At 55.3% G+C, this 115,343-nt stretch carries 104 protein-coding genes (2 of these 104 cut by a window edge); 73 read left to right on the forward strand and 31 right to left on the reverse strand.

From position 1 onward, the window contains the following. From AACY26_RS09475 to AACY26_RS09495, 5 genes are all read left to right on the forward strand, one after another. A protein-coding gene (locus AACY26_RS09475; RefSeq protein WP_339513327.1) for a CheR family methyltransferase crosses the window boundary here: on the forward strand, positions 1–646 show its 3' portion. Its footprint begins 176 nt before the window's first position; only the last 646 of its 822 coding nucleotides appear in the window; its start codon lies off the left edge, out of view; it ends in the stop codon at positions 644–646. Beyond that, positions 643–1,251 carry a chemotaxis protein CheB gene (locus AACY26_RS09480; RefSeq protein WP_339513329.1) on the forward strand — a complete coding sequence of 203 codons (609 nt, stop codon included), beginning with the start codon at positions 643–645 and terminating at the stop codon, positions 1,249–1,251. The genes AACY26_RS09475 and AACY26_RS09480 overlap by 4 nt, the downstream gene beginning before the upstream one ends. A gap of 2 nt (positions 1,252–1,253) precedes the next feature. Next, positions 1,254–2,468: a hybrid sensor histidine kinase/response regulator gene (locus AACY26_RS09485; protein WP_339513331.1), complete on the forward strand. Its 1,215-nt coding sequence runs from the start codon at positions 1,254–1,256 to the stop codon at positions 2,466–2,468. A gap of 176 nt (positions 2,469–2,644) precedes the next feature. After that, the gene (locus AACY26_RS09490) at positions 2,645–2,905 is read left to right on the forward strand and encodes a hypothetical protein (protein ID WP_339513333.1); all 261 of its coding nucleotides are present in this window, start codon (positions 2,645–2,647) and stop codon (positions 2,903–2,905) included. Positions 2,906–3,027: 122 nt separating this feature from the next. Beyond that, positions 3,028–3,213, forward strand: coding sequence for a PA3371 family protein (locus AACY26_RS09495; RefSeq protein ID WP_339513335.1), 186 nt, complete (start codon positions 3,028–3,030; stop codon positions 3,211–3,213). Between the two features lie 107 nt (positions 3,214–3,320). Here the strand turns inward: AACY26_RS09495 and AACY26_RS09500 are convergent, their stop codons facing one another. Together AACY26_RS09500 and algB are read right to left on the reverse strand one after the other, a co-directional pair. After that, complete coding sequence (locus tag AACY26_RS09500) at positions 3,321–5,111, reverse strand: KinB sensor domain-containing domain (protein WP_339513337.1); 1,791 nt, start codon at positions 5,109–5,111, stop codon at positions 3,321–3,323. Continuing rightward, positions 5,108–6,454 carry a sigma-54-dependent response regulator transcription factor AlgB gene (gene algB / locus AACY26_RS09505; RefSeq protein ID WP_339513339.1) on the reverse strand — a complete coding sequence of 449 codons (1,347 nt, stop codon included), beginning with the start codon at positions 6,452–6,454 and terminating at the stop codon, positions 5,108–5,110. Before algB ends, AACY26_RS09500 begins: the two co-directional genes overlap by 4 nt. A 228-nt stretch (positions 6,455–6,682) precedes the next feature. Here algB and AACY26_RS09510 point away from each other — a divergent pair, with 228 nt between their 5' ends. From AACY26_RS09510 to AACY26_RS09535, 6 genes are all read left to right on the forward strand, one after another. Next, a complete protein-coding gene (locus AACY26_RS09510) occupies positions 6,683–7,519 on the forward strand; it encodes a BON domain-containing protein (protein ID WP_339513341.1) in 837 nt (278 codons plus the stop codon). A 72-nt stretch (positions 7,520–7,591) separates the two neighbouring features. Beyond that, a complete protein-coding gene (locus tag AACY26_RS09515; protein WP_339513343.1) occupies positions 7,592–8,026 on the forward strand; it encodes a PA2169 family four-helix-bundle protein in 435 nt (144 codons plus the stop codon). Between the two features lie 235 nt (positions 8,027–8,261). Further along, the gene (locus AACY26_RS09520; protein WP_087514897.1) at positions 8,262–8,426 is read left to right on the forward strand and encodes a DUF1328 domain-containing protein; all 165 of its coding nucleotides are present in this window, start codon (positions 8,262–8,264) and stop codon (positions 8,424–8,426) included. Between the two features lie 48 nt (positions 8,427–8,474). Continuing rightward, positions 8,475–8,936 carry an inhibitor of vertebrate lysozyme family protein gene (locus tag AACY26_RS09525; RefSeq protein WP_339513345.1) on the forward strand — a complete coding sequence of 154 codons (462 nt, stop codon included), beginning with the start codon at positions 8,475–8,477 and terminating at the stop codon, positions 8,934–8,936. A gap of 142 nt (positions 8,937–9,078) precedes the next feature. Further along, positions 9,079–10,308 carry a nucleoside recognition domain-containing protein gene (locus tag AACY26_RS09530; protein ID WP_010487985.1) on the forward strand — a complete coding sequence of 410 codons (1,230 nt, stop codon included), beginning with the start codon at positions 9,079–9,081 and terminating at the stop codon, positions 10,306–10,308. A 16-nt stretch (positions 10,309–10,324) separates the two neighbouring features. Beyond that, on the forward strand, positions 10,325–10,693 hold the full coding sequence (locus tag AACY26_RS09535) for a glyoxalase superfamily protein (protein ID WP_339513347.1): 369 nt from the start codon (positions 10,325–10,327) through the stop codon (positions 10,691–10,693). A 6-nt stretch (positions 10,694–10,699) separates the two neighbouring features. Here the strand turns inward: AACY26_RS09535 and AACY26_RS09540 are convergent, their stop codons facing one another. Together AACY26_RS09540 and AACY26_RS09545 are read right to left on the reverse strand one after the other, a co-directional pair. Then, positions 10,700–11,713, reverse strand: coding sequence for a DUF5924 family protein (locus AACY26_RS09540; RefSeq protein WP_339513349.1), 1,014 nt, complete (start codon positions 11,711–11,713; stop codon positions 10,700–10,702). A gap of 172 nt (positions 11,714–11,885) precedes the next feature. Next, the gene (locus tag AACY26_RS09545) at positions 11,886–13,280 is read right to left on the reverse strand and encodes a M16 family metallopeptidase (RefSeq protein WP_339513351.1); all 1,395 of its coding nucleotides are present in this window, start codon (positions 13,278–13,280) and stop codon (positions 11,886–11,888) included. Between the two features lie 190 nt (positions 13,281–13,470). Here AACY26_RS09545 and AACY26_RS09550 point away from each other — a divergent pair, with 190 nt between their 5' ends. Then, the gene (locus AACY26_RS09550) at positions 13,471–14,436 is read left to right on the forward strand and encodes an NAD-dependent epimerase/dehydratase family protein (protein ID WP_339513353.1); all 966 of its coding nucleotides are present in this window, start codon (positions 13,471–13,473) and stop codon (positions 14,434–14,436) included. Positions 14,437–14,486: 50 nt separating this feature from the next. Here the strand turns inward: AACY26_RS09550 and AACY26_RS09555 are convergent, their stop codons facing one another. Then, positions 14,487–15,530 carry an AraC family transcriptional regulator gene (locus tag AACY26_RS09555; RefSeq protein ID WP_339513355.1) on the reverse strand — a complete coding sequence of 348 codons (1,044 nt, stop codon included), beginning with the start codon at positions 15,528–15,530 and terminating at the stop codon, positions 14,487–14,489. A 217-nt stretch (positions 15,531–15,747) separates the two neighbouring features. Between AACY26_RS09555 and AACY26_RS09560 the strand changes: the two genes are divergently transcribed. Both AACY26_RS09560 and AACY26_RS09565 read left to right on the forward strand, forming a co-directional pair. Then, positions 15,748–16,719: a TAXI family TRAP transporter solute-binding subunit gene (locus AACY26_RS09560; RefSeq protein WP_339513357.1), complete on the forward strand. Its 972-nt coding sequence runs from the start codon at positions 15,748–15,750 to the stop codon at positions 16,717–16,719. A gap of 124 nt (positions 16,720–16,843) precedes the next feature. Next, entirely contained in the window at positions 16,844–19,414 is a 2,571-nt protein-coding gene (locus tag AACY26_RS09565; RefSeq protein WP_339513359.1) for a TRAP transporter permease, read from the forward strand. Between the two features lie 70 nt (positions 19,415–19,484). On the opposite strand, the gene AACY26_RS09570 is transcribed toward AACY26_RS09565, so the two are convergent. From AACY26_RS09570 to AACY26_RS09580, 3 genes are all read right to left on the reverse strand, one after another. Beyond that, positions 19,485–20,519 carry a hypothetical protein gene (locus tag AACY26_RS09570; RefSeq protein WP_339513361.1) on the reverse strand — a complete coding sequence of 345 codons (1,035 nt, stop codon included), beginning with the start codon at positions 20,517–20,519 and terminating at the stop codon, positions 19,485–19,487. A gap of 425 nt (positions 20,520–20,944) precedes the next feature. Continuing rightward, positions 20,945–21,856 carry a D-alanyl-D-alanine endopeptidase gene (gene pbpG, locus AACY26_RS09575; RefSeq protein ID WP_089360352.1) on the reverse strand — a complete coding sequence of 304 codons (912 nt, stop codon included), beginning with the start codon at positions 21,854–21,856 and terminating at the stop codon, positions 20,945–20,947. A 362-nt stretch (positions 21,857–22,218) separates the two neighbouring features. Then, a complete protein-coding gene (locus AACY26_RS09580) occupies positions 22,219–23,127 on the reverse strand; it encodes a choline sulfate utilization transcriptional regulator (protein WP_339513405.1) in 909 nt (302 codons plus the stop codon). A gap of 113 nt (positions 23,128–23,240) precedes the next feature. Here AACY26_RS09580 and betC point away from each other — a divergent pair, with 113 nt between their 5' ends. The 3 genes from betC to AACY26_RS09595 all read left to right on the forward strand — a co-directional run bounded on the left by betC (position 23,241) and on the right by AACY26_RS09595 (position 27,538). After that, on the forward strand, positions 23,241–24,755 hold the full coding sequence (gene betC / locus AACY26_RS09585; protein WP_339513407.1) for a choline-sulfatase: 1,515 nt from the start codon (positions 23,241–23,243) through the stop codon (positions 24,753–24,755). A gap of 94 nt (positions 24,756–24,849) precedes the next feature. Continuing rightward, entirely contained in the window at positions 24,850–25,773 is a 924-nt protein-coding gene (gene choX / locus AACY26_RS09590; RefSeq protein ID WP_339513409.1) for a choline ABC transporter substrate-binding protein, read from the forward strand. A 196-nt stretch (positions 25,774–25,969) separates the two neighbouring features. Then, the gene (locus tag AACY26_RS09595) at positions 25,970–27,538 is read left to right on the forward strand and encodes a SulP family inorganic anion transporter (RefSeq protein ID WP_339513411.1); all 1,569 of its coding nucleotides are present in this window, start codon (positions 25,970–25,972) and stop codon (positions 27,536–27,538) included. Positions 27,539–27,546: 8 nt separating this feature from the next. On the opposite strand, the gene aroE is transcribed toward AACY26_RS09595, so the two are convergent. The 3 genes from aroE to hemF are packed head-to-tail and all read right to left on the reverse strand — an operon-like array spanning position 27,547 to position 29,927. After that, positions 27,547–28,368 carry a shikimate dehydrogenase gene (aroE, locus tag AACY26_RS09600; RefSeq protein WP_339513413.1) on the reverse strand — a complete coding sequence of 274 codons (822 nt, stop codon included), beginning with the start codon at positions 28,366–28,368 and terminating at the stop codon, positions 27,547–27,549. A 45-nt stretch (positions 28,369–28,413) separates the two neighbouring features. Next, positions 28,414–29,010, reverse strand: coding sequence for a transglycosylase SLT domain-containing protein (locus tag AACY26_RS09605; RefSeq protein ID WP_339513415.1), 597 nt, complete (start codon positions 29,008–29,010; stop codon positions 28,414–28,416). Positions 29,011–29,012: 2 nt separating this feature from the next. Beyond that, complete coding sequence (gene hemF / locus AACY26_RS09610; RefSeq protein WP_339513417.1) at positions 29,013–29,927, reverse strand: oxygen-dependent coproporphyrinogen oxidase; 915 nt, start codon at positions 29,925–29,927, stop codon at positions 29,013–29,015. A 194-nt stretch (positions 29,928–30,121) separates the two neighbouring features. Between hemF and AACY26_RS09615 the strand changes: the two genes are divergently transcribed. Further along, on the forward strand, positions 30,122–31,099 hold the full coding sequence (locus AACY26_RS09615) for an NADPH:quinone reductase (RefSeq protein ID WP_339513419.1): 978 nt from the start codon (positions 30,122–30,124) through the stop codon (positions 31,097–31,099). Between the two features lie 42 nt (positions 31,100–31,141). Here AACY26_RS09615 and AACY26_RS09620 read toward each other — a convergent pair whose 3' ends face one another. From AACY26_RS09620 to AACY26_RS09630, 3 genes are all read right to left on the reverse strand, one after another. After that, entirely contained in the window at positions 31,142–31,699 is a 558-nt protein-coding gene (locus AACY26_RS09620; RefSeq protein WP_339514092.1) for an L-threonylcarbamoyladenylate synthase, read from the reverse strand. Positions 31,700–31,796: 97 nt separating this feature from the next. Continuing rightward, positions 31,797–32,909, reverse strand: coding sequence for a DNA-processing protein DprA (gene dprA / locus AACY26_RS09625; protein WP_339513421.1), 1,113 nt, complete (start codon positions 32,907–32,909; stop codon positions 31,797–31,799). 85 nt (positions 32,910–32,994) lie between these two features. Then, entirely contained in the window at positions 32,995–34,020 is a 1,026-nt protein-coding gene (locus AACY26_RS09630) for a LysM peptidoglycan-binding domain-containing protein (protein WP_339513423.1), read from the reverse strand. 153 nt (positions 34,021–34,173) lie between these two features. On the opposite strand from AACY26_RS09630, the gene def reads away from it, so the two are divergent. From def to AACY26_RS09655, 5 genes are all read left to right on the forward strand, one after another. Further along, the gene (gene def, locus AACY26_RS09635; protein ID WP_010487937.1) at positions 34,174–34,680 is read left to right on the forward strand and encodes a peptide deformylase; all 507 of its coding nucleotides are present in this window, start codon (positions 34,174–34,176) and stop codon (positions 34,678–34,680) included. Positions 34,681–34,771: 91 nt separating this feature from the next. Then, the gene (gene fmt, locus AACY26_RS09640; protein ID WP_339513426.1) at positions 34,772–35,713 is read left to right on the forward strand and encodes a methionyl-tRNA formyltransferase; all 942 of its coding nucleotides are present in this window, start codon (positions 34,772–34,774) and stop codon (positions 35,711–35,713) included. Further along, on the forward strand, positions 35,713–37,026 hold the full coding sequence (gene rsmB, locus AACY26_RS09645) for a 16S rRNA (cytosine(967)-C(5))-methyltransferase RsmB (protein WP_339513428.1): 1,314 nt from the start codon (positions 35,713–35,715) through the stop codon (positions 37,024–37,026). Before fmt ends, rsmB begins: the two co-directional genes overlap by 1 nt. Positions 37,027–37,038: 12 nt before the next feature. Continuing rightward, positions 37,039–38,412, forward strand: coding sequence for a Trk system potassium transporter TrkA (gene trkA / locus AACY26_RS09650; RefSeq protein ID WP_339513430.1), 1,374 nt, complete (start codon positions 37,039–37,041; stop codon positions 38,410–38,412). A 20-nt stretch (positions 38,413–38,432) separates the two neighbouring features. Continuing rightward, positions 38,433–38,753 (forward strand): tetratricopeptide repeat protein, encoded by a 321-nt coding sequence (locus tag AACY26_RS09655; protein WP_339513432.1) that lies wholly within the window; start codon positions 38,433–38,435, stop codon positions 38,751–38,753. A gap of 88 nt (positions 38,754–38,841) precedes the next feature. Here the strand turns inward: AACY26_RS09655 and AACY26_RS09660 are convergent, their stop codons facing one another. The 4 genes from AACY26_RS09660 to AACY26_RS09675 form a co-directional block, all read right to left on the reverse strand. Beyond that, positions 38,842–39,495 (reverse strand): 7-cyano-7-deazaguanine/7-aminomethyl-7-deazaguanine transporter, encoded by a 654-nt coding sequence (locus AACY26_RS09660; protein ID WP_339513434.1) that lies wholly within the window; start codon positions 39,493–39,495, stop codon positions 38,842–38,844. 126 nt (positions 39,496–39,621) lie between these two features. Further along, the gene (locus AACY26_RS09665) at positions 39,622–39,885 is read right to left on the reverse strand and encodes a PilZ domain-containing protein (protein ID WP_339513436.1); all 264 of its coding nucleotides are present in this window, start codon (positions 39,883–39,885) and stop codon (positions 39,622–39,624) included. Positions 39,886–39,947: 62 nt separating this feature from the next. Beyond that, positions 39,948–40,835, reverse strand: coding sequence for a lysophospholipid acyltransferase (locus AACY26_RS09670; protein ID WP_339513438.1), 888 nt, complete (start codon positions 40,833–40,835; stop codon positions 39,948–39,950). Positions 40,836–40,900: 65 nt separating this feature from the next. Further along, complete coding sequence (locus AACY26_RS09675; protein ID WP_339513440.1) at positions 40,901–41,455, reverse strand: DNA-3-methyladenine glycosylase I; 555 nt, start codon at positions 41,453–41,455, stop codon at positions 40,901–40,903. Positions 41,456–41,539: 84 nt separating this feature from the next. Between AACY26_RS09675 and glyQ the strand changes: the two genes are divergently transcribed. From glyQ to AACY26_RS09750, 15 genes are all read left to right on the forward strand, one after another. Then, positions 41,540–42,487 (forward strand): glycine--tRNA ligase subunit alpha, encoded by a 948-nt coding sequence (glyQ, locus tag AACY26_RS09680; protein WP_339513442.1) that lies wholly within the window; start codon positions 41,540–41,542, stop codon positions 42,485–42,487. Next, on the forward strand, positions 42,484–44,538 hold the full coding sequence (glyS, locus tag AACY26_RS09685; protein ID WP_339513444.1) for a glycine--tRNA ligase subunit beta: 2,055 nt from the start codon (positions 42,484–42,486) through the stop codon (positions 44,536–44,538). The genes glyQ and glyS overlap by 4 nt, the downstream gene beginning before the upstream one ends. 77 nt (positions 44,539–44,615) lie before the next feature. Further along, positions 44,616–45,149: a D-glycero-beta-D-manno-heptose 1,7-bisphosphate 7-phosphatase gene (gene gmhB / locus AACY26_RS09690; protein ID WP_339513446.1), complete on the forward strand. Its 534-nt coding sequence runs from the start codon at positions 44,616–44,618 to the stop codon at positions 45,147–45,149. 32 nt (positions 45,150–45,181) lie between these two features. Beyond that, positions 45,182–45,946: a lysophospholipid acyltransferase family protein gene (locus tag AACY26_RS09695; protein WP_339513448.1), complete on the forward strand. Its 765-nt coding sequence runs from the start codon at positions 45,182–45,184 to the stop codon at positions 45,944–45,946. Between the two features lie 85 nt (positions 45,947–46,031). Next, complete coding sequence (locus AACY26_RS09700) at positions 46,032–46,676, forward strand: CDP-alcohol phosphatidyltransferase family protein (RefSeq protein ID WP_339513450.1); 645 nt, start codon at positions 46,032–46,034, stop codon at positions 46,674–46,676. A gap of 2 nt (positions 46,677–46,678) precedes the next feature. Then, on the forward strand, positions 46,679–48,436 hold the full coding sequence (locus AACY26_RS09705; protein ID WP_339513452.1) for a bifunctional alpha/beta hydrolase/class I SAM-dependent methyltransferase: 1,758 nt from the start codon (positions 46,679–46,681) through the stop codon (positions 48,434–48,436). Continuing rightward, entirely contained in the window at positions 48,436–49,794 is a 1,359-nt protein-coding gene (locus AACY26_RS09710) for a phosphatase PAP2/dual specificity phosphatase family protein (protein ID WP_339513454.1), read from the forward strand. The genes AACY26_RS09705 and AACY26_RS09710 overlap by 1 nt, the downstream gene beginning before the upstream one ends. Beyond that, the gene (locus AACY26_RS09715) at positions 49,784–50,236 is read left to right on the forward strand and encodes a hypothetical protein (protein WP_339513456.1); all 453 of its coding nucleotides are present in this window, start codon (positions 49,784–49,786) and stop codon (positions 50,234–50,236) included. The genes AACY26_RS09710 and AACY26_RS09715 overlap by 11 nt, the downstream gene beginning before the upstream one ends. A gap of 25 nt (positions 50,237–50,261) precedes the next feature. After that, a complete protein-coding gene (locus tag AACY26_RS09720; protein ID WP_339513457.1) occupies positions 50,262–50,879 on the forward strand; it encodes a lysophospholipid acyltransferase family protein in 618 nt (205 codons plus the stop codon). A gap of 1 nt (position 50,880) precedes the next feature. Further along, positions 50,881–51,813, forward strand: coding sequence for a phosphatidate cytidylyltransferase (locus tag AACY26_RS09725; protein ID WP_089360094.1), 933 nt, complete (start codon positions 50,881–50,883; stop codon positions 51,811–51,813). Between the two features lie 817 nt (positions 51,814–52,630). After that, complete coding sequence (locus AACY26_RS09730; protein WP_339513461.1) at positions 52,631–58,702, forward strand: type I polyketide synthase; 6,072 nt, start codon at positions 52,631–52,633, stop codon at positions 58,700–58,702. Between the two features lie 38 nt (positions 58,703–58,740). Continuing rightward, positions 58,741–60,048, forward strand: a complete 1,308-nt coding sequence (locus tag AACY26_RS09735) for an aminotransferase class I/II-fold pyridoxal phosphate-dependent enzyme (protein ID WP_339513463.1) — start codon at positions 58,741–58,743, stop codon at positions 60,046–60,048. A 36-nt stretch (positions 60,049–60,084) separates the two neighbouring features. Beyond that, positions 60,085–60,912: an outer membrane lipoprotein-sorting protein gene (locus AACY26_RS09740; protein WP_339513465.1), complete on the forward strand. Its 828-nt coding sequence runs from the start codon at positions 60,085–60,087 to the stop codon at positions 60,910–60,912. Next, a complete protein-coding gene (locus AACY26_RS09745; protein WP_339513467.1) occupies positions 60,912–62,108 on the forward strand; it encodes a hypothetical protein in 1,197 nt (398 codons plus the stop codon). Before AACY26_RS09740 ends, AACY26_RS09745 begins: the two co-directional genes overlap by 1 nt. 30 nt (positions 62,109–62,138) lie before the next feature. Then, positions 62,139–64,511 (forward strand): efflux RND transporter permease subunit, encoded by a 2,373-nt coding sequence (locus AACY26_RS09750; protein ID WP_339513469.1) that lies wholly within the window; start codon positions 62,139–62,141, stop codon positions 64,509–64,511. A 95-nt stretch (positions 64,512–64,606) separates the two neighbouring features. Here AACY26_RS09750 and gyrB read toward each other — a convergent pair whose 3' ends face one another. From gyrB to dnaA, 4 genes are read right to left on the reverse strand one after another with little or no spacing between them, the layout of a single operon-like run. Then, positions 64,607–67,024, reverse strand: a complete 2,418-nt coding sequence (gene gyrB / locus AACY26_RS09755; protein WP_339513471.1) for a DNA topoisomerase (ATP-hydrolyzing) subunit B — start codon at positions 67,022–67,024, stop codon at positions 64,607–64,609. Between the two features lie 4 nt (positions 67,025–67,028). Further along, complete coding sequence (recF, locus tag AACY26_RS09760; RefSeq protein ID WP_339513473.1) at positions 67,029–68,132, reverse strand: DNA replication/repair protein RecF; 1,104 nt, start codon at positions 68,130–68,132, stop codon at positions 67,029–67,031. Positions 68,133–68,140: 8 nt separating this feature from the next. Next, the gene (gene dnaN, locus AACY26_RS09765) at positions 68,141–69,244 is read right to left on the reverse strand and encodes a DNA polymerase III subunit beta (RefSeq protein ID WP_339513475.1); all 1,104 of its coding nucleotides are present in this window, start codon (positions 69,242–69,244) and stop codon (positions 68,141–68,143) included. 31 nt (positions 69,245–69,275) lie between these two features. Continuing rightward, positions 69,276–70,757 (reverse strand): chromosomal replication initiator protein DnaA, encoded by a 1,482-nt coding sequence (gene dnaA / locus AACY26_RS09770; RefSeq protein ID WP_339513477.1) that lies wholly within the window; start codon positions 70,755–70,757, stop codon positions 69,276–69,278. A 536-nt stretch (positions 70,758–71,293) separates the two neighbouring features. Here dnaA and rpmH point away from each other — a divergent pair. From rpmH to mnmE, 5 genes are all read left to right on the forward strand, one after another. Beyond that, positions 71,294–71,428 carry a 50S ribosomal protein L34 gene (gene rpmH / locus AACY26_RS09775; RefSeq protein ID WP_003213577.1) on the forward strand — a complete coding sequence of 45 codons (135 nt, stop codon included), beginning with the start codon at positions 71,294–71,296 and terminating at the stop codon, positions 71,426–71,428. Positions 71,429–71,443: 15 nt separating this feature from the next. Further along, complete coding sequence (gene rnpA / locus AACY26_RS09780; protein ID WP_087518908.1) at positions 71,444–71,845, forward strand: ribonuclease P protein component; 402 nt, start codon at positions 71,444–71,446, stop codon at positions 71,843–71,845. Next, a complete protein-coding gene (gene yidD, locus AACY26_RS09785; RefSeq protein WP_339513479.1) occupies positions 71,838–72,083 on the forward strand; it encodes a membrane protein insertion efficiency factor YidD in 246 nt (81 codons plus the stop codon). The genes rnpA and yidD overlap by 8 nt, the downstream gene beginning before the upstream one ends. Before the next feature lie 2 nt (positions 72,084–72,085). Then, complete coding sequence (yidC, locus tag AACY26_RS09790; protein WP_339513481.1) at positions 72,086–73,834, forward strand: membrane protein insertase YidC; 1,749 nt, start codon at positions 72,086–72,088, stop codon at positions 73,832–73,834. Between the two features lie 89 nt (positions 73,835–73,923). Next, positions 73,924–75,291: a tRNA uridine-5-carboxymethylaminomethyl(34) synthesis GTPase MnmE gene (mnmE, locus tag AACY26_RS09795; RefSeq protein WP_339513483.1), complete on the forward strand. Its 1,368-nt coding sequence runs from the start codon at positions 73,924–73,926 to the stop codon at positions 75,289–75,291. Between the two features lie 11 nt (positions 75,292–75,302). Here mnmE and AACY26_RS09800 read toward each other — a convergent pair whose 3' ends face one another. Then, positions 75,303–76,193 carry a LysR family transcriptional regulator gene (locus AACY26_RS09800; protein ID WP_339513485.1) on the reverse strand — a complete coding sequence of 297 codons (891 nt, stop codon included), beginning with the start codon at positions 76,191–76,193 and terminating at the stop codon, positions 75,303–75,305. 106 nt (positions 76,194–76,299) lie between these two features. Here AACY26_RS09800 and AACY26_RS09805 point away from each other — a divergent pair, with 106 nt between their 5' ends. The 18 genes from AACY26_RS09805 (at position 76,300) to AACY26_RS09890 (ending at position 95,396) form a co-directional block, all read left to right on the forward strand. Continuing rightward, positions 76,300–77,289 (forward strand): YeiH family protein, encoded by a 990-nt coding sequence (locus AACY26_RS09805; protein ID WP_339513487.1) that lies wholly within the window; start codon positions 76,300–76,302, stop codon positions 77,287–77,289. A 510-nt stretch (positions 77,290–77,799) separates the two neighbouring features. Next, positions 77,800–79,692, forward strand: a complete 1,893-nt coding sequence (gene mnmG / locus AACY26_RS09810; protein ID WP_339513489.1) for a tRNA uridine-5-carboxymethylaminomethyl(34) synthesis enzyme MnmG — start codon at positions 77,800–77,802, stop codon at positions 79,690–79,692. Continuing rightward, positions 79,692–80,345 (forward strand): 16S rRNA (guanine(527)-N(7))-methyltransferase RsmG, encoded by a 654-nt coding sequence (gene rsmG / locus AACY26_RS09815; RefSeq protein ID WP_339513491.1) that lies wholly within the window; start codon positions 79,692–79,694, stop codon positions 80,343–80,345. The genes mnmG and rsmG overlap by 1 nt, the downstream gene beginning before the upstream one ends. A gap of 12 nt (positions 80,346–80,357) precedes the next feature. Next, on the forward strand, positions 80,358–81,146 hold the full coding sequence (locus AACY26_RS09820) for a ParA family protein (protein ID WP_339513493.1): 789 nt from the start codon (positions 80,358–80,360) through the stop codon (positions 81,144–81,146). Positions 81,147–81,157: 11 nt separating this feature from the next. Beyond that, entirely contained in the window at positions 81,158–82,030 is an 873-nt protein-coding gene (locus AACY26_RS09825) for a ParB/RepB/Spo0J family partition protein (protein WP_339513494.1), read from the forward strand. 158 nt (positions 82,031–82,188) lie between these two features. Continuing rightward, positions 82,189–82,596 carry a F0F1 ATP synthase subunit I gene (locus tag AACY26_RS09830; protein WP_089360103.1) on the forward strand — a complete coding sequence of 136 codons (408 nt, stop codon included), beginning with the start codon at positions 82,189–82,191 and terminating at the stop codon, positions 82,594–82,596. 16 nt (positions 82,597–82,612) lie between these two features. Further along, positions 82,613–83,482: a F0F1 ATP synthase subunit A gene (gene atpB, locus AACY26_RS09835; protein ID WP_339513495.1), complete on the forward strand. Its 870-nt coding sequence runs from the start codon at positions 82,613–82,615 to the stop codon at positions 83,480–83,482. Between the two features lie 136 nt (positions 83,483–83,618). Continuing rightward, the gene (gene atpE, locus AACY26_RS09840) at positions 83,619–83,876 is read left to right on the forward strand and encodes a F0F1 ATP synthase subunit C (protein WP_003097235.1); all 258 of its coding nucleotides are present in this window, start codon (positions 83,619–83,621) and stop codon (positions 83,874–83,876) included. A 56-nt stretch (positions 83,877–83,932) separates the two neighbouring features. Further along, positions 83,933–84,403, forward strand: coding sequence for a F0F1 ATP synthase subunit B (locus tag AACY26_RS09845; RefSeq protein WP_010487844.1), 471 nt, complete (start codon positions 83,933–83,935; stop codon positions 84,401–84,403). Positions 84,404–84,417: 14 nt separating this feature from the next. Next, positions 84,418–84,954, forward strand: coding sequence for a F0F1 ATP synthase subunit delta (locus AACY26_RS09850; protein WP_339513500.1), 537 nt, complete (start codon positions 84,418–84,420; stop codon positions 84,952–84,954). Between the two features lie 21 nt (positions 84,955–84,975). Further along, complete coding sequence (atpA, locus tag AACY26_RS09855; protein WP_339513502.1) at positions 84,976–86,520, forward strand: F0F1 ATP synthase subunit alpha; 1,545 nt, start codon at positions 84,976–84,978, stop codon at positions 86,518–86,520. Positions 86,521–86,570: 50 nt separating this feature from the next. Beyond that, entirely contained in the window at positions 86,571–87,431 is an 861-nt protein-coding gene (gene atpG, locus AACY26_RS09860) for a F0F1 ATP synthase subunit gamma (protein ID WP_010487840.1), read from the forward strand. 30 nt (positions 87,432–87,461) lie between these two features. Next, positions 87,462–88,838, forward strand: coding sequence for a F0F1 ATP synthase subunit beta (gene atpD, locus AACY26_RS09865; protein ID WP_339513507.1), 1,377 nt, complete (start codon positions 87,462–87,464; stop codon positions 88,836–88,838). Positions 88,839–88,915: 77 nt separating this feature from the next. Continuing rightward, on the forward strand, positions 88,916–89,341 hold the full coding sequence (locus AACY26_RS09870; protein WP_339513509.1) for a F0F1 ATP synthase subunit epsilon: 426 nt from the start codon (positions 88,916–88,918) through the stop codon (positions 89,339–89,341). Positions 89,342–89,474: 133 nt separating this feature from the next. Next, complete coding sequence (gene glmU, locus AACY26_RS09875; RefSeq protein WP_339513511.1) at positions 89,475–90,833, forward strand: bifunctional UDP-N-acetylglucosamine diphosphorylase/glucosamine-1-phosphate N-acetyltransferase GlmU; 1,359 nt, start codon at positions 89,475–89,477, stop codon at positions 90,831–90,833. 144 nt (positions 90,834–90,977) lie between these two features. Beyond that, on the forward strand, positions 90,978–91,748 hold the full coding sequence (locus tag AACY26_RS09880) for a DeoR/GlpR family DNA-binding transcription regulator (RefSeq protein WP_339513513.1): 771 nt from the start codon (positions 90,978–90,980) through the stop codon (positions 91,746–91,748). Between the two features lie 10 nt (positions 91,749–91,758). Then, a complete protein-coding gene (gene glmS, locus AACY26_RS09885; protein ID WP_339513514.1) occupies positions 91,759–93,609 on the forward strand; it encodes a glutamine--fructose-6-phosphate transaminase (isomerizing) in 1,851 nt (616 codons plus the stop codon). A gap of 455 nt (positions 93,610–94,064) precedes the next feature. Continuing rightward, a complete protein-coding gene (locus tag AACY26_RS09890) occupies positions 94,065–95,396 on the forward strand; it encodes a sigma-54 dependent transcriptional regulator (RefSeq protein ID WP_339513516.1) in 1,332 nt (443 codons plus the stop codon). Positions 95,397–95,400: 4 nt separating this feature from the next. On the opposite strand, the gene AACY26_RS09895 is transcribed toward AACY26_RS09890, so the two are convergent. The 7 genes from AACY26_RS09895 to AACY26_RS09925 all read right to left on the reverse strand — a co-directional run bounded on the left by AACY26_RS09895 (position 95,401) and on the right by AACY26_RS09925 (position 100,681). Continuing rightward, positions 95,401–95,604: a hypothetical protein gene (locus AACY26_RS09895; RefSeq protein WP_339513518.1), complete on the reverse strand. Its 204-nt coding sequence runs from the start codon at positions 95,602–95,604 to the stop codon at positions 95,401–95,403. 92 nt (positions 95,605–95,696) lie between these two features. Continuing rightward, positions 95,697–96,953 carry a transporter gene (locus AACY26_RS09900; RefSeq protein WP_339513520.1) on the reverse strand — a complete coding sequence of 419 codons (1,257 nt, stop codon included), beginning with the start codon at positions 96,951–96,953 and terminating at the stop codon, positions 95,697–95,699. Positions 96,954–97,001: 48 nt separating this feature from the next. Further along, positions 97,002–97,772: a hypothetical protein gene (locus AACY26_RS09905; RefSeq protein WP_339513522.1), complete on the reverse strand. Its 771-nt coding sequence runs from the start codon at positions 97,770–97,772 to the stop codon at positions 97,002–97,004. A gap of 11 nt (positions 97,773–97,783) precedes the next feature. Continuing rightward, the gene (locus AACY26_RS09910; RefSeq protein WP_339513524.1) at positions 97,784–98,464 is read right to left on the reverse strand and encodes a C39 family peptidase; all 681 of its coding nucleotides are present in this window, start codon (positions 98,462–98,464) and stop codon (positions 97,784–97,786) included. 57 nt (positions 98,465–98,521) lie between these two features. Next, positions 98,522–99,535 (reverse strand): hypothetical protein, encoded by a 1,014-nt coding sequence (locus tag AACY26_RS09915; protein ID WP_339513526.1) that lies wholly within the window; start codon positions 99,533–99,535, stop codon positions 98,522–98,524. A 62-nt stretch (positions 99,536–99,597) separates the two neighbouring features. Then, positions 99,598–100,179 carry an adhesin gene (locus AACY26_RS09920; protein ID WP_339513528.1) on the reverse strand — a complete coding sequence of 194 codons (582 nt, stop codon included), beginning with the start codon at positions 100,177–100,179 and terminating at the stop codon, positions 99,598–99,600. A 1-nt stretch (position 100,180) separates the two neighbouring features. Beyond that, positions 100,181–100,681: a hypothetical protein gene (locus AACY26_RS09925; RefSeq protein WP_339513530.1), complete on the reverse strand. Its 501-nt coding sequence runs from the start codon at positions 100,679–100,681 to the stop codon at positions 100,181–100,183. Between the two features lie 594 nt (positions 100,682–101,275). Between AACY26_RS09925 and bufA2 the strand changes: the two genes are divergently transcribed. The 11 genes from bufA2 (at position 101,276) to AACY26_RS09980 (ending at position 112,975) form a co-directional block, all read left to right on the forward strand. Then, the gene (gene bufA2 / locus AACY26_RS09930) at positions 101,276–101,539 is read left to right on the forward strand and encodes a BufA2 family periplasmic bufferin-type metallophore (RefSeq protein WP_339513532.1); all 264 of its coding nucleotides are present in this window, start codon (positions 101,276–101,278) and stop codon (positions 101,537–101,539) included. Positions 101,540–101,631: 92 nt separating this feature from the next. Then, complete coding sequence (gene bufB / locus AACY26_RS09935; RefSeq protein ID WP_339513534.1) at positions 101,632–102,468, forward strand: MNIO family bufferin maturase; 837 nt, start codon at positions 101,632–101,634, stop codon at positions 102,466–102,468. Next, a complete protein-coding gene (locus AACY26_RS09940; protein WP_339513536.1) occupies positions 102,459–103,283 on the forward strand; it encodes a DNA-binding domain-containing protein in 825 nt (274 codons plus the stop codon). Before bufB ends, AACY26_RS09940 begins: the two co-directional genes overlap by 10 nt. Positions 103,284–103,326: 43 nt before the next feature. Beyond that, positions 103,327–104,511 carry a C17 cyclopropane fatty acid synthase CfaB gene (gene cfaB, locus AACY26_RS09945; protein WP_339513538.1) on the forward strand — a complete coding sequence of 395 codons (1,185 nt, stop codon included), beginning with the start codon at positions 103,327–103,329 and terminating at the stop codon, positions 104,509–104,511. Positions 104,512–104,606: 95 nt separating this feature from the next. Beyond that, complete coding sequence (locus tag AACY26_RS09950) at positions 104,607–106,367, forward strand: sensor histidine kinase (protein ID WP_339513540.1); 1,761 nt, start codon at positions 104,607–104,609, stop codon at positions 106,365–106,367. Between the two features lie 103 nt (positions 106,368–106,470). Beyond that, positions 106,471–107,814 (forward strand): sigma-54-dependent transcriptional regulator, encoded by a 1,344-nt coding sequence (locus tag AACY26_RS09955; RefSeq protein ID WP_339513541.1) that lies wholly within the window; start codon positions 106,471–106,473, stop codon positions 107,812–107,814. Positions 107,815–108,194: 380 nt separating this feature from the next. Continuing rightward, positions 108,195–109,148: a TAXI family TRAP transporter solute-binding subunit gene (locus tag AACY26_RS09960; RefSeq protein WP_339513542.1), complete on the forward strand. Its 954-nt coding sequence runs from the start codon at positions 108,195–108,197 to the stop codon at positions 109,146–109,148. Positions 109,149–109,301: 153 nt separating this feature from the next. Beyond that, positions 109,302–111,329, forward strand: coding sequence for a TRAP transporter permease (locus AACY26_RS09965; RefSeq protein ID WP_339513543.1), 2,028 nt, complete (start codon positions 109,302–109,304; stop codon positions 111,327–111,329). Further along, positions 111,326–111,742, forward strand: coding sequence for a DUF1850 domain-containing protein (locus tag AACY26_RS09970; RefSeq protein ID WP_029529562.1), 417 nt, complete (start codon positions 111,326–111,328; stop codon positions 111,740–111,742). Before AACY26_RS09965 ends, AACY26_RS09970 begins: the two co-directional genes overlap by 4 nt. Before the next feature lie 125 nt (positions 111,743–111,867). Beyond that, a complete protein-coding gene (locus AACY26_RS09975; protein ID WP_339513545.1) occupies positions 111,868–112,380 on the forward strand; it encodes a GNAT family N-acetyltransferase in 513 nt (170 codons plus the stop codon). 64 nt (positions 112,381–112,444) lie between these two features. Next, the gene (locus AACY26_RS09980; RefSeq protein WP_339513547.1) at positions 112,445–112,975 is read left to right on the forward strand and encodes a DUF3617 domain-containing protein; all 531 of its coding nucleotides are present in this window, start codon (positions 112,445–112,447) and stop codon (positions 112,973–112,975) included. 95 nt (positions 112,976–113,070) lie between these two features. Here the strand turns inward: AACY26_RS09980 and cls are convergent, their stop codons facing one another. Further along, positions 113,071–114,510, reverse strand: coding sequence for a cardiolipin synthase (cls, locus tag AACY26_RS09985; protein ID WP_339514095.1), 1,440 nt, complete (start codon positions 114,508–114,510; stop codon positions 113,071–113,073). Positions 114,511–114,813: 303 nt separating this feature from the next. Here cls and AACY26_RS09990 point away from each other — a divergent pair, with 303 nt between their 5' ends. Next, a protein-coding gene (locus AACY26_RS09990) for a BCCT family transporter (protein ID WP_339513549.1) crosses the window boundary here: on the forward strand, positions 114,814–115,343 show its beginning. 1,132 nt of this gene lie beyond the right edge of the window; 530 of the gene's 1,662 nt are visible here — the first part of the coding sequence; it begins with the start codon at positions 114,814–114,816; the stop codon falls past the right edge of the window.

A 115,343-nucleotide genomic window follows, 5' to 3' on the forward strand; every position in this document is an offset into this window, starting at 1 on the left:
TGAACCGGGCGTATTCATGCAACTGTTGCAGTACCTGACCATCCCGGTCAGTGAGATGTTTCGCGACCCCAGTTACTTTCTGGCCTTGCGCCAGAATGTGATGCCGATTCTACGCACCTATCCGTCGCTGAAAATCTGGATTGCGGGTTGCAGCACCGGCGAGGAAGTATATTCCATGGCAATTTTGCTCAAGGAAGAAGGCTTGCTTGAGCGCTCGATCATCTATGCAACCGATATAAACCCGGTGTCCCTGGAACGTGCCGAGCGCGGCATCTTCAGTTTGGACAACATGCGCAGCTACACCGAGAACTACCAGCAGGCCGGTGGCCTCAAATCATTCTCGGACTATTACACCGCAGCATACGACGGGGTGCTGTTCGACAAGACATTGCGCGCCAATATCACCTTCGCCGACCACAGCCTGGCCACTGACACGGTGTTTGCCGAAACTCATCTCGTCTCCTGCCGCAACGTGCTGATCTACTTCAACAAGCCGCTGCAGGACCGGGCACTTGGTTTATTCCATGAGTCACTCTGCCACCGTGGTTTTCTTGGCCTGGGCAGCAAGGAAAGCATCGACTTCTCAACCTATTCACGCAGCTTTGAAGCGCTGAGCCGTGCCGAGCGGGTTTTCCGTAAATTATGAAGCCGAGTAATTGGCAACAAGCCCTTGCCGCGCACCCGGTACCAATCGATGCATTGGTAGTCGGCGCATCTGCCGGTGGCGTCAGTGCCTTGCTGACGATTTTTTCCGGCTTGCCGGCCAACTTCAGGCTGCCCATTGTTGTGGTCTTGCACCTGCAGGACAACCGCCGAAGTGAGTTAGCTGAGGTCATGGGGCGGCGCCTGGGCGTGGCCGCCAAAGAAGCAGAAAGTCGCGAGCAGCTGCAAGCGGGGACCCTGTACTTCGCCGCGCCGGGCTATCACCTATCGATTGAGACGGATTACAGCCTGTCCTTCAGTCGCGAGGAGCCGGTGTATTTCTCCCGTCCCTCGATTGATTTTCTGTTTGAGTCTGCGGCTGACGCCTATGGCGCCAACCTGGCAGGTATTTTATTGACTGGAGCCAATCAGGACGGCGCTTCAGGCTTGGCGACGATCAAGCAAATGGGCGGCTTCACTGTCGTCCAGGACCCACAGGATGCACATGTACCCACCATGCCCTTGGCTGCCTTGGCGTTGCACCAGCCAGACGTAGTTGCCGGGCTGGATGATATTCGGGCGTTGCTCATAGAACTGGAAGCGGCTTAAGCATGCTGAGCAAGATCATAACCAAACTACTTATTGTCGATGACATCCCGGAAAACCTGTTGGCGCTAGACGCGCTGATTCGTGGTGAGGGTCGACAAATATTTCATGCCAGCAGCGGTGAACAAGCACTGGGCCTGCTGCTGCAGCACGAGTTCGCGCTGGCGATCATCGATGTACAGATGCCAGACATGAACGGCTTTGAACTGGCCGAACTGATGCGCGGCACAGAAAAAACCAAGAACATCCCTATCGTCTTTGTCAGCGCCGCTGGCCGTGAGCTCAACTATGCCTTCAAGGGCTACGAGACCGGCGCAGTGGACTTCCTGCAGAAACCACTGGATGTTCAGGCTGTAACCAGCAAGGTGGCGGTGTTTGCCGACCTGGATCGCCAACGCCAAGCCATCAATATTCAAGTCCAAGCGCTGGAACAAAGCCGCCGCGAGCAAGAAACCCTGCTCAATGAGTTACGCAGCACCCAAGAAGAGTTGAAGCTGGCCGTGCGCATGCGCGATGACTTCATGTCTATCGTTTCCCATGAGTTACGCACCCCGCTTAACGGCCTGATTCTCGACACCCAGTTGCGCAAGATGCACCTTGAGAACGGCAATATGCAGGCCTTCACCCCAGAACGCCTGCAGGCGATGAACAGCCGTGATGAGCGCCAGATCACCAGCCTTATCCGCCTGATCGAGGACATTCTCGACGTTTCGCGGATCCGCACTGGCAAGTTGTCAATTCGTCCTGGCGAGGTCGACCTTGGGGTTTTAGCCGAGCAGGTGCTGGAGCGCTACAGCGCCCAACTCGATGAGTCCGGTTGCACGCTCAGCACTGAAATCGCCATCGGAGTCGTAGGCTGCTGGGATGCATTTCGAGTCGAACAAGTGATGATTAACCTGCTGACCAACGCCATGCGTTACGGCGCCAAGCAGCCAATAAGCGTGCGTGTATTGGCAGATGACCAATTTGCCTACCTGCAGGTTCAGGATCACGGAGTCGGTATTTCCGAGCAGGACCAGCAGCGAATCTTCGAGCAATTTGAACGCGTGAACGCCAACCAGTCGGCCCAAGGGCTGGGACTTGGATTATTTATCACCGAACAGATAGTCACTGCCCATCAAGGCCAGATCAAGGTTGAAAGCGTACAAGGGCAAGGGGCCACCTTTACCGTTGCCTTGCCACTGAAGATTGGCACTTCGCCCAGCAATAGCTGGGCATAAGGCTTGTCGTGCATTTTGCAATACTGACAATAGGCAATCGTGCAGACTGCAATTCAAACCTTTCGATTAAAATATATAAGTCTTTGATTTATAAGTAATTTATCTAATAAAACATTTGGCACGCAGCCTGCAAAGTACCCTGCATCACTAAAACATTGCTAAAGGGTGCGACTCCGATGAAAACTGTACTGAACCTGCTAAGTGCCGCAGCAGTTGTAATCAGCGGCGCAGTTGCATCAACCGCACCCTCAATCGATACCAGCGCCAACACCCATGCACAGATCAAGGCGCGTTCTGTGCCGACATTTCAGCACCAGCCATTGGCCAATTCAGCGGCACGCACTGCGGCCTTCTTGCCCGCAGCTGAAGCCGATCAAAGACTGAACCCGTCGCAGGTCGAACTGATGCCCAATACCAATCAGCGCTGGGTGTTCTAAGCAGGCCTGAATCACTGTCTTATCAAAACCATAGAGCGCCGGCATGAGCTGTGTAAGCACATGCAAGGGAGGCGCAATTGTGTGAGCGCGTACCGAGTAAGGTGCACCGGAGGAGTTGAGTTATGTCAAAGACTGCATTGGGATTACTGGTTCTGACTGTATTGAGCGGCACTGTGTTATTGATGGATGCTTATTCTGGCAGCCAAAGCAGCGCCGTACTGAAGTGCACCTTTGCGCTTTCGCTCTGTGCTTCAACCGTGGCACTGGCACTTGGCCGACGGATCAAGTTTGATCCGGTTCTGCGCTGAGCAAGCGACTGCCAGGCTTCAAAAACCCAGGGTTTTAAAGCCAAGCCGATACAACTTTCCTGAATGCCAGACACCCCCAATAGGTGTTCGGCATTTTTTTATGGGGATCATTCATCCAAGGCATGAATCGGCAAATTGATGCAGAACAGAGCGCCCTCTCCCGGTTTCGATTCAAGGCTGATATGGCCACCATGAAGCTGCACGATCTCTTTACACAACGCCAACCCCAAGCCAACGCCCCCTTTGCGCTTGCCGACCTGAACAAAGGGCTCGAATATCCGTGACTGCTGGCTAAACAACACCCCATCACCATCGTCCTTCACACAAATAATCAGTGTTTGCTGCTCAATCTGCACATTCAACAGAATTTCACCGCCTTGGGCGGTATGGCGCAATGCGTTGACCATCAGGTTGTCGAGCACACGGTCCATCTGTGCGCGGTCCAGCGGTACTTCAGGAAGATCATCTTCGGCTTCGCAGCGCAGGTTGATGCCTTTTTCAGCGGCTTCGCTGGCAAAACGCTGCTCGGTTTGATTAACCAGGTCGGCAAGGTTGCAAGGTGCAAGCTCCAGCTTCTGCACACCACTTTGATAGCGAGAGAAATTCAACAGGTCGGCAATCAAGTCAACCAGCCGCTGCATCTGCTCGTCGACAGTTCGCGTCAGGTCTGCTTCGCGCGATTGCGGGTCGAATTTCAGGCGTTCCTGAAGCAAGGCGAACGCCATGTGCATGCCTGTCACCGGTGTACGCAGCTCATGGGAGGCGCGCAATACGAAATCACTGCGTACGCGCTCGAATACCCGTTGCTTGGTGACATCACGCAACACCATGACGGCGCCGAGAATACCGCCTTGCTCCTGGCTTACCGGGGTCAGGCTGTAGCTCAGCAAGCGCTCTTCGCCGTGGGCAATTATCTGTAAGTCATCCAGCGCGGAGCGCAGCGTTTTACCTTGCAGAACAAGCTGTATCTGTTCGTCGAGCCCCTGTTTCTGCAGGGCTTGATCGAGGCTTTCACCAATATGCTGTTCAGTCCAGTCAAGCTGGCGACCCGCAACCGGGTTGAAGTGCTCAAGCAAACCGCTGCGATCAAACATCAACAAACCATCATCGATACTGTCGAGGACTGCTTGCAAGCGCTGCTGCTCCGCCATTAAGGCGGCAACATTGCTGTTCTTGAATTGGCGTAATGAATCAGCCATCAGGCCAAAGCGACGGCTCAACGCAGCCAGCTCAGCAACCGGAGACTGCGGCAGGGAAATCTGCAAATCACCCTGGCCAATCTGGTCGGCGGCGCTGGCCAGTGACTCAATAGGCTGGGCAACCCGTTTGGCGATGCTGTGCGCGGTAATAAAACCGATCACCAACAAGGCTAGCCCGATCAATCCGAGCAACGCGGTGACCACAGTGGCGCGTTCCCGTGAGTCTTGCTGAGCACTTTGTACCGCAGCAACATAGCGCAGTTGCACCGCATTGATATGGTCGCGAAGGCTTTGCAGCGCGCGGGTAAATTTATCGTTGTGCAACAGGTCGCGACGCACGTTGGCGGGCGAGTTGAGCATCTCGCCAAATAGGGCGTAAGCACGGGCAATTTCAGTGATTGCCTTGCGATCTTGCGCATCCATGCTGTTGCGCTTGGCCTTATCCAGCCAACTGCGAAAGCGAGTATCCGACGCCTTGATCGCCAGGGGATCAAGCTCGTCTTCCAACAGCAGGATCACCTGAGTGCCCATCTCCTGACGAAAGCCAATGGTCGCATCAATGATGTCGAGGTTGCGATTCATCGCCTGGTTTTGCACCCGGGTGATCTGCCAGACGCTGACCATACCCAGAATCAAACCAATCAACGCCACTGTCAGCAACGCACTGCCACTGACGAATAACCGCGTGCGCAGTTTCATAAGTCGTACTGTTTGCGTTTGCGGTACAGGGTTGAAGCGTCAATACCGAGCGACTTCGCTGCCTGATCAAGGGTTTCGCTGCTGGCCATCACCGCCGCGATATGGCTTTTCTCCAACTCCTCGAGGCTCATGGCGCCACCGACGCGCGGCACCTGGCTGCTGCTGGTTTCGGTCAAGCCAAGGTGAATCACCTGCACTTGTTCTTCTTGGCAAATAATGCTCGCACGCTCAATCACATTGCGCAGCTCGCGGATGTTGCCGGGCCAGGGATAGTTGGCCAACACTGACAAGGCCTCCTCACTGAATCCTCGGGCAGGGCGGGCGTACTCGTTAACAAAGCGAGCCAGAAAGCGATCGGCCAAGGTCAGCACGTCTTCGGTACGCTCGCGCAGGGCTGGCAATTTCAAGGTGATGACATTGAGGCGGTAGAGCAAGTCTTCACGAAAACGCCCTTCGCGGACCATTTCATCCAGATTGAGGTTGGTCGCCGCCACAATCCGCACATCGGCCTGGCGCGTCACAGGGTCACCTACACGCTCGTATTCCTTGTCCTGGATAAAGCGCAAGAGTTTCGGTTGCAGGCTCAGTGGGAAGTCACCAATCTCGTCGAGAAACAAGGTGCCACCATCGGCCTGGCTGACCCGTCCCAAGGTGCTCTCACTGGCACCGGTGAACGCGCCTTTGGTGTGGCCAAAGAGCTCACTTTCCATCAACTCCGCAGTCAAGGACGGGCAGTTGATAGTCACCGAGTTCTTTTTAACCCGCCGACTCCAACTGTGAATAGCCCTCGCCAACTCACCTTTACCGGTGCCCGACTCACCGAGAATCAGGATGTTGGCGTCGGTTACAGCAACCTGGCGCGCGGTTTCCAGCACGGCCATCATCGAAGGGCTGCTGGAGTCGATTTCGTTTTTACGCTGGCGAACCTGACCTTCAAGGGTTTCAAGGCGCGCCGCCATTTGCCGGGCTTCCAGCTGTTTAGCCGCAGCTAAACGCAACTGCTCGGGGCTGCAAGGCTTGACCAGATAATCTGCAGCGCCGGCTTGCATCGAGTCCACGGCGGTATCAATCGCCGAGTGCGCGGTGACGATCACCACCCGCATCCACGGCGCCTGTATACGCATCATGGCCAGTACGTCCAGGCCATTATCGTCGCCCAGACGCAGGTCGAGAAAACACACATCGAACACTTGCCTTTGCAGCAAGTTTTCAGCCTGCGCGGCACTGTTGGCTGTCGCCACGTTGTAGCCTTCATCCTCAAGGCAATAACGGAAAGTACGCAGAATTGCCGACTCATCATCAACTAGCAAAATACGACCGCTTTTGGGTTCTACTGCGTCCATTTATGGCTCCGATCCAATGTGTGCATAAGTTAGTCAACGGGAAATCATGCAAGTTGCACGACCAGTATGACTGTATCTTGCAGGCTGCATGCTGGCACCCTGTCTACTTATTATCTAAGCCACTGTTTTATAAGGGAAAAATATTTATCAAAAACCTGGCATAAGGCTTGCGATAACACCTCCATGAACCGCTTAACGCGGATTGCTTGAACAGCGTGGAGGAACAACATGCACAGGTTGAAAACTTTAGTACTGGCAACGGCTTCAGCAGGCATCTTTGCCCTGGCCCCATTGTCTGCCAGTGCCGCAGAAGCAGATATGAGCCAGCAGTTGAGTGAAGCGCGTCAAGAAGGCTCGATCTGGACCGCAATGGCGCTCAACCGTCACCTCAATCCATTCAATATCGACAACGATGTTGAAAACGGCACGGCAACACTGACCGGCACCGTTGAAAGCAGCGTGGAACGTGATCTGGCAGAACAGGTTGCACTGAGTATCAAAGGCATCAACAAGGTCGATAACCAGCTCAAGATCGACAGCAAGGCAAAGACTGAGGGCAAGGATTCACAAGCCTTGGCCAGCCGCCTGGACGATGCCGGCATCACCGCCACGGTGAAATCCAAGCTGCTCTGGAATACCAATACCGAAGGCTTGGACATCAGCGTCAAGACCGAGGAAGGCGCAGTCACCCTCACCGGTAATGCACAGACACCCGCCGCCAAGGAGCTGGCCGGTCGCTTGGCAGCCAACACCGAAGGGGTGCGCGAGGTGTTCAACCATTTGAGCATCAGCCAAGCCGACAGCACAGCCACTCAAGCGCAAAACGCTGCTGAAGATGCCAGCGCCGCGATCAGCGATGCCTGGATTACCAGCAAGGTTAAGTCGAGCTTCGTCTACACCCGCAACCTTGATGCGTTTGCGATCCAGGTTGAGACCAATGATGGCTTCGTCAAATTGAGTGGCAGCGTATTAAGCAGCGCGGCCAAGAGCCTTGCGGTTGAAACCGCCCGCGATATCCGCGGCGTACGGGGCGTGGATGCCGATGCACTGCGCATCGAAAGCTGATCGAGGCTTTCACACATCTGATTTTAGGCGCTGGCCAACTCCGGCCAGCCGCTAAATGGAAGGAGATACACCATGAGCACTAAAACAGCACAACTGAACGAACTGATCGAAGTCACCCGTGACGGCAAGCGCTTTTACGACCACGCGATCACCGAAGTGAAAGATGTCCGTTTGCAGACCATGTTCCGTGATCTTTCAACCGTGAAAACGCAAATCATCGAGGCGCTGGCAGTCAAAGTCGCCGCCAACGATAAAACGCCGACCACCGGCGGCACCATGATGGGCAAGATGCGTGAGGTGTATGCCGACGCACGTGCCACGCTTTCGAGCGATGAAGAGGCCACTTACGTCGCCCAGCTCGAAGAAGCCGAAGACCGCATCCTGCATGCTTTCGAAGATGCACTCGAAGACGCAGAACCCGATGTAAAGGCTTTACTTGCTGTTGAGATGCCGAAAGTGCGGGCATGCCATGACCGCATGCGCAACCTCAAGCAATCGATGCAGTAAGTAAGTGTGTGATGGGGGAGCAAGGACGCTCCGCTTTTAAGCCAGGCAGACCGTGCAAAATGCCTGAGACAAAAGACCAACCATGCAGGATGCACGGCCAGAGCTATAACTTTTATTTTTAAGTGTTTGTTTTTGTTTGATTTTATTTTTAATTAAGACTGGCACACCCCGTGCAATGTCTTAACCAGAAACAACTGATGCACCGCTACACCCATTAAAACCAAGGAGAAACGCCATGTTAAGCTGGGCTATTACTTTTCTGATCATCGCCATTGTCGCTGCAGTGTTAGGCTTCGGTGGTATCGCAGGCACCGCAACAGGTATCGCCAAGATCCTATTCATTGTGTTCCTGGTGCTGTTCGTAGTGTCCTTCATCATGGGCCGTCGTCCACGGGGCTGACCTGAAAGGTCACGCACCGAGGATAAACACATGCATAAAGGAGCCACTATGAACCTTCTCAAGACGCTCACTGCCGCCTTGATGTTTGGCGGCAGTGCAGCGGCCTTGGCCGCTGATACCGATACCGAATTTCATCTCAATGAGCTGCTCAAGACTGATCCGCAGTATCAGGAAACCTGGCAGGATCTGGTTGAAGATCAGGAACGTTTGCCCGAGTGGATCATGAACCTCGACGGTGTAGCGCCGCCGATGCAAGCGCTTGAAGAAGATGGTGACAAGTTCCTGGTAGGCGAGATATGTGAAGCACAAAACTGCTTCAACCAACGCCTCTACGTTGCCTTCAGCTGGGATAAAGACAGCGCCTATGCACTCTACGTGCAGCTGCCAGAAGCATTGCCTCAGGGCAAAGCGCCAAGCAAGTACGCCACCCAAGAATGGCTGGGCGAGCCAGATGAAGGGATCAAAGAGATGCTGCAAGAGCAACTCAAGAAAGATCCGAACTGGTACTAAACCCGCACGGGCCAAGGCGCTGATCACAGCGCCAGCAGGCCTGCACTAAGTCTCAACCCTCCTTGCTTGCACTTCTGCATATGCTGACCCGGTCACCCCCAAGGCGCGTTATCATTCGCGCACTGAACAAGGGAGACCAAGCATGCTCAATGGCCTGTGGCTAAGTTTTTTTATCGTGGCTGCTGTCGCTGGCTTGTCGCGCTGGCTGATTGGTGATGACCCGGCGGTATTCGCGGCGATGGTCGAAAGCCTGTTTGCCATGGCCAAGTTGTCCGTCGAAGTGATGATCGTGCTGTTTGGCACCCTGACCCTGTGGCTGGGCATGTTGCGCATTGCTGAAAAAGCCGGGCTGGTCGACGCCTTGGCCCGCATGCTCGGGCCACTGTTTGCACGACTGATGCCCGAAGTGCCACGCGGCCACCCTGCCCTTGGCCTTATCACCATGAACTTCGCCGCCAATGGCCTGGGACTGGATAACGCCGCAACCCCCATCGGCCTCAAGGCCATGCGTGCGCTGCAAGAGCTCAATCCGAGCAAAACCGTGGCCAGCAACGCGCAAATCCTGTTCTTGGTACTCAATGCATCTTCCTTGACCTTGCTGCCGGTCACTATCTTTGTCTACCGCGCACAGCAAGGCGCACCCGATCCCACCTTGGTTTTCCTGCCCATTCTGCTGGCCACCAGCGCCTCAAGCCTGGTCGGCCTGCTTTCGGTTGCAGTGATGCAACGCTTGCGGGTCTGGGACCCGGTGGTACTGGCTTATCTATTGCCAGCAGCCCTGTTGCTCGGTGCATTCATGGCGATGCTTGGCGGCATGACGGCAACCGCTCTGGCGGCATTATCATCGCTGGTCGGTAACCTCACCCTGTTTGGCGTGGTCCTGCTGTTTTTACTACTGGGCGCCTACAAGAAAGTGGCGGTGTACGAAGAGTTTGTTGAAGGCGCCAAAGAAGGCTTCGATGTCGCCAAGAGCCTGCTGCCGTATCTGGTGGCGATGCTCTGTGCGGTCGGCGTGTTGCGCGCCTCCGGGGCCTTGGACATGGGCCTTGATGGCATCCGCTGGCTATTGACCTATGCGGGCTGGGACACGCGTTTTGTCGAGGCGCTACCCACGGCGATGGTCAAACCCTTTTCCGGCAGCGCAGCGCGGGCAATGCTGATTGAAACCATGCAAAGCCAGGGTGTCGACAGCTTCCCTGCCCTGGTTGCCGCGACCATTCAGGGCAGCACTGAGACGACCTTCTACGTGGTGGCTGTGTACTTCGGCGCAGTGGGTATTCAACGGGTGCGCCATGCCATTGGCTGTGCCTTGCTGGCCGAGTTCGCCGGTGTCGTCGCCGCTATTAGCGTGTGCTATTGGTTCTTTGGTTGATCATCTGGAGTCGACAATGAAGATGCAGCAGGCAATCCCCATATTACGCAGTTTTGATGAAATCAAAGCCAAGGCTTTTTACCTCGACTTTCTGGGCTTCAAGCTCGATTTCGAGCATCGCTTCAGTGAGGATCTGCCGCTGTATATGCAGGTCTCCAAAGATGGCTGCTTGTTGCATATTTCCGAGCATCATGGCGACTGCTGCCCGGGCGCGGCACTGCGTATCGAGACGTCGGAGCTGGATGCCTACCAGCAACAACTGCTGGCGAAAAACTATGCCAATGCCCGCCCGGGCATTGAGGTCATGCCTTGGGGCTCGCGGGACATGACCGTGCACGACCCGTTCGGCAATAGGTTGGTATTTACCGAATCTGAACCGTCTTGATTTGATTCAGGGCGTCACTTCAAAACGCAGCACGCCTATCATTTGTCCGGCTTCGGTCAGTACCTGGATCTGCCACTTGCCGGTAGGGTCTTTGGGGAAGTTCTGCTTGTGCGTCCAGGCCCGATAGCCCTTTTCTCGGCCTCCGTGAATATCCAGGGCAATGCGCTCGACTTCACCGCCATTGTGTCGCCAGGCGTGATAAATCCGCTCATTGAGGCCTCGCGGCGCATTGATCGCCGTGTAGGCGAACAAACCCTGGCTCTGCAATTGGCTGACGCTCAGTTGTGACAGGCTCTTGCCTGGGGCGCGCTGCTGGTTGTCAAACTGGGTCGTGACCGCCACTTCATTAAGCCACAAGGTGGCTGGTGGCACCCAAACCCGGGCTAACCAGCCAGCCCCAGCCAACAGCAGCGTTGCGCCTATAAGCAACAAGCTGCGCCACCAGCGCTGGAAAGTGATGATGCCCATCATGCTTGGAAAAGACAGCACGGCCGCAATCGCCAGCGACAGCTCGTAGCTTTCCTCGGTGGTCAGCTTGAACACAATGGGCAGCGCAGTCAGCAGCAATGCGAACAAGGTCATGGTGTGATAAATCAGGTACAGCCAGCGCCGCCCAGCCAGCCATTTGTAATACAGCGGGTCAATGATAGAGACCAGTGCAGCCAGGGTCAGCAAGCCGCTAAACAGCATCTGGCCGCTGTTCCAGGTCGTTGTGATCCAAAAGAATGGCAACACGAAGAACAGGCTTTCCTGATGAATCATCTGGGTCGCGTAGCGCAGCAATGGCTGCGGAACAACAAAGCCAAACCATTTGGCAATCTGCTCGCGCAAAAGGTTTTCCAGCGCCAGCCACATCCAGCTAACCAGCATGACCAGCGCCAACACCTGAGCCAACTCGGCTTGGCGCTTGACTAAAAAGAAGCTGGCGACCCCGGAGCAAAAGCCGAAAAGCGCGATGATGCCGGGATGGCGCTGGGCCAAGGCTATGAGTGGGGTGAGGCGATTGGTCCAGGCTGGCATTAAAGGGTCACATTGGCAGAAAATCGTGAGGCCATTGCCCGCCTCGAAGATGCCTGACTCCCTTCAGACGCTGATTGGCCGCGCAGGATACTGAGCTAGATGCCACTTGCATAGCGCTCACACCCCATGTGGTTGCCTAATCAGTTTGGCTGATCAAATGCAATGCGCCAGCCTAACTTGAACCTTTGCTCAAACGTCCGACGAAGAACGCCAGTAGAAACAAACCGGCCATCGCACCCAAGCTGAAATAAAAGCCATTTGCGGTGAGCAAAGGTTTCTCAATTCGAATGTAGCCCTGCTGCTCAAATAACTGCTGCAAGGCGTTATTGGCTTGTTTGAAGCTAACCTTTGCCAAGCGCTTGGCCGGATCAGCGAAACGGCCACTCTCGTAGTCGGCGAGCGACCCCCAATAATAATCAGCGATGGCGCTGTTGCCCTGCACGCCCCATTGCTGCTTGGCTACCGCAGCGGCCTGCAGGCGCAAGAAGGTTTTTTCATCCAGACCGTCTCGCTTTAAGCCATCGACCAATTCGCGCAACGCTTTTAGCGCAGCATCAAGATCACCACGCTCGAGTGTGCCATTGAGGCTGAAGAAACTGGTGCTGCCGAAAACATTGCGCTCAGAGCTTGGGCCATAGCTGAGGTTGCGCTCGATACGCAGCGTTTCATAGAGTTTCCAGTCGATATAGTCGCTGAGTAACTCCCAGACTTCGTAGTCATTGTCGCCAACCCAGGGCTCTGGAAAAATCCAGTGCAAGCTGGCGTTCTCACCCACCAAGCGGGTGATCAGTTCGCGGCGCGGCTGTGCTTTGCGGCTAACTTGCGGCAGCTCAATGGCTTGCGGTAAATCGTGCGCCGGGATGGCGCCGTATTGACGATCAAGATAAGCAGGTAAGCGCGGATCAAGCCCGCCAACCACAATCAGGGTCATATTGTTGGGCGCATACCAGTCGCTCTGTAGCTGCTCGACTTGCGCCAGGTTGAGACGGTTGACGTTATTCTTCTCAACGCAAGCCAGACCCAGTTCGACAGCCAGTTGCTGGTTAGCTTCGCGACTGAGGTTTTGCTGGTCGATCAGGCGCTGCAAATCCGAGTAGTGACCGCCATTCTCGTGCTCGATGACCTTTTTCGCGGCCTCAAGTTTTTTCTCGGTGAACTGGCTTTGGGTCAAGGTTGCCAACAGCAGGTCAAGCACCGCCCGCTGATTTTTAGCGGGCGCCTCAATCACGAATGTGGTGTCGGTATCACGGGTGTAAGCATTCCACTCGCCACCCAGCTCTTGCATCCGCGCTTCAAGATCAATTTCATCGTGCTGGTCGATACCGCTGAAAAGCATATGCTCCAACAGATGCGGCAGCTCCTTGTCGGCACAGGAAAAATTGTCAAAGCCAACACTGACAATCAAGCGAATGGAGACGTGCTGGCGCTCAGCGGTCGGCTTAAGCAGCAATTGCAGACCATTTTCCAGCGCATAACCCTCAGCCTGGAGATAGTCCTCGGCACTGGCACTGTTGCTGGTCAACAGCCAGAAGCCTGCTACCAAGCTGAATAAAAACGTTCTCGCCATGAAGCCCCCCTAACAAGCTCAACATCAGCATACCTGCTTAACGCGCACGTCGCGATTAGCCACTTTTGCTGGCTCAAATTGTCACAGCCAGCACTGCAGCCTGTGACTAGTCTGTAGCGCTGAAAAACCCTTTCTACCGCCCTTGATCGCTGTAGCGGTGAAGCATAGTTGTAGATCCTTGGAGACTGTAATGCGCGTTTTAATCACCGGCTCTGCTGGGTTTATTGGTCAGCAGCTGTTGAGCCAGCTCTCGGTTCAACATCCGGACTGGACGCTCATCGCAGCCGATATTCGCCCACAAAGCCGCAAGGGCTTGGGCATGAATGTCGAGCTCGTGCAGTTGGACATCAGTAAATCGCGAGAGGTCAAAGTTTGTATCAGCGCCTGGAAACCACAGGCGATCGTGCACCTTGCATCGGTGGTAACACCGCCCCGCGGGATGAGCGATGAACAACTAAAAGCCATTGATGTGGGCGGTACCCGAACCATTATTGATGCGGCGGTCAACGAGGCCGTCGAGCAACTGATTGTCACCAGCTCGGGCGCAGCCTATGGTTACTCGCAGGAAAACGCCGAGTGGATCGACGAAGACCAGCCTCTTCGCGGCCATGACCTCTTTGCCTATGCCAAACACAAGCGCGAAGTTGAAATGCTGCTGGCCCAGGCACGCTTGGAAAGCCCACAGCTCAAGCAACTTGTACTCAGGGCGGGAACAATACTCGGCAAACAGGTGAACAATCAGATCACTGACCTGTTCACTAAACGAGCAATCCTTGGCGTACGGGGCAGCACCAGCCGCTTCGTATTTATCTGGGACCAGGATGTCATCAACATCATCTGCCAGGGCTTGGAAAAACAGGCTGAAGGGATTTTCAACCTGGCCGGTGATGGGGCTTTAACTCTCCGCGACATTGCCGGCCTGCTGGGCAAGCCCTATCGACCATTACCCGCGTTATTGATTAAAAGCGCGCTGCGCATTCTCAAACCACTGGGGCTCAGCCAATACGGTCCCGAGCAATTGGACTTTCTGCGTTACCGTCCCGTGCTGGCAAACACCCGCCTGAAACAGATCTTTGGCTACACCCCGCGCTACACCAGCCGTGAAGCATTTCTGGCCTTTATCAAGGCGCAGGGCATCGGCATGGGTAATCCCTGAGATTGGCTGCGATGGCTCTGCTGCGCACAAAGACCGAGGAGCCGCAGCGCTTAGCTTGATGTTTCACGCTGGCGGCTGACCCGCGCCCTGTACTCGCCAGGGGTCAAGCCGGTCCATTGGCGGAACGCCCGGAAAAACACGCTGGGTTCAGAGTAACCCAATAGCAACGCAATCTCGGCAGCCGGTAGCTTGCCACTGCTCAGATGCCGTTCGGCAAGCTGCCTGCGGGTATCATTGAGCAATTGCTGGTAACTGCAGCCTTCGTCGGCCAAGCGCCGTTGCAGCGTGCGCTCGCTGAGATTCAAGGCGCGCGCCAACTCACCGCGATGCGGTTCGCCATGGGCCAGCTGCTCTCCCAGCAACGCCACCACACGAGTGCTGATACCTGTCCCTGGTAAGCGCGCCAGCAGCGCTTCGGCATGCTGGCGGAGCAAAGTCTGTAGCGGCTGATTGGCCTGGATCAGGTTGGCATTACGCAAATCATGGGGCAAGACAATCGCGTACTCGGCGCAATCAAACTGCAAGTCGCAGGCGAAGACCTTGCGGTATGGGCCGAGGTCTTCAGGCTGCTTATGGGCAAACTGCGCGCTGATCAGATAAAAATCCTCAAGCAGCGGATCAAACATCTGCACCCAGCACGCCATCAGCGCCATCACACGTGTGCGCGTGGCTGGCTGGCCAGGGTGCAAGGGTCGATATTGTATCTGCAGGCCTTCGGCCAACTCCTGCACATGAATCTCACCGCCCTCACCAACCAGGCGTTGATAGCGCATGCCGGCCTTCAGCGCATCATCGAGTGTTTGGCTGCTTTGCAACAGGTAGCCAAGCACGCTGAATGGCCCAGGCGCCAGATTGACCCCAATCGCCAGCCCGGGCTCGGCCAGGGACAAACGACTGCCAAGCAACTGCCACAGGTGCTCCTGAACAGTGAAAGGTACGCGGGCATCCGGGTCCAGCAGCTGTTCCTCAGTCAGGCCACAGTCAAGCAACAGGGCCTCACGACCAAGCCCAAGGCGAGTGGCAGCATGCAGCACCGCCAAGGTAATACTGGCGCTGACGGAAGCATGTGGATGACTAAGCGAGGATTTGTGCATGTCAGGGATTTTGCCCAATGCAGCCGCTTTCCGATAGTCCAAATCACAACGACATAGGCAAGGCTGGTAGCTGGCCATTTTATTGGACGCTCGCTCCAAAATGGCGCAAAAACGAATTGTCCCGTGCACGACGCTCTAGAACGGTTAAACTTTCATCCTTCCGCTATGCTCAAAAGGCATCAGAGGGATCACAATAACCAAGAAAGGAGAACTCCCCATGAAAGGCAAATCCTTAGCATGGGTTCTGTCGGCTGCACTCGCAGGCATTACTCTGAGTGGCGCAGCGCAGGCCGAAGAAAAATTCATCACCATTGGCACCGGTGGCCAGACCGGTGTCTATTACGTTGCAGGTCAGTCGATTTGCCGATTTGTAAACCGGGGCAATGCCGACCATGGCATCAAGTGCAACGCACCTGCTAGCGGTGGTGGCGTAGCTAACGTCAATGGCCTGCGCAGCGGCGAGTTCAGCTTCGGTATCATGCAGTCTGACCACCAGTTCAAGGCACTCAAAGGCTTGCCGCCATTTGAAGCCGAAGGTGCGATGGACGACATCCGCGCCGTGTTCTCCCTGCAAAGCGAGGTTTTCACCATCCTCGCCCGTCGTGACGCCAACATCAAAACCATTGATGACCTCAAAGGCAAACGCGTCAATATCGGTAACCCAGGTTCCGGTCAGCGTGACACCCTTGAAGAAATCATGCGCGTCAAAGGCTGGGACAAGTCGGCGTTCTCGCTGGCAGCCGAGCTGAAACCTGCTGAGCAGGCTTCTGCGCTGGGCGACAACAACATCGATGCCATGACTTACTTCGTGGGTCATCCAAACGGTGCAATTCAAGAAGCCACCACCACAACTGACGCCGTACTGGTTCCAGTTTCTGGCCCGGAAATCGACAAGCTGCTGGCTGAGAAAACCTACTACACCAAGGCTGAAATCCCAGGCGGGATGTACAAAGGCAGCGATGCCCCAACTCAGTCTATCGGTGGTAAAGCTGTTCTTTCGACCACTGCTAAAGCGGATCCGGAAGTGGTTTACCAGCTGGTTAAGTCGGTATTCGACAACATTGATCGCTTCAAGCGTCTGCACCCTGCATTTGCCGACCTGAAAGAGCAAGACATGATCAAAGTCGGCCTGACAGCCCCTCTACACGAAGGCGCTATCCGCTACTACAAAGAACGCGGCTGGATGTAATTGGTCAGTTGTGTGCTCATTCGTGAAGAGCACACAACTGGACTAGCCTTACGTGAAGCAAGCCCGCTAGCTGATGGCTGCGGGCTTTGCTGTTTAATGAATTCTTGAATGCAGGTTCCACTCCATGGATGAAAAACAACTATCCACTGAAGAACTGATTGCCCAGGACGTTGGCGCGCGCTTGCCAATCGGAGCGATGGCGACAGTAATCACCGGCCTTGCGCTGTTGTGGTCGCTGTTTCAGCTCTGGATTGCATCGCCGCTGCCGTTCATTTTCGGTTTTGGGGTGCTTAACGATACAGAAACCCGCGCCATTCACTTGGCGTTTGCCTTGCTCTTGGCGTTTCTAGCGTATCCGGCCTTTAAAAAGTCACCGCGTGATCATGTCCCGGCAATCGATATTGCCTTGGGACTGGTAGCGGCGGCGAGTGCGGCCTATCTGTTTATTTTCTATCAGCAACTGGCGCAGCGCCCCGGCAGCCTGACCACCGCCGACCTGGTAACGGCGTGCATTGGTATTCCGTTGCTGCTCGAAGCCACGCGACGTGCCCTTGGCCCACCGCTGGCAATTATCGCCTTGCTGTTCCTTATCTACAGCCTGGCCGGGCCTTATATGCCGGGTTTGCTGGCGCATCGCGGCGTCAGTTTCAGCGCAATGGCCAACCACCAATGGATCACCACTGAAGGCGTATTTGGTATCGCCTTGGGCGTGTCCACCAGCTTTGTATTCCTGTTTGTACTGTTCGGCGCCTTGCTTGAGCGTGCTGGCGCTGGTCATTATTTCATCCAGCTGGCATTCAGCATGCTTGGCCACCTGCGCGGCGGCCCAGCGAAAGCGGCGGTTGTGGCATCGGGCCTGACCGGCATGATTTCCGGCTCCTCGATTGCCAACGTGGTCACCACCGGCACCTTTACCATTCCGATGATGAAGCGCACCGGTTTTTCCGCGGAGAAAGCTGGCGCAGTTGAAGTGGCCTCATCAGTTAACGGCCAGATCATGCCGCCGGTAATGGGCGCGGCAGCATTCCTGATGGTTGAATACATCGGCATGTCCTATGTCGAGATCATCAAGCACGCATTCCTGCCTGCTGCGATCTCCTACATTGCCCTGCTCTACATCGTCCACCTTGAATCCTTGAAGCTTGGACTGCAGCCAATTGGCGGCCATGTGCCCAAGCCTTGGCTGCGCCGCATTACCGGTTTTGCTTTCGGTGTTGCCTTGATTTCAGGTATTTCGCTGGCGGTCTATTACGGCCTGGGCTGGCTCAAACCTGCGTTGGGTGAGTATGCCCTGCCCGGCATTGGCGTGCTGTTGGCTGTGGTCTATCTGGGCCTGCTGAAGATTGCCGCGAGCGTTGCGCCGCTGCCACCTGAAGACCCTGATGCGCCGCTGGAATCACTGCCTAAAACCCGTGCAGTATTGCTCAGCGGCCTGCATTTTTTGCTGCCGGTCGTGGTACTGGTCTGGTGTTTGATGATCGAGCGCCTGTCACCCGGCTTGTCGGCATTCTGGGGCAGCGTAATGCTGACCATCATCCTGCTGACACAGCGCCCTCTGCTGAGCTGGCTGCGTACCGATGGCGCACATGAACATGGCACCTTCAAAGATGGCGTTATCGACCTGCGCGAAGGGCTGATCGCGGGCGCACGCAACATGATCGGTATCGGCATTGCCACCGCTGCGGCAGGCATTATCGTTGGCGCGGTTTCGCAAACCGGGGTTGGCCTGGTCCTGGCCGATCTGGTTGAACTGCTGTCGATGGGTAACCTGCTGCTGATGCTGGTGTTGACCGCTATCTTCAGTCTGATCCTCGGCATGGGCTTGCCGACCACCGCTAACTACATTGTGGTTTCAAGCCTGCTCGCACCAGTGGTGGTCACCCTCGGCCAGCAAAACGGCTTGATCGTACCGCTGGTGGCTGTGCACTTGTTCGTCTTCTACTTCGGCATCATGGCTGACGTAACACCACCTGTTGGCCTGGCTTCGTTCGCAGCCGCAGCGGTGTCCAAAGGCGACCCGATCAAGACCGGTATCACGGCCTTCTACTACAGCCTCAGAACCGCAGCACTGCCGTTCCTGTTCATCTTCAACACCGACCTATTGCTGATCAATGTCGACTTCTGGCACGGCGTGCTGATCTTCATTGTCGCAACCGGGGCCATGTTGATATTTGCAGCAGGCACCCAGGGTTACTTCCTGGTCAAGAGTCGCTGGTACGAAAGCATCCTGTTGCTGCTCGTGGCATTCACCCTGTTTCGTCCTGGGTTCTGGATGGATATCGTGCATGACCCGTATCGCAACATTGCCCCAACCGAGTTCTCACAAGCGCTGGGCAATGTGGAAGCTGGCAGCAAGCTACGCATGCGCATTCGCGGTGAAGATGCGGTGGGTGATCCACGTGAGTTCTCCATCCTGCTGCCAGTACCTGAGGGCGCAACCGGCGATGAGCGCCTGGCCAATCTGGGCCTGCAAACCTACATGGATGGCGACAAGGTGCTGATCGACAACGTCACCTTCGGCAGCCCTGCTGCAGACGCCGGTCTTGAGTTCGACCAGCAAATCCTGGTGATTCGCGCACCGACTGCAAACTGGCAGAAAGAGCTGATGTGGATTCCAGGGTTATTGCTGTTTGCCTTGGTGATCTGGCTGCAACGTCGGCGGCGTGAGCCTGAGCCGCACGCTGCGCTGGTGTAACGCACCACGCACCCACTAAAAAGGCCAGCCCGAGCAATCGGACTGGCCTTTTTAGTATTTCAATGTGCGATCAATAACTTTTAAATGGATTAGCAATAATTGGGATAAACATGAACCTTAAATTCCAATCTGCATCGTACTCGTCGCCTTTCACCACGCTGTACTGCATCTCAACAGCAAAACGCACGGGCAGTTTATTTATTTTAATGACATTGGAGTAACCCAGACCGATTGGGAAGTTTACCTTTTCGCCGCTGTCCGCTTTCCAGTTAACCCTGACGTTTGGCGTCATGCCGACTAACTCTGTGGCGCTGAGCCGGTAATTCAAAAAGTATTGAATGTCCGACTGGCTGGTGTCATCACGGTCGTCATCACCGGCGTAGGACCACCAATGCTGAGCCAGCACACCCACGTTCCAGCCACCCGGGTTTGGCGCAAGCGAGGCAAGCAGCACCGCCGGTCCCGCCTGATATTTACCCTGTCCCAGAACATCCTCTTCAGCGGTTGGGAACAACTGGGTGACACCTGCGCCCCAGACCAACCCGTCGTCGCGCGCTGGCCCTGTCAAAGTCAGCAAGCCTGTATCGCCAAAGCCGGTTGTACGACCGTTATAGGGATAGTTATGGCTTAGCAGCTTATCCGTTGGAATGTCCCCGGCACGCCCCTGTAGAGCGTCTCCGAAGCTATCATCGAGAGGTGATGACTGGTATTGCACCACCGGACGTACAATCAGGTTCCATTCGTCGTCACCCACGTCAAATGGGAATGACATGACCGGCTGGAATTTTGTCGAGTTAGCCCAGCGCCCATTGCTGGGTAATGCGTCGTTGTCGCCGTCCATATGGGTGTAGTCATTCTGAAACCACAACATCCAGGCGGCGCCCAATGGATTGGCTGTCGCCTTGGCCAGCTTTTCCAACTCCGCAGCGTCCGGCCCGGCAGTGTCGCTGCCCTGGGGTTTGGTTGAGTCGCTATCTTCAGGCCCGCTACCCGGTAACTGGACCGCAGAGGTCTTCTCGTCTGCGGGTAGCGATTGCGCCAGAACGGCGCTTGGAAGCACACTTGCTATGCCACAGACAAAGGTTAAACAGGTCGGTAGATTCATTGTAAACACTCCCTTTTTAAACGAATCTCCTGTCAGGCAGAACTACAAGAAGCACTAACAGGCTTCTGATTAGTTGAAGACAATCAACTAAGCACGCAAGAGTCTAATATGACCCTGCCCATGCAGTGAACATAATAAATAGACTATTGACCTGCGTCATATAATATTTAACCGAATTCACCCATCTCAAATACAAGCACTCTGCATATACTCGACATATCTAATTTAAACCGACATTGGTTATTGCACTCACTCCGGATAACGAACCTCTGGAAAAGGGAGTGAACGAAGATAGGACAAGGCGCAACAGCAGCCAAACCAAGCACTGTGGTTTTTCAGGGGATTCCTTCGGATTGGATGGCCTGGGGAAGGCCATCCGGGCGGGACAGGCGCCCTCCAGGAGCGCCCTCGACTCGACGTGATTATCAGCGCTGCGCTTGCATCTGGCGTTGAGCCTGCTTTTGCTGGCGATAGGCAATAGCCGCTGGCGGAACCGGGGTTATGGCGCCGGTTTCCATCCATTTTTTCAAGCGATTCGCATCGGCCATATGGGTGTACTTGCCGAATGCATCAAGTACCACAAAGGCCACCGGGCGCTTATTCATCACCGTGCGCATCACCAGGCAATGGCCAGCCTCGTCGGTGTAGCCCGTTTTAGTCAACTGGACACTCCAGTTTGGCTTGCGCACCAAACCGTTGGTATTGCGAAAACCCAGGCTGTAGTTGGGTTTGCGGAAAGCCACGGTTTTATCGTCGGAGGTACTGAGCTCGCCGAGCAACGGATAATTGCGCGTGGCCTTGAGCAGTAATACCAGGTCGGTCGCGGTCGAAACGTTATGCGGCGACAGGCCGGTCGGCTCAACATAATGGGTATTTCTCATGCCCAGCGACCGTGCCTTGGCATTCATTGCGGCTATAAATGCAGTCTGGCCACCCGGATAATGATGGGCGAGGCTCGCCGCAGCGCGGTTTTCAGATGACATCAGCGCCAGCAGCAACATGTTGCGACGGCTGATCTCGCTGCCAACCCGTACCCGGGAGAATACCCCGCGCATTTCCTGGGTGTCGGCAATATTGATGTCGAGCATCTCGTCCATCGGTAACTTGGCGTCCAGGGTAACCACGGCAGTCATCAGCTTGGTCACCGAGGCGATGGGCAGCACCATATTGGGGTTACTCGAATAAAGCACCTTGTTGGTATTCAGATCGACCAACAACGCACTACCCGCCGCAAGTTCTTGACGAGCAGTGGCTTTAGTCGCGGCCTGCACATTTGATGTAGCTACTACGCTGCTGCAAACCAGCAACAAACTGACTATCGAATGACGAATTTTCAAGAGAAGCTCACCGAGCAAAATGGAAAGAGCCTGAACCCTGCGTTCAAGCACATGGAAAACCTCTGAATCACCTCGCAGGTGATGTTGCCTAACGCTGGAAAGCGGCTTCGTTAAGTTGACCTTACTTTAGTACGGCCTCAAGGGACCGGCAACATCGATCAAAGGCGTATCAACAACCGATAAATCGAACACAACCGCGCTGACGGCGGCCTCTGGCTGTTGCGTGTTACACCTTGCACCTACGCTGTCTGCGGCATGCTTCAGAGGGGCCTCAAGTATACGGAAATCATCCTGGGTTCTTGGAGCCCCCTGCCCCGATGATGTTCATACCTTTCGTCTGCAAAGCACACAAAATAACGGGTTCAAGTCCCTGCCAGCTCACCTTGCAGCCAATCGACGAACTGTTGGGTGATACGTTGTCGGCGCTTGCGCTCCGGCAGCACCAGGTAATAACCCAACCCAGAACGCGCCTGGCCCTCACACGCGCGGCACAATAAACCTTGCTCCAGCAGCTCATCGACTAGGTAGCGCCAGCCGATCGCTACACCCTGGCCGGCAATCGCCGCCTGGATCAACAAGGTGTAATTGTCGAAACGCAAACTGCCTGGGCTCGGCGCCTCGGCAATACCTAGCGCGTTGAACAAGCCTTGCCAGTCATACCAGCTGGCACGGCTTTCTGGGCGCAGGTGCAGCAAAGGCAACTGTGCCAACATTGCTGGCGCCAAAGGTTGTGCATGGTCCTTGAGCAACTGTGCACTGCACACCGGGTAGACCTCTTCGGCGAACAACAGCTGGGACTGGCCGTTCTTGACTCGACCATCACCAAAGGCAATCGCCACATCAATTTCAGCCGATAGCGCCCCGAGATCGCGCTCGCCTGTGAGCAGGCTGACATCCACCTCGGGATATAACTGGTTGAAGCGTTTCAGCCGAGGCATCAGCCAATACGCCGCGAAGGCAAAATCAGTCGCCACCTGGAGTACTTCGTGTTGCTGCTGCGCGGTAACCGCTTGCAGCCCAGCATCAAGCGTACCCAGGCCGTCCTGAACATAATGCAGGAGCTGCTCGCCCGCTTCAGTGAGAACGATGCCCCGATAAACCCGGTCAAAAAGCCGGGTATGCAGGCGTTGTTCAAGGCGTTTTATCTGCTGGCTTATCGCCGGCTGACTTGTGCCCAGCTCAAAGGCAGCGGCAGTAAAGCTCAGTTGGCGAGCGGCAGATTCAAAGACTCGCAGCACATCAAGGGATAAGTCATTGAAGCGTCCATACATAAGCTGAAGTTATCCAAGCTATGTGTTTGATATGGGTTTACCCCATTTTTCGTTGACTTGATTATAGATACCGCACTGTCGCATAAATTTTTTATATGGAATACAGGCCTGCCATGAAACGACCCAACATCCTCTTCATCATGGCCGACCAGATGGCCGCACCTATCTTGCCGCTGCACAATGGCAAGTCGCAGATCAAGATGCCAAACCTGATGCGCCTGGCCGAATCAGCCGTGGTTTTCGATTCCGCCTATTGCAACAGCCCGCTGTGTGCGCCATCGCGCTTCACCTTGGTCAGCGGCCAGTTACCGAGCAAAATCGGCGCCTACGATAACGCCGCAGACTTGCCCGCGGATGTACCAACCTACGCGCACTACTTGCGTTTGCTCGGCTATCACACGGCCTTGTCGGGCAAGATGCACTTCTGTGGCCCGGACCAGCTGCATGGCTATGAGCAGCGCCTGACCAGCGACATTTACCCAGCGGACTACGGCTGGGCAGTCAACTGGGATGCGCCCGAAGAGCGCTTGAGTTGGTACCACAACATGTCTTCGGTACTGCAAGCCGGGCCATGCGTGCGCAGCAACCAGCTGGACTTCGATGAAGAAGTGGTGTTCAAGGCCCAGCAGTACCTTTACGACCATGTACGTACGGGCGCTGACCAACCGTTCTGCCTGACCGTATCCATGACCCATCCCCACGACCCCTACACCATCACCCGGGAGTTTTGGGATATGTATGAAGGTGTCGATATCGATTTGCCCGAACACTTCATCGAGCAAGACCAGCAAGACCCACACGCCAAGCGAGTGATGAAAGTCATCGACCTGTGGGATAAGCCGATGCCCGAAGACAAGATCAAGGATGCCCGCCGCGCCTATTACGGCGCATGCAGCTATATCGACAACAACATTGGCAAGCTGCTGAAAACCCTGAAGGACTGTGGCCTGGACGATGACACCATCATCGTTTTCTCGGGTGATCATGGCGATATGCTTGGCGAGCGCGGCCTCTGGTACAAGATGCAGTGGTATGAAATGTCTGCCCGCGTACCCATGCTGGTACATGCGCCCAAGCGTTTTGCGGCGAGGCGCATCAGCCAATCGGTATCGACCATGGATTTGCTGCCGACCTTCGTTGAACTGGCAGGCGGCAAGGTTGATCCAGACCTGGCGCTTGATGGGCGTTCCCTGCTCCCGCATCTGGAAACCGGCTCAGGTCACGACCAGGTATTGGGCGAATACATGGCTGAAGGCAGCAACAGCCCACTGATGATGATTCGCCGCGGCGACTACAAGCTGATCTTCTCGGAGGTCGATCCACTGATGCTGTTCGATGTGCGCAATGATCCCCAAGAACGCGAGAATCTCGCCAACTCGGCCGATCACCAAACCGTACTCGCCAGCTTGCTCCAGCAAGCCTGGGACCAATGGGATATTCCCGCGATCCACAAGGCGGCACTGGCCAGCCAACGCCGTCGCCGCTTCGTAGCCCAGGCCCTTGGCCAAGGCGCACTCAAGAGCTGGGATCACCAGCCAATGGTCGATGCCAGCCAGCAGTACATGCGCAACCACATCGACCTCGACGACCTTGAGCGGCGTGCACGCTATCCTCAGGTGGACGCTTGATAACCCGAGGATTTATATCAATCAAATTGAACTGCCATCACTGACTGCCGTCAGCACAAACTGACACAGGAAAAAACATAACAAAGGAGAAGGCATGAAAAATTTCACCCCCCTTTTCGCAGGTAGCCTGTTACTGGCCGCCAGCATCGGAGCCCACGCCGAGGACGCAAGCTGCAGCACGGTCAAGCTGGGTGACCCGGGCTGGAGTGATATTGCCGTGACCAATGGTGTCACCAGCTTTATCCTCGAAAGCCTCGGCTACCAAGCCAAAACCCAGACATTGGCCGTGCCAATCATCTTTGCTGGCCTGCAAAAAGGTCAGGTCGATGTATTTATGGGCAACTGGATGCCGGCCCAGCAAAGCAACTACGACAAATTTGTCGCCACCGGCAAGGTCGACAACCTCAAGCAAAACCTGGCTGGCACTGAATACACCCTCGCCGTACCGAGCTACGCCTACGAGGCCGGGGTCAAGACCTTTGCTGACCTGAACAAATTCGCTGATAAGTTCGACCATAAACTCTACGGGATTGCCTCTGGTTCACCCGGCAATGAATCGATCCGTAAAATGATTGAAACCAACGACTTCGGCCTCAAAGACTGGAAGCTGATTGAGTCCAGCGAGCAAGCCATGTTGGTTCAGGTCGGGCGCGCCATAAAACGCGACCAGTTTGTGGTGTTCCTCGGCTGGACCCCACACCCAATGAACGTGCAGTACGACATGAAGTACCTCAAGGGCGGCGAAGCCTATTTTGGTGAAACAGGCAGTGTGAACACCCTCGTCCGCAAAGGTTACGCGCAGCAGTGCCCGAATGTTGGCAAACTGCTGAGCAACCTCAGCTTCACCCAAGAGATGGAAAACTCGGTGATGGATAAGGTGCTGAGCAAGCAGGCGAGCAACAGTGAAGCCGTCAAAGCCTGGATGGCTGCCAATCCGGAAGTCGTCAAAGCCTGGCTCGATGGGGTTAAAACCCTCGACGGTGGCGACGGCCTTGAAGCGATTCAGGCCAAGCTGTAATGGCAAGCCAGGCTGGCGGGCTTGGTCAAAGCCCGCCAGCACTCGGCGAACGCAGCTTGCTTGAACAGCACAATCACTCACACAATTGGGCAGAACTTGAAATAGCCGGGGCGGAATACGCCATACTGATGCGTATTGTTAAGTTGTTTAGGGCCTAGCATGCTATGCATCGCCACTCAGACCTCTGCTTTTTATAATGCGCCGACCTAGTCTCCAAAGCCTGCTGCCATTCCTGCGCTGGCTGCCGACTACCAGCCGCAAAACTCTGGGCAACGATGCGCTGGTCGGTTTGACCGGTGCAATTCTGGCATTGCCGCAATCTATCGCGTACGCACTGATTGCCGGACTGCCACCCGAGTACGGCCTTTACGCAGCCATTGTGCCGGTGATTATTGCCTCGCTCTGGGGCTCTTCCTGGCACCTGATCTGCGGGCCAACGGCGGCCATCTCGATTATTTTGTTCACCAGCGTCAGTCCGTTGGCCAAGCCCGGCAGCGATGACTTTATCGCGCTGATACTGCTGCTCAGTTTTATTGCCGGGTTATTCCAGTGGCTGCTCGGTTTGATGCGCTTTGGCGCTTTAGTCAACTTCGTCTCGCACTCCGTGGTGCTCGGTTTTACCCTTGGTGCGGCGGTGGTGATTGCACTGGGACAACTGCCAAATCTGCTGGGCATTGACATCCCAAGCCAAAAAACCGCACTCATGTCCCTGGTCAATCTCGGCCAACACCTCGACGAGGTCGACTGGGCTTCGGCTGCACTGGCGGCATTTACCTTGGCGGTCAGCCTGTTGTGCAAGCAATTCTGGCCGCGCGGACCGGCGCTGCTGATCAGCCTTGTGGCGGGCAGCCTCGCAGTGTTCGCCCTGCCACAGCAACTCGGGCATGTCACCTTGGTCAGCCCATTCGAGGGCAAACTGCCGCCGCTGGTGTGGCTCAACTTTGATCTTGAAAGCGTACTGCAATTGCTACCGGCCGCCATCGCTTGCGGCATGCTCGGGCTGGTCACCAGTCTATCGATCGCCCGTTCGCTGGCGACCAAGTCGCAACAGTTCCTGGATGCCAACCAAGAGGTGCGCGCACAGGGCATATCAAACATCATTGGCCCATGGTTCTCTGGTTCGCTGTCGGCGGGCTCGTTTACCCGCTCGGCGCTCAACCTGCAAGCAGGCGCGCGCTCGCCGCTGGCTGGGGTTTTCTCGGCCATTCTGGTGGGGCTGTTTGCCCTGTTTGGCGCACAGCTGATCGAACATATCCCGCTGCCGTGCATGGCGGCGGGTATCTTGCTGATCTGCTGGGGATTACTGGACATTGCCGGGGTCAAGGCACTGTACCGGGTGAGTCGCTCAGAGTTCTTCGTGATGCTGTTAACACTGTCGGCAACGCTGCTAATGGAGTTGCAAACGGCCATCTACGCTGGTGTGCTGGCTTCGCTGTTCTTCTACCTCAAACGCACTTCCCAGCCACGCGTTAAGTTCTGGCAAGACGGCGACGAAGAGTTATTGCGCATTGAAGGCTCGATATTTTTTGGTGCCTGCCACTACTTGCAGCAGATCATCCAACGTAGCCGTGGCGAACGCGTGATTATCGACGCGCACCACGTCAATTTTATTGATTACGCCGGGATTGAGATGCTTCACCAGGAAGCGCGTCGCCTGCGTGGGCAAAAGCGCAGCTTGATCCTGCGCCGGGCACGGCCGCAGGTAATCGAAGAGATCCAGAAACTACAGGGCGCGGAGCAATGCCCGGTTATTTTCGAGGATTGACTAGGTCTCTATGCGGCCAGCAAGCGCCGCAACTCAGCCAGTACCGGTGCCGTTGAAGGACGCACGCCACGCCAGACAAAAAACGCTTCGGCGGCCTGCTCGACCAACATGCCCAAGCCATCAATGGTGCGCGCAGCGCCTTGCTCGGCGGCCCAATGATTAAACGCAGTGGGCTCATTGCTGTACATCATGTCATAGCAAACGGTATGCCCAGGCTTGATCAAACTGCTGGCAATCGGAGGGACATCGCCAGCCAGGCTTGCTGATGTGCCATTTACAATCAGATCTACCGGCGCATCAATCCAGTCAAAGCCACTGGCTGCCATCGGGCCGAGGTCGGCAAATTGCCGAGCCAGTTGTTCAGCCTTTTCAACCGTACGGTTGGCAATTACCACGCTGCTCGGCTGCTCGGCCATGAAGGGCTCGATAATGCCTCTTACAGCACCACCTGCGCCCAGTACCAAAATGCGCTTGCCGCGTAGAAAGAACCCGGCATTGATCTGAAGATCGCGCACCAACCCGGCACCATCAGTGTTATCGCCGACCAGGGTGCCGTCCAGGCGTTTTTTCAAGGTATTGACCGCACCTGCCCGCTGTGCACGCTCAGACAGGCTGTCCGCCAGGGCAAAGGCTTGCTCTTTAAAGGGCACTGTCACATTGGCACCCTTGCCTTCGATGAAGAAGTCCTGGGCAAAATCACTGAAACCATCAAGCGGCGTCAGCAGGGCTTCATAGCTCAGCTGTTGATTGGTTTGCTCAGCAAATAAGCGGTGGATCAATGGCGACTTGCTGTGGCCGATTGGATTACCGAATACGCCGTAACGGTCCATGTTGGGGGTCCCCGCTGTTAACTTCTGGCAATTACGCAGCGGGTCTTACCACCAGCTGCGGTTGCTCTCCAATTCGTCCCGGCACTGCTTTAGTTGCCAGCCATAGTTCTTCGCTTGCTGTTCGACCTTGCGAGCAACCTGCATCAGCCAGGCTTTACTACGATAGGTGCCCCGGCTGTAGCCGCCGCGCCCTTCGTGATAAGCCAGATACTGATTGTAAGCATCCCACTTGGACACACCCAGCATGCGCTGCGTGCCGTGGGTATACCAGCCGACAAACATGATCGCATCTTCAAAATCATCACGCGAGCCGCCGTTGCCGGTCTGGTCTTTGTACTCGCCCCAAACCGGGTCCTGGGCCTGTGCATAACCGTACGCCGAGCTGACCCGGCCCCAGGGAATGACCCACAGCAAGTAAGCCCGGGGCGGCAAGGCGTCTTCGACAAAGCTGCTTTCTTGCTTGATGATCGCCATCGCCACATTCATCGGCGTGCCGTAGGCGTTCTGCATGTCCAGTGAGTCTTCGTACCAATCCGGGTACTCACGGTAGATATTGCACAGGTTGTTTTGATCTTTTGGCGGCGCAGTCGAACACCCCGCCAGCAACGCGAGCGCTGCCAGCAACCCGGCAATACGTCCCATATTCAAACCTTGGCCAGCCAGTCTCGGTCCGTCAGGTAGTACTCGGTCAGCCGCGCCTCTTCAGTGCCCGGCTCGGCTTTCCAGTCATAGCCCCAGCGTACATGTGGCGGCAGTGACATCAGGATCGACTCGGTGCGCCCGCCCGATTGCAAGCCGAACAAGGTGCCTCGGTCATAAACCAGGTTGAACTCCACATAGCGCCCGCGACGGAAGGCTTGGAATTCGCGCTGTTGCTCGGTGTATGCCATGGACTTGCGACGCTGGACGATGGGCAGATAAGCCTCGAGATAGGCATCACCAATGGCGCGCAGAAAGGCAAAGCTGGTGTCGAAGTCCCACTCGTTCAAGTCATCAAAGAACAGGCCACCAATACCGCGCGGCTCGTTGCGGTGCTTGATGTGGAAGTAGCGATCGCACCACTCTTTGTAGCGCGGGTAGACGTCAGCACCAAATGGCTCGCACGCTTTTTGCGCGACACTGTGCCAATGCTTGCAGTCTTCTTCATTGGCGTAATAAGGGGTCAGGTCAAAGCCGCCACCAAACCACCAGACGGCTTCTTCGCCTTCTTTCTCGGCGATGAAAAACCGCACGTTCGCGTGTGAGGTTGGCACATGAGGGTTGGAGGGATGAATCACCAGCGACACGCCCATGGCTTCAAAGCCACGACCGGCCAGCTCAGGCCGGTGCGCGCTGGCAGAAGGTGGCAAGCCGGTGCCGAATACGTGGGAAAAATTGACCCCACCTTTTTCGATCAGGCCACCGTTCTCGATCACGCGCGTGCGGCCGCCACCGCCTGCCGGGCGCTGCCAGGCGTCTTCAATGAATTCACTGCTACCATCTTCGGCCTGCAGGGCTGCGCAAATACGGTCTTGCAGATCCAGCAAATAGGCTTTTACAGCCTCAGTACGATCACTCACAACGCCACCTTGGAAAGCAGGTTAGGCCGCACGGCTTTAGTTGTGCGACGAAATCGGCGCCCAGCATACCATTTGCACCCCGGTGATCGCAGTTGACTCGAGTCAATTCGACGATAGATGACCGGCAATGGATGCCAAAACAGGCTGCCGCGTGCATCATTAGGTCACTAACTTATCCTGAGATGGAGCCTGCAATGTCCAAGCGAATCCAATTTAGCAGCCACGGCGGCCCGGAAGTACTTGAGTTCGTTGACCACCAACCAGCAGCGCCTGGTGCTGGTGAAGTTCGTGTGCAGAACCAAGCGATTGGCCTTAACTTTATCGACACTTACTTTCGCAGCGGCCTCTATCAACCGCCCGCGCTGCCATCGGGCCTGGGCACTGAAGGCGCTGGTATTGTTGAAGCCGTCGGCGCTGGCGTCACCCAATTCCAGGTGGGTGACCGCGTCGCCTACGCCACCGGTCCGCTCGGCGCCTACAGTCAACTGCATGTATTACCTGCCAGCAAACTGGTAAAACTGCCAGACAGCATCAGCTTTGAACAGGCCGCAGCCGTCATGCTCAAAGGCCTCACCGTGCAATACCTGCTGCGTCAGACCTTTGAATTGAAAGGCGGCGAAACCGTGCTCTTTCATGCCGCTGCGGGCGGTGTTGGCTCATTCGCCTGCCAGTGGGCCAAAGCCCTCGACGTCAAGCTCATCGGCACGGTCAGCACCGCTGAAAAAGCCGAGCGCGCCATGCAGCAAGGCGCCTGGGCAACCATTAACTACAGCCATGAAAATGTCGCTGAGCGCGTGCTTGAACTCACTGACGGCAAAAAATGCCCGGTGGTTTATGACGGTGTTGGCAAGGACACATGGGCAACGTCGCTGGACTGCGTAGCGCCGCGTGGCTTGTTGGTCAGCTTTGGCAACGCCTCTGGCGCGGTCAGCGGAGTGAACCTGGGCATTCTGGCGCAAAAAGGCGCCTTGTACGTCACCCGGCCCACCTTGGCCAGTTACGCCGACACCCCTGAGCGCCTGCAGGCCATGGCCGACGAGCTGTTTGGCATGATCAGCAGCGGCAAGCTGGATGTCGAGATCAACCAGCGTTACCCGCTGGCTGAAGCCGCCCAGGCACAAATTGCCCTGAGCGCTCGCCAGACCACAGGCTCGACGATTCTGTTGCCGTAAGCCTGGTGCCACTCGCTCAGCAAACTGAGCGGGTGGCGTTCGTTACGAAGGCCGTACCACGTCGCCGCTCACCAAATCGCGGATCAGGCTCGGGTTCTTGCGTCCGCCCAAAGCACCATTCAAGACTTTGTCGAGCTGGCGCGGAAAGTACTGCTCAATGCGCAAACGACTGCGCGCTGCAGGGCGACCCGCAGGATTGGCTGAAGTCGACACCAACGGACCGGTGAGGGCGCATAGCTCGCGCACCAACGGATGATCGCTGACGCGCAGGGCAACGCTGTTGTGCTGACCAGTGATCCATTGCGGCAAACGGTCCTGATGCGGAACCAGCCAGGTAGTAGGCCCCGGCCACATGCTGGCCAGACGGTCTTGCCAGATGTCCGGCAGGTCTTCGATCAGGAAATCAAACTGGTGGATGTTGTCAGCAACCAGAATCAGGCCTTTGTGCATTGGCCGGTTTTTCAGCGCCAGCAAGCGCTCAACCGCCAGCTCATCCCAGGGGTCGCAGCCCAGCCCCCAGACTGCTTCGGTCGGATAGGCAATCACGCCCCCTTGCATCACCACCCGCGCGGCTTGCCGTACTTGCCAGCTATTGACCATCATTCGTGCTCCATTGAACCATGCTGCGCAGTGTATCTAAGCCGAATAACAATTGACCAAGCAAGCCCTGATTTTTCCAAGGTTTTTTCAGAAATCGCTAAGGGGGCGGGCAGGCATACCAGCGTCCGGCTTCGCAGCTGACCCGGCCATCCAGCTCAAGCTCGGTCAATGCCGCCAGCACCTCACTCAAGGGCCAACCGCTGCAAAGCGCCAATGCTTCACTGCTTTGCGGCGCAGCCAATAACAGCTCGAACAACGGATGATTGACTGGGGAAGGGGGCTGAACACTGGCCGGGCCATGCTGCCAACCGCGCAGTGCCTCAAGAATATGCTCGATGCTCTCGACCAATGTCGCACCATCGCGAATCAACTGATGACAGCCCCGTGCGCCCGGATGATGAATTGAACCCGGAATCGCATACACCTCCCGGCCTTGCTCGGCGGCCAGACGCGCGGTGATCAGCGAGCCACTTGAAGGGCTGGCCTCAACCACCAGCACGCCCAGCGCCAAGCCACTGATGATCCGGTTTCGCCTGGGGAAGTTACTCGCATGCGGCGGGCTGTTCAGCGGGAGTTCAGAAACCAGGGCGCCACCCTTGGCGATGATATCTGCCGCCAGTGGGCGATGCCGGGCGGGATACATGTGTTGCAAACCGGTCCCGAGCACCGCAACCGTCTTGCCCTGAGCATCCAGGGCACCTTGATGCGCCGCGCCATCAATACCAAGGGCTAGGCCGCTGGTGATCACAAACCCACCCGCAGCCAAGTGCTTGGCAAAGTTGTGCGCAGTATCCAGGCCCGGTTTTGAAGCGCGCCGACTGCCGACCATGGCCAACTGTGGTCGCTCAAGCAAACTGGCATCACCACGGATAAACAACAACGGCGGTGCATCGCCAAGTTCAGCCAGCAACGCCGGATAGTCGTCCGAATCCCACATCAACACGTGATTCTCAGGCGCCTCCAGCCAACGCAGGGTCATATTGGCCTGTTCGCGCACCTCATTGCTGCGCCGGGCATCGCTACAGGCAGCAGGCAACCCCAGCGAGCGCCAGGCAGAGGCGGGGGCACTGATCGCGGAGGAGGCTGAATCAAAGGCATCGAGGAGTTTTTTGAAGCGCTTAGGGCCGAGCTCAGGCAGGCAATGCAAGCGGACCCGAGCTTCTATCTCGGCAGGGGAAGGTGCAGCGGTTTTGCTGGAATATTGCGACATGCTGATCATCCTTGATCGGTCGCGTCATAGGCCCGTTGCAGTGCAGCCTATGACAAAAAGCCCAGCATTTGCTGGGCTTCAAGGGTTATGGGTTGCGCACTTTGTCGAGCACTGCCAGGTTGCGGTTGGCGTGCAGGATCAAACCGTAGCTGAGCTTGTTATAAGTGCGGAACACCATCATCAAGCCTGCTCTTTCGTCTGGAATCTTGATCGAATCGCCAGTGATGCGGTCACGTACGGTTTCACCTGTCTTGTAGACAGCCAGCACGTTGCCGACTACCAGGCCGTCGCGCACACCCTTGTTGATGGTCACCACGTCAAACTGGCCAATCTGGTTGACGCCGCGCGGGACATCGATGATCAGGCCCTTGACTTCGCCTGCAGGCTCGCTGGGCATGAATGTCGAGTTGATCGCACGCTCTTCATTGACGAACAGACGGTCGCCATTACGCACTTCCTGGGTGCTGCGGCGCAGCTCCATGGTGCCGATATCGCCTTCCTCGGCAACAATCTCACCGCCACCGATGTCATCGGCATTGATACCCAGGAACTCTTTGGTTTCCGGGTCGAAGTAGCTCTTGCCCTGACGGAAAATCCCGTAGTTCGGGGTGGTGGTGCTGAACTTGCCGCGAGCGTAAATACGATCACCCGCACCGCTGACAACCCGCTCGGCATCACCGGCGACGATATATGGCGCGCGCTCGAAATCCTTTGGATCATCGACAATGCGGTTATACAGCAAGAAACTGTTGATCGCCTCAAGCGGAATAGTCGGAATGGCTTCCGCCATCGGCGTGCTGCGCACTTTTGGCGACAGCTTGATGGTGCCGCGTGATGCGCCGCGGTTCAGCACCAGGCGTGGCTGACCATCGACATAAACCAGGCTCAGCGTGTCGCCAGGGTAGATCAGGTGTGGGTTTTCAACCTGTGGGTTGGCGTGCCAGATCTCCGGCCACTTCCAGGGTTCACGCAGGAATCTACCGGAGATATCCCATAGAGTATCGCCCTTGACCACTGTGTAACGATCCGGATGACCGTCCTTGAGTTGCACATCTGCCTGGGCCAAACCGCCAGCTGCAAGTAGCAGCAAAGCGAGTAGTGATTTCCTCATGCGGTGAATCCCTTTATTATGTGTCTTCTGTGAAGCGCCCTAGCGCCACAACGTAACCCCAATAGAAATGCGGCGTGAAGCTGCTTTTCCAAGCTGCGCATCATCTTAGCAGCGGATTTTGACTTTATTCCACAAGTGCATCACACAACGCATATGGCGATTTTAAACATCCTCGAATTTCCCGATCCACGTTTACGCACCATTGCTAAGCCAGTGGATGTGGTCGATGACGATTTGCGTCAGTTGATCGACGACATGTTCGAAACCATGTATGAAGCGCCGGGCATTGGGCTTGCTGCCACGCAAGTCAATGTCCATAAGCGTTTGGTGGTTATGGACCTGTCTGAAGACCGCTCCGAACCCCGGGTTTTTATCAATCCGGAATTCGAGTCGCTGACCGAAGAAATGGACCAGTATCAGGAAGGTTGCCTTTCTGTTCCCGGTTTTTACGAAAACATCGATCGCCCACAGAAAGTTAAGGTCAAAGCACTGGATCGCGACGGCAAACCCTACGAGCTAATCGCCGAAGGGCTGCTCGCCGTGTGCATCCAGCACGAGTGCGACCACCTCAATGGCAAGCTGTTTGTCGATTACCTGTCTACGCTCAAGCGTGACCGGATTAAAAAGAAGCTTGAAAAGCAACACCGTCAGCAGGCTTGATCGATGACTTACAAAGGCTTGCTGCGGCAAGCCTTTTTTATTTGCAGCAGGCGAGGGCGACAAGCCCTGCACCTGAGTTTAGCGAGACCCCATGACTGACTCTTTACGCATCATTTTTGCCGGCACCCCGGAATTCGCCGCCGAGCACCTCAAAGCGCTGCTGGACACCGACCACCAGATTATCGCGGTGTACACCCAGCCGGATCGACCTTCTGGTCGTGGACAAAAGCTGATGCCGAGCCCGGTCAAGCAACTCGCCCTGCAACATGAAATACCGGTTTATCAGCCGCTAACCCTGCGCGACAGCGACGCCCAAGCCCAGTTGGCAGCACTGAACGCCGATTTGATGGTGGTGGTGGCCTACGGTTTGATCCTGCCGCAAGCGGTGCTCGACACCCCACGCCTGGGCTGCATCAACAGCCACGCCTCCTTGCTGCCACGCTGGCGCGGCGCGGCTCCGATCCAGCGCGCGATCGAGGCGGGCGATGCGCAGTCCGGCGTCACCGTGATGCAAATGGAAGCTGGGCTCGATACCGGCCCCATGCTGCTTAAAGTCAGCACCCCAATTAGCGCTGAAGACACCGGCGGCAGCCTGCATGATCGCTTGGCGCGCCTCGGGCCCGATGCGGTCATTGAAGCCGTCAATGGCTTGGCTGCGGGTTCGCTGGTTGGCGAGGCGCAAGATGACAGCCTGGCGACCTACGCCCACAAGCTCAATAAAGAGCAGGCACGTATCGACTGGACGCGCCCGGCGGATGAGCTGCAACGCCTGATTCGCGCGTTTAACCCGACGCCGATCTGCCACAGCACGCTCAATGATGCGCCGATCAAGGTGCTCAGCGCCGAATGTTGCGCAGGTGAAGGCGCGCCGGGGATTATTCTCGATGCAAGCAAGCACGGCCTGACCGTCGCTTGCGGCAAGGGTGCGCTGCTGCTTACTCGTCTGCAGTTGCCGGGTGGCAAGGCACTCAACTTCGCCGACCTGTACAACAGCCGTCGTGAATACTTCACTGTCGGCGCGGTGCTGGTTTGATGAACCCACGCCTCGCCGCCGCCAAGGCCCTTAGCGCAGTGCTGTCTGGTAAGGCTTCATTGGCCAGCAGCCTGCCGCCGCAACTGGATAAAGTTGAGCCCCGTGATCGTGGCCTCACCCAGGAGCTGGCCTTCGGCACCGCTCGCTGGCAGCCAAGGTTGTCGGCACTGGCCGAAAAGCTGCTGCAAAAGCCATTCAAGGCGGCGGACAGAGACGTCGAAGCCTTGCTTCTGGTCGGCCTGTATCAACTGCTCTACACCCGTATTCCGCCACACGCCGCATTGGGCGAGACCGTCGGCTGCGCTGAAAAGCTGAAAAAACCTTGGGCCAAGGGCCTGCTCAACGCTGTATTGCGCCGCGCCCAACGTGAGGCCGAACCATTGCTGGCCGAGATGGAACGCGACCCAATGGTGCGTACCGCCCATCCACGCTGGCTGCAAAAATCACTCAAGGCATTCTGGCCCGAGCATTGGGAAGCCATCTGCGCGGCCAATAACGCCCATCCGCCGTTGATTTTGCGAGTTAATCGTCGCCATGGCAGCCGTGATGCCTACCTGCAAGAACTACAAGCTGGCGGTATAGAATCCGCCGCTTGCACCTTTAGCCAAGACGGCATCCGCCTGGTGCAAGCCTGCGACGTGACCACACTGCCTGGCTTCGCTGATGGCCGGCTCAGCGTGCAGGATGAAGCCGCGCAACTGGCCGCAGATCTGCTTGAACTAGCCCCGGGCCAGCGCGTACTCGATGCCTGCTGCGCACCGGGCGGCAAGACCTGCCACATCCTCGAAGCCGAGCCCGGGCTGGCGGGCGTAGTGGCCATCGACCTGGAACCGAAACGATTGGTGCGGGTGCGCGAGAACCTGGCGCGTCTTAAGCTGGATGCAGAATTAATCGCCGCTGATGGCCGGGCTGTGGATAAGTGGTGGGATGGCCAGCCATTCCAGCGCATCCTGCTCGATGCGCCTTGTTCGGCGACCGGCGTGATTCGTCGTCACCCCGACATTAAAATTGCCCGCCAGGCCGAAGATATTCCGGCGCTGGCACAGTTGCAGGGCGAGTTGCTTGATGCCTTGTGGCCAACGCTCGCTGTGGGCGGCATCATGCTATATGCCACATGCTCGACCTTGCCGACAGAAAACAGCCAAGTTATAGAAGCCTTTCTGGCCCGCACCCCAGGCGCACGTGAACTCGATATTGCCGGGCCTTTTGGCCTGCCACAACCCCATGGCCGCCAACTGCTTGCACAAGAAGATGGTCATGATGGTTTTTACTATGCCAAGCTGATCAAGATCGCCGCGACACCCCGCGGCTGAGGAAGGAATCGGATGAAAATCATCATTCTTGGTGCCGGGCAAGTTGGCGGCACCCTGGCAGAACACCTGGCCAGCGAAGCCAATGACATCACTGTGGTTGACACCGACGGCGACCGTCTGCGTGATCTCGGCGACCGCCTGGATATCCGCACCGTACAGGGCCGCGGCTCGTTCCCGACTGTTTTGCGCCAAGCTGGCGCCGACGATGCCGACATGCTGGTTGCCGTGACCAACAGCGACGAGATCAACATGATCGCCTGTCAGGTTGCCTACACCTTGTTTCATACGCCGACCAAGATCGCTCGCGTGCGCGAAGCGGCCTACCTGACCCGCAGCGGCCTGTTCGACAATGAAGCGATTCCGGTCGACGTGCTCATCAGCCCCGAACAAGTCGTGACCAACTACATCAAGCGCCTGATCGAGTATCCGGGCGCGCTGCAGGTTATCGATTTCGCCGAGGGCAAGGCTCAGCTGGTTGCGGTCAAGGCCTATTACGGTGGTCCGCTGGTGGGCCAACAGCTGCGCCAACTGCGCGAGCACATGCCTAACGTCGATACCCGCGTTGCCGCGATTTTCCGCCGTAACCGGCCGATCATGCCCAAGGGTGACACGGTCATCGAGGCTGACGATGAAGTGTTCTTCATCGCCGCCAAAGCCCACATCCGCGCGGTGATGAGCGAGATGCGCCGCCTGGAAGACAGCTACAAGAAGATTGTCATTGCCGGTGGCGGTCATATTGGCGAACGCCTGGCGGAAGCCATCGAAAGCCGCTACCAGGTGAAGATCATCGAGATGAACCCGGCGCGCTGCCGTTACCTCTCGGAAACACTGGACAGCACCATCGTGTTGCAGGGCAGTGCTTCGGACCGTGATTTGCTGGTTGAAGAAAATATCAACGATGCGGATATATTCCTTGCCCTGACCAACGACGACGAAGCCAACATCATGTCGTCCTTGCTGGCCAAGCGCATGGGCGCGCGCAAGGTGATGACCATCATCAACAACCCAGCCTACGTCGACTTGGTCCAGGGCGGGGATATCGACATTGCCATCAGTCCGCAGCTGGCAACTATCGGCACCTTGCTCACCCACGTGCGCCGTGGCGATATCGAAAGCGTGCACTCACTGCGCCGCGGTGCGGCCGAGGCGATCGAGATGATTGCCCACGGCGATGCCAAGTCGAGCAAAGTGGTCGGCCGCGAGATCGGCAAAATCAACCTGCCGCCGGGCACCACGATCGGCGCGGTTATTCGCGATGAGGAAGTACTGATCGCCCACGACAACACCATGATCCAGAGCGGTGACCATGTGATTCTGTTCCTGGTCGACAAGAAGTACATCCGCGATGCCGAGAGCTTGTTCCAGGTTGGCTTGACCTTCTTCTAAGAAGCCAGAGGAAAAGCCCCATGCTCGAATCACTGGAAAAAATGCTGGCCAAGGGTGTGGATAACGCATTGCTGCGCTTTGGCCTGGGCAAGGGTTATCTCGATGCTGGCAACGCCGCACTGGCGGCCGAGCATTTGCAGCGCTGTGTGGAGCTTGACCCCAAGTATTCAGCCGCCTGGAAGCTGCTTGGCAAGGCGCTGCTCAACGATGCTCAGCCAGACGCCGCACGCACGGCGTGGGAGCAGGGCATAGCCGCAGCCCAAGCCCATGGCGACAAACAAGCTGAGAAGGAAATGGGCGTTTTTCTGCGCAAGCTGGATAAGCTCGGCAATCAAGCCTGAACCCCGCAACAGTTGGCGTCATCAGCCAATGCGCAATAAAAAGGCCCGGCGAGTCCAAACTCGAACCGGGCCTTTTTGCTTTCTGGGTTTAAGCCGCCGGAACTGTCCGCCCCTGGAGCAGACGCGCAATTGCGCCGAGCAATACGCCGTAGAGCGGTACAAACAAGACCAGGCTCACGGTCAGCTTGATGGCGTAGTCAACGCTGGCAATCTCGACCCAATGCTCGGCCATAAACGGATCGCTGCTTTGCCAGAAGGCGATGGAGAAGAACACAAAGGTGTCGAGCAGATTGCCCAGGATAGTCGAGGCTGTCGGAGCAACCCACCACTGACGCAGACGGCGCATGCGGTCGAACACCTGGATATCCAGCAACTGGCCCAACACATAGGCGCAAAAACTGGCCAGGGCGATGCGGCCAACGAATACGTTGAACTCCTGCAGCGCCGCAAAGCCTGAAAACACGCCGTCTTTATAGAGCACAGACACCACGTATGAAGCTACCAGCGCTGGCAACATCACCCGCGCAATCACTTTGCGCGCCGGGGCCTTGCCCAATAAACGCACAGTCAGGTCAGTGGCGAGAAAGATAAACGGGAAGCTAAACGCGCCCCAGGTGGTATGCCAGCCAAAAAGGGTAATCGGCAACTGCACCAGATAGTTACTGGCGATGATAATCAGGATGTGAAACGCGATCAGCGCCACCAAAGCAGGTCGGCGGATCGTAGTCAGGGTGGTTTGCATGTGAGCCTTTTTAAGTTTTATGGGGTGAGGGAACCCATTTCGATAATGCCGCGCCTACGCGACGCGCGGTATTTTAGCGAATACTTGACTCACAAGATAGGTTTTAAGCGCTTTGCTGACAATTGGTCATTCAGTGACGAAGCGCAGCCCTACGCCTTCGGCATCGACACGGGTCACCACCATCTGCAAAACAGGCGCTTCAATCGGCATGCCTTGCACTTGACCGGTGACCACATCGCCCAGCTTCAGCGAACACAGCGCTTCGTGCTTCACATATACGCCACCGTCCGACAGGTCTCGGGTCTGGGCGATAACATCAGCAAAATCTGGATGGCTGATCTTGATCATGCACTTCATCGCTGTGCGCGGATGCTGGCGGTTGTTCGACATGACGACTGCGGTCCTCTGATTAACGACTCGATAGCCTGAAGACAGCCTCAGGCGTAACTACATCAGTACCACTTGGCTTCGCCCTCTGGGCGCTTCTTGAAACGTTTCATGGTCCACATGTACTGGCTTGGGTAAGCGCGGACATAACGGCCAATGACTTCGCTCATGGCGGCTACACCCACGGCAATATCCTCGCTGTACATGGCTTCGGGCGCAGCTTCGAGAATGACTTTATAGCCGCTGCCGTCTTCCAGGCGCAACGCATGCAGGAAAACACCAACGGCCTTGCCGCCGGTGAGCATGCTGGGCACAAACTTGCTGGTCAGCGCCACAGTGCCTAGAAAGGGGACGAATACACCGCTGGAAAGGCTCGGTTCGGGATCGGCTGGAATGCCCACGGAACCGCCCTTGCGCACCTCTTTGATCACGCTGAGGATGCCTTCTTTGGTCGAGGCGGCGACCCGGTTACCCATTTGCACGCGCTGCTTTTGCAGCAGGTCGTCCACGGCTTTGAGCTTGGGCGGACGATAAAAAATGATCGGCTTGCACTGCGAGCAGTAGAAGTGATTGAGCACTTCCCAGTTGCCCAGGTGACTGGTGATTCCCACCACGCCCTTGCCCGAGGCGAGCGCCTGTTCGAGCACCTCAAGGCCTTCAACTTCACGGATCAAACCGAGCGATTTCTGTGCTGGCCAGATCCAGGCGCAGGCGCTTTCGGTCAAGGTCTGGCTGATGCCCTGCAGGCTTTCGCCAAGCAATTTCTGATGCCCGGCCTCATCCAACTCCGGGAAACACTTCCTCAAGTTGGTGCTGGCAACCTCACGCGAGCCATTGGGCAGCTTGTACATCAACCAGCCGATAGCGGCACCGGTTGCCTGCACTGCGCGCCACGGCAGCAGAGCAAACAGGCGCAGAAAGCCTACAACCAGTGCACCTTTAAACTTCTCCACAGGCCACTCCCCGAGATCAAAAAGCCTATTGTACCGCTCTGCGCCCGCGCACGCTTACTTGCCGCTCACACCTTGGCAAGCTGCGGGTAGCGGAAGCAGTCCGTAGTGTGATCCATCACCATGCCGCTGGCCTGCATAAAGGCGTAGCAGATGGTTGGCCCAACAAAGTTGAAGCCGGCTTTTTTCAGGGCTTTGCTCATGGCCTCGGCTTGCGGCGTGATGGCTGGAACCTGGGCGCGCTCGCTGAAATGGTTGATCACAGGCTGACCATCAACAAAGGACCACAAGTATTTGACAGGGTCATCAAGCTTGAGCCAGGCCAAGGCATTTTGCCGAACCGCCTTGAGTTTGAGGCGATTGCGCACAATGCCCGGGTCCTGCATCAGCTCTTCGATTTCATCATCGCTCAGCTTGGCCAGGCGCTTGACATCGAAGCCATGCAGCACCTGGCGATAGCGTTCGCGCTTCTTGAGCACGGTGATCCACGACAAACCGGCCTGAAAACCTTCAAGCAACAGCAACTCGAAGAGTTTATCGGGGTCAGTTAGGGGCACACCCCATTCTTCATCGTGGTAAGCCATGTACAGCGGATCTTCAGAACACCAGAAACAACGAGTCATAAGGCAATCCCTAGCAGGTCTAGGCCACGCGGTTTGCGGTATACTCCCGCTCTTTCTGTCGCAGCCAAAACAGGTGAATTTTTCGTGAGCCAGACTACGCCTGCCGTGCGCACCTTCCAAGATTTGATTCTCGCCCTGCAAAAATACTGGGCTGAGCAAGGCTGCGTTGTGTTGCAGCCCTATGATATGGAAGTCGGTGCTGGCACTTTCCACACCGCTACATTCTTGCGCTCCATCGGTCCCGAGACCTGGAACGCGGCCTATGTGCAGCCTAGCCGTCGTCCGGCTGATGGCCGTTATGGCGAGAACCCGAACCGCCTGCAGCATTACTACCAATTTCAGGTCGTACTGAAACCGAATCCGGAAAACTTCCAGGAGTTGTACCTGGGTTCGTTGCAAGCCATCGGTATCGACCCACTGGTGCACGATATTCGCTTCGTTGAAGACAACTGGGAATCGCCAACGCTTGGCGCCTGGGGTCTGGGTTGGGAAATCTGGCTCAACGGTATGGAAGTCACCCAATTCACCTACTTCCAGCAAGTCGGTGGCATCGAGTGCTACCCGGTCACCGGCGAGATCACCTACGGTCTTGAGCGTCTGGCCATGTACATCCAGGGCGTTGATTCGGTGTATGACCTGGTGTGGGCGGACGGCCCGTTCGGCAAGGTCACCTATGGCGACGTGTTCCACCAGAACGAAGTCGAGCAATCGACCTACAACTTCGAGCACGCCAACGTCGAGAAGCTGTTTGAACTGTTCGACTTCTATGAATCCGAAGCCAACCGTTTGATCGAGCTTGAGCTGCCGCTGCCAACCTATGAAATGGTGCTCAAGGCTTCGCACACCTTCAACCTGCTGGATGCGCGCCGGGCAATCTCGGTCACTGCGCGCCAGCAATACATCCTGCGTGTGCGTACCCTGGCTCGCAACGTTGCTCAAAGCTACCTGCAAGCTCGGGCCAAGCTCGGCTTTCCGCTCGCCACCCCTGAACTGCGTGATGAAGTACTGGCTAAGCTGGAGGCTGCAGAATGAGTGCACAAGACTTTCTGGTAGAACTGGGCACTGAAGAGCTGCCGCCAAAAGCCCTGAAAACCTTGGGCGAATCGTTTTTGTCCGGGATTGAAAAAGGCCTCAAGGCTGCCGGCCTCAATTACGCCAAGGCCCGTTACTACGCCGCGCCGCGCCGCCTGGCGGTGCTGGTCGAGCAGCTCGATACCGAGCAACCGGATCGGGTGATGAACCTCGACGGCCCGCCAGTCAAGGCGGCGTTCGACGCCGAGGGCAATCCAACCCAAGCCGCCCTCGGCTTCGCCAACAAGTGCTGCGTAGACCTGTCCGAAATCGACGCCAGTGGTCCAAAGCTGCGTTTCAGCCAGACCATTGTCGGCAAAAAGGCTGCACAGCTGCTGCCGGAGATGGTTGAAACCGCGCTCAACGACTTGCCGATTCCCAAGCGCATGCGCTGGGGCGCGCGTCGTACCGAATTCGTGCGTCCAAGCCAGTGGCTGGTGATGCTGTTTGGCGATACGGTGCTTGATTGCGAGATCCTCGCCCAGACCGCCGGTCGTGTCTCCCGTGGCCATCGCTTCCATCACAACACTGAAGTGACCATCAGCGCGCCCGCCAACTATGCCGAAGACCTGCGCAAGGCCTACGTCATTACTGACTTTGCCGAGCGCCGTGAGCAAATCAGCAAGCGTGTCGAGCAACTGGCTGCCGAGCAAAACGGCACTGCAATCGTGCCGCCTGCGTTGCTTGATGAAGTCAGCGCGCTGGTTGAATGGCCGGTACCGCTGGTGTGCTCCTTTGAGGAACGCTTCCTCGAAGTGCCGCAAGAAGCGCTGATTACCACCATGCAGGACAACCAGAAGTACTTCTGCCTGCTCGACGCCGAAGGCAAGTTGCTGCCGCGCTTTATCACCGTGGCCAACGTTGAGAGCAAAGATCCGGCGCAAATCATCTCGGGCAACGAGAAGGTTGTGCGTCCGCGCCTGACCGATGCCGAGTTCTTCTTCAAGCAAGACAAGAAGCAAAAGCTCGAAACCTTCAACCAGCGTTTGGCCAACGTGGTGTTCCAGGCACAGTTGGGCTCGGTCTACGACAAAGCCCAGCGCGTGTCGGCGCTGGCGGCATACATCGCCGAGAAAATTGGCGGCGACGCTACACGTGCAGGCCGCGCGGGCTTGTTGTCGAAGTGCGACCTGGCCAGTGAAATGGTTGGCGAATTCCCGGAAATGCAGGGCATCGCTGGCTATTACTACGCCATGCATGACGGTGAGCCCGAAGACGTTGCCCTGGCTCTGAACGAGCAGTACATGCCCCGCGGCGCTGGCGCAGAGCTGCCAAGCACATTGACTGGCGCTGCGGTTGCCCTGGCTGACAAGCTCGACACGCTGGTCGGTATCTTCGGCATCGGCATGCTGCCAACCGGTAGCAAAGACCCCTATGCGCTGCGTCGTGCGGCATTGGGCGTGCTGCGCATCCTGATCGAGAAAGGGCTTGAGCTGGACGTGACTGAGGCAGTTGAGTTTGCGATCAAGCAGTTCGGCAGCAAAATCAAGGCAGCCGGTCTCACCGCGCAAGTGCAGGAATTTATCTTCGACCGTCTACGTGCGCGCTACGAAGACCAAGGCGTCGACGTAGCGGTTTACCAGGCTGTTCGCGCGGTAAACCCGGTCTCGCCACTCGACTTCGACCAGCGCGTGCAAGCGGTGCAGGCGTTCCGCAAACTGCCTGAAGCCGAAGCGCTGGCGGCGGCCAACAAGCGGGTATCGAACCTGCTCGGCAAGGCTGATGGCAAGGTCGCCACCAGCATCGCTGCGCATTACTTTGACACCCCAAGCGAGTTCGCCCTCAACGCCGCGATTCAACAGGCGGAGCAGGCGGTGCAACCCTTGGCGCAAGCACGGATGTACAACGAAGCCCTGGCCAAGCTGGCCTCGCTGCGCACACCGGTCGACAGCTTCTTCGAGACCGTGCTGGTCAACGCTGAAGACCCCAATGTGCGCGCCAACCGCTACGCCTTGCTGGCGAAGCTGCGTGGCTTGTTCCTCGGTGTTGCGGACATCTCGGTCCTGAGCTGACGCAGGTTGACCGCGCGGCATGCTTGCCTAGGCAGCAGCGCCGCGCGGTTAAGCTTTAATGACTTTTGAGATGCGCCATGAAGCTACTGATTCTCGACCGCGACGGGGTGATTAATCACGACTCCGACGCCTACATCAAATCCGTTGAAGAATGGATTCCCATCCCCAGCTCAATCACTGCGATTGCCGACTTGTCCAAAGCCGGCTGGACCATCGCCATCGCCACCAATCAATCCGGCATCGGTCGCGGCTACTACGGCCTGGCCGAACTCGAAGCCATGCATCAGCGCATGCGCCAACTGGTGGCCGAGCAGGGCGGTGAAATCGGCTTGATCATGTATTGTCCACACGGCCCGGATGAAGGCTGCGATTGCCGCAAGCCAAAACCAGGCATGCTCCACAGCATCGCCGCGCATTATGGGGTAAACCTGAAGGGTGTATGGTTTGTGGGGGACAGCAGTGGTGACCTGCAGGCGGCCACAACCGTCGACTGTCAGCCAGTTTTGGTAAAAACCGGCAAAGGCGAGCGCACACTGGCCAAAGGATTGCCAGCCAATACCTTGATATTCGATGATCTGGCAGCAGTTGCTGGATACTTACTTAATCAATAAAGCGCGGCTTGCCCGCGACGGTACATGCACTTATGTCGAAACTGCGGGCTATCAACATTTTCTTCTTCTACATCCTGCTGGCGACCAGTTCGTTTCTCTGGTGCACCCTGAGTTTTTTTATCGTGCCGTTTTTGTCGTTTCGCGCACGCTACCGCTTCGTCAACCAGAACTGGTGCCGTTTTGCGGTATGGCTGACCAGCACCATGGTCGGCATCAAGTATGAAGTCAAAGGCCTGGAGAATATCCCGGATACGCCTTGTGTGATTCTGTCCAAGCACCAAAGCACTTGGGAAACCTTCTTTCTATCCGCCTTGTTTGAGCCCCTGAGCCAAGTGCTCAAGCGTGAGCTGTTGTATGTGCCGTTCTTCGGCTGGGCAATGGCCATGCTCAAGCCCATCGCCATTGACCGCAGCAACCCCAAGGCGGCGCTCAAGCAACTTGCAAAACAGGGTCATGAGCGACTAAAGCTAGGCTGCTGGGTGCTGGTATTCCCTGAAGGCACGCGCATCCCGACGGGCCAGATTGGCAAGTTTTCACGCGGCGGCGCATCGCTTGCGGTCAATGCCAACTTGCCGGTTCTGCCGATCGCGCACGACGCTGGCAAATACTGGCCGAAAGAGGGCTGGGGCAAAAAACCGGGCACTATTCAGGTCATCATTGGCGCGCCGATGCACGCCGAAGGCACGGGCCCGCGCGCCATTGCCGAGCTCAACGACCGCGCCTTTGCTTGGGTCAGCCAGGCGCAGCGTGATATTGGTTGCTTGAAGGATGAGCCGGTGGCCAATCCGGTCCAGTAAGCTCTGCCGGGCAAGGATGCGCTCACCGAATCAGGCAGCATCCTTTGCTTCATGATTTATTCAGGGCTAGGAAGGACTTCTGCCAATGATATCGATCTATCAGCTCAAACCCCGCTTTCAAGCGTTATTGCGTCCGCTGGTTACACGGCTGTACCAGCGCGGCATCACTGCCAATCAAGTCACGCTTGCTGCTGGCGTCATTTCCCTGCTGCTAGGTGCATTGCTGGCACTCTGTGCTGAACACAGCTGGCTGTTTATCTTGCTGGCGCTGTGGATGATTGTGCGCATGGCGCTCAATGCCATCGACGGCATGCTCGCCCGCGAATTCAATCAAAAATCAAGGCTCGGTGCCTATCTCAACGAACTCTGTGACGTAATTGCCGACAGCGCACTGTTCTTGCCTTTTGCCCTGCTGGCAGGAGTCAATAGCGCGCTGGTGGTGGCTGTGGTGGTACTCGCGTTAATCAGCGAATTCGCGGGCGTACTTGGTCCAATGGTCGGCGCCTCACGCCGCTACGACGGACCGATGGGCAAGAGCGACAGAGCTTTTGCATTTGGCCTTATGGGCACAGGTGTCGCCTGTGGACTGCTATCAGCACTGTGGATCAATTTGTTGTTGATACTGATCACTGGACTGCTGGTGTACACCACCTACAATCGAGTACGTCGAGGGCTCGCTGAAGGAGCCCCAATCACTGCTGATGACGCCAGCACCATGGCAGGGAAGTAGCGATGCATGAACTCAAGGAAGGTCGATTCAAAACCCATGATGACGTTGAGTTGTTCTACCGACACTGGGCGGCTAATCGAGCAGACAGCAACTCGCCACGGCAGGCGATCGTATTGTTCCATCGCGGGCACGAACATGGTGGGCGCATGGCTCATCTGGTGGACGAGCTCGGCCTTGATGAGTTTGACTTCTTTGCCTGGGATGCGCGCGGCCACGGTCTTTCGCCAGGTGCTCGAGGTGATAGCCCAAGCTTCGGCTGCAGTGTGCGCGACGTGCAAAGCTTTATTGAGCACATCAGTGCCACCCATGCCATCGCCGAGCATGACATCTGCGTTATAGCGCAAAGTGTCGGGGCTGTCGTCGTCGCGGCCTGGGCCCACGACTATGCCCCAAACATTCGCTCGCTTGTGCTGGCGTCTCCAGCGTTCAAGGTCAAACTCTATGTGCCTTTTGCCCGGCCCGGCCTGAAGCTGCTCAAAGCACTGCGCGGCAACTTCTTCGTCAACAGTTATGTAAAGGCCAAGTACCTCAGCCACGACCCGCAGCGCATTGAATCGTTCGACAGCGACCCACTGATTACCCGCGCCATTTCAGTAAACATGCTGCTTGGCCTGTATGAAGCCGCCGAGCGGGTAGTGGCTGATGCCCAGGCGATCCAGATTCCAACCCAGGTGCTGATTTCCGGCGCTGATTTTGTGGTGCATCGCAAGCCGCAACAGCAGTTTTATGAGCGCCTTGGCAGCGTGCAAAAAGAACAGCACATCCTGCCCGGATTTTTTCACGACACCCTGGGGGAAAAGGACCGTGAACATGCGCTAGGACGCATCCGCCGCTTTATCCGACAAACCTTCAGCCAGCCCATGAGTCGCCCGTCATTGCTGGCGGCAGACCTTATCGGTGCAAGTTGCGCCGAGTCGGAAACCCTGGCGGCGCCACTGCCACAGAACTCACTGGCTGGCCGTTACTGGCGTGCGACCCGCGCCAGCATGAAGCTGGGCAGCCGCATGTCGAACGGGGTCAAACTGGGCTTTGAAACCGGGTTCGACTCAGGCAGCACGCTTGATTACGTGTATCGAAATACCCCGGCTGGCACCTCGGCTATCGGCCGTATGATTGATAGGAACTATCTCAACTCAATCGGCTGGCGCGGCATTCGGCAACGCAAAGTGCATGTCGAAGAACTGCTGAATCTGGCGATCAAAAAACTTCGCGAGCAATCGAGCGAAGTGCGTATTGTCGATATTGCCGCCGGTCACGGCCGCTATATTCTCGAAGCCATAGAACACTCGGCGGACAAACCCGAATCGATCCTATTGCGCGACTACAGCGACATCAACGTGCGTGACGGATCTGCGCTAATCAAGCACAAAGGTCTTGAGCACATCGCCCGATTCGTCAAGGGTGATGCCTTCGACCGTGACGACTTGGCCAGCTTGAACCCTAAGCCAACGCTTGCCGTGGTCTCTGGCCTGTATGAACTGTTCGGCAGTAACAACATGATCGCAGACTCCCTAGCCGGTTTGGCGGCTGCTGTGGAGCAAGGCGGTTATTTGATTTACACCGGCCAACCCTGGCATCCACAGCTTGAGCTTATCGCCCGCGCGCTGACCAGCCATCGTAATGGTCAGGCTTGGGTCATGCGCCGTCGCAGTCAGGCGGAAATGGACCAACTGGTGGCCGCAGCTGGGTTTCGCAAAGTCAGCCAGCGTATCGATGAGTGGGGCATTTTTACCGTGTCCATCGCTCAGCGTATTGACTGATGGACACTGCGGTAACAATGCCGGGCGGGATACTCTGGAAGCGCGGAGTGATGTGGCTACTGCTTTTAGCGCCGCTGTTTTTCATTAGCTATAACTTCGCCAATAACTACACGGCACAGCGTGATGACATCGGCATTATGGTCTTTGCCTGGGAAAAACACATCCCGCTCTGGCCTTGGACCATTGTGCCCTACTGGTCGATCGATCTGCTGTATGGCTTATCGTTTTTATTGCCGCGCAGCCGTGCAGAGATGGACCGGCATGGCCTACGCCTGCTCAGCGCGCAGTTTATTTGTATCCTTGGCTTTCTGATCTGGCCGCTGCAATTCAGCGTCACACGACCCGAGCTGACTGGCGGTTTCGGCGCAATGTTCGACATTCTGATGGGTTTCGACAAACCCTATAATCAGGCTCCGTCTTTACACATCACCTTGTTGATAGTGCTCTGGGTGTGCTTCGCCAAACATACAGCTGGCGCTTGGCGCTGGTTGCTACATGGCTGGTTTGCATTGATCGGCTTATCGGTCTTGACCACCTGGCAACATCACTTTATCGACTTGCCTACAGGCGTCCTGGCAGGCTGGCTGTGTGTCTGGTTGTGGCCTGAAAACGGGCCTGGCCCCTTGCGGCTATGGCGCCTGACAACAGAGCCCAAGCGCTGGAGCCTGGCACTCAAATACTTGCTCGCCAGCCTTATGCTACTGGCGCTGGCAACCAAACTCGCTGGGATTTGGCTGTGGTTACTCTGGCCTGCATTATCACTGGCATTAGTCGCACTCAACTATTCGGCTATCGGCGCACAGGGCTTTCAAAAGCAGACCAATGGGCAGCTAAGCCAGGCAGCATTGTGGCTGTATGGGCCTTATCTGCTAGGCGCCTGGCTAAACTCGCGCGCCTGGACTCGCAAGCACCCACAAGCCGATGAGGTAATTGACGGGGTTTACCTAGGACGAATCCCAAGCCAGCAACAGCAGGCTGGCTTCAACGCAATTGTTGATTTATGTGCCGAGCTGCCCATAGGCGTCAAGACACCAGGGTATCGTGCGCTACCGGTACTGGATCTAACCGCTCCCGATGCCAGCACTTGTCTGCAAGCGGCCAAAGCAATCGAGTCACTGCGAAAGACTTACCCAGATAGGGTTCTGGTTTGCTGCGCATTGGGTTATTCACGCAGTGCCACAGCACTGGCCGCTTGGTTGCTCTACAGCAAGCGCTGCAGCAGCACAGATGCGGCATTGGCCCTGATCCGCCAGGCACGCCCTCAAGTTGTGCTGCAACAACCACAATTGCTTGCCATTGAAATGATGCTGCAACTGCCTGAAACAGCCGGCAACCGAGGTCTCGACAATGCCTACTAGCGGCTCGCTGTACCTGTGCGCAGTACTGTTGCGCCGAGGCCGCCTGCTTGACCGCTTATCCACAGCATTGAGCCTGGTTGCATTGCTGCTGGGCCTGGCGCCTCTACTCGGATTTCCAACCAGCGTTGCTCAAGCGATGCTCTGTGCCGCGCTCATTACGCTGGGACTGCTTGAAAAATATTGGGCTGCGCGAGTCGAAGTCGACGCCGAACTGTTTAGCCACATGAGCCAAAAGATTGGGCAGTTAACCGAACGCACTGCTGAGCTAGATCAAGCACTTGAAGATCTGGGCTTGCAACAATCCACCGCTATTCAACGCACTTGGACGGACCGCAGCAAAGGTGCGTTGCGGCTGTTACGCAATCAGGGGCTTTGCCTAATCGGGCAATGCACACTAGCGTTACTGACTATCGTCAGCTTGCCCTGGCTGCTCACGCATTGATCATCTCCGCTGAAAAGGACTTCTAATGCTTGCCCGCGCACTCGCCTTTTGCATCACCTCCGCGGCCCGAATTCTCACCGGGGCCCGCGCCCTATGGCTGGGTACAACGGCCCAGCCTGTGCAGCGCCTGTACTTTGCCAACCACAGCAGCCACGGTGACTTTGTATTGTTGTGGGCATCCCTGCCAGCGCACCTGCGCAAGCGCACGCGACCGGTTGCCGGTGCCGACTATTGGCTCAGCAGCAAAGTGCGCCGCTATGTGATTAAAAATATATTCAATGGAGTATTGGTGGATCGGCAAGCGGGCCGGCACGACGACCCACTACAGGCCATCGACCAGGCCTTGGCGCAAGGTGACTCGCTGATCTTCTTTCCAGAAGGTACACGCAACCTGGAAGAGGGCCTGCTGCCTTTCAAAAGCGGCTTGTTTCATCTGCACAAAGCCCATCCAGAGATCGAGTTGATTCCGGTCTGGATTAGCAATCTCAACCGGGTGATGCCCAAAGGCAGGGTGCTGCCGCTACCGTTGCTCTGTACCTTGAGTTTTGGCGCACCACTCGAAGTCATGGAGGCTGAAACGAAACAACATTTCCTGCAACGCTCAAGTGATGCCTTGCTCGCCCTCGCGCCAAAGGAGGCTTGAGATGGATAACAACACCTATTTGGTCTTTGCAGGTATCGGCATTGTTCTACTGGTTGCCAGTTGCATAGGCTGGTTGCTCAAGTGGCGCTCTGGCAACCAGCCGAGCCCTGTAATCGACAACCTCAATGCACGTATCAATGCCTGGTGGGTAATGGTCGTGGTGATAGGTATTGCCTTTATGTTTGGCAATATCGGTGTCATCGTTCTGTTCTATTTAGTCTCATTCTGCGCCTTGCGGGAGTTCATCACCCTCACGCCAACCCGGCGCAGTGACTACCCAGCATTGGTGGCAGCCTTCTATTTCGCACTGCCCATGCAATACCTGTTGATTGCGATTGGCTGGTACGAGCTGTTCAGTATTTTCATCCCGGTTTACCTATTTTTGCTGCTGCCTATCCTGTCGTCCCTGGGCGGCGATAGCACTCGCTTTCTCGAACGCACAACCAAGGTGCAATGGGGCCTGACCCTGGCGGTTTATTGCATCTCCAGCGTACCCGCGCTACTGACCCTGGACATTCCCGGGTACGCAGGACGCAACTTGTTGCTTATCGCCTGGCTGGTCATCGTGGTGCAAATGTCGGATGTACTACAGTACGTTTGTGGCAAGTTATTTGGTAAACACAAGATCGCGCCAAACCTGTCACCATCGAAAACAATCGAAGGCTTTGTCGGTGGCGTGGCGTTGGCAACGCTTGTCGGTACTTGCTTGAGCTGGATCACGCCGTTTCTCTACTGGCAGGCCGCCTTGATGGCGTTACTTGTCTGCCTGCTCGGCTTTGCTGGTGGTGTGGTGATGTCCGCGATCAAGCGGGATCGCGGGATAAAAGACTGGGGCCACATGATTGAGGGCCATGGCGGCATGCTCGACCGGCTCGACTCGGTCTGCTTCGCCGCTCCGGTATTTTTTCACTTCGTGCGTTACTGGTGGGCTTGAGCCCATAGCAGTGCTCGCCATCTAAGGGTGGCGAAGCTTTATTCAAGTTTTCTGCTTGTATTCATTTAACCTCTTCCCTCGACGCGCAAGTGCTAACAACACAGATAAAAGCATTGCTTACCACCATCAATTAAATCTCACCAAATAAAAATCAAACCAATATCAAAAAACCATTACAAAGCCACCACCTTTATATATTTATTATAGTCACCGCACAACCACCAAACTTAAGTTTGCATTGTATATCCAAACAACGGATACCTTAGGCATGCACTTAAATAATTACCTAAAGTAACAACCAAACAACATAACTATCCTAGTGACAGGCTGAGCTAAAGGAGAATTTTCCTCCAGCACACACTCAATTCTATTTCTAGACCCACATCATTTTATAATCAAAAAGCTACTACAACGCAATTATGACTAGTGGCGTTATGACTATTAATGTGATTTTTCTATAGATCCAACCAGCTTAAAACTAGTTTTTATGACCACGTTATTTGCTTATACAAAATGTACGCGCAGCACAGGTAACACGCTATTTCCAGCAACCACGGAGCGCACTAGCTAAAAGACGCATAGGCCAAATAGCCATCATATACCTACTATAAAAACGCATATAACTCAAAACCATCGATAGCACTCACTGCTACTAATATGCCATAGCATTTATTTGGTATGCCTACGCACGCGCATCATTAATGTTATGCCTTTAGGAAATACTGCCAACCATACACACATCGCCGAAAACGCATGACTCATTGCGGGCTGTTTGTAATCAAAGCTTTCAACTTAAATGGATTTAAGGGAGACATATATGTCAACTAAAACGGGATCAACTCAGGTAGCCTTAATCGGTTCTGCTTGTCGTTTTCCTGGGGGATCGAATACCCCTGAGGTTTTTTTCAACAACCTACTAACCGGTCAAAACTATGTCAGCCTGATACCGGAAGATCGCTGGTCAATCGACAAGTTTCTTAATGAAAAGGATGCGGCGGGTAAGGCGTATGTCTGCTCGGGCCACTTTTTACGGGATTATGACTTTCGCGCATTCGATGCTGATTTTTTTAATTTTTCGCCGCGCGAGGTTGAAGCCCTCGACCCCCAGCAACGCCTGTTGCTGGAGCTGAGCTGGGAGGCCATGGAAAACGCCGGGCTGGATATTGAAAACATGGTTGGCTCCCAGACCGGAGTGTTTGTTGGTGGTTTTACTGTTGACCACCTGCTGAATCAGTTCAGCCCAAGCTCGCGACAAACCATCGGCGCCAACAGCGCGGCCGGGGCGACCCTTACCATGCTTTCGAACCGGATCTCCTACGCATTTGATTTCCGCGGTCCGAGCCTGTCGGTTGATACAGCCTGTTCATCCTCAATGGTTGCCTTGGCTCAAGCGGTGAACGCGATTCAAAGCAGTCAGTGCGATACCGCGCTTGTCGGTGGTGCCAACTTTATTTTGCGTCCTGAGTATTCGATCGCCATGTCCAAAGGACGTTTTCTGGCTAAAGACGGACGCTCAAAAAGCTTTGATTCGCGCGCAGATGGTTACGGTCGAGGCGAAGGCGGTGGTGTAGTGGTGCTAAAAAACTATGCCGATGCGCTGCGTGACGGCGACAACATACTTGCTCTTGTCGAAGGCGCAGGCGTTAACCAGGATGGGCGAACCAGCGGTATCACCGTGCCCAACCCAGCCGCCCAGCAAGCGCTGATGCAACGCGTGCTTTCAGCCAGCGGTCTTGAGGCCAGCGATATCGATTACATCGAAGCCCACGGCACTGGAACACCTGTTGGCGACCCGCTCGAAACACGCGCAATTGCCCAAGTTTATGGTCGTGATGGCGGTTGTGTGGTTGGTTCAGTCAAAGCCAATATTGGCCATCTTGAAGCCGCCGCAGGTGTTGCCAGCATTATCAAAGCGGTAGAAATGCTGCGCAATAATGTCGTGCCGCCGATCGCCGGGCTGGAAACGGTAAATCCGCAAATCCCCAAGGAAGTACTGCTGCCACGTAAATCTACTGCCTTGAGTTTACGCAGTCAGCCACGGCGCATTGCGATCAACTCCTTTGGCTATGGTGGCACCAATGCGCATGTCATTCTCAGCGACCATCCAACTCCCGCTCAGGACAATAGCGCAACGCCGCCACTGACATCTTTCAAACTCTTGCCCCTTTCTGCCCGCGACCCCGCCGCACTGCGGGAGCGCGCCGGACAGCTCGCCAAAGTGATGGCTCAATCCAACTCACCCGCGCTAGACGACTTGCTCTACACCGCAAGCTTGCGCCGCTCACATATGAGTAACCGCGTGGCTGTATGGGGCGAAACCCATGCGCAGATTGCTGAAGCACTTCATGCATTTTCAGTCGACGATATAAGCCAAGCCGTCGAGGGTGTTCGACCATTCAATGCCAGCCCGCGTCTCGCCTTCGTCTACACCGGCATGGGCCCGCAATGGTGGGGCATGGGCCGTGAACTGCTAGAAAGCAGTGCAGTTTTCAGGGCGGCGCTTGAGGAGGCCGATGCGATCTTCATTAAAATTTCCGGCTTTTCCATTCTGCAAGAAATGCTATGTGATGAAGCAGACTCGCAAATCAAACGAACCGAGTTGGCTCAGCCAGCCAATCTGATGATTCAAATTGGCTTGACTGCATTGCTTAACGCCGAAGGAATCAATGCTGATGCCGTTGTTGGCCACTCAGTTGGCGAGGTTGCCTCGGGCTGGGCGTCTGGCGCCTTGAGCCTGGAGCAGGCATTGCTGGTGAGTTACCAGCGCAGTCGCATCCAAGCCCAAACAGCCAATACCGGCGCAATGCTTGCTATTGGCATGTCTGTCGATGATGCAAGCGAACTGCTTGAACCCTATGGCGACCTTGTCTCATTTGCAGCCATCAACTCGCCGAAGAGCTTGACGGTCGCCGGTGACCGCACGGCATTGGAACAAATTCGCACGCAATGTGAGAGCAGCAGCATTTTCGCACGCATGCTAGATGTCGAGGTGCCTTACCACAGCCCATTGATGGAGCCGCTTAAACCTGAATTGCGCAGCACCCTGGCAAGTCTTGATCCTAAGCCATCGAAGATCCCGCTGTACTCGACCGTTACCGCAAACCTGATCAATCAGGACCCGAACCATCACCTTGGTTTTGATGCCGAATACTGGTGCGACAACGTGCGTAACCCGGTTTACTTTGCCGATACGATCAACACCATGATTGATGATGGGTTTACGTTGTTCATTGAAGTTGGCCCGCACCCCGTACTGCGGCGCTCGCTCGAAGAAATCTGTGATGCGCGCAATATTGCGCCACGTATCGCCTCCACATTGTGGATGAATAAGCCTGAAAAACAGGCTGTGCAACGTGCAGTGGCCGAAGTCTTTGCTCACGGCGGCAATGTTGATTGGTCTGCCCGATGCCCACAAGGCTCACTAGTAGAGATGCCGGTTTACCCTTGGCAACGCCAGGTCTTATGGAACGAAGCCAGTCACCAGGTCAACGACCGCCTTGAACAGCAACGCGCACCATTGAATGCGCTAGAGGGCGGGGCGGACCTGAACTTGCGGCGCCTCAACTACTTGCTTGATCACGTTGTCGATGGTTCCGCCATCATGCCAGCCGCAGGTTTTCTCGAAGCCTTGTGTGAAAAAGCACGCAAGCGCTGGCCCGACAGCCAGGGACTGGTTATCCGCGATGCTCATATTCATCAAGCGCTGCTAATTGATCAAAGTCGTGCCGTGCACCTGCATGTGCAAATGGACCCGACGAGCCATCGTTCCCAACTGTACTCAAAAGAAGTTGGCAGTCGCGAGGTCGGGTTGCTCCACGCAGAAGCGAGTATTTATCCCTTCACTGGCGCGCCTGCTGCCCCGAGCATCAAGGTGACCGAAGATTTGCAGCTTGAGCATCTTGATGCGCAGTTACTCTACACACGACTTGCTGCGATGAAACTGCAGTACGGCCCAGCGTTTCAAGCGATCCAAACACTGCAGCGCAACCTGGCTGCCGGTATTGCTGTTGCCACCCTGAAGCGGCCAGAGTCTGCTGGCGAACCGGCCAGCGCTTACGTACTTCATCCATCATTACTTGATGGATGCTTCCAGATGGCGCTGGTTCTTATGAGCAGTGACGATGGCGCGTATCTACCCGTGTCTTTGCGCTCGCTGGAGGTTTATGCCTCGCTGCCAGAAAGCATTATTTGCCATGCCCAGATTGTTGAGAAAAACGCTGCACAGGTCGTGTGTAATTTCGAGCTATGCGATACCAACGGTCGCTTATTGGCGCGGCTTGACGGTTTGTATTGCCGCTCGCTCAGCGGAGGAGAAAGCGGTGATGGTTATCCACAGGGCGACTATCAACGCAGCTGGGTCGAGCAGGCCGATCTCAGTGCACAGATCGATGCCAACTGCACATTATTGATCGTTGGCAGTGGCCAAGACTCGCTCACAGAACAGTTGGCCGGCCTAGCCACAGAAAGCGCCAAGCAGGTCTATCAATGCAGCTGGCAAGAACTTGCCAGCTTTCCCCAGTTAGACAATGTGACGCGCGCCATCCTGGTTTCTGAATACAGTCCGAGAACCCATGTTGGCCTGTGTGCAGACCAGCTTTGTCATTTGCTCGCCACCCTACAAACCCTGGCCCAGCAACGACGCCAGTTACCTGTGCGAGTTATTACACGCAATGCACATTATGTGTTGCCGGGGGATACAGTGCAGCCGGCCCAAACTGCAATCGCAAGCTTTTTGCGCACTGCACGTAACGAGCTGAACAATCTCGATATTGCCTCAATCGATATCAGCCCCAATGCAGACCTGGTGGCAAGCGTTGTTAGCGAGGCGCTAGCACTGCAGCAGATTGATGAGTTCGCGTTACGTGGCAACCAGCGTTTCGCAGCCTCCCTGATTATCAGCGGTGAGTTACGCACAGCCAAAATCGTCAGCACCAGTGCCAATAGCGATACCGGTGTGCAACTGACGCTTAAGCAAAAGCGCTATCAGGCCAACTTGTTACCTGAACAGCCCTTGGCCGAGCACGACTATGAGTTGCGTGTAGAACATTTCGGCGTGCAACTGGCAAGCTCGGAGCCAGTTGGCGTAGTGGCGACAGTCACCCGCACCAGCAGCAAAACCACCCGCTTTAGTCCAGGTGACCGGGTGATTGGATTGGTCGCCAATCAACTGGCGAATGTATTGCTGGTCAATGAACAGCACTGTGTCCTTGAAAAGATTGATGCGCTGCAAAACATTAGTCCACTGCTGGCGCCAGTAGACGCACGCGCTGTGGCGCTGCTCAATCGCATCGAACTGACACCCGGGCAGACGGCCCTGGTGATCGAAGGCGTACTCGGCGATGCCATCAGCCAGCGCTTAGCTCATGCCGGGGTGAGCGTTTCACGTGTAGCGAACAGCTTCAGCGACTGGCCACGCCCGGAAAACGAACAGGGTTACGATCTGCTCGCAGTACCTTTGGTGCGTTGGAGCCATGAAGTGGGCTTCTTTACCCTTGCCAATGGCGGCCAACTGATTGATCTCGGTAACGACCCCTCGCCGCTGGCCTTGCCCGCGCATTGCAACAGCGTATTGCGCATGGCGAACACCCTCTGCGCACTGCAGGCCAACAAGGGTTATCGCGCGGCTTTGCGCGAAGTCATCGCCGAGGCGCCAAGCGACAACAACAAAACCCGGCTGGGCTTTAGCGCGCTATTACAGGTCGAAGATGTCAAAGACCTGCCGAATGATTGGCTGACTCTGGACGTCAGCACGGACGCCAGTGTCTTCGAGGCTGCGGTAAGCGACCAGCCACTATTGCAGCGCAACGGTACCTATCTGGTAACCGGCGGCTTAGGAGGTTTTGGCAGCAAGGTGGCGCAATGGCTGGCAAGCAACGGGGCAGGGCACATTGTCTTGGTGGGACGCCGTGGCGGTGATACCCCGGGCGCCAAAGAGTTGCTGCAAAGCCTGCAGGAATATGGCGCACAAACCAGCATCCATGCGCTTGATATCGCTGACCTAAGCAAAGTCGAAGCATTGATCCGCACCATTCACACGCTCCAACAACCGCTTTTGGGCATTTATCACGCAGCGGGTGTCCTCGCCGATCAGGCGCTTGAGCAAATGGAGCAAAAAGTTATCCACAGCGTCATGCTGCCCAAGGTAGCCGGAGCTTGGGCGTTGCACAAGGCAACGACCGAGATGGACATCAACCTGCAGCAATTCGTCATGTTTTCATCCATTGCCACCCTGCTGGGCAACAGCCGCCAGGCCAACTACTGCGCGGCCAACGGCTTTTTGGATGGTCTGGCAAACCTGCGCCAGAGCACTGGCCAGCACGCACTAAGCATCCACCTCGGTGGCGTTATAGGCACAGGCATGCTCGATGACGACGAACGCACAGGCCAACATCTTCAGCGAATTGGCATCAGCCTGATCGAGCCGAAGCTGGCATTGCAAGGTATTGGCCGGGCGCTGGCCAAAGGCTTATCGCAGGTTGCAATCAGCGAACTGCTGCATCTCGATAAATGGGCCGCCTATGAAAGCATGGCCAACGTCTCGCCCGCCTATCTTGAGTTGATTGCCGCCAGTGGCGCCGCTAGCTCTGCGGATAGCTCACTGGTTGACCAGTTGCACCAGGCATTGCGCGAAATGGAGGAGGGCGAAGCCCAGTTGATTCTCCAGCAACTGATTGCCGAAGTGGTTGCCGCCACCATCAAGACCAATCCTGAACGCTTGAAACCTGACTTGACCTTCGACTTTTTCGGCGTCGATTCATTGAGTTCGACCGATATAAAGCTACAGCTCGAACAAAAACTTGGAGTCAGTTATTCGGTGATCGAACTGCTCGGCGCAGCCACTATCGCCGCGCTTGCCGAACGCGCATTAATTCAAATTATAGCGACCTGAAATAACGTCTAACTATCTGATATTTAATGGATTAAATTATGAATGATAAGTCAAAGTCGCAGGTTGACGCTCTGCTCGCAAAAGTCCGATCAGGCATCACCCGTAACGTTTCGGAGCCAGTCGTCAATCAGGATTTGCAGGCGCCAGATGCAAGCAAATACCCCGAGTACAGTTTGGTGCAAAGCATTAAAGCGCTCTACAACGACGGCAATTCAATCAGCAATCCGTACTTCCTGGCGCGCAGTGGCGAGGTGTCCAGCAATCTGCAAATTGCTGGCAATGACTACATCACCTTCTCCAACTATAACTACCTCGGTCTTTCCCATGACCCAAGGGTAAAAGCGGCGGTACATGAAGCCGTGGATCAATATGGTTGCCACGCCGGGGCGGCGCGCATGGTGGGAGGCGAAATTGAACTGCACGCCCAGCTTGAGCAAGAACTGGCGGCGTTCACCGGTTTTGAAGCCGTCAGTGTTGGCGTTGGTGGCTACAGCGCCAATGTTTCAGTGATTGGCTATCTGCTCGATAAGCAAGACCTGATCATCCATGACGAATACATGCACAACAGTGCAATCATGGGCTCGGTGATGTCTGGCGCCCGGCGTGTAGCCTTTGCTCACAATGACATGGCCGCACTCGATCGTCTGTTAAGCGAAAACCGCCCACATTATCGCCGCGCACTGATCCTGGTCGAAGGCGCCTACAGCATGGACGGTGACTTGGTCGATTTACCCGGTGTCGTCGCCCTGAAGAAAAAGCACGGCGCCTGGCTGATGATTGATGAAGCACACTCCGTTGGCACTGTCGGCAAAACCGGTCGTGGCGTTTGCGAGCACTTTGCCGTGGACACTGCAGAGGTCGACCTGATCATCGGCACCTTGTCCAAAAGCTTTGCCAGTTGCGGTGGTTTCGTTGCCGGTAAAAAACAGCTTATCGAATTGCTGCATCACTTTTGCCCTGGGTTGTTGCTCTACAGCACCGGGATCAGTCCAGCCAACACCGCGGCAGCTCTGGCAGCCGTGCGCTTGGCCAACGCCGAGCCTGAACGGGTAGAGCGCCTGCAACACAACGCCAAGCGTTTCAAGCAGATGGCCGAGGAGCGTGGGCTGGATTGTCGTTCCTCGCTGGCGGGCGTGCCGATCGTACCGCTGATGATCAAGGACGAGCGCGCTTTGCACCTGATGTCAAAACTCCTCGACAACTCAATCATCGCCCACGCAGTGATGCACCCAGTGGTACCACGCGAAGCGGCGCGCCTGCGCTGCTTTATCAGCCACGATCATGACGAAACCATGTTCACCCGCACACTCGATCTATTGGTCGAAGACGCCAGTTCGGCGCTCTAGCCACCTCTGAATTATCCACAGACATGGAAGCCTGCTATGAAGATTAAATTACCCCTGACACTGCTCGCCACCGGCATGGCCCTCGCTATCAGCACCGCTGTATTCGCGCAAACGGACTCATCGGCTCCAAGCGCGGAGGCGGTCAAGCGCGGTACCGAGATAGCCAATATGGTTAATGACAATGACTCTGGATTTGTCGATTACAAAACCACCGGCAACATGACGATCAAACGCCCTGGCGGCGCGACTGCTGACCGTAGCTTTCAGATGTACACCCTTGAGTCAGCCAAAACGGGCGACAAGCGTCTGGTGGTGTTTGAAACCCCGCGCGACCTGGCAGGTTTTGTCTCTCTGACCTACAACAACCCGGGTGCACCGGATGATCAGTGGATATTTTTGCCGGCGTTGAACCGGGTCAAGCGCCTGGCCTCACGCGACAAAACAGGTTCATTCGGTGGTTCTGAGTTTTCTTACGAAGACATCGCAACCTGGGAACTCAGCAGCTACACCTATGCCTTTATCAAAGACCAACCCTGTGGTGAGCCACAAACGACCTGCCACACCATCGCCAACTTTCCCAAGTACCAGTACTCCGGCTACTCGAAACTGGTTGAAACCATTGACCCACGTATCTGGCAGCCGCGAAACATTGTTTATTTCGACAAAGCCGGGCGTGAACTCAAGCGCTTGGACTTCTACGACTACAAACAATATCAAGGCAAGTACTGGCGCCCAGACCGGATCGTCATGACCAATCTGCGAGACAACTCAGTCTCTGAAATCAAATGGAGCAACTACGGGTTCAAAACCGGCCTTAAAGAATCAGACCTGACAGACAGCCGCATGGCGTTCTGGTCGCGCTGATGAGCAAAGACTTATCAACAGCCTTTCTCGGAGCGCTGGCGATTTGTTGTCTGCTCCCCGTGCACGCCGCTAGCGTGCGCGGGTCAGTCGGTGTTGAGGCCAATCTGTACTCTGACGCCCCGCTATACGATGAGCAGAGCAACAATGATGTACTCGGCTCAAGCTATGCAGACATCAACTTCGCAGCTCAATCCGAATCGGGCAATCGTTATGATCTTTCCGCATTCGCACGCATCGCGCCTGACCGGCAACACAGCGTAACCGGCGATATACGCCAGGCATCGGTGTGGATAAGCCAGGCTCAAGCCGATTACAAATTCGGTGTGCTCTCGGAAACCTGGGGCATGCTTGAAGCTTGGAGCCCGGTGGATATCATCAATCAGCGGGACATGGCTGAAGACTTTCAGGGCAAGGTAAAACTTGGGCAACCCGGTGCTGTAGCCGCGTTTAAGCTTGATGACTCCGTACTCTCTCTGTACGGCACAACCTACGCCCGCGAACGACGATTTGGCGAGGGCAAAGACCGTTTACGCATCCTCCCGGCACCCATTGTTGATGACGATTATGAACGGGGCCGCTGGGCCCCTGACTTTGCTGCACGTTATCAATTCCGCCTGGGGGAAAGTATCGATATCGCTATATCTCAGTTCAAGGGACACGACCGCGAGCCGGTGCTGCAAGCACTTGCAGATCGAAACGGGCTTTATGCTTTTACCGCTGATTATCAGACCATTGAGCAAACCGGACTTGAGGCGCAATACGTCTATGGCGACAGCGTTTTCAAATCCGAGGTGATTTATCAAGATGGGGCTGAAGATTCATTCTTCGGAGGCGGGGTCGGGGCCGAAACTAGCTTTACCAGTTGGCTTGGGGGCTTGGGTGATCTGACGTTGTATGCCGAGTTCTACCACGACGACCGTTCCGACCGGGCACCAGTCACGCCGTTTCAACGCGATGTATTTACCGGGGTGCGCTATAGCTTCAACGACCTCAACGGACAGATGCTCGAACTGCGTAATACCCATGATCTTGAGTGGCAATCCAACCTTATTGATCTGCGCGCCTCACGCCGGATGTTTAACGATGGCGTGCTCTCGCTTTCGTTCATAAAAATCGATAACGCCAAGAAGGACCCAGCGCTGCAAGGCTTTCGCAACGATGGATACTTCAAGATTGGCTATGCCTGGTACTACTAACCCTTTTTGCTCCATGGATGGTGATACGTCATGAATACTGGAAATGCTGTGGAGAAAGGTCCACGCAATACGCTTCATGCAAGGATGATGGTTTGGCTGCACGGCTACGCCACTTGGGTCACTTCCAATCCTTGGAAAGTACTGATCGCTTCATTGCTGGTGGCCATCGTATTCAGTGCAGGGATGTCGCAACTGACCTTCCGCAGCGATAGCCGGATCTTCTTTGCAGATAACAATAGCGACCTGATTGCGCTCGATAAATTTGAGCAGGTATACGGCCGTAATGACACCCTGGTGTTTGTGATAAAGGCGCAGCAGGGCGACTTATTCACCCCGGTTACTTTAAACGCCATCAGCACACTGAGCGATCAAGCCTGGAACCTGCCCAACGTAAAGCGTGTTGATTCTCTGACCAATTTTCAACGCGTCCAGGCTGTTGGCGATGACATTAATATCGATCAATTACTGCGCACCGGTGACCCGTTATCAGTTGCGGATGCGCGGCAACTGAAGGCAATGTCGAAGCTAGAGCCGATGCTTATTGGTCGTATGGTTTCGCAAGACGGACGTCTTGGCTTGGTCGCGGTTAACTTCCGTTTTGCCGCAGACACAGTGTCTGAGCAAACAGCACAGTCCATGCAAGCAGCACAAAGGCTTGCCGAGCAATTCAAACAGAGCAACCCACAACTGGATCTTGGCTTGTCCGGTTCAATTGCCTTGGACAGTGCCTTTGTCGAAGCCAGTACCTACGACAGTTCAGTGCTTCTACCCAGCATGGTTATCGTGCTGCTTGCCGTTATTTTCCTGGTGCTGCGTTCGGCAGCTGGCTCTTTTGCAACCTTCGCGGTTATCGCCCTTGGAACCACCAGCGCGCTGGGTATTGCCGCGTTGCTGGGTGTACCTTTATCGTCCCCCAGCGTTGTCGCACCCAATATAATTCTGACCATCGCCTGTTGCGACTGTATCCACATCTGTTCCGGCATGATGCGCCTACGTCGCGAAGGCTTATCTCGCACGGAATCAGTCAAAGCAGTATTGGTCGAATGCTGGTGGGCCGTGACATTAACCACAATCACCACAGCAATTGGTTTTCTCTCATTGCTATTTAGTGCAGTGCCGCCATTTGCTCATCTAGGCATTATTGTCGCGCTGGGTTCGTTAATGGCTTGGCTGCTGACCTTGACCTTCCTCCCGGCACTTCTCTGCGTACTGCCATGGAAAGCGGCCAAGGCTATTCCTGCGGAGCGTTTGAGCCTCAGTGCTTGCGCGGTAGTCATGAAACACCCGCGCAAGATTCTGCTGAGTGTCAGTGTGATTTCCCTTGCTCTGAGCGTCCTTGCCTTCACCAATACCCTTGATGACCGCTATGTGCGCTACTTTGATCACAGCTTTGAATTTCGCCAGGCAACAGATTTGCTCAATCAAGAACTCGGTGGTTTCTACACCTTGGAGTTTTCGCTTGATTCAGGAAAGGAGGGCGGTATCAGTGATCCTGCCTACCTCACACAAGTCGAACAGTTTTCCGAGTGGCTTCGCCAGCAACCCGGGGTCACCCATGTCGATGGTTTGCCCGACATCATCAAGACCCTGAATCGGGCTATGAACGGTGGTGCTCAAACCCAATACCAGTTGCCGTCGTCAGCCGCTGTCTCCAGCCAATTCCTGGCGCTTTATGAGTTGTCATTGCCATTCGGCACCGACCTTAAAAACCAATTAACAGCCGACAAACTCAGCTCTCGTCTATCGGTAAATCTCTCTGATGTGTCCACGGCGCGGATGGCTGAGCTGCAAACTCAAGCGTATAACTGGGCGCAAAACAACACTCCCATCATTGCTGACTCTGCCCAGGCGACCGGTACTTCAGTGCTGTTTGCCCACATTGGCAATCGCAATATTCATGAAATGCTCAAGGGCATGGGTTTTGGTGTTTTAGCGGTATGGTTGGTATTCGTCATTGCCTTCCGCTCGCTCAGCTTGAGCATTATTGGCACCGTGGCTAACTTCATTCCAGCGTTGGTTACCCTTGGTGTCTGGGCATTGGTAAAGGGTGAAGTCGGTATGGCTGTGGCCACCGTGGCTTCGGTAACATTCGGTGTAGTGGTCGATGACACCATCCATATGCTGACCACTTATTCGCGTTTACGCAGGGAAGGGCAATCAGCCTACGAAGCGGTAGAAAACAGCTTCGCCATGGTGGGCACCGGCATGATAACCATGACCTTTGCCTTAGCCGCCGGCTTTGCTTGCCTGGCATTCTCCGACTTCCAGATCAACGCCTGGATGGGCCTTATGGCATCGATCACTATTGTCGTCGCCTTGCTCTTCGACCTGCTGTTTATCCCGGCAATATTGATAGCCTTTCAGCCAAGGCCTGATGAAATAGCTTTATCAGCTCAGGCTTAGTCTCCGGCAGTCTCACTTAGCTGCTGCAAGCATAAAAAAACCCCAGCTTTAAGCTGGGGTTCTTATTGGATCGGCTAAACCATCGACAACAAACATCAAACGTCGAGGTTAGACACCGCCAAGGCGTTGGTTTCGATGAAGTCACGGCGCGGTTCTACTTCGTCGCCCATCAGGGTGTTGAAGATCTGATCGGCGGCGATGGCGTCTTCGATACGCACTTTCAACATACGGCGCACGTCTGGGTCCATGGTGGTTTCCCAGAGTTGGTCCGGGTTCATTTCACCCAGGCCTTTGTAGCGCTGGACGCTGTGGCGTTTGGTGCTTTCGGTCATCAGCCAGTTAAGCGCTTCCTTGAAGGTCGCAACAGGCTTCTTACGCTCACCACGCTGCACGTAGGCACCGTCTTCCAACAGGCTGTTGAGCTGGTCGCCCAAGCTGGTAACGGTCTTGTAATCGTTACTGCCGAAGAAGTCGCGGTTGAAGATGATATAGCTCGAGTTACCGTGCGAGATCAGCTCAACTTCCGGCACCCACAAATGACGCTCGGTGTCTTCGTGCAAGCGCGTTTTGTAGACCAGGCCGGATTTTTCGGTGACCTTCAAGCGCGCCTCGAACAGGGCCAACCAGTTTTCCATCAAGGCTTTGTTTGCCAGCTGCTCAAGGCTGACGCCCGGCAGGTAGACAAAGTGCTCAGTCAGCTCCTGAGGGTACAGGCGCGACAAACGCTTGAGGGTCTTCATCACCAGGCGGTAATCGTTTACCAAGCGCTCCAGCGACTCACCAGAGAGGCCTGGGGCGTTCTCGTTGACGTGCAGGCTGGCATCTTCAAGGGCTGATTGGGTCATGTATTCTTCCATGGCCTCGTCGTCCTTGATGTACTGCTCTTGCTTGCCTTTCTTGACCTTGTACAGCGGCGGCTGGGCAATGTAGATGTAGCCGCGCTCAACCAGTTCCGGCAGCTGACGGAAGAAGAAGGTCAGGAGCAGGGTACGGATGTGCGAACCGTCGACGTCAGCATCGGTCATGATGATGATGTTGTGATAACGCAACTTGTCGATGTTGTATTCATCGCGGCCAATACCACAGCCGAGAGCGGTGATCAGCGTGCCGACTTCCTGAGAAGAAATCATCTTGTCGAAACGTGCTTTTTCGACGTTGAGGATCTTACCTTTGAGCGGCAGGATCGCCTGGGTCTTGCGGTTACGGCCCTGCTTAGCAGAACCGCCCGCGGAGTCCCCTTCCACTATGTACAGTTCGGAAAGCGCTGGGTCTTTCTCTTGGCAATCCGCCAGTTTCCCAGGCAGACCTGCAATATCCAAAGCACCTTTGCGGCGCGTCATTTCACGGGCTTTACGTGCAGCTTCACGGGCACGGGCGGCGTCGATCATCTTGCCGACAACAGCCTTGGCTTCATTGGGGTTTTCCAGCAGGAAGTCAGAGAAGTATTTACCCATCTCTTGTTCAACTGCGGTTTTAACCTCTGAAGAAACCAGCTTGTCTTTGGTCTGCGAACTGAATTTAGGATCAGGCACCTTGACCGAAATAATTGCGGTCAAGCCTTCACGGGCGTCATCGCCAGTGGTTGAAATCTTGTGCTTCTTGGCCAGGCCTTCCTGCTCAATATAGGCATTGAGGTTACGGGTCAGGGCAGAGCGGAAGCCCGCGAGGTGAGTACCACCGTCACGCTGGGGAATGTTGTTGGTGAAGCACAGCAGGTTCTCGTTGAAGCTGTCGTTCCACTGCAGGGCAACTTCAACACCCACACCGTCATCACGCTGCACGGTGAAGTGGAACACTTGGTTCACTGCTGTCTTGTTGTGGTTCAGGTATTCAACGAACGCGCGTAGACCGCCTTCATACTTGAACAGTTCTTCCTTGGCGGTGCGTTCATCCTTGAGCATGATGCCCACGCCTGAGTTCAGGAATGACAACTCGCGAAGACGCTTGGCCAGGATATCCCAGCTAAAGTGGATGTTGGCGAAGGTGTCTTCAGAAGGCTTGAAGTGGATCTGGGTACCACTTGTATCGGTATCACCTACAGGCGCAATCGGAGCCTGTGGCACGCCATGCACATAGGTTTGTTCCCAGACTTTGCCCGCTCGGCGAATGGTCATGACCAATTCTTTGGACAAGGCGTTCACAACCGAAACACCTACACCGTGCAGACCACCGGAAACCTTGTAGCTGTTGTCGTCGAACTTACCGCCGGCGTGCAATACGGTCATGATGACCTCAGCCGCCGAGACACCTTCTTCCTTGTGGACATCGACCGGAATGCCACGGCCGTTATCGCGCACGGTGATGGATTCATCAGGGTGAATGATGATGGTAATTTCGCTGCAATGACCCGCCAACGCTTCGTCGATCGAGTTATCAACCACCTCGAACACCATGTGGTGCAAGCCGCTGCCATCGTCGGTATCACCGATGTACATACCAGGTCGTTTGCGCACGGCATCCAGGCCTTTCAAGACCTTGATGTTATTGGAGTCGTACGTTTGGTTTTCGCTCATGCCTTCACTCCTGGTGGTCGTGGGTCTGGGTGATACTGCCATGTTCCACGTGGAACATGGCAACTGGCGTGTCCGTGCGCCAGCCTTCCCGCAACAATTCATGGTCTACACAGGTGATAAATACCTGGCAGTTCAAATCATCTAATAACTTACAAAGCGCACGCCGGTGATGCTCATCCAGTTCTGACGGTAAGTCATCCACCAGATAGATACACTGACCACGCTTCGCTTGATCAACCAAATGGCCCTGCGCAATACGCAAAGCACAAACAACTAACTTCTGCTGCCCTCGTGAAAGAATATCGGCAGCATTGTGTCCATTTAATCGCAAACGCAAATCAGCGCGTTGCGGCCCTGCTTGTGTGTGACCGATTTGTTGGTCACGGAGCAGGGTAGATGCCAACACCTCTACCAACGGACGCTCTTTATCCCATCCGCGGTAATAACTGAGCGCTAAACCTTCAAGCTCAACCAACTCGCTCAGCGTCTGTTCAAAGACCGGTTTGAGCGCCTGTATATAAGCGCGTCTGTAGCCATCTATTTCGTCACTCGCTAAGCACAGCTCACGGTCCCAGGCCGCTTGTGACGCGGCGTCAAGTGTACCATGTCGCAGCCATGAGTTCCGCTGCCTTAACGCCTTCTGCAGGCGCTGCCAAGCAGGCAGAAAACGAGGTTCCACGTGGAACACTCCCCAATCCAAAAATTGCCGGCGTATTTTTGGAGCACCTTCAAGCAAACGGAAGCTGTCCGGATTAATCAACTGCAAGGGCAGTGCATCGGCCAGTTGCGCAGCGCTGCGCGCGTTTTCCCCATCAATACGAATTTTAAAGTCGCCCTGACGCTGACGTGAAACCCCCAGATTTGTCTGGCGGCCATCCGCTAGCTGAACCTGTCCGAAAACAGTGCAGGTGGGTTGATCGTATTGAATGACTGGAAGCAAACGCGTACTGCGGAAAGATCGCGCGAGGCCAAGCAGGTGAATGGCTTCTAGCAGGCTGGTTTTACCGCTGCCATTGGCACCATGGAGAATATTGATACGCGGGGAGGGGGAAAGTGTCACCGGGTGCAAATTGCGCACCGCGGTGACATTGACGCGGCTTAGGGACATTAAATGAATTACAAACGCATCGGCATAACGACGTAGGCAGAGTCGTCGTTGTCAGCCTCTTGGACCAATGCGCTGCTGTTGGAGTCAGACAGAATCAGGCGCACCTGATCGGTTGTCATCACGCCCAGCACATCAAGCAGGTAGCTGACGTTGAAGCCAATTTCCAATGCGCTGCCATCGTAATCAACTGCAGTTTCTTCTTCCGCTTCTTCTTGCTCTGGGTTGTTTGCCTGAATCTTCAGCAAACCGGCAGCAAGTTGCAGGCGGATACCGCGGTATTTTTCATTAGACAGAATAGCGGTACGGCTGAAGGCTTCGCGCAGGCCCTGACGATCAGCAACAACCACCTTGTCGCCCCCACGAGGCAATACACGCTCGTAGTCTGGGAACTTGCCGTCAACCAGCTTGGAGGTAAAGGTGAACTCACCAGTGGTCGCACGGATATGGTGTTGGCCCAGAACAATACCAACAGTGCCATCCTGTTCGGTCAGCAAGCGAGCCAATTCGAGAATACCTTTACGTGGAACAATCACCTGGTGACGTTCAACGTTGTCGATTTCAGCCTGCATCGAGCACATGGCCAGACGGTGACCGTCAGTTGCGACAGCGCGCAGAATGCCGGTTTGCACCTCAAGCAACATACCATTGAGGTAGTAACGAACGTCCTGCTGCGCCATGGCAAAGCTGGTGCGCTCGATCAAACGGCGCAACTTGCTTTGCACCAGGTTGAACGTCAGCGAACCTGGGCCTTCTTCAACAGTCGGGAAATCATTTGCCGGTAATGTGGACAGGCTGAAACGGCTGCGTCCAGCCTTGACCAAAAGCTTTTGTTCATCAACACGGATGTCGATCAAGGCATCGCTCGGTAAGCTTTTGCAAATATCCATCAACTTACGCGCTGGCACGGTGATTTCACCGGGCTCTGCAGCATCTTCAAGCGCTACTCGGCCAACCAGTTCAACTTCCAGATCAGTACCGGTCAGCGACAGCTGCTGGCCTTCAACTACCAACAGCACGTTCGACAGAACCGGCAAGGTCTGGCGTCGTTCCACGACGCCTGCGACCAGTTGCAGAGGTTTCAACAGGGCTTCGCGTTGAATTGTGAAATGCATGGTCTAGTCCCTTGCCTTGTGGAGTTGCGTATTAAGTTGTCAGTGTGCGCAACAGGTTTTTGTAGTCCTCGCGGATATCCGCGTCGGATTCCCTAAGTTCAGCAATCTTACGGCATGCGTGCAACACAGTGGTGTGATCACGACCGCCAAAGGCGTCACCGATTTCCGGCAGGCTGTGGTTGGTCAGCTCCTTCGACAAAGCCATGGCCACCTGCCTTGGACGCGCAATCGAACGCGAACGACGTTTGGACAACAGATCAGAAATTTTGATCTTGTAGTACTCAGCTGCCGTACGCTGAATATTATCAATACTGACCAGCTTATCTTGCAGGGCAAGCAGGTCTTTCAGCGATTCACGAATAAGCTCAATCGTAATGTCACGGCCCATAAAGTGCGAGTGGGCAATGACACGCTTGAGTGCGCCTTCAAGTTCGCGCACGTTGGAGCGAATTCGTTGGGCAATAAAGAAGGCCGCATCGTGAGGCAAATCTACTTTGGCCTGATCAGCCTTTTTCATCAAGATGGCAACGCGGGTTTCCAATTCAGGCGGTTCTACAGCCACCGTCAGGCCCCAGCCGAAGCGCGATTTCAAACGTTCCTCAAGGCCTTCGATTTCTTTTGGATAGCGGTCACTGGTGAGGATGACCTGCTGGCCACCTTCAAGTAAGGCATTGAAAGTATGGAAGAATTCTTCTTGAGAACGTTCTTTCTTGGCAAAAAACTGAATGTCGTCGATCAGTAATGCATCTACCGAGCGGTAGAAGCGCTTGAATTCGTTGATTGCATTGAGCTGCAGCGCCTTGACCATGTCGGCGACAAAACGCTCGGAATGCAGGTACACAACCTTGGCATTCGGATTTTTCTGCAACAGGTGGTTACCCACAGCATGCATAAGGTGGGTTTTACCCAAGCCAACGCCGCCATACAAAAACAGCGGGTTATAACCATGCTTCGGATTATCAGCTACCTGCCAGGCAGCTGCGCGCGCCAGTTGGTTGGATTTACCTTCAACGAAATTATCAAAGGTAAAAGTACGGTTCAGGTAACTGGTGTGCTTGAGTGCACCCTCAACCTGCACCGCACGCTCAGTGCGTGGCGGCTGGGTAGCCGGCGCTGTATTGGCTGAACCATCGAAGCGCGAACGCTCAGGATTAACCTGTGGCGCGGGCTGAGGCTCTGCCATGGCCTGGGCAGGAGCCTCGGGGGCAACTGGAGCCACAGAGGCAGGCGAGGGTGTAGGCACGGTAACGGCCCGCGGTTTGGAGCTGCGCTTGCTGCCTATTAATAAGGAAAGCGCAGGCACAAGCCCCTCGGAACGCTCAGAAAGCAATTCAAGCAGGCGAGTCACGTACTTGTCGTTGACCCAGTCGAGTACAAAACGGTTCGGCGCGTACACACGGAGCTCGTCGCCTTCGGCTTCGACCTGCAATGGACGAATCCACGTGTTGAATTGCTGAGCAGGCAGTTCATCACGTAGAAGTTCTACGCACTGCTGCCAAAGTTCCACAGACACTGACATCCCCTAAGATCGAAAGGCGGTGAGGCAAAATCAGCCGCTATTGTAGCCGCCAGGCTCTGAGTTATCCACACGTAAAAATGCCAGTGGCTATATAAAATCAATGCCTTAATGAAAAAAATAGGCGACAGATGGGAATGCAAAAACCCTGTGGATAACTTGCATTCAGCTCTTGGGATAAGCCTGGGCATAATCTATCGATAACCCCATCTGTGGATAAAAGCCTGTTTCATCCTCAGCTTATGCGCTGCATCCACACAGTTGCAGCACGGTTTGTGGACAAAGTTGTGATCGCCTGAGAGCATGACCAGCAGTGGCCTTCAGCGACTTATGCACAGATGTTGGCCTGCGTAGTTATTACAAACATATCTAAAGATCTTTAAATAATCTCTTCTCTTTATTTATCTCTAGGCAAATAGATATGAAAGACATGCTGGTTGGAAATTGACCTATCCCTCGGGTTTCTCTACAATCGCCGGTCTCTTAAAACGGGGGCCATTCCGGCCCGTTGTCGATCAACCAGGTAACACACCATGAAACGCACTTTCCAACCAAGCACCATCAAACGCGCTCGCACCCATGGCTTCCGTGCTCGCATGGCTACCAAGAACGGCCGTGCTGTCCTGTCGCGTCGCCGCGCCAAGGGCCGTGCTCGTCTCGCCGTTTAATTTTTCTGTCTTGTGGTGAGTCGAGGCTTCAGCCGGGACAAGCGTTTGCTAACTCCCCGGCAATTCAAGGCAGTCTTCGACTCCCCTAGCGGTAAAGTTCCGGGTAGAAATGTCCTGCTGCTTGCGCGCAACAACGACCTAGATCATCCCCGTTTGGGCTTGGTGATCGGCAAAAAGAGCGTAAAGCTCTCAGTTGAACGCAATCGCCTTAAACGCCAGATTCGCGAAACGTTCCGCCAGAGTCAGGACAACCTGACCGGTTGGGATATCGTGATTGTGGCGCGTAAAGGCCTGGGCGATTTAGAGAATGTTGAACTTGCTCAGCAATTCAACAAGCTCTGGAAACGCCTTGCGCGCAGCAAACCCAGCCCTGAAGTAGCCGTCCCTTCTGGGGTGAGTGACAAACCGAATGCGTAAGCTGGCTCTAGTTCCAATCCAGTTTTACCGTTACGCCATCAGCCCACTGATGGCGAGTCATTGTCGCTTTTATCCAAGCTGCTCTTGCTACGCGTATGAAGCCATTGAAAATCATGGCGTCATACGTGGCGGCTGGCTGACCGTGCGTCGGTTAGGTCGCTGCCACCCATGGAATCCCGGCGGCTACGATCCGGTTCCCCCTGCGAATAAATCCCGTACCTCTTCGATGGCCGAATAATCATGGATATCAAACGCTCGATCCTGATCGTCGCCCTGGCAGTCGTGTCCTATATGATGGTTCTTCAGTGGAACCAGGACTACGGTCAAGCTGACTACCCGACTCAGAATACGACAGTAACTTCCAACACCTCCGCTGATCTGCCCGATACGCCTGCCGCTGAAAACACCAGCGCTGGTGATATCCCGGCTGTCGCCAATAGCGAGCAACTCAAGCCTGACACCACTCAGATTGCCAAAGGCAAAGATCTGATTCGGGTCAAGACTGATGTGCTGAACTTGGCGATCGATCCAAGTGGCGGTGATGTTGTACAACTGACGTTGCCTCAGTATCCACGTCGCCAGGATCGTCCAGACGTGCCTTTCCAGCTGTTCGATAACGGCAACGAACGCACTTACCTGGCGCAAAGTGGCCTGATTGGCAGCAACGCACCGGATAAATCTAGCGGCCGTGCATTGTGGAGCAGTGCGCAGAAGAGCTACGAGTTGGCCGATGGCCAGAACCAGTTGGTGGTTGACCTGACCCTCAGCGAGGGCGGGGTCAATTACATCAAGCGCTACACCTTCAAGCGTGGCTTGAATCCTGAGTGCTCCGCCAAAGAGCAAATGCTCAAGAAGCCAGGCTGTATTGATCCGTCGTCGTATAAGGTTGATGTTAAATACCTGATCGACAACCAGAGCGGCGCGGCCTGGAGCGGCAACATGTTTGCCCAGCTCAAGCGCGACGACAGCGATGATCCATCGAAGACCACTGCGACCAGCACCGCGACCTACCTGGGCGCGGCGATGTCGACACCTGATTCGACTTATCAGAAAGTGTCGATGAAAGACATCGACAAGAAGCCCGTCAAAGAAACCGTCAGCGGTGGCTGGATTGCTTGGCTGCAGCACTATTTCGTAACTGCATGGGTGCCTGATCAGAACGAAAACAACGTTATTCAGACGCGCAAAGACAGCCAGGGCAACTACATCATCGGTTATACCAGCCCAACCGTTAGCGTCGCGGCTGGCAGCACAGGTGAAATCGGTGCCACTCTGTATGCTGGCCCGAAAATCCAGAAATACCTGGGTAGCCTCTCGCCAGGTCTGGAACTGACTGTCGACTACGGCATTCTCTGGTTTATCGCTCAACCGATTTTCTGGTTGCTGCAACATATCCACAGCATTCTGGGTAACTGGGGCTGGTCGATTATTGTCCTGACCTGCATCATCAAGCTGATTTTCTTCCCACTGTCGGCTGCCAGCTACAAGTCGATGGCACGCATGCGTGCAGTGGCGCCGAAAATGGCTGCACTGAAAGAGCAGTTTGGCGATGATCGCCAGAAAATGTCTCAAGGCATGATGGAGCTGTACAAGAAAGAGAAGATCAACCCCTTGGGTGGTTGCTTGCCTATTCTGGTACAGATGCCTGTGTTCCTCGCACTCTATTGGGTACTTCTGGAAAGCGTGGAAATGCGCCAGGCCCCTTGGATGTTCTGGATCACCGACCTGTCGATTAAAGATCCGTTCTTTATTCTGCCGATCATCATGGGCGCTTCGATGTTCATCCAGCAGCAGCTGAACCCGACACCGCCGGACCCGATGCAGGCCAAGGTAATGAAAATGATGCCAATCATCTTCACCTTCTTCTTCCTCTGGTTCCCTGCTGGTCTGGTTATGTACTGGGTTGTGAACAACTGCTTGTCGATCGCACAGCAGTGGTACATTACGCGCAAGATTGAAGCCGCAACCAAAGCAGCTGAAGCCAAATAGCCAAGCGCAATTGGCTAAGCTGTAAACAAAACGCCCCTCTTTAGGGGCGTTTTGTTATGTAGCCTGTGGATAAGATTTCGGAGAGAAGCATGCAAGTAGCGGGTGAAACCATCGCAGCAGTCGCCACCGCACAAGGCCGCGGCGGGGTCGGCATTGTTCGGGTATCCGGCCCCTTGGCGGGAGCGATGGCACAGGGGTTTTGCCAGCGTGAATTGAAACCGCGCTACGCACACTACGGACCTTTCTATAGCGAAGCCGATACGGTACTCGATGAAGGTTTGGCAATCTATTTTCCAGGCCCCAATTCATTCACCGGTGAAGATGTGCTGGAACTGCAAGGGCATGGCGGCCCGGTGGTGCTGGATCTGTTGCTGCGCCGCTGTGTACAACTTGGCGCGCGTTTGGCACGCCCTGGTGAATTCAGTGAGCGTGCATTTCTCAACGACAAGCTCGACCTGGCCCAAGCTGAAGCCATAGCCGACTTGATTGAAGCCAGCTCGGAACAAGCTGCACGCAATGCATTGCGGTCGTTGCAAGGTGAATTCTCACGGCGCGTGCATGACTTGACTGAACGCCTTATCAACTTGCGTATTTATGTTGAGGCAGCTATCGACTTCCCCGAAGAGGAAATCGATTTCTTGGCCGATGGCCATGTATTGAGCCTGCTTGAGGACGTGCGCGCTGAATTGCTCAACGTGCTACGTGAGGCGGGTCAGGGCGCACTGCTGCGTGACGGCATGACGGTTGTAATTGCCGGTCGGCCCAACGCAGGCAAGTCGAGTTTGCTCAATGCCTTGGCTGGCCGTGAGGCTGCAATCGTCACCGAGATTGCCGGCACCACTCGTGATGTGTTGCGTGAACATATCCACATCGACGGAATGCCATTGCACGTGGTGGATACCGCCGGTCTGCGCGATACCGAAGACCATGTGGAAAAGATCGGCGTTGAGCGAGCGTTAAAAGCTATTTCTGAAGCCGACCGCATATTGCTGGTGGTTGATTCGACTGCGCCGGAAGCAGCGGATCCATTCATGCTGTGGCCGGAGTTTCTCGATTTGCGCCCGGATCCGGCAAAGGTCACCTTGATTCGCAACAAGGCCGACCTGAGTAATGAGCCTGTATCCATTGAGGTGAGCAATGATGGCCACGTCACTATTAGCCTGTCGGCGAAATCAGCAGAAGGTCTGGACTTGCTGCGCGAGCACCTGAAAGCCTGCATGGGTTATCAACAGACCTCCGAAAGCAGCTTTAGCGCTCGACGCAGGCATTTGGACGCCCTTCATCAAGCCCAGACCCATCTTGATCACGGTTATGCACAGCTGACCCTTGCAGGCGCAGGTGAGCTGCTTGCAGAAGACTTGCGCCACGCGCAACAGGCCCTTGGCGAGATTACCGGGGCATTCAGTTCTGATGACCTGCTGGGGCGGATCTTCTCAAGCTTTTGCATTGGTAAGTAGCTTTCTGCGGCTCAGTTATCCACAACGGGGATATTGTGCTGCAGGTGCGCAATAAATGCCTGCGCCAAAGCGTTGCTCTCATACAGGGGTTGGGTGACCAAAGAGAAACGCCGACGCAACTCTAACGGGGTTTGCAGAATAACCAGGTCCCCCGTCGCCACTTGTTCGGCAATCGATAATCCCGACAAACAACCAATACCAAGCCCGGCCTTTACCGATTGCTTGATTGCTTCTTGACGATTCAACTCCAGCGCCAGTTTGACCTGGCCTGACACCTGCTGCACCGCAGCATCAAATACCGCCCGGGTGCCTGAGCCCGGTTCTCGCAGCACCCAGCGTTGCTCGCATATTTGCTCGGCAGACAACTGACCCACAGCCGCCAATGGATGATCAGGGCGACAAAATACCTGCAGCTGGTCTTCGCTCCATGGCGTTATGCACAGCTGGCTATGCAGCGCCGGTCCTTCGATCAATCCCAGATGAACCTGGCCTTTTTCAACAGCACTGATCACATCCTCGGTATTACTGATGCGTATATCAGGATCAACCTGCGCGTGCTTGTGGATAAAACTGCTAAGCAGCTTAGGTAGCAGGTAACTGGCGATAGTCAGGCTGGCAGCGATGCGCAAGGTGCCGCTGATCACATCGACAGGGCTGTGAATAAGATTATCCAAGGTTTGCAATATCAAACCGACTTTGGGCAAGGCTGCGCGACCAGCATCGGTTATCAACAGTTCGCGGCCTACGCGGTGAAAAAGCGCATAGCCAAGTCCAGACTCAAGCTCGCGCAGGGCCTGGCTCGCAGCAGACTGGCTGATGGATTGATCATCTGCAGCAGCTGTCAGGCGACCCAGCCGAGCAGTGGCTTCAAAGATCTTCAGTTGTCTTAAACTTAGGCTCATAGTTCGGTTTTACTTATACACAGGATAAGAATAATCCATTTTTATTAACATTACCTGTGCGTGAGTATGTCGTCCATAGCAACTGTTATGGATAGATGTGAATCCCATGCGCCCCCTGATCGCCCTGCCAGCCATAGCAATAAGCGCACTGCTACTCGCGCAAATACCCGCAGTCAGCCAATTCGGTTTGAGTGCATTGCCGCTGGCGATTGTACTCGGCGCCATTTATGGGCATTTCAACTTGGCTGAACCGACCCACCGTGAAAAGTTATTCACAAGGTTCTGCCAACAGCGGTTACTGCGCACCGGCATCATCCTGTTTGGCTTCAGCTTGAGTTTTCAACAGATAGTCCAGGTTGGCTGGCAAGCAGTGGTGCTGGATATCACTGTAACCAGCAGTATCTTGATCCTCGGCACCTGGCTGGGGATAAGACTGTTTGGCTTGCCCCGCGACCTGGCCGTGCTGATCTCTGCCGGTAGCGCGATTTGCGGAGCCGCAGCCGTATTGGCCAGTGAGCCAGTACTCAAGGCCAAACAACAATACGTGACCATTGCAGTGGCAACCGTAGTGCTGTTCGGTACCTTGGCCATGTTTATTTATCCACTGATGTTTCACCTGAGCGGTATGAGCGAACACAACTTCGGTATCTATATCGGCAGCACAGTCCATGAAGTCGCTCAAGCCGTGGCGGCAGGCGATTCAGTAGGCGGCGAGGCGTTGCAATCGGCGGTTGTGGTCAAGCTGATCAGGGTGATGCTGCTGGCACCCTTCATTCTTATTCTCAGCAGCTTGGTCTTTCGCGAAGAACAGGCTGTTGGCCAGAGCAAAGCCAAAATCACCGTGCCCTGGTTTGTCTTGGGTTTTATCGCTGCGGCTTGCATCAACAGCTGGGCAGCATTACCGCTTCAAGTTATTCACAGCCTGCAACTACTTAGCCAGTTGACCTTGGCAATGGCGATGGCCGCTCTCGGCAGCCAGACCCAATGGCGCGTCATCAAACAAGCAGGTTTCAAACCGATGTTGCTGGCAGCCAGCTTGTTTGTTGTATTGCTCTGCGGCGGTTTTTACCTCAACAGCTGGATTATTCCCCAGTAACTGTCACGCCACATAGGGCTTACAGCCTTCTATCCACAGAAAAAACGGTTGTGCATAAACCCTGTGGAAAACCCTGCCTAAGCCCAGTCCATAACCCGGTGATAAAGGTGAGGATAAACCAGCCTGTGGATAAACAGTACTTTGATCCACAGCTTAATGACGGCTATCTGACAGTTTCAATGCAGGCTCCACACAGAACCATACATCGCTGTACAGTACGTATTTATTGGGCTGTATAAATCTATCCACAGAAAACGGCTTACTACTTTATAAACATAAAAATAAAGATCTTTAAAAATTCTTTCTTTTTTATCTTTATTAACCGACCTACTCGCATTCCCTGGACCACCGGGCAAAAAGCACAGACCAATTGGCTGTTTTTTGTGCAAAAGACTTCTTTAGCCAGGTCTAACTGCCTATACTTACCGGCTAGCTAGCTTTTCTGTGCCTGACATATCGTCAGTGCTCGTATCAAAAGCCCCCCATTTCAGAACAAACACGAGGTGCGTGGTGGATTTCCCTTCCCGTTTTCAGGTGATCGTTATCGGCGGCGGTCATGCCGGCACCGAGGCTGCTCTGGCAGCTGCACGCATGGGTGTAAAAACCTTGCTGCTGACCCATAACGTGGAAACCCTTGGTCAAATGAGCTGCAACCCTGCAATTGGCGGGATTGGTAAAAGCCATTTGGTGAAGGAAATCGACGCACTTGGCGGCGCCATGGCAACCGCTACTGACAAGGCGGGCATTCAGTTCCGTGTTCTGAACAGCCGTAAAGGCCCAGCCGTACGCGCCACCCGCGCACAAGCTGATCGGGTGCTTTACAAAGCTGTTATTCGCGAAACCCTGGAAAACCAAGACAATCTGTGGATATTCCAACAGGCCGCTGATGACCTGATCGTTGAAAACGATGAAGTCAAAGGGGTTGTTACCCAGATGGGGCTGCGCTTTCTTGCAGACTCGGTGGTATTGACCACAGGCACCTTTCTTGGCGGACTTATCCACATTGGTTTGCAGAATTATTCAGGTGGACGCGCCGGTGATCCGCCTTCGATTGCCCTGGCCCATCGATTACGTGAATTACCGCTGCGCGTGGGTCGCCTGAAAACCGGCACACCGCCACGGATCGACGGTCGCTCAGTCGATTTCTCGGTGATGACCGAGCAACCCGGCGATACCCCAATCCCTGTAATGTCGTTCCTTGGGTCGAAAGAGCAGCATCCGCAGCAAGTGAGCTGCTGGATTACCCATACCAATGCTCGCACTCACGAAATCATTGCCGCCAACCTTGATCGCTCGCCGATGTATTCCGGGGTGATCGAAGGCGTTGGTCCGCGCTATTGCCCGTCTATCGAAGACAAGATTCACCGCTTTGCCGACAAGCAAAGCCATCAAGTGTTTATCGAGCCTGAAGGCCTGAACACCCACGAGCTTTACCCCAACGGCATCTCAACCTCATTGCCGTTCGACGTGCAAATCCAGATTGTTCGCTCGATTGTCGGCATGGAAAACGCACATATCGTGCGTCCCGGCTACGCCATAGAGTACGATTATTTCGACCCGCGCGACTTGAAATACAGCCTGGAAACCAAGGTGATTGCCGGTTTGTTCTTTGCTGGCCAAATCAATGGCACCACAGGTTACGAAGAAGCTGGAGCACAAGGTTTGCTCGCCGGTGCCAACGCTGCGCTGCGTGCCCAGGGCAAAGATGCTTGGTGCCCGCGTCGTGATGAAGCCTATATCGGCGTATTGGTCGATGACCTGATTACACTTGGCACTCAAGAGCCTTACCGGATGTTCACGTCTCGCGCCGAGTATCGCCTGATCCTGCGCGAAGATAACGCCGACTTGCGCCTGACTGAAAAAGGCCGCGAGCTTGGCTTGGTCGATGACCAGCGCTGGGCTGCATTTGAAACCAAGCGCGAAGCCATCGCCCAGGAAGAACAGCGTTTGAAAAGCACTTGGGTTCGGCCAAACACTGCAGATGGCGATGCCATTTCTCAACGTTTTGGCACGCCACTGGCCCACGAATACAACCTGCTCAACCTGTTATCGCGGCCTGAGATCGATTATCTCGGGTTGATCGAAGCCACAGGCGGCGGTGCGCTGGACCCGCAAGTGGCGGAACAGGTCGAAATCAAGACCAAGTACGCCGGTTACATAGACCGCCAACAAGATGAAATCGCTCGCCTGCGTGCCAGCGAAGACGTCAAGTTGCCTGTGGATATCGACTATTCGACAATTTCGGGCCTGTCAAAAGAGATCCAGCACAAGCTGGGCGACTCGCGGCCTGAAACCCTCGGCCAGGCGTCACGCATACCGGGGGTCACACCGGCTGCGATTTCGCTGTTGATGATTCACCTTAAAAAACGTGGAGCGGGCAAGCAGTTGGAGCAGAGCGCTTGATGGGAACCTCGTTGGTGACTGAAAGTCACGCCGCAGAGTTGGCTCAAGGTGCCGTTGAGCTAGGTGTAGAGATATCAGCCGAGCAGCAAACGCAGCTCATGGCGTACCTGGCTTTATTGATCAAGTGGAATAAAGCCTACAACCTGACCGCTGTGCGCAATCCAGATGAAATGGTTTCACGCCACCTGCTTGATAGCCTCAGCGTTGCGCCTTACGTCAATGATGCTGGGGATAACTGGCTGGATGTTGGCAGTGGCGGCGGCATGCCAGGTATTCCATTGGCCATCCTGTTTCCCAACAAGCAATTCACCTTGCTGGACTCCAACGGCAAGAAAACCCGTTTTTTGACTCAAGTGAAACTTGAGCTCAAGCTGGCTAACCTGCAAGTTATCCACAGCCGGGTCGAAAGCTTTACCCCTGAGCTGCCGTTTAGCGGAATCAGTTCGCGGGCATTCAGTTCGCTGAAAGACTTTTCCAGCTGGACGCGCCATCTTGGCGATGGCAACACCCAATGGCTGGCCATGAAAGGCGTGCATCCGGACGACGAACTGCAGGCATTACCGGCTGATTTCTCGCTGGTGAAAACGCAGGTTCTCAAGGTTCCCGGTTGCCAAGGCCAGCGACATCTGTTGATACTGCGTCGCTCGGTCTAAGGGGAACGCAGCATGGCAAAAGTATTCGCAATAGCTAACCAGAAAGGCGGCGTGGGCAAGACCACCACCTGCGTCAACCTGGCTGCCTCACTGGTCGCAACCAAGCGCCGTGTGCTGTTGATCGACCTGGACCCGCAGGGCAACGCCACCATGGGCAGTGGAGTTGATAAACACGGCCTGGAACACTCGATCTACGATGTATTGATCGGCGAAAGCGATTTGGGTCAGGCCATGCAGTTCTCGGAGCATGGCGGTTATCAACTGCTGCCAGCCAACCGTGATCTGACCGCGGCTGAAGTTGGCTTGCTGGAAATGAAAATGAAGGAGAGTCGCCTGCTTAACGCATTGGCGCCTATCCGCGAGAATTACGATTACATCCTGATTGATTGCCCGCCATCGTTGTCGATGCTTACGGTTAACGCCTTAGTCGCATCCGATGGCGTAATCATTCCGATGCAGTGTGAGTACTATGCGCTCGAGGGCCTGAGTGATCTGGTTAACAGCATTCAGCGCATCGCCAAGCTACTCAACCCATCACTGAAAATTGAAGGTCTGTTGCGGACCATGTACGACCCGCGCATCAGCCTGACCAACGATGTTTCTGCGCAACTCAAGGAACATTTTGGCGACCTGCTTTACCAAACTGTAATCCCACGCAATGTGCGTTTAGCCGAAGCTCCAAGCTATGGCATGCCGGCGTTGGTCTATGACAAGCAATCGCGGGGTGCCATCGCTTATTTGGCACTGGCCGGTGAATTGGTTCGCCGCCAGCGCTCACGCGCCCGAACTGTTACTGCATAAGGAATTTCTGCATGGCCGCCAAGAAACGAGGTCTAGGACGAGGCTTGGATGCGCTGCTGGGTGGCACCAGTGTCGACGCATTGCAGGAAGAAGCGGCAAAGGTTGATAGCAGTGAACTGCAATACCTGCCGCTTGACCTGATCCAGCGTGGCAAATACCAGCCACGACGCGATATGGATCCAGCGGCCCTTGAAGAACTCGCTCAATCGATCAAGTCACACGGGGTCATGCAACCTATCGTTGTGCGTCCGGTGGCTCAGGGTCGTTTTGAAATCGTGGCCGGTGAACGCCGCTGGCGCGCAAGTCAGCAAGCGGGTCTCGATACCATTCCGGCCATGGTCCGTGAATTGGCCGATGAAGCAGCCATCGCCATGGCGCTGATTGAGAATATCCAACGTGAGGACCTCAATCCGATTGAGGAAGCCATGGCCCTGCAGCGCTTGCAGCAGGAATTCCAACTGACCCAGCAACAAGTGGCCGAGGCTGTGGGTAAGTCGCGGGTGACCATCACCAACTTGCTGCGCTTGATTGCCTTGCCTGAAGAGATCAAGACCCTGCTTTCCCATGGCGACCTGGAAATGGGTCATGCCCGTGCATTGCTGGGTTTACCAGCCGAGCAGCAGGTTGAGGGGGCGCGACATGTTGTCGCACGCGGCCTGACTGTACGTCAGACCGAAGCCCTGGTTCGCCAGTGGCTAAGCCACAAAGAAGAACCCAAAGTGGTGGCCAAGGTTGACCCTGACATCAGCCGCCTTGAACAACGCCTCGCTGAGCGGCTAGGCTCTCCGGTACAAATCAAGCATGGCCAGAAGGGTAAAGGCCAATTGGTGATCCGTTACAGCTCGCTTGATGAGCTGCAAGGTGTGCTCGCTCACATTCGCTGAAACAATTGAACATGTAGCACTAGTCGGAAATCACTACCTGACAGTTGAATGGGGGCGCATGCGCCCCTATACTCTGCGCGCATTTCGACGGCACAAACTATGCCAAGTTCTATTGGATTGGCGGTTGACGAAAAACGTCAGATTTCAGGAAAGCAATGATGGAAGTTCGCACGCCGAATCGCTTGCCATTCCATCGTCTACCGGTGTTCCCGGTGCTTGTAGTCCAACTGATCGTTGTATTGATCGCGGCTGCGGTTCTTTGGCAGTGGCGGGGTAGCGTCTCCGGGTATTCCGGGTTGTGCGGCGGCCTGATTGCATGGCTGCCGAATGTGTATTTTGCCCATAAGGCTTTCCGGTTTTCCGGTGCCAGGGCTGCTCAAGCCATAGTCCGGTCTTTTTATGCCGGTGAAGCGGGCAAATTAATTCTAACGGCAGTGCTTTTTGCACTGACGTTTGCAGGTGTGAAGCCATTGGATGCGCTGGCGGTCTTCGGCGTTTTCCTTCTGACCCAATTGGTCAACTGGTTTGCACCCCTGCTTACGAGAACAAGATTTTTGAGACCTTAGGGCGTTTGAGGCAAACATGGCAGAACAAACCGCTTCGGGCTATATCCAGCACCACTTGCAGAACCTGACTTTCGGGAAACTGCCTTCTGGTGACTGGGGTTTCGCTCACACAGCAGAACAAGCTAAAGAAATGGGCTTCTGGGCATTCCACGTGGATACCCTGGGTTGGTCCGTGGCTCTTGGCCTGATTTTCATTCTAATTTTCCGCATGGCAGCCAAACGTGCTACCAGTGGCCAGCCTGGCGGCTTGCAGAACTTCGTTGAAGTGCTGATCGAGTTCGTCGATAGCAGTGTCAAAGACACCTTCCATGGCCGCAACATGCTGATCGCACCTTTGGCCTTGACCATCTTCGTCTGGATCTTCCTGATGAACTTGATGGACTTGGTTCCGGTGGATTTCCTGCCCGTTCTGGCGCAGAAAATCGCGGGTGACGAGCACATGTTCTTCCGTGTGGTACCTACCACCGATCCAAACGCGACGCTGGGCATGGCCCTGTCGGTGTTTGCATTGATCATTTTCTACAGCATCAAGGTCAAGGGCATCGGCGGCTTCATTGGCGAACTGACCCTGCACCCATTCGGCAGCAAGAACATTCTGGTTCAAGCACTGTTGATCCCGGTGAACTTCTTGCTTGAGTTCGTGACCCTGATTGCAAAGCCAATCTCTTTGGCACTGCGTCTGTTCGGTAACATGTATGCCGGCGAACTGATCTTTATTCTGATTGCCGTGATGTTCGGCAGTGGCATGTTCTTGCTCAGCACCCTGGGCGTTGCCCTGAGCTGGGCGTGGGCGGTGTTCCACATCCTGATCATCACGCTGCAAGCCTTCATCTTCATGATGCTGACCATCGTCTACCTGTCGATGGCTCACGAAGACAACCACTAATAGCTTTGCGCTCCGTATAAAGCGGAGCGCAGCGCTGTCGGTGGACGCCCGTGAGGGCATGCTGGACAAACGATTTAGCTTTACCGCTTAACCTTAGAAACACTTAACCAATACGACATAAAAGTCGGGAGGAAAAATGGAAACTGTAGTTGGTTTAACTGCGATCGCTGTTGCTCTGCTAATCGGCCTGGGCGCCCTTGGTACTGCCATTGGTTTCGGCCTGCTGGGCGGCAAATTCCTGGAAGGCGCAGCGCGTCAGCCAGAAATGGTTCCGATGCTGCAAGTGAAAATGTTCATCGTTGCGGGCTTGCTCGACGCCGTGACCATGATCGGTGTTGGTATCGCACTGTTCTTCACCTTCGCGAACCCTTTCGTTGGTCAAATCGCAGGCTAATCACTCGATAAGTCGAGTGCTTGGTTTGATAGACAACGAACGAGCGAGGTGTTGGCGTGAACATTAATGCAACCCTGATTGGCCAGGCCGTTGCCTTCTTCATCTTCGTGATGTTCTGCATGAAGTACGTATGGCCTCCGGTCATCACTGCTCTGCAAGAACGTCAAAAGAAGATCGCAGAAGGTCTGGACGCTGCCAACCGTGCAGCTCGTGATTTGGAGTTGGCCCAAGAAAAAGCGGGTCAACAACTGCGCGAAGCTAAAACACAGGCAGCAGAAATTATTGAGCAAGCCAAGAAACGCGGTACCCAGATTGTCGACGAAGCCCGTGAACAGGCTCGCGTTGAAGCTGACCGTGTGAAGGCTCAGGCTCAGGCTGAGATCGAACAAGAAATCAACAGTGTCAAAGACGCGCTGCGTGCCCAAGTGGGTGCTCTGGCTGTCGGTGGTGCTGAGAAGATCTTGGGCGTTTCAATCGACCAAAACGCGCACGCGGAGCTGGTTTCTAAACTGGCAGCGGAAATTTAAGCGAGGGCGCGATCATGGCAGAATTGACCACGTTGGCCCGACCTTACGCTAAGGCTGCCTTCGAGTACGCCCAGGCTCATCAGCAACTGGCCAATTGGTCAGCCATGCTCGGCCTGGCTGCTGCGGTATCGGAAGACGATACCATCCAGCGCGTGCTCAAGGCCCCGCGTTTGACGAGTAAAGACAAGGCCACCACTTTTATTGAAGTGTGTGGTGACAAGTTTGACGCACAAGTAGGCAATTTCATCCACGTATTGGCTGAAAACGATCGTCTGGCTTTGCTGCCGGAAATCGTTGAACTGTTCGAGCTGTATAAGGCTGAGCAGGAAAAGTCGATTGACGTTGATGTCACCAGTGCTTTTGCGTTGAACGATGAACAGCAAGACAAACTCGCCAAGGTTCTCAGTGCACGGCTCGGTCGAGAAGTGCGTCTGCACGCCGCGGAGGATGCCAATCTAATAGGTGGTGTCATCATTCGCGCCGGCGACCTGGTTATCGATGGCTCAGTTCGCGGCAAAATCGCGAAACTGGCCGAAGCATTGAAATCTTGAGTTTGAAGGGGCAGCAGAGCTATGCAGCAACTCAATCCTTCCGAAATAAGTGAAATCATCAAGGGACGTATCGAGAAACTCGACGTCTCTTCCCAAGCCCGAAACGAAGGCACTATCGTCAGCGTATCTGACGGTATTGTGCGTATTCACGGTCTCGCCGATGTTATGTACGGCGAAATGATCGAGTTCCCGGGTGGCGTCTACGGTATGGCACTGAACCTGGAGCAAGACTCCGTGGGTGCAGTCGTACTGGGTGCATACACCACGCTCGCAGAAGGCATGAGCGCGAAGTGCACCGGCCGTATCCTCGAAGTTCCGGTTGGTCCGGAACTGCTGGGTCGTGTTGTTGACGCATTGGGTAATCCAATCGACGGTAAAGGCCCGCTGAACAACGTCGCTACCGACGCTGTTGAAAAGGTTGCACCGGGCGTGATCTGGCGTAAGTCGGTTGATCAGCCGGTACAGACTGGCTACAAGTCAGTCGATGCCATGATCCCGGTAGGCCGTGGCCAGCGTGAGCTGATCATTGGTGACCGTCAGATCGGTAAAACTGCTTTGGCAGTTGACGCCATCATCAATCAGAAAAACAGCGGCATTAAGTGCGTATACGTAGCCATCGGTCAGAAGCAATCGACCATCGCCAACGTTGTGCGCAAGCTGGAAGAGAACGGCGCCCTGGCCAACACCATCGTGGTGGCTGCCTCGGCTTCTGAATCCCCAGCGCTGCAGTACATTTCTGCCTACTCCGGTTGCACCATGGGTGAATACTTCCGTGACCGTGGTGAAGACGCGCTGATCGTTTATGACGATCTGTCCAAGCAAGCAGTGGCTTATCGTCAGATTTCCCTGTTGCTGCGCCGTCCACCAGGCCGTGAAGCTTACCCAGGTGACGTGTTCTATCTCCACAGCCGTCTGTTGGAGCGTGCATCGCGCGTATCCGAAGAGTATGTTGAGAAGTTCACCAATGGTGCTGTGACTGGCAAAACCGGTTCTTTGACCGCTCTGCCAATCATTGAAACCCAGGCTGGCGACGTTTCTGCGTTCGTACCAACCAACGTGATTTCGATCACTGACGGTCAGATCTTCCTTGAGACCTCGATGTTCAACTCCGGTATCCGTCCAGCGGTCAACGCTGGTATCTCGGTATCCCGTGTAGGTGGTGCGGCTCAAACCAAGATCATCAAGAAGCTTTCCGGTGGTATCCGTACCGCTCTGGCTCAGTACCGTGAATTGGCGGCATTCGCCCAGTTCGCATCTGACCTGGACGAGGCTACTCGTAAGCAACTTGAGCACGGTGAACGCGTTACTGAGCTGATGAAGCAGAAGCAATATGCACCAATGTCTATCGCAGACATGGCGCTGTCGCTGTACGCAGCTGAGCGTGGTTTCCTGCGGGATGTCGAAGTCGCCAAAGTTGGTGCATTCGAGCAAGCCCTGATTGCTTACTTCAACCGTGATCACGCTGACTTGTTGGCGAAGATTAACGTGAAGGGTGACTTCAACGACGAAATCGACGCTGGCTTCAAAGCCGGTATCGAGAAGTTCAAAGCCACCCAAACCTGGTAAGCCGCAGCGAGGGCTTCACGGCCCTCGCTTGCTAACCTGATAGGTGTCAAATGGCAGGCGCAAAAGAGATTCGCAGCAAGATTGCGAGCATCAAAAGCACGCAGAAGATCACCAGCGCCATGGAGAAGGTGGCGGTAAGCAAAATGCGCAGAGCACAAATGCGCATGGCGTCGAGCCGTCCCTACGCGGAGCGTATCCGCCAGGTAATTGGTCATCTGGCCAACGCCAACCCGGAATACCGCCACCCGTTCATGATCGAGCGCGAAACCAAGCGTGTAGGTTATGTAGTGGTAAGCAGTGACCGTGGTCTGTGTGGTGGTCTGAACACCAACCTGTTCAAGGCTCTGGTCAAAGACATGGCGAGCAATCGCGAGCAAGGCGTGGAGATCGATCTCTGCGTGATTGGTAGCAAAGGTGCGGCGTTTTTCCGTAACTTTGGTGGCAATGTAGTTGCTGCGATCAGCCACCTGGGCGAAGAACCATCGATCAATGATCTGATTGGTAGCGTCAAGGTAATGCTCGATGCGTACCTCGAAGGTCGTATCGATCGTTTGTCCGTGGTCTCGAACAAGTTCATCAACACCATGACGCAACAGCCGACAGTGGAGCAGTTGATTCCATTGGTGGCGACTCCGGATCAAGAGCTCAAGCATCACTGGGACTACCTGTACGAACCCGACGCCAAAGAGCTTCTCGAAGGCTTGATGGTGCGTTACGTGGAGTCGCAGGTGTACCAGGCAGTGGTTGAGAACAATGCGGCTGAACAGGCTGCACGGATGATTGCAATGAAGAACGCCACCGACAACGCCGGTGATTTGATTGGTGATCTACAGCTGATCTATAACAAGGCGCGTCAGGCAGCAATTACCCAAGAGATTTCGGAAATCGTCGGCGGCGCTGCCGCGGTTTAAGAACGGTTCAAATATTCAGAGGAACCAAAGATGAGTAGCGGACGTATCGTTCAAATCATCGGCGCCGTTATCGACGTGGAATTCCCGCGTGATCATGTGCCGAGTGTTTATGAAGCGTTGAAAGTAGTCGGCGCTGAAACCACCCTCGAAGTTCAGCAGCAGCTGGGCGACGGCGTGGTTCGTACAATTGCAATGGGTTCGACCGAAGGCCTGAAACGTGGCCTGGACGTCGACAGCACAGGTAGCAACATCCAGGTACCGGTTGGGGTTAAGACCCTCGGCCGTATCATGGACGTACTGGGCAACCCAATCGACGAAGCTGGCCCGATTGGCGAAGAAGAGCGTTGGGGCATTCACCGTCCTGCGCCTACTTACGCTGAACAAGCGGGCAGCAACGAACTGCTGGAAACAGGCATCAAGGTTATCGACCTGATCTGCCCGTTTGCCAAAGGCGGTAAGGTTGGTCTGTTCGGTGGTGCCGGTGTTGGTAAAACCGTAAACATGATGGAACTGATCCGTAACATCGCCATCGAGCACAGCGGTTATTCCGTGTTCGCCGGTGTGGGTGAGCGTACTCGTGAGGGTAACGACTTCTACCACGAGATGAAGGATTCCAACGTTCTTGACAAGGTAGCCCTGGTCTACGGTCAGATGAACGAGCCACCGGGCAACCGTCTGCGCGTAGCGTTGACCGGTCTGACCATGGCTGAGAAGTTCCGTGATGAAGGCCGCGATGTTCTGTTCTTCGTGGACAACATCTACCGTTACACCCTGGCCGGTACTGAAGTATCCGCACTGCTCGGCCGTATGCCGTCGGCAGTAGGTTATCAGCCGACCCTGGCCGAAGAGATGGGCGTTCTGCAAGAGCGTATCACTTCGACCAAGACCGGTTCGATTACTTCGATCCAGGCCGTATACGTACCAGCGGATGACTTGACTGACCCGTCCCCGGCGACCACCTTCGCCCACTTGGACGCAACCGTCGTATTGTCCCGTGACATCGCTTCGTTGGGTATCTACCCAGCTGTGGATCCGTTGGACTCCACCTCTCGCCAGCTCGACCCGCAGGTGATTGGCCAGGAGCACTACGACACCGCTCGTGGCGTTCAGTACGTACTGCAGCGTTACAAAGAGCTGAAGGACATCATTGCTATTCTGGGTATGGACGAATTGTCCGAAGCCGATAAGCAGTTGGTATCCCGTGCTCGTAAGATTCAGCGCTTCCTGTCTCAGCCATTCTTCGTGGCCGAAGTCTTCACCGGTTCGCCAGGCAAATACGTTTCCCTGAAAGACACCATTGCAGGCTTCAGCGGCATCCTCAAAGGCGACTACGATCACTTGCCAGAGCAAGCGTTCTACATGGTCGGCAGCATTGAAGAAGCGGTAGAGAAAGCGAAGAAACTGTAATCACCCTATGCGCCTGGCAACGGGCGCATCAGGTTGTGGATAATACTTATCCACAGCTTGTGATCTGAGGCAAGGTTATGGCTATGACAGTCCATTGCGATATCGTCAGCGCAGAAGCGGAGATGTTTTCCGGACTGGTCGAGATGGTAATTGCGCACGGTAACTTGGGTGATATCGGTATCACTCCAGGCCACGCGCCGTTGCTGACTGACCTGAAGCCGGGTCCAATCCGTTTGATCAAGCAAGGCGGCGAAACCGAGGTGTTCTACATCTCTGGTGGCTTCCTTGAAGTGCAGCCAAACATGGTGAAGGTCCTGGCCGACACTGTGCAGCGTGCTGCTGATCTTGACGAAGCGTCCGCTCAGGAAGCCGTCAAGGCTGCTGAGAAAGCGTTGAGCGAGCAAGGCGCCGAGTTCGATTACGGCTCAGCTGCTGCTCGTCTGGCCGAGGCTGCAGCTCAGCTGCGCACCGTCCAGCAATTGCGTAAGAAGTTCGGCGGCTAATCGCAGCAGTCAGACTTTTTTGCATCTAAGTAAAAGGGTAGCCTAGGCTACCCTTTTTCTTTGCTGCGCCAAAAAGCTGCGCAATGCAGTCTATGGAAAGGAATTCCGTCTTTAACCAATGGTAGCTTTCGTTATGTCACTCGATATCGTCATTCTTGCAGCAGGCCAGGGCACACGCATGCGTTCCGCCTTGCCCAAGGTGCTGCACCCGGTTGCTGGTAAGTCGATGCTCGGTCATGTTATCGACATCGCCCGTGAGCTCAAGCCACAAGGCATCCATGTGGTGATTGGCCATGGCGCCGATGCCGTGCGCGAGCGCCTTGCTGCAGATGATCTGAATTTCGTGATGCAGGCCGAGCAGCTAGGTACAGGCCACGCAGTTGCCCAGGCATTGCCTGCACTGACCAGTGATCGGGTGTTGATTCTGTATGGCGATGTCCCGCTGATCGAAAAGAGCACGCTTGAACGCTTGCTGCAGCAGGTTAGCGATCAGCAGCTCGGTTTGCTGACTGTCACCCTGGATGACCCGACCGGCTATGGCCGTATCGTGCGTAATGCCTCAGGCCAGGTCGAAGCCATAGTCGAGCATAAAGATGCCAGCGAAGCGCAGCGCCTGATCAACGAAGGTAACACCGGTATTCTTGCGGTGCCAGCGACCAAGCTGGGTGACTGGCTGGGACGCCTGTCGAACAGCAACGCCCAAGGCGAATATTACCTGACTGACGTCATCGCCATGGCTGTAGCGGACGGTTTGGTGGTTGCAACCGAACAGCCGTTGGACGCGATGGAAGTGCAGGGCGCCAACGATCGCCGTCAACTTGCCGAGCTTGAACGTCACTACCAACTGCGTGCGGCGCGTGCGTTGATGGCGCAAGGCGTGACCCTGCGTGACCCAGCGCGCTTTGATCAGCGAGGTGAAGTCACTGTTGGTCGTGATGTGATGATCGACATCAACGTAATCCTCGAAGGCAAAGTAGTGATTGAGGATAACGTCGAGATCGGCGCCAATTGCATCATCAAGAACAGCACCCTGCGCAAAGGCGCAATAGTCAAAGCCAACAGCCATCTTGAAGGCGCTGAAGTGGGTGAGGGTGCCGATTGCGGCCCATTCGCACGTTTGCGTCCAGGCGCGGTGCTGGGTGCCAAGGCGCATGTGGGTAACTTTGTAGAGCTGAAGAACGCTGTACTCGGTGAAGGCGCTAAAGCCGGCCACTTGAGCTACCTGGGCGACGCTGAAATCGGCGCACGGACCAACATTGGCGCCGGTACCATCACCTGTAACTATGACGGCGTAAACAAGCACCGCACGGTCATGGGCGAAGATGTGTTTGTCGGCTCGAACACCTCACTGGTTGCGCCGCTGAACCTGGGTGATCGGGTGACCACTGGCGCTGGCTCGGTCGTCACCAGCGACGTGCCTGTGGATAACCTGGCTGTGGGGCGCGGCAAACAGCGCAATATCGAAGGCTGGAAGCGACCGACCAAGAAATAGCGCTGTTAACGGCTTATCTTTCGTTTGAGCTGTTGATAACTTTGAAAAGGCTGCCATTTGGCGGCCTTTTTATTGTTTTGCTTGACCTAAAAGCTTCGTTAGGTTTTGATTTGCGAAATTATCTTTCGAATCGAAACTTAAAGCATGTCGAAACGCAACACCCCCCAACGTCGCCACTCAATACTTGCCTTGCTCACCGAGCAGGGCGAAGTCAGTGTGGACGAGTTGGCGAAACGCTTTTCGACTTCTGAAGTCACCATCCGCAAGGATCTGGCCGCGCTTGAGAAAAACGGCCTGTTGTTGCGCCGTTATGGCGGCGCGGTGCAGTTGCCGCAAGAGCTGATGGTCGACGTCAGCCAACCCATATCGAGTTATAAGCTGGCCATTGCCCGTGCCGGGGTCAGTTGTATCCGTGAGCATGCGCGGATCATCATCGACAGCGGCACCACCACCGCAGCGATGATCCCAGAACTGGGGCGCAAGCCAGGCTTGGTGGTGATGACCAACTCGCTCAATGTTGCCAATGCCCTGCGTGAGTTGGAAGACGAACCTGTGTTGTTGATGACGGGCGGCACCTGGGACCCGCATTCAGAGTCATTCCAGGGGCAGGTCGCGGAACAGGTGCTGCGTTCATACGATTTCGACCAGCTGTTTATCGGCGCGGACGGTATCGATTTGGCGCGGGGCACAACAACATTCAATGAATTGCTGGGCCTGAGCCAAGTCATGGCTGAGGTCGCTCGTGAAGTGATTGTGATGGTGGAGAGCGACAAGATCGGTCGCAAGATCCCCAACCTCGAATTGCCTTGGGCACGTGTACATACCCTGATAACCGATGAGCGCCTGGACCAGGACGCTCGAACCCAATTGCAGGCGCGCGGGATCAAGTTGATCTGCGCGCGCATAGAGTCTTAAGGAGCCAATTATGTGTGGAATCGTCGGCGCTGTAGCAGAACGTAATATCACCGCTGTGCTGGTTGAGGGCCTCAAGCGCCTTGAATATCGCGGTTACGACAGCGCCGGTGTTGCGCTGCTGAACGAGGCGGGCGAGTTGGATCGCCGTCGCCGGGTTGGCAAGGTCAGCGAGCTTGAAGCCGCGCTCAAGGCTGAGCCATTGCCAGGCCGCGTTGGCATCGCGCACACCCGTTGGGCGACGCATGGCGCACCGAGTGAGCGCAATGCACACCCACATTTCTCCGGGCATCACTTGGCGGTTGTGCACAACGGCATCATTGAAAACCACGATGCCTTGCGTGATCAGCTCAAGGGCTTGGGCTACAGCTTCAGCTCCGACACTGACACCGAAGTGATAGTGCACCTGCTCGATCACACCCTGAAGACCGAAGCAGACCTTAGCGCCGCACTCAAAGTGGCGGTCAAGCAGTTGCATGGCGCTTATGGTTTGGCGGTTATCAGCGCCAAGCAGCCCGACCGCATTGTCGCAGCCCGCAGCGGCAGCCCGCTGGTGATCGGCTTGGGTATTGGCGAAAACTTCCTTGCATCCGACCAACTCGCCCTACGTCAGGTGACTGACCGTTTCATGTACCTGGAAGAGGGCGATATCGCGCAGATTTGCCGTGATGAGGTGCAGATCTGGGATGTAGACGGCAAGTCGGTAAAACGTGAGCAGGTGCAATACCACGAAGGTGCAGAGGCTGCCGACAAGGGTGAATATCGCCACTTTATGCTCAAGGAAATCCACGAGCAGCCAGCTGTAGTTCAGCGCACTCTGGAAGGACGTCTGGCCGATGATCACGTTCTAGTGCAGGCATTTGGCCCACAAGCAGCGGATATATTCGCCAAGGTTAAAAACATTCAGATCGTCGCCTGCGGTACCAGCTATCACGCCGGTATGGTTGCGCGTTACTGGCTCGAAGAGTTGGCCGGTATTCCGTGCCAGATCGAAGTGGCCAGCGAGTTCCGTTATCGCAAGGTGGTGGTCCAGCCCGACACCTTGTTTGTCAGCATCTCGCAGTCTGGTGAAACCGCCGACACCTTGGCGGCGCTGCGCAACGCCAAGGACCTGAGTCCAGAGCAAGGCGGTTACCTGGCCAGTCTGGCAATTTGTAACGTGGGTATCAGCTCGCTGGTTCGCGAGTCCGACCTGACGTTGCTGACGCTGGCTGGGCCGGAAATTGGCGTGGCTTCAACCAAGGCCTTCACCACGCAACTGGTCGCGCTGATGTTGCTGACGCTGGCCATGGGCCGTGTTCGTGGCACGCTTGATCCACAGCTTGAGGCAGAGTTGGTCGCCGAGCTGCGCCGCCTTCCAACCCGCCTGGGTGAAGCCTTGGCGATGGACGCTGTGGTGGAAAAGGTTTCCGAGCACTTTGCCGAGAAGCACCACACCTTGTTCCTGGGACGCGGGGCGCAGTACCCGGTCGCGATGGAAGGCGCCTTGAAGCTCAAGGAGATTTCATACATCCACGCTGAAGCCTACCCTGCAGGCGAGCTCAAGCACGGCCCATTGGCCTTGGTTGATGCAGATATGCCGGTGGTTACCGTGGCGCCGAATAACGAGTTGCTTGAGAAGCTTAAATCCAACCTGCAGGAAGTCCGTGCACGCGGCGGTGAGCTGATTGTATTTGCTGATGAGAAAGCTGGCATGAGCAATGGCGAAGGCACACACGTGGTCAACATGCCGCATATCCACGATGCGCTTGCACCGATTCTCTACACCATCCCGCTGCAACTGCTGTCGTACTACGTCGCCGTGCTCAAGGGCACAGATGTCGACCAGCCGCGCAACCTGGCCAAGTCCGTCACTGTTGAGTGACGGCCAGAGATAGAAAAGATGGAAACCGTCCTGGTTTTCCATCTCTGGTATGGGGATTGTGGGTAACTTGAGTTGTCCACAACCCCTAAGCGGTTCGTATCCAGCCTGAGCCAGTAGCTATAGGGCTTTATGTTCTGCCAAGTGCTGCACTTGCGCCTAGAGACCTGCTGGTTTTGGACTACGCTGCCTGAGTATCTCGTTTCGTCCAACATCCTGACCTCAACCACATCTGCCTGCCGCACCAGCGGTGCGTGTGTAGCGGAACTGCGTCACAAAAAATACAGTTATTTCACTCACTTAACCTCTAAATCAGGCTGTTTTGAACGGCTAGTTATTTAGCGTTAGCGCCTTAGTGTGAATTGTTCCAAGTCACTATCTAAAGTATTGCTAGTGTAACTGTACTCGCGCCTAAGCCTTTGATTAAAAACGTTAATTATTTGGCGCCAAGGAAAGGTATGCTTAATGATACGGGTGCACCGCGGCGCCTCTTGGTCGTCGATCCATGTGATGATTGCCGCTCGCTGTTACCGAGTCTTCGAGAAGCAGGTTGGACCGTGGAAGGCTGCATGCTTGAGCATGCAGAGGAGCGCAACTGTGATGTCGGTTTGATCCGGCTCAATGAAGCGCATTTGCGTCGTCCGGCTGCAATCAAGCAACTGTTAAGCCGCAGCGGTACCGAGTGGATTGCTGTACTCAGCCCTGATTTGCTGTCCTCGGTAAATGCCCTGGGTGAGTTTGTGGGCGAGTGGTTTTTTGACTATCACACCTTGCCGTTTGATGTGTCCCGGGTGCATGTGACCTTGGGCCGAGCCTACGGCATGGCCAGGTTGCGTGGCCGCAAAAGCGGCACTACGGTTGATCATGAAAATGAGTTGCTTGGGCAGAGCAGCCCAATCCGGGATTTACGCAAACTGTTGGCCAAAATAGCGCCGACGCATTCACCTGTGTTGATTCGTGGTGAAAGCGGTACCGGTAAGGAGTTAGTTGCAAGAACGCTGCATCGTCGTTCGAGTCGGGCAGCAAAGCCCTTTATTGCGATCAACTGCGGGGCCATTCCCGAGCACCTTATTCAGTCAGAATTATTTGGCCACGAGAAAGGGGCATTTACCGGTGCGCACCAGCGCAAAATCGGCCGGATTGAGTCGGCAGACGGTGGCACCCTGTTCCTTGATGAAATTGGTGATTTACCCCTTGAGTTGCAGGCAAACCTGCTGCGTTTTCTGCAAGAGAAACAGATTGAGCGTGTGGGCGGGAGCCAGCCGATATCGGTTGATGTCAGGGTTCTGGCTGCAACCCATATCGACCTTGAAGCTGCGATCAAGAATGGCAGCTTCCGAGAAGACCTTTATTACCGTCTCAATGTGCTGCAGGTGCATACCGCTGCTTTGCAAGAGCGGGTGGCTGACATTCCGATGCTGGCAAACTACTTCGCCAGCTTGTACAGCGCCGAAACGGGTCGGCGGGCCAAGCGCTTCAGTGAGGATGCCTTGAGGCAGCTGACCGAGCATAAATGGCCCGGCAATGTGCGAGAGCTGGCCAACCGGGTACGACGAGGCTTGGTCTTGGCTGAAGGGCGCCAGATTGAAGCCAAGGATCTTGGCCTTGAACAAAGCAGCGTGCTGATTGAACGGCTTGGAACCCTGGAAGACTACAAGCGCCGAGCAGAGATTCAGGCGCTTAGTGATGCAATGGCAAAGTATCCAGAAAACTGCAGCCAGGCGGCGCGTGGCTTGGGTATTTCCCGGCCGACATTCTATCGCTTGCTGCATAAGCACCAGATTCGCTGATGGTTCAACCTCTGAAAAAATAGGGCGTGACCATCAGAGCGCAGCCGGTCGCAATCAGCAGCATGGTGTTGCTTATGAAGTACGGAAACACCATCAACCCCAATCCGCAAACAAAAGGCATGGTTTTACTGTACTTGCGGCCGTAGATAAAAAAGCCCAAGCCGATCGACCCGAACAGCAAACCCCAGAGTATTGCTTGAGTATCCACAACCAACTCACCTCAATCCAGCCTGTTTGACTGCATGGTAGGCGTACGCAGGCTTGAGCGAAATAAACTCCGCTCAAGCCTGCGACTTTGGTTTAGAAGTAGTAGGGAAATCTGATGCTGAAGGTGAAATCCGGGGCATCAGGTGTCAGGCCGATTGACAGATTGGGCACGATGCTCAGGTTTTCATCGAACGCATAGGTCATGCCGATGTTGTAATACGCCGCATTGGCGTCACTGCTTGGCACTGAAGTGAAGCTTTGACCTTCAGCTTTGACCTTGCTTTTTTGTGAAAGCAGTTGCGAGTAAGACATCGACAAGCTCATGCGCTCGTTAAGCGCAAAGGCCATGCCTAAGCCGAATTGGAACCAGTTACCCAGCTGCACCGTTCCGGGTTGTTTGACCCCGCGGGTGGAGCTGATGTCGCTGTAGTCTTCCTCCAGGTTGTAGGTGTACGACAGGTTGCCGAAGAGCACGGCTGGGTCAACGGTTTTGACCAGCGATATACCTGGGGTGATTGACCACACGCCATTACCAGTTGGCAGCTCTTCAGGAACGGTCAGGTTGTCGTTGCCCGGCACCTGTTGCAGCTTGATGCCGTAAGGGTCTTTACCTGTAGGCGCCTTGACTCGCAGGCTCAGCACCGCATCTGGGCGGCTTTCTGTTTCAGTCAGGAACTTATAGGCGATACCGGCGCTGACATCGCCGATTTCAGGATTGCGGGTGACGGTTTCTTCAGAGATGGATGTGCTCGCGCCGCCCGCGCCAGCCGACTCAAATGTGGTTTCACGGTACACCACGGGCACGTTGAGGTCGAACTGCCAGCGGTCATGCCAGTTATAACGACCCGTCAGGTCGAGGGTTAAGGTGTCAGAGTTAATCTGGTCGACACCGATGTTGCCGAGAAAGATGGTGTCGAGGGCCAAAAAGCCGTTAAGAAACAGTTGCCTGCTGTCGTAGTGACTGTAGGTCAGGCCTGTTTCGAAACTGAAGGTGCCCGTACCGAAGAAGCCACTGGCCTCGTTGTAGATGTTCTCAACGCTGCGTGCTGGCGCTGCATCATCTTGCAGGCTGGTGCCGTAACCGGCATCCCCTGACTTGGCCACAGTCTCGCTGCGTCCAGTTGCAGGAATCGGGCGCAGCAGTGGTTTTTGAACCGGTTGCGACTCAACTTGTTTGAGTCGTTGCTCAAGCACCATCAGGGCTTTTTGTTGCGCGTCGTAGTGTTGTTTGAGTAGTTCTAGTTGTTGTTTTAATGCGTCTACTTCAGCATCAGTTGCGGCCATCAAGCTGGGGGCCGTAACAGCGCTAGCCGCACACATAACCAAGCATACTGACAGGTGCTTCGGCATGGTAAGACTTCCGTTTCAGATCAGTCACAAATCCAGCCTAGACGATATTTACAGCCCTGTTGGACGCAAATTGTTAAGTTGGTTCCAATTGCAATTCAAACCATTCGCCGTCGGCATATTTTCTTTGAGCAATACGTTGAGCGCAGCGAAATTAGTTACGACGTTGCGTGAGCCATAAATGTCGGTACGTTGCACGGCACCGCCAGCGCCAAGCTGTTGCAGGCTCGCGCCCTGGCCGCTGGCATCGATCGCCAGTTGCAAGCCGCCGCCCATTGGGCTGACCCTGACCGTACCGGCGTCGCTGGTTTGTACACGGCTGACAACTTGTGAACCGGACATCACCGCAGGTGCTGTATTGCCGTGGGTAACATCAATGTCGAGGTTGTTGTAGCTGGTGTTCAAATCACCTGCGGACCGGGTGGTTTGCACCACGCCCTGAACATTGTTCAGGCTGTTGCCACCGCTTAGCTGACCCGTTCCAGGAGCAGGTGTGGCAGGCGAGTTAGAAACACCGGCGGCAATAGTTGCAGCCGCTGCATCATTGTTGCCCTCATTGAAAGTGGTGATATTGAACACTGGCTTGGGCATGTTCTGCTGGATTTGCATATTGACCTTGGCGCCGAGTACCTGACCGCTCGCGTTTTGCCAGGTGCTGGCCATGGTCACACCAAAATTGACGATCCTTCCAGGCAGCACATAGCGGCCCCGTAGTTGCGATAACTCCTGATCACTCAGTTCAGCAGGAACAAAGAGTCCTGTGGCGTGAAGTGGCAGGCTGGCAGCCAGGCAGATGGTTGCCATACACAGTTGAGTCTTCATGTCGTGCTCCATTAAAAGAAGTCACTTTGTATAAAGCCGAACTCCATCAACTCGGCATCATTCACCGGTTTGAAGCGATCCAGCCGATTGCGCGCAGTCAGTGGCTGCGGCGGGTCAGTGAGTGGGTTATTGCGGTCATAGCCAGCCCCAATCACTGCGAAAACGATACCGTTCCAACCTTGCTTGAACTCCTCGAGCTTGTAGCGCTTGTGACCCAAGACCGGGTCGCCGATATAGGCCCAGTTGTCTTCGGTTTTCTGCAGCACCACGAAATGCTTGTAGCCGCGCACATCGATCAGCACCACCACCGGCACTTTGATTTGTTCAAGTTGTTCGGCAGGAATGCGATAACCGCGGGCGCGCAGGCCAATGGCTTCGACATAACGCTTCATGTCGAGCATTGAGAAACCCTGGCTGCGAACCAGGTCGAGGTCTGCTTGTTGCAGCATGCCTTCGATCACGGTTTGTTCATTGATGTCGAAGCGATAACCCTGATACAGAATGGTCGCCAAGGATGCAGCGCCGCAGCTGAAATCAGTTTTTTGTTCAATCAGATTGCTAAAGCGTCGTTCGCGAAAGCTCTCGACGTTCTTGAATGCCAAGGCACCACCCGGTAGCACCGGAAAGCCCAGTTGAGCAGAGTAGGATGCAGGGCAAACCAGCATGATCAGGACAACGAGAAGGGTGCGCATAAGTCAGTCCTTGTAAAAGAAAGGGACTCCGAAACCTCCGGAGTCCCCAGGACTTGCTTAGTAGCGAAGCGACTCGCCGCCGCCAGAACCGCCAGCTGGGCACGAGGTGCAGCCTGCAGCAATCGACAGGGAGTTGCTTTGCTGGTTACCAGCACCCGCCGCCACGTTGACACCGACATTACCCGAAACACGGTTCAGTGAGCCGCTGAGCACTGCAGTGTTAACCACTGGAGTGTTGAAGCCAGCTACAACCGGGATATTGCCTGAGACCACACCGAGCAGGCCGATCACACCTTCTTCGTTGAAGGCCAGTGCGCCGCCGTCTTTGTTAAGGTCTTGAGCGCCTTGTGCATCGCTATCCAGGTCTACGTGGCCAGTGTTGGAGCCACCTGGGTGACCTTCGCCTTCCCACGAGTCGAGATAGACATCACCAATCTGGTCAGACTTGCCTTTGTAGCCACCAATAGCGGCCATGCCCAAGGTGACTTTCGCAGAGCCATAGTCAAGGGTGGCATTGTTGTTGGTGGTGTTGCCAGAAATAGACTGAGTGGCTGTGCTGCTGGCGGTAGAGAACGCGCCGGCAGAGACGGCTGCAGCCATGTCGTTTTTCTGTTGGTTATAAGTACCAGCTGCAATGTTGGCACCGACGTTACCACTGGCGCCGTTAAGCGAGTTGGTAAGCGCTGCTGTGCTTGGGTTGGAGAAGTTTTTCACGCCGTTGTTGGTCAACTTCTGGTTCACAGTGGTTGACGCTTCGGCGGTACCGAACACAAAGCTTGCATCAGCACTGGCAAGTGCTGCGGCGTTGGCTTGTTGGTTATTGGTACCTGCAACAACGTTGATCCCGACGTTACCTGAGGCGCCTGCCCCAACGTCATCAACGCCTGCAGCGTTTTCAGTGCCTTCGTTTCGTACGCCGTTATTTTTGATGATCTGGGTATCGTCGACAGTTGCGGATGCGCCTGTTTCAGGGAACCAGGATTTTTTTTGATCAGCTTGTACGGTTGTCGCTGCCATGGCTACTGCCAAAGCGAGTGCCAGCGGCGTCATTACTACCATTTTAGTTTTCATGGTGTATCTCCTTGCCTTGCTGTGTTGGACTTAGGACTTACTCACTTGTGTTGCGCTCAGGGTTAATCACTGACCCTGATACTGAGGTTGTTCCCCATGCGGTTCCCGACCCCAGCACTCTGGTTCAATTGCACGACTCCACGGCTCCCGACAAACGCAGTGTCATCGGTTGCTACGTGTCGCTCCCCAGTGGAGGGCGCAACTGTTCCTGAGATTTGTGTAATGGCCACGCTTTGCGACAGCACCGAGTCATCCAGGCTGGTTGGCCCCGAACTCACGCTGATGCTCAATGCATTGGCCTGTTGTGTTCCTGCTCCTGCGGATTGGTTGATACCGAGGACGCCGTTACCTGAATTGAATGCGCCAGCCCCAATGGCCACGCCTGCGTCTTGAGAGCTGTCGACGTTATTAATATTCAGGTTTTGAATTTGTTGGGTCGAAGCGCTGGCCCCGTTACCAATTGCCAGCGCTCTTGCATTGCTTTGCTGTTGTGATTCGCCAGCCGCTTGGTTGACCGAAACAACGCCCTGGTAGTGACTGGCGCTGTTGGTGATATTGGCTTGGTTGATCGTTTCGGCCAGCGTCGTGGTAGAAAGCGCGGCACTGCAAATAGCGAGCGTGATTAACACGGGTAGGGTTTTCATCTCACTGGCCCCCGGTCAGCATGTTCAGTGGGGCCAGCCCGCGTTGAACGGTGCTGTTGATGGTGTTGCCCAGGCCACTGCCGGCATTGCCACCTGAATGTCCAGCTGAGCCGGTGTTGGTGGCGCCTTGATGGTTGGCTTGGTCTGTGCCGAGTGCGTTGAAACCCGGCAGGCTGCCGTTGGGCATGACCATTGAGTTGATGCTGGAGCCAGTTGTGATGTTGGCAAAGTCTGAGTCAGCCAGTTCGCCACCCATGCCCATTTGGGTGTTGTTCATGCTGCCATTGACTGTCGTGACGACTTGCCGAGAAATGTTGGTATTGACCACCGTTGGATTGGGGTCGGGAATATCAGTGGGGTGCGTTGCAAGGCGCGGCTGAACCTGGCGACCCAATACGATAATGCCGTCTTGGGCGAACGTAGGTGCAACGTAGACGCTTGAAAGCATCACCAGCGTTATGGCCAGTAGTGAGGATTGGAATGACCTTGAACTAGGTTCCATGACATCAATTCCTTATACAGCTCTTGGCAGTGACAACTCTTCGGTTGGTTGTGCTGGAGTGTTCGCAGGAGTCGTGCCGGAATTGATTTGTATTGGAATATCAGAGGTTTGGAGTTGTTTGTAGCAGGCAGGGCGGCGCAGGGTGTTTCATCAATGAAACATTGTTGGCCAGTGGTATTGAGGTTATCCGTGCCAAGCCTTGCCTAGCTCGGTCTTAGCCAGGTGTTGCACGGATGAAACAGGTACAGGCTAAAAACCGTAAAGCTGCGTAAACAGTAGGCGCCATCAATTTGATGTGTTTCATTGTTGATACAGATCAGTACCGGCAATGCAGTCAGGCCTGTTATGTTGAACGCAGCCAAGTGAATAAGTTCGCCGCCGTTACGCCACGCCTCTGGGTTCTTTGCGGGGGCGCAGAACCACTGGCTATAGGCCTTTGCCTATGGTCTGGTACGCGGACTGATGTTGGGGACGGTTTTGCGAAGTTTTTTTAAATGACGTTGTAACGAATATGGTCTATCCCTCTCTAGTGATACGTCGCGTTTAACAAATGTTGTGCGACTGGCGTATTACAAATAATCCGAGGATGTGCACATGACTAACAAAACTACACTTGCTGCTACCGGTGCTGCTATCGCGTTCACTGCTGCAACCATGTTTGCAACCATGGCCAGCACTGTTGTTGTCGCAGAAGAATCGCCTGTTCATTGCTATGGCGTAAATGCCTGCAAAGGCCAGAATGATTGCAAAACCGCTGAAAACGCCTGTAAAGGCCAAGGCATCTGCAAAGGTCACGGTTTCAAAGCTATGTCGTTGGCTGATTGCAATGCTGCCAAAGGCCGCGTTGGCGAGGAATAAGCCCCTTGCAATTGAAAGCCGCCATCAGTTGATGGTGGCTTCAATTTTATTGAACAGGTCCAATTTCACTATATCCATCCGAGGAGCGTGGCATGTCAGCTAGTCTTGGCTACGGTCTGGGATTGCGAATTCCCTACTATCAAGAAATTCTCGAGCAACGACCTGATGTCGATTGGTTCGAGGTGATTTCTGAAAATTTCATGGTTGAGGGCGGCAAAGCCCTTTATCACCTGGACGCGGTTGCCGAGCATTATCCAATTGTGATGCACGGTGTCTCGCTGTCTATTGGCGGTCCGCACGAGTTGGATCGCGATTACCTCAAGCGTCTCAAGCAACTTGCAGAGCGGGTCAAACCGCAATGGATTTCCGACCACCTGTGCTGGAGCCGCGGTAACGCCCATCACTTGCACGATCTGCTGCCACTGCCTTTCACCGATGAAAGCCTGCAGCACGTCGCGGCGCGAGTTCGCCAAGTACAGGACGTGATCGAGCGCCCACTGGTGCTTGAAAACGCTTCAACCTATATCCGCAGCGCCGGGGATAAATACTCTGAGTGGGAGTTTCTCTCGGCCCTGACTGAAATCACCGGCTGCGAGCTACTACTGGACGTGAACAACGTTTACGTCAGTGCCCGTAACCATGGTTTTGACCCTTGGACCTACATCAGCAGTTTGCCTGTGGATAAAATTCGCCAGCTGCATTTGGCCGGACATACCGATTACGGCAATTACGTGATCGACACCCATGACCACCCGGTGTGTGACCCGGTTTGGCAGCTCTACGAGCGGACCATCCAACACCTGGGGCCGGTCGCGACAATGATTGAGCGTGATGATCACTATCCGCCATTCTCCGAGTTGATGGCCGAGCTGCAAAAGGCGCGTGAGCTCGGCGCAAGAGCCCTTCAAACGGAGTCGTTATGCGGCTGAATCAGTGGCAGCAAGAAATTGAAGCCTATTTGCTGGGCGCTGATTCGCTCGCCAATGATCAATTGCGCGCCACGCTGGTGGGTAGCCCCAACCTTGATGTCGACCTGGGCTTGGCGATTTATCACAATGCCTATCGCGCTCGGCTGATCGAAACCCTGCGTGGCGATTACACTGCGGTGCACGGCTGGATGGGCGATGAAGAGTTCGATGCGCTGGCGTTGGCCTATATCAATGCTTATCCGCCTGATCATTTCAGCCTGCGCTGGCTAGGCGCCAGGTTTGCCGAGTTTATCGAGGCGCATCTTATCCCCGAGCAGGCTGAGCCGCTGGCTGAGCTTGCGCGTTTTGAATGGGCATTTACCCTGTCATTTGATGCGCCAGACGGCGAGCCGCTAACCGAGGCTGTATTGGCCGGCTTGCAGGCCGATGAGTGGCCAAATCTGCAAACGCGGTTTCTGCCAAGCGTGCAGTGGCAAACCCTGCGCTACAACACCATGGCCTTGTGGCGCGCACTCAAGGAAGACACGGAGTTTCCTGGCAGCCATGGGCTGGAGCAGGAGTCCGTCTGCTTTATTTGGCGAGATGGGCTGATCAGCCGCTATCGCACCCTGGCCCCTGATGAAGCCAGCGCGCTCTACAAAATGGCTGTGCAAGGCGGCAGTTTTGCTGAGCTCTGTGCCGATCTGGCACCTCTGGGTGATAACGCCATGGCCCAGGCGATCACCTGGATACGCCAATGGCTGGCTGATGGTACTTTGCAGCGTCACATAGGTGAGCCGGTTATCTATCAGGTCGATAGCTTTATCCCGCATTAAGCTGAGCTACGCTTTTTGTTGTCAGCAAAAAGCGGAGGTTCACATGATTCAGTCCATACCGCCAGTATTGCGCAGCTTGCAATTGCCGCTGCGCTTGAAGTTGTGGGACGGCAAAGAGCTTGATCTCGGCCCTCAGCCCCGGGTTACGTTGGTGATCAAAGACCCCAGCCTGGTCACGCAACTGTCCCAGCCACGTCTGGATATCCTAGGCGGGGCCTACGTTGAAGGCCGCGTCGAGCTAGAAGGCCAGATAAGCGACATCATCAAGATCGGGGTGGGGCTTAGTGAGGCGCTGATACCCGAAGACAGCCCGGCGGTGGTCGAGCATGAGCTGCATGACAAAGCGATCGATGCCGCTGCAATAAGCTATCACTACGACCTATCCAATGAGTTCTATGCGCTTTGGCTCGATCCGGAGATGGTTTATTCCTGTGGCTATTTCCCAACCGGCAATGAATCCTTGGAGCAGGCGCAATTGGCCAAGCTGCGCTTGTTGTGCCGCAAGCTGCGCCTGCAGCCTGGTGACAAGTTGCTTGATGTCGGCTGTGGCTGGGGCGGCCTTGCACGTTTGGCGGCCCGCGAATTTGGCGCACAGGTCTTCGGTATCACCCTAAGTGCCGAGCAGCTGAAACTGGCCCGTGAGCGTGTCGCCGAGCAAGGCTTGGAGCAACAAGTTGAGCTGCAATTGATGGATTATCGTGACCTGCCGCAGGATGGCCGGTTCGACAAAGTGGTCAGTGTCGGTATGTTTGAACATGTTGGCTACGCCAACCTGGCGCAGTATTGCCAGTGCTTGTTCGGGGCTGTTAAGCCGGGCGGCTTGGTGATGAACCATGGTATTACCGCGCGTCACACCGATGGCCGTGCGGTCGGCTATGGCGCTGGCGATTTTATCGGCAAATATGTTTTCCCCCATGGCGAGCTGCCCCACCTATCAACCATGACTGGCGTATTGAGCGATGCCGGGTTGGAGGTGGTTGATGTTGAAAGCCTGCGCCTGCATTACGCACGCACCTTGAACTTCTGGAGTGAAAGGCTTGAGTCGCAGTTGGATAAAGCGGCTTCCATGGTTCCGGAGCAAGCACTGCGCATCTGGCGTCTGTATTTGGCCGGCTGTGCTTACGGGTTTGCCCAGGGCTGGATGAACCTGCATCAGATACTCGCCGTTAAGCCACAGCACGATGGCAGCCATGATTTGCCTTGGTCGCGTACTGATATCTACGCTTGAGTATTGCCCCACCGCGAGCCTTGTCGCTGGCGTTAATGCACCGCCAGCGGCACGTTTGTCTTAACATGCTGCAACCTTGTTGAGATGATCGGTGCATGCCAGCTTTTTTTCTTCGATACCGCGTTGGATTTACCGTCTTGCTGATCGCTATTGGCCTGCTTGCCAGTATTTGGCTGGCCGGGCGTTATGCACAGCAACGTGCCTGGCAGGAGCGTAGCATCGAGGCACGCGGTCAATTACAGCTGTATGCGCAATCCATACACACCTTGGTCGAGCGCTTTAGCTCGGTACCTGAGGTGCTGTCACTCGACAGCGATATCAAAGCGGTGCTCAGCTCACCGGATGACCTGCTGCTGCGCGCAGCGCTCAATCACCGTCTGGAGCAACTTAATCGTGCGGCGGGCTCCAATGTGCTCTATCTGCTAAACGCCCAGGGCGATACGCTGGCAGCCAGCAACTGGCGTGAGTGGAGCAGCTTTGTCGGCAATAACTATGCATTTCGCCCCTATTTTCGCGACGCATTGAAGCAATCTTCCGGGCGTTACTTTGCGGTAGGGGTAACCACTGGAATTCCTGGTTATTTTCTGTCCCATGTAGTGCTTGATGACCAGGATCAAGTGCTGGGCGTATTGGTGGTCAAGCTTGAGCTTGAAGAACTGCAGCGCGAATGGGTTGAACAATCGGGCATCTTGCTGGTGGCCGATACTTATAACGTGGTCATATTGAGCAATCGCCCCGCATGGCGTTTCAGGGCATTGAGTGAATTGAGTGATCAGGCGCGAAATGAGCTGATTGAGGTACGAAAATATGCCGAACAAGCGCTAAAGCCACTGCCAAGCAAGCTGCGGCTGCAAATTAACCCTGAGTCGCAGTGGCGGACGGTCGACGGCCCGGACGGTAAACAGGATTATCTCTGGCAAAGCCAGCAATTGCCGGATGAGGGTTGGAATCTGTATCTGCTGATCGAGCCGCAAAGCGTGGTCGACAGTGTGCGTAGCTATCGCTTGGCTGGCGCAGGTGTATGGATGACCCTGGCGTTTTTACTGCTGTTTCTGCTTCAGCGCCGCAAGAATCATCGTTTGCAAGCCAATATTCGCGAGCGCCTGGAGCAGGAAGTTAGCTTGCGCACCGCTGAGTTGCGTGAGGCTCAGGATGGCTTGGTACACGCCGCGAAGATGGCGGCCTTGGGCCAGATGTCAGCGGCGATGGCCCATGAAGTCAACCAGCCGCTGACGGCCATGCGCATGCAACTGGGCAGCTTGCGCTTGCTGTTGGACAGCGGCCGTCAGGCAGATGCTTACGCCGGCTTGCAACGTATTGATGGCTTGCTGGAGCGCATGGCATCACTGACTAGCCATTTGAAAACCTTCGCCCGTAAAAGTCCGGCCGGGCTCAGCGAGCGTCTGCAGCTGGGTGAGGTTCTGGACCAGGCGCTGCAGTTGCTGGCGCCGAGAATGCGTAGCGAAAATGTGCAACTGTGCAGTCAAGTTGACTATAACGTGCATGTTTTAGGGGATGCGATTCGCCTTGAGCAAGTGCTCCTCAACTTGCTCAATAATGCTTTGGACGCCATGACGGGATCCGAAACGCCGCAGCTGGATGTGGTTATCCAATCTTGTGCGGGCCAATGCGTGCTCAAAATTGCCGACAATGGGGGAGGGATTGACGCAGCTAACTTAAAGCATGTGTTCGATCCGTTCTTCACCACCAAGCCTGTCGGCCAGGGCCTGGGTTTGGGACTGGCGGTGTCATACGGCATAGTGCGCGAACTGGGCGGTACGCTAGAGGCGGCTAACAGTTCGATTGGCGCGGTGTTTACCATGAAGTTGCCAATTGCACCTGAGCCTCAAGGCTAGGGAGTGGGGAGGACGCTGCTCACAGTTTTGCCGCAATGTTCAAATCGAGACTACCAAGTCAGGCTCATGGCGATACACTGCGCGCGTTCTAGTTGGAGGTCGTATGAGCAGTCAGGTGTTGGTTGTTGATGATGAAGTGGCAATCCGTGAAGCCGTGCAGCAGTGGCTGGAGCTTTCCGGTTTCAGTGTGCAAACCTGCTCAAGTGCCGCCCAGGCGCTGGCTTTGGTCGACCGGGATTTTCCCGGTGTCATCATCAGCGATGTGCGCATGCCCGGCACTGACGGCCTGCAATTGCTGGAAAAGTTGATCGAGCTTGATCGCGATCTGCCGGTGATTATGGTGACCGGCCATGGCGATGTGCCCATGGCGGTACAGGCCCTGCACCAGGGCGCCTATGATTTCATAGAGAAACCCTTCACCCCTGAACGCTTGCTCGACAGCGTGCGCCGGGCGTTGGAAAAACGCCGCCTGGTCTGTGAAAACCGCGAATTGCGCCAGCAGTTTGCCAATAAGGATCGGATTGAAAGCCAGTTGCTGGGTGTCTCTCGGCCGATGGAAAACCTGCGCCGGCAGATTCTTGAGCTGGCGGGTACCTCGGTGAATATCCTGATTCGCGGTGAGACCGGCAGTGGCAAGGAGCGGGTAGCGCGTTGCTTGCATGATTTCAGCGCGCGAGCGGGCAAGCCGTTTGTGGCGCTCAACTGCGCAGCTATTCCCGAAAACCTGTTCGAGAGTGAGCTGTTTGGTCATGAAAGCGGTGCATTTACAGGCGCACAGGGCAAGCGCATTGGCCGTATCGAGCATGCTGACGGCGGCACTCTGTTCCTTGATGAAATCGAGAGCCTGCCGCTGGCGCAGCAAGTCAAGTTACTGCGGGTGTTGCAGGAAAAGACACTTGAGCGCCTGGGCTCAAACCGTAGCATTCAGGTGGACTTGCGGGTGATAAGCGCGGTTAAGCCGGATCTGCTGGATGAGGTGCGCAAAGGTCGTTTCCGTGAGGATTTGTACTATCGGTTGAACGTAGCAACCCTGCAAATACCCGCCTTGTGTGAGCGTCGTGAAGATATTCCGCTGCTGTTTGAGCACTTTGCCCAAGAGGCGGCGCAGCGTCATGGTCGTGAAGTGTCGCCGCTACCGGCCACCGAGCTGGCGCGTTTGCTCGGGCATGACTGGCCGGGCAATGTGCGTGAGCTGATCAACGCAGCAGAACGTCATGCGCTTGGCTTGAGTGCGCCGGTCGAGGCCTTTGCCAGCCAGTCGTTGGCTGAGCAGATGGAAAGCTTCGAAGCGCAATGCCTGCACAACGCCTTGCTGCACTGTCAGGGCAATATTGCCCAGGTCATGGAGTTGCTGCAGTTACCGCGGCGTACCCTCAACGAGAAAATGCAGCGCCATGGCTTGCAGCGCAGCAGCTATCGTCCGGCGGGCAGTCAGGATGATGAATAGGCGAATTTCCGCCTATGATCAATTATTTGTAGGCGGATAGTTGCTGATATTTGGCTGTTAAATTGTTAAAACCCTTCTAGAGTGGGACTTCCACGCATTGGCACGGCATCTGCTACGGTTGTTGTAACCCGTTTTTTGTTTACGGGTAATCCAATAAGAAAGACTAGAGGTTTGCCATGAATCATCTTGCCGATTGCGTAAGTCATTCGCATTTAACAGCAAACGCCTTCTCCAGTACGCCGGGTAATCTGCCTTGCGTAAGCGAAAGCTTCTTTCCGACACCCCGATAAGATCTGACGCCCCTGCCAGCCACTGAGCGGTGGGTATCGTCTACAGTGAAAAACTCTGCATAAAGCCATAACAACGACGGAGATTCATCCATGCGATTGACCAAGCGTTTAAGCCTGTTCGCAGCTGCCGCAACCCTGACTGCAAGCACTGCAGTTCTGGCGGCCCCAACCTTTATCAACATCCTCACGGGCGGCACCAGCGGTGTGTACTACCCAATTGGTGTTGGCCTGTCGCAGATCTACAGCAACGGCATTGAAGGCTCGAAAACTTCAGTTCAAGCGACCAAGGCGTCGGTTGAGAACCTGAACCTGCTGCAAGCCGGTCGTGGTGAGTTGGCGCTGGCGCTGGGTGACTCTGTTGCCGATGCCTGGAACGGTGTCGAAGAAGCGGGCTTCAAAGCACCACTGAAAAAGCTGCGGGCAATTGCCGGCACTTACCCGAACTACATCCAGATCGTTGCCAGCAAGGAGTCGGGGATCAAAACCCTGGCTGACCTCAAGGGCAAAAGCATCTCGGTTGGCGCGCCAAAATCGGGTACCGAGTTGAACGCTCGGGCCATCCTCAAGGCTGCGGGCCTGACCTATGAAGACATGGGCAAGGTTGAGTTCTTGCCTTATGCCGAGTCGGTTGAGCTGATCAAGAACCGCCAGTTGGACGCGACCTTGCAGTCCTCAGGCCTGGGCATGGCGGCTATTCGTGACCTGGCGGCTACGCTGCCAATCAACTTTGTATCGGTCCCGGCTGACGTGGTTGCCAAAATCGGTAACGATGCCTATCAGCCAGCGGCTATCCCAGCGGGCACTTACGACGGCCAGGACGCTGACGTTCCAACGGTTGCCATCACCAACATCCTGGTGAGCCATGAAGGTGTTTCTGAAGAAACCGCCTACCAAATGACCAAGCTGATGTTCGAAAACCTCAAGCGTTTGGGTAATGCCCACTCGGCGGCCAAGGACATCAAGCTGGAAACCGCTGCCAAGAACCTGCCAATCCCGCTGCACCCAGGTGCGGAGCGCTACTACAAAGAAGTCGGCGCACTGTAATCCTGATGAGTCGAGGCGCACAGGCGTGCGCCTCGATCAATTTCTGTTCTGATATTCGCGCACCAGAGGTGCTAATAAAACCAGTGTTCCGAAGGAACGGTAGGTTTTGTTAGCGGTTCTGCGCAACCGTTTCGTAATGAGGGCGTCATCGCCATGAGTGAGAACAATCAAGGCCTTTCAGCAAATCCTGGTGAGTGGCCAAAAGCGCTATTTTTCGTTGCGCTGCTGTTTTCCATCTTTCAAATCACCACGGCGGCATTTCACCCCGTGTCGAGCCAGGTGCTGCGTGCGGTTCACGTCGGCTTCTTGCTGTTGGTTGTTTTTCTGAGTTTTTCCCTCACTGGCAAAGGCCGGCCATGGCAACCCGCTGCCTGGATTCTGGGTTTGGCTGGCATGGGCACGGCGATTTACCAGTGGGTGTTTGAAGCTGACCTGATTTATCGCTCCGGCGACCTGACGCAAATGGACATGGTGGTCGGCCTGGTGCTGATCGCCTTGGTATTCGAGGCTGCTCGCCGCGTGATGGGCATTGCTTTGCCAATCATCTGTGCGTTGTTTCTGGCATACGGCCTGCTGGGCCAGTACTTGCCGGGCGACCTGATGCACCGTGGTTACGACCTGGATCAATTGGTCAACCAGCTGGCATACGGCACCGAAGGCCTGTACGGCACCCCGACCTATGTCTCGGCGACCTATATCTTCCTGTTCATCCTGTTTGGCGCTTTCCTTGAGCAAGCCGGGATGATCAAGCTGTTTACCGACTTTGCCATGGGCCTGTTTGGCCACAAGGTTGGCGGCCCGGCGAAAGTATCTGTTGTGTCGTCCGCGCTGATGGGCACCATCACCGGTTCCGGTGTGGCTAACGTGGTGACCACAGGCCAGTTCACTATTCCGCTGATGAAGCGTTTCGGTTACCGATCGGCATTCGCTGGTGGCGTCGAGGCGACGTCGAGCATGGGCAGCCAGATCATGCCGCCAGTGATGGGCGCGGTTGCATTCATCATGGCCGAGACCATTAACGTACCGTTTTTTGAAGTGGCCAAAGCGGCCTTGATCCCGGCGATTCTGTACTTTGGCTCGGTGTTCTGGATGGTTCACCTGGAAGCGCGCCGTGCCAACCTGCATGGTTTGCCAAAAGACCAGTGCCCGAATCCATGGGCAGCGGTTAAAGAGCGTTGGTATTTGCTGATCCCATTGTTCATCCTGGTTTACCTGCTGTTCTCCGGACGCACACCGCTGTATTCGGGCATGGTTGGCCTGGCACTGACGGCGATTGTGATTCTCGGTTCGGCGATCATCATGCGGGTATCGTCAACCGGCATGCGTATCGCCTTCTGGGTGGCGTTGGGCCTGCTTTGCGCCGGCTTCTTCCAGATGGGTATTGCCGTGGTATTTGGCGTGGTCGCATTGCTCGTTGCGACATGCTGGTTTATCAAGGGCGGTCGCGAAACATTGACGGTGTGCTTGCATGCACTGGTTGAAGGTGCGCGCCATGCCGTGCCGGTGGGTATTGCCTGTGCATTGGTTGGGGTGATCATCGGTGTGGTTTCCCTGACCGGTGTGGCCTCAACATTCGCCGGTTACATCCTGGCGATCGGTCAGGACAATCTGTTCCTGTCGTTGGTGCTGACCATGCTGACCTGTCTGGTGTTGGGCATGGGGATTCCGACGATTCCCAACTACATCATCACCAGTTCGATTGCCGCGCCTGCACTGCTTGAACTGGGCGTGCCGCTGGTGGTTTCGCACATGTTCGTTTTCTACTTCGGAATCATGGCGGACCTGACGCCACCAGTTGCCTTGGCCTGCTTTGCTGCTGCGCCAATTGCCAAAGAGAAGGGCTTGAAGATCAGCCTGTGGGCGATCCGCATTGCCATCGCCGGGTTCATCGTGCCGTTTATGGCGGTCTATGATCCAGCTCTGATGATGCAGAGTGATAACTGGCTGGCGATTATTTATGCCCTGTTCAAAGCGGCTGTGGCCATTGGTTTGTGGGGGGCGGTGTTCACCGGCTTCCTCAACTTCAAGCTGTCGTGGTGGGAACGCATACTGGGTTTTGCCGCTGGTGCGAGCCTGATCCTGGCAACTCCAATTAGTGATGAAATTGGTTTTGTATTGGCCGCTGTGTTCCTTGGCCAACACTTGTGGCGTGCGCGCAACAAGCCGGTGGCTGCGGTTTGATTGGTCTGTGCATGGGCCTGGCTGGAGCGGTGTGGGCGCAGTTGCCTGTCAGCGACTTCACCCTGGCCTGGAAACACACCATCGAGCACATCCGCTGGGAAGAAGATTATCGCGTCACCGCCGAGGGCCTGGTTCTCGGTGAGGCGCGAGTAAAGGGTACTGGCGCCGGTATGGAAATACCGGATGACGCCGTACTGCGTGAGGGCAGCTGGCACTACCATCGCCAGCTCGCGCCCCTGCAACCTCTGCGCTTGGGGCGAACCCCCGAGGCTGGGGATTACCAACTGTGTTTCAACCAGCGTTGCCACTCTGCGAGTGAATGGCTCGGCCCGCCAAAAGCGTCCCAGCCCGCGTTGGAACTTTGGAGTTGTGAGCTCGACTCCCCCGCCTCGAAAGGTGCGGGCAAGGGTTAATCAGTTAACCTGCTCCCAGTGCCACAAGCGCTGGTTGTATGATGGAGAGAACCCCCATTTGGTTTTGCCAGTGGGGGTTTTGTTCGTCTGCACCCTTATTAATCCAGTCTGTAGAGAATTTGATTGTGAGTGACCTGACCTACACCACCTATTACCTGCAGATGCTCGGCTCCGGGCAATTGCGCGCCAAGCCATTGCCTGCTGAGTTGAATGTCGTCGAGTGCCAGCACAAGCAATTTCAGCTCAACCGTTTTCTCTACCAGTTGGTGGGTGGACCCTGGTTGTGGACGGATAAACTGGTGTGGACCGATGAGCAGTGGCAAGCATTGATCAACAGCGATCAGCACCGCACCTGGGTCGCATACTGCAAAGGTGCAATAGCCGGTTATTACGAACTGCAAATGAGTGGCGAAGGTGATGTCGAAATTCTTTATTTTGGTCTGGCTGAAGACTTTTTCGGCCAAGGCTTTGGCGGGCCCTTGCTCAGCCACGCGTTAGAGTCTGCCTGGTCCTGGCCGGGCGTTAAGCGTGTGTGGGTGCATACCTGTACCCTTGATCACCCGAGCGCGCTGAACAACTATAAAGCGCGTGGGCTTGAGGTTTATCAAGAGGAAGTAACAACTGAGTCGGCTAACTGACTCAGGAGCTCCCAAAGCGGCTAGACTGGTTGAATTACGATTAACTGATTTTCTGGAGCAGACTATGTGCACGCGATTTATCAAAACCTTGGTGCTCAGCCTTGGCATCACCCCGATGCTGGCCAGCGCTGCACCTATTTTGCCGGGTTTGTGGGAAATCAGTACCAGTAACATGGCGGTTGATGGCCAACAGATGCCGGCGATGGACGTGATGATCGAAAAGCTCAAAACCCTACCGCCTGAACAACGCCAGATGATGGAGCAAATGCTTGCCAAGCAAGGCGTGCAGCTCGGCGATAGCGGTGTTCAGGTCTGCCTGAGCGAAGCGCTGGTCAAGTCTGACGAGTTGCCGCTGCAAGAGCAGTCAGGCTGTAAGCAGAAGGTCACTGATCGCTCTGACAAACTCTGGGCGTTTACCTTTGATTGCCCGCAGGCCAAAGGGCAGGGCGAGACGCGCTTTATCAACGACAAACAGTTCACCAGCACGGTTACCAGCACCTTCAATCATCAGGGCAAGCAACAGCATGGCACCATGCAAACCAACGCACGTTGGGTCGGCGCTGATTGTGGTGGTCTGAAGCCACAGGCTAACTAAGCCGCTTGATGGTGCAGTATTGAGGCTCGCGTCTTGCGGGCCTTTTATTTGCTGAGCTTCTGAAACGGCTGCACTGAGTTACAGCCATGGCTCGGTTATAGGATCGGTGACAGCAGGCGAGCGATGCGCATGCCGAGCTTTTGCAGGCGATGCACGCGCCTGCGGTCTTCATTGCGTATTTCGATGCTCTGGCTGAAGTCTTCGAGCAGCATCTTTTCGACTTCAGCTGCGAAAGCTTTATCAATGGTCAGCAGGGTGATTTCAAAATTCAGGCGGAATGAGCGATTGTCCAGATTGGCGCTGCCCACTGCGCTGGCGAAATCATCAATCAGCATGACTTTTTGATGAATAAACCCGGGTTGATAGCGAAATACCCTTACTCCAGCGCGAACCGCGTCGAAGGCATAGAGGTTGCTGGCGGCGAACACGGTGCGGTGATCCGCTCGCGAGGGAATCAGGATCCGCACATCAACACCGCGAATAACGGCCAGGCGCAGCGCAGCAACCAGCGACTCGTCCGGCACAAAGTAGGGCGAGGTTATCCAGATTCGTTCATTCGCGGCGTGCACCGCCTCGACAAACATCAGTGAGCAGGTCTCTTGGGCGTCAGCCGGGCCGCTGGTGATCAGCTTGCACATCACGCCGTCGGTGCTGAAAACGTCGGCGAGCAGCAATTGTGGCAGTTGCCGGGTTGACCAGAACCAGTCCTCGGCAAAGGATTCCTGCAGGCAGGCCACTACCGGGCCGCTGATCTCGATATGGGTATCGCGCCAGGGTGAAAGCGGTGGACGCTGGCCAAGGTATTCGTCGCCGACGTTGTGGCCGCCAATAAAACCACGCTCGCCATCGATCACTACAATCTTGCGGTGGTTGCGGAAGTTGAGCTGGAAGCGATTAAGAATACCGCCCCCCGTTGGGAATGCATGCATCTGCACGCCGCCGCTGCGCAAGCTGTCGATGTAGCGACGCGGCAGGCTATGGCTACCAATACCGTCGTACAAAAAGTAAACACTGACTCCGGCGGCAGCGCGCTCAAGCAATATATCGCGCAGGCGCCGACCAAGATTGTCGTCTTTGACGATAAAGAACTGGATCAAGATGACCTTCTGGGCTGAGGCCAACGCCTTGAAAATCGCGCTAAACGTCGCTTCGCCGTTGATCAGAAGCGCAACATGGTTACTGGCCAGGCATGGCATATCACCCAGACGGGGCAGAGCTCTCAACTGTTGGTAAACCGGTAGTTCACTGGCTGACACAGCTTCCTCGACCCAGGGTCGCCAGTTCAGCTTGGACATGGCCGCGTGCATCTCTGCATCGGCCTCGCGTCTGGCTTCTACATAATCATCGAAGCCGCTGCGGCCAAAGATCAGGTAGGGGAGCAGTGTCAGATAAGGCATGAAAAACAGTGAGATAGCCCATGCAAGCGCGCCTTGGGAGGTTCGCACCGTGAATATCGCATGCAGCGCCGCGATCAAGCCGCAAATATGAATCGCGGCGAGTATATAGGTGGCGAATGCCGGGATAACGATGTCCATGTCCATATTTAATCCTGCCTAAATATCCCGACATTGATAAAGCACGACTAGAGTAATTATGGAGCTCACCTAGTTTATTACGCAGCTAACGTTAGCGCCTTTGTACGGCCGGCGTCAGCAGGAAAGGCCTAGACCTGTTACCCTTTTGGCTGTTCCGGGCCGTCAAATGCGTTTGAGAGTATTGACTCGAGCAAGTTCGACGCTTGTTTTTGCATGAAGTTACAGGCGGAGTGTTCTACCGGGAAAGAGGGCGTTGGCGCCTTATCACTAGTCAGCGAAATGTAATAAAAGGAGTATTTCAATATGGGGAAAGACCCTTCGCATGACACAAATCCGCAGGAGGAGCGCTTAGATAGCATTCCTGCACCCTCCGGTAAGTCCACACTAATCGATACCGATTATGTGATTGGGCAAGACAACATTACCGGCAAATATTTTTTCTCCCTGGATATCCACGGGAAAGTGTTCAGCATTTCTGCCCTTGCAGTAGTTCTGTTCGTGGTTATCACCCTGGCCCTGCAAGACCAGGTCGCACCGCTGTTCAGCGCGCTGCGTGACTGGCTGACACATAACCTGGCGTGGTTCTTTCTCAGCGCCGCCAACATCTTCGTGGTGCTTTGCCTGGCGTTGATTGTCTCACCTCTGGGCAAGGTGCGCCTGGGTGGGATGGATGCCAAGCCGGATTACACCTACATCGGCTGGTTTTCCATGCTGTTTGCTGCGGGCATGGGCATCGGCTTGATGTTCTATGGTGTTGCCGAACCCATGACGCACTTCGACACCTCAATGGCTGGCGTGACTGTCGGCGCTGATGGTGTTCGCACAGACTGGGC

The sequence above is a fragment of the Pseudomonas sp. RL_15y_Pfl2_60 genome (assembly GCF_963970595.1).
GTDB lineage: Bacteria > Pseudomonadota > Gammaproteobacteria > Pseudomonadales > Pseudomonadaceae > Aquipseudomonas.

Excerpts from the sequence above, each read along its gene's own strand:
- AACY26_RS09480 (WP_339513329.1), top strand. The coding sequence starts at position 643 with ATGAAGCCGAGTAATTGGCAACAAGCCCTTGCCGCGCACCCGGTACCA.
- AACY26_RS09485 (WP_339513331.1), top strand. The coding sequence starts at position 1,254 with ATGCTGAGCAAGATCATAACCAAACTACTTATTGTCGATGACATCCCG.
- AACY26_RS09490 (WP_339513333.1), top strand. The coding sequence starts at position 2,645 with ATGAAAACTGTACTGAACCTGCTAAGTGCCGCAGCAGTTGTAATCAGC.
- AACY26_RS09495 (WP_339513335.1), top strand. The coding sequence starts at position 3,028 with ATGTCAAAGACTGCATTGGGATTACTGGTTCTGACTGTATTGAGCGGC.
- AACY26_RS09500 (WP_339513337.1), bottom strand. The coding sequence starts at position 5,111 with ATGAAACTGCGCACGCGGTTATTCGTCAGTGGCAGTGCGTTGCTGACA.
- algB (WP_339513339.1), bottom strand. The coding sequence starts at position 6,454 with ATGGACGCAGTAGAACCCAAAAGCGGTCGTATTTTGCTAGTTGATGAT.
- AACY26_RS09510 (WP_339513341.1), top strand. The coding sequence starts at position 6,683 with ATGCACAGGTTGAAAACTTTAGTACTGGCAACGGCTTCAGCAGGCATC.
- AACY26_RS09515 (WP_339513343.1), top strand. The coding sequence starts at position 7,592 with ATGAGCACTAAAACAGCACAACTGAACGAACTGATCGAAGTCACCCGT.
- AACY26_RS09520 (WP_087514897.1), top strand. The coding sequence starts at position 8,262 with ATGTTAAGCTGGGCTATTACTTTTCTGATCATCGCCATTGTCGCTGCA.
- AACY26_RS09525 (WP_339513345.1), top strand. The coding sequence starts at position 8,475 with ATGAACCTTCTCAAGACGCTCACTGCCGCCTTGATGTTTGGCGGCAGT.
- AACY26_RS09530 (WP_010487985.1), top strand. The coding sequence starts at position 9,079 with ATGCTCAATGGCCTGTGGCTAAGTTTTTTTATCGTGGCTGCTGTCGCT.
- AACY26_RS09535 (WP_339513347.1), top strand. The coding sequence starts at position 10,325 with ATGAAGATGCAGCAGGCAATCCCCATATTACGCAGTTTTGATGAAATC.
- AACY26_RS09540 (WP_339513349.1), bottom strand. The coding sequence starts at position 11,713 with ATGCCAGCCTGGACCAATCGCCTCACCCCACTCATAGCCTTGGCCCAG.
- AACY26_RS09545 (WP_339513351.1), bottom strand. The coding sequence starts at position 13,280 with ATGGCGAGAACGTTTTTATTCAGCTTGGTAGCAGGCTTCTGGCTGTTG.
- AACY26_RS09550 (WP_339513353.1), top strand. The coding sequence starts at position 13,471 with ATGCGCGTTTTAATCACCGGCTCTGCTGGGTTTATTGGTCAGCAGCTG.
- AACY26_RS09555 (WP_339513355.1), bottom strand. The coding sequence starts at position 15,530 with ATGCACAAATCCTCGCTTAGTCATCCACATGCTTCCGTCAGCGCCAGT.
- AACY26_RS09560 (WP_339513357.1), top strand. The coding sequence starts at position 15,748 with ATGAAAGGCAAATCCTTAGCATGGGTTCTGTCGGCTGCACTCGCAGGC.
- AACY26_RS09565 (WP_339513359.1), top strand. The coding sequence starts at position 16,844 with ATGGATGAAAAACAACTATCCACTGAAGAACTGATTGCCCAGGACGTT.
- AACY26_RS09570 (WP_339513361.1), bottom strand. The coding sequence starts at position 20,519 with ATGAATCTACCGACCTGTTTAACCTTTGTCTGTGGCATAGCAAGTGTG.
- AACY26_RS09580 (WP_339513405.1), bottom strand. The coding sequence starts at position 23,127 with ATGTATGGACGCTTCAATGACTTATCCCTTGATGTGCTGCGAGTCTTT.
- betC (WP_339513407.1), top strand. The coding sequence starts at position 23,241 with ATGAAACGACCCAACATCCTCTTCATCATGGCCGACCAGATGGCCGCA.
- choX (WP_339513409.1), top strand. The coding sequence starts at position 24,850 with ATGAAAAATTTCACCCCCCTTTTCGCAGGTAGCCTGTTACTGGCCGCC.
- AACY26_RS09595 (WP_339513411.1), top strand. The coding sequence starts at position 25,970 with ATGCGCCGACCTAGTCTCCAAAGCCTGCTGCCATTCCTGCGCTGGCTG.
- aroE (WP_339513413.1), bottom strand. The coding sequence starts at position 28,368 with ATGGACCGTTACGGCGTATTCGGTAATCCAATCGGCCACAGCAAGTCG.
- AACY26_RS09605 (WP_339513415.1), bottom strand. The coding sequence starts at position 29,010 with ATGGGACGTATTGCCGGGTTGCTGGCAGCGCTCGCGTTGCTGGCGGGG.
- AACY26_RS09615 (WP_339513419.1), top strand. The coding sequence starts at position 30,122 with ATGTCCAAGCGAATCCAATTTAGCAGCCACGGCGGCCCGGAAGTACTT.
- AACY26_RS09620 (WP_339514092.1), bottom strand. The coding sequence starts at position 31,699 with ATGGTCAATAGCTGGCAAGTACGGCAAGCCGCGCGGGTGGTGATGCAA.
- dprA (WP_339513421.1), bottom strand. The coding sequence starts at position 32,909 with ATGTCGCAATATTCCAGCAAAACCGCTGCACCTTCCCCTGCCGAGATA.
- AACY26_RS09630 (WP_339513423.1), bottom strand. The coding sequence starts at position 34,020 with ATGAGGAAATCACTACTCGCTTTGCTGCTACTTGCAGCTGGCGGTTTG.
- def (WP_010487937.1), top strand. The coding sequence starts at position 34,174 with ATGGCGATTTTAAACATCCTCGAATTTCCCGATCCACGTTTACGCACC.
- fmt (WP_339513426.1), top strand. The coding sequence starts at position 34,772 with ATGACTGACTCTTTACGCATCATTTTTGCCGGCACCCCGGAATTCGCC.
- rsmB (WP_339513428.1), top strand. The coding sequence starts at position 35,713 with ATGAACCCACGCCTCGCCGCCGCCAAGGCCCTTAGCGCAGTGCTGTCT.
- trkA (WP_339513430.1), top strand. The coding sequence starts at position 37,039 with ATGAAAATCATCATTCTTGGTGCCGGGCAAGTTGGCGGCACCCTGGCA.
- AACY26_RS09655 (WP_339513432.1), top strand. The coding sequence starts at position 38,433 with ATGCTCGAATCACTGGAAAAAATGCTGGCCAAGGGTGTGGATAACGCA.
- AACY26_RS09660 (WP_339513434.1), bottom strand. The coding sequence starts at position 39,495 with ATGCAAACCACCCTGACTACGATCCGCCGACCTGCTTTGGTGGCGCTG.
- AACY26_RS09665 (WP_339513436.1), bottom strand. The coding sequence starts at position 39,885 with ATGTCGAACAACCGCCAGCATCCGCGCACAGCGATGAAGTGCATGATC.
- AACY26_RS09675 (WP_339513440.1), bottom strand. The coding sequence starts at position 41,455 with ATGACTCGTTGTTTCTGGTGTTCTGAAGATCCGCTGTACATGGCTTAC.
- glyS (WP_339513444.1), top strand. The coding sequence starts at position 42,484 with ATGAGTGCACAAGACTTTCTGGTAGAACTGGGCACTGAAGAGCTGCCG.
- gmhB (WP_339513446.1), top strand. The coding sequence starts at position 44,616 with ATGAAGCTACTGATTCTCGACCGCGACGGGGTGATTAATCACGACTCC.
- AACY26_RS09695 (WP_339513448.1), top strand. The coding sequence starts at position 45,182 with ATGTCGAAACTGCGGGCTATCAACATTTTCTTCTTCTACATCCTGCTG.
- AACY26_RS09700 (WP_339513450.1), top strand. The coding sequence starts at position 46,032 with ATGATATCGATCTATCAGCTCAAACCCCGCTTTCAAGCGTTATTGCGT.
- AACY26_RS09705 (WP_339513452.1), top strand. The coding sequence starts at position 46,679 with ATGCATGAACTCAAGGAAGGTCGATTCAAAACCCATGATGACGTTGAG.
- AACY26_RS09710 (WP_339513454.1), top strand. The coding sequence starts at position 48,436 with ATGGACACTGCGGTAACAATGCCGGGCGGGATACTCTGGAAGCGCGGA.
- AACY26_RS09715 (WP_339513456.1), top strand. The coding sequence starts at position 49,784 with ATGCCTACTAGCGGCTCGCTGTACCTGTGCGCAGTACTGTTGCGCCGA.
- AACY26_RS09720 (WP_339513457.1), top strand. The coding sequence starts at position 50,262 with ATGCTTGCCCGCGCACTCGCCTTTTGCATCACCTCCGCGGCCCGAATT.
- AACY26_RS09725 (WP_089360094.1), top strand. The coding sequence starts at position 50,881 with ATGGATAACAACACCTATTTGGTCTTTGCAGGTATCGGCATTGTTCTA.
- AACY26_RS09730 (WP_339513461.1), top strand. The coding sequence starts at position 52,631 with ATGTCAACTAAAACGGGATCAACTCAGGTAGCCTTAATCGGTTCTGCT.
- AACY26_RS09735 (WP_339513463.1), top strand. The coding sequence starts at position 58,741 with ATGAATGATAAGTCAAAGTCGCAGGTTGACGCTCTGCTCGCAAAAGTC.
- AACY26_RS09740 (WP_339513465.1), top strand. The coding sequence starts at position 60,085 with ATGAAGATTAAATTACCCCTGACACTGCTCGCCACCGGCATGGCCCTC.
- AACY26_RS09745 (WP_339513467.1), top strand. The coding sequence starts at position 60,912 with ATGAGCAAAGACTTATCAACAGCCTTTCTCGGAGCGCTGGCGATTTGT.
- AACY26_RS09750 (WP_339513469.1), top strand. The coding sequence starts at position 62,139 with ATGAATACTGGAAATGCTGTGGAGAAAGGTCCACGCAATACGCTTCAT.
- gyrB (WP_339513471.1), bottom strand. The coding sequence starts at position 67,024 with ATGAGCGAAAACCAAACGTACGACTCCAATAACATCAAGGTCTTGAAA.
- recF (WP_339513473.1), bottom strand. The coding sequence starts at position 68,132 with ATGTCCCTAAGCCGCGTCAATGTCACCGCGGTGCGCAATTTGCACCCG.
- dnaN (WP_339513475.1), bottom strand. The coding sequence starts at position 69,244 with ATGCATTTCACAATTCAACGCGAAGCCCTGTTGAAACCTCTGCAACTG.
- rpmH (WP_003213577.1), top strand. The coding sequence starts at position 71,294 with ATGAAACGCACTTTCCAACCAAGCACCATCAAACGCGCTCGCACCCAT.
- yidD (WP_339513479.1), top strand. The coding sequence starts at position 71,838 with ATGCGTAAGCTGGCTCTAGTTCCAATCCAGTTTTACCGTTACGCCATC.
- yidC (WP_339513481.1), top strand. The coding sequence starts at position 72,086 with ATGGATATCAAACGCTCGATCCTGATCGTCGCCCTGGCAGTCGTGTCC.
- mnmE (WP_339513483.1), top strand. The coding sequence starts at position 73,924 with ATGCAAGTAGCGGGTGAAACCATCGCAGCAGTCGCCACCGCACAAGGC.
- AACY26_RS09800 (WP_339513485.1), bottom strand. The coding sequence starts at position 76,193 with ATGAGCCTAAGTTTAAGACAACTGAAGATCTTTGAAGCCACTGCTCGG.
- AACY26_RS09805 (WP_339513487.1), top strand. The coding sequence starts at position 76,300 with ATGCGCCCCCTGATCGCCCTGCCAGCCATAGCAATAAGCGCACTGCTA.
- rsmG (WP_339513491.1), top strand. The coding sequence starts at position 79,692 with ATGGGAACCTCGTTGGTGACTGAAAGTCACGCCGCAGAGTTGGCTCAA.
- AACY26_RS09820 (WP_339513493.1), top strand. The coding sequence starts at position 80,358 with ATGGCAAAAGTATTCGCAATAGCTAACCAGAAAGGCGGCGTGGGCAAG.
- AACY26_RS09825 (WP_339513494.1), top strand. The coding sequence starts at position 81,158 with ATGGCCGCCAAGAAACGAGGTCTAGGACGAGGCTTGGATGCGCTGCTG.
- AACY26_RS09830 (WP_089360103.1), top strand. The coding sequence starts at position 82,189 with ATGGAAGTTCGCACGCCGAATCGCTTGCCATTCCATCGTCTACCGGTG.
- atpB (WP_339513495.1), top strand. The coding sequence starts at position 82,613 with ATGGCAGAACAAACCGCTTCGGGCTATATCCAGCACCACTTGCAGAAC.
- atpE (WP_003097235.1), top strand. The coding sequence starts at position 83,619 with ATGGAAACTGTAGTTGGTTTAACTGCGATCGCTGTTGCTCTGCTAATC.
- AACY26_RS09850 (WP_339513500.1), top strand. The coding sequence starts at position 84,418 with ATGGCAGAATTGACCACGTTGGCCCGACCTTACGCTAAGGCTGCCTTC.
- atpA (WP_339513502.1), top strand. The coding sequence starts at position 84,976 with ATGCAGCAACTCAATCCTTCCGAAATAAGTGAAATCATCAAGGGACGT.
- atpG (WP_010487840.1), top strand. The coding sequence starts at position 86,571 with ATGGCAGGCGCAAAAGAGATTCGCAGCAAGATTGCGAGCATCAAAAGC.
- atpD (WP_339513507.1), top strand. The coding sequence starts at position 87,462 with ATGAGTAGCGGACGTATCGTTCAAATCATCGGCGCCGTTATCGACGTG.
- AACY26_RS09870 (WP_339513509.1), top strand. The coding sequence starts at position 88,916 with ATGGCTATGACAGTCCATTGCGATATCGTCAGCGCAGAAGCGGAGATG.
- glmU (WP_339513511.1), top strand. The coding sequence starts at position 89,475 with ATGTCACTCGATATCGTCATTCTTGCAGCAGGCCAGGGCACACGCATG.
- AACY26_RS09880 (WP_339513513.1), top strand. The coding sequence starts at position 90,978 with ATGTCGAAACGCAACACCCCCCAACGTCGCCACTCAATACTTGCCTTG.
- glmS (WP_339513514.1), top strand. The coding sequence starts at position 91,759 with ATGTGTGGAATCGTCGGCGCTGTAGCAGAACGTAATATCACCGCTGTG.
- AACY26_RS09890 (WP_339513516.1), top strand. The coding sequence starts at position 94,065 with ATGCTTAATGATACGGGTGCACCGCGGCGCCTCTTGGTCGTCGATCCA.
- AACY26_RS09900 (WP_339513520.1), bottom strand. The coding sequence starts at position 96,953 with ATGCCGAAGCACCTGTCAGTATGCTTGGTTATGTGTGCGGCTAGCGCT.
- AACY26_RS09905 (WP_339513522.1), bottom strand. The coding sequence starts at position 97,772 with ATGAAGACTCAACTGTGTATGGCAACCATCTGCCTGGCTGCCAGCCTG.
- AACY26_RS09910 (WP_339513524.1), bottom strand. The coding sequence starts at position 98,464 with ATGCGCACCCTTCTCGTTGTCCTGATCATGCTGGTTTGCCCTGCATCC.
- AACY26_RS09915 (WP_339513526.1), bottom strand. The coding sequence starts at position 99,535 with ATGAAAACTAAAATGGTAGTAATGACGCCGCTGGCACTCGCTTTGGCA.
- AACY26_RS09920 (WP_339513528.1), bottom strand. The coding sequence starts at position 100,179 with ATGAAAACCCTACCCGTGTTAATCACGCTCGCTATTTGCAGTGCCGCG.
- AACY26_RS09925 (WP_339513530.1), bottom strand. The coding sequence starts at position 100,681 with ATGGAACCTAGTTCAAGGTCATTCCAATCCTCACTACTGGCCATAACG.
- bufA2 (WP_339513532.1), top strand. The coding sequence starts at position 101,276 with ATGACTAACAAAACTACACTTGCTGCTACCGGTGCTGCTATCGCGTTC.
- bufB (WP_339513534.1), top strand. The coding sequence starts at position 101,632 with ATGTCAGCTAGTCTTGGCTACGGTCTGGGATTGCGAATTCCCTACTAT.
- AACY26_RS09940 (WP_339513536.1), top strand. The coding sequence starts at position 102,459 with ATGCGGCTGAATCAGTGGCAGCAAGAAATTGAAGCCTATTTGCTGGGC.
- cfaB (WP_339513538.1), top strand. The coding sequence starts at position 103,327 with ATGATTCAGTCCATACCGCCAGTATTGCGCAGCTTGCAATTGCCGCTG.
- AACY26_RS09950 (WP_339513540.1), top strand. The coding sequence starts at position 104,607 with ATGCCAGCTTTTTTTCTTCGATACCGCGTTGGATTTACCGTCTTGCTG.
- AACY26_RS09955 (WP_339513541.1), top strand. The coding sequence starts at position 106,471 with ATGAGCAGTCAGGTGTTGGTTGTTGATGATGAAGTGGCAATCCGTGAA.
- AACY26_RS09960 (WP_339513542.1), top strand. The coding sequence starts at position 108,195 with ATGCGATTGACCAAGCGTTTAAGCCTGTTCGCAGCTGCCGCAACCCTG.
- AACY26_RS09965 (WP_339513543.1), top strand. The coding sequence starts at position 109,302 with ATGAGTGAGAACAATCAAGGCCTTTCAGCAAATCCTGGTGAGTGGCCA.
- AACY26_RS09980 (WP_339513547.1), top strand. The coding sequence starts at position 112,445 with ATGTGCACGCGATTTATCAAAACCTTGGTGCTCAGCCTTGGCATCACC.
- cls (WP_339514095.1), bottom strand. The coding sequence starts at position 114,510 with ATGGACATCGTTATCCCGGCATTCGCCACCTATATACTCGCCGCGATT.